The organism is Streptomyces sp. NPDC018964, assembly GCF_044390325.1.
Taxonomy (GTDB): Bacteria; Actinomycetota; Actinomycetes; order Streptomycetales; family Streptomycetaceae; genus Streptomyces.
The window spans coordinates 279,280-376,193 of the sequence record NZ_JBIRYZ010000001.1; the positions used below are offsets into that span (position 1 = coordinate 279,280).

At 73.3% G+C, this 96,914-nt stretch carries 86 protein-coding genes and 5 pseudogenes (1 of these 91 running past the window's edge); 39 read left to right on the forward strand and 52 right to left on the reverse strand.

All coding sequences use genetic code 11. The annotated features are described in order from the left end of the window. From gap to ACH5AO_RS01180, 5 genes are all read right to left on the reverse strand, one after another. Window positions 1-509 carry the 5' portion of a type I glyceraldehyde-3-phosphate dehydrogenase gene (gene gap, locus ACH5AO_RS01160; RefSeq protein WP_398920484.1) on the reverse strand. 490 nt of this gene lie to the left of the window's left edge, so only the first 509 of its 999 coding nucleotides appear in the window; its start codon is at window positions 507-509; its stop codon lies beyond the left edge, outside the window. A 113-nt stretch (window positions 510-622) separates the two neighbouring features. Next, window positions 623-1,579 carry a GlxA family transcriptional regulator gene (locus ACH5AO_RS01165; protein WP_398920486.1) on the reverse strand — a complete coding sequence of 319 codons (957 nt, stop codon included), beginning with the start codon at window positions 1,577-1,579 and terminating at the stop codon, window positions 623-625. 156 nt (window positions 1,580-1,735) lie between these two features. Beyond that, complete coding sequence (locus ACH5AO_RS01170; RefSeq protein WP_398920488.1) at window positions 1,736-2,095, reverse strand: MmcQ/YjbR family DNA-binding protein; 360 nt, start codon at window positions 2,093-2,095, stop codon at window positions 1,736-1,738. A 30-nt stretch (window positions 2,096-2,125) separates the two neighbouring features. Further along, window positions 2,126-2,668, reverse strand: a complete 543-nt coding sequence (locus tag ACH5AO_RS01175; RefSeq protein ID WP_398920490.1) for a GNAT family N-acetyltransferase — start codon at window positions 2,666-2,668, stop codon at window positions 2,126-2,128. Further along, a complete protein-coding gene (locus ACH5AO_RS01180; protein ID WP_398920492.1) occupies window positions 2,665-3,249 on the reverse strand; it encodes a helix-turn-helix domain-containing protein in 585 nt (194 codons plus the stop codon). Before ACH5AO_RS01180 ends, ACH5AO_RS01175 begins: the two co-directional genes overlap by 4 nt. Window positions 3,250-3,598: 349 nt before the next feature. On the opposite strand from ACH5AO_RS01180, the gene ACH5AO_RS01185 reads away from it, so the two are divergent. Continuing rightward, on the forward strand, window positions 3,599-5,341 hold the full coding sequence (locus tag ACH5AO_RS01185; RefSeq protein ID WP_398920494.1) for a VanW family protein: 1,743 nt from the start codon (window positions 3,599-3,601) through the stop codon (window positions 5,339-5,341). A gap of 45 nt (window positions 5,342-5,386) precedes the next feature. Here ACH5AO_RS01185 and ACH5AO_RS01190 read toward each other — a convergent pair whose 3' ends face one another. The 8 genes from ACH5AO_RS01190 to ACH5AO_RS01225 all read right to left on the reverse strand — a co-directional run bounded on the left by ACH5AO_RS01190 (window position 5,387) and on the right by ACH5AO_RS01225 (window position 15,471). Beyond that, window positions 5,387-5,980 (reverse strand): GTP-binding protein, encoded by a 594-nt coding sequence (locus ACH5AO_RS01190; protein ID WP_398920496.1) that lies wholly within the window; start codon window positions 5,978-5,980, stop codon window positions 5,387-5,389. After that, a complete protein-coding gene (locus ACH5AO_RS01195) occupies window positions 5,961-6,362 on the reverse strand; it encodes a DUF742 domain-containing protein (RefSeq protein ID WP_398920498.1) in 402 nt (133 codons plus the stop codon). Before ACH5AO_RS01195 ends, ACH5AO_RS01190 begins: the two co-directional genes overlap by 20 nt. After that, window positions 6,359-6,805, reverse strand: coding sequence for a roadblock/LC7 domain-containing protein (locus ACH5AO_RS01200; protein ID WP_398920499.1), 447 nt, complete (start codon window positions 6,803-6,805; stop codon window positions 6,359-6,361). The genes ACH5AO_RS01195 and ACH5AO_RS01200 overlap by 4 nt, the downstream gene beginning before the upstream one ends. Then, entirely contained in the window at window positions 6,802-9,219 is a 2,418-nt protein-coding gene (locus ACH5AO_RS01205) for a nitrate- and nitrite sensing domain-containing protein (protein ID WP_398920501.1), read from the reverse strand. The genes ACH5AO_RS01200 and ACH5AO_RS01205 overlap by 4 nt, the downstream gene beginning before the upstream one ends. A 322-nt stretch (window positions 9,220-9,541) precedes the next feature. Then, window positions 9,542-9,934 (reverse strand): VOC family protein, encoded by a 393-nt coding sequence (locus ACH5AO_RS01210; RefSeq protein ID WP_398920503.1) that lies wholly within the window; start codon window positions 9,932-9,934, stop codon window positions 9,542-9,544. A 170-nt stretch (window positions 9,935-10,104) separates the two neighbouring features. Continuing rightward, entirely contained in the window at window positions 10,105-12,237 is a 2,133-nt protein-coding gene (locus tag ACH5AO_RS01215; protein ID WP_398920505.1) for a cellulose binding domain-containing protein, read from the reverse strand. A gap of 319 nt (window positions 12,238-12,556) precedes the next feature. Further along, window positions 12,557-14,899, reverse strand: coding sequence for an FdhF/YdeP family oxidoreductase (locus tag ACH5AO_RS01220; protein WP_398920507.1), 2,343 nt, complete (start codon window positions 14,897-14,899; stop codon window positions 12,557-12,559). A 59-nt stretch (window positions 14,900-14,958) separates the two neighbouring features. Continuing rightward, window positions 14,959-15,471, reverse strand: coding sequence for an SRPBCC family protein (locus ACH5AO_RS01225; RefSeq protein WP_398920509.1), 513 nt, complete (start codon window positions 15,469-15,471; stop codon window positions 14,959-14,961). 362 nt (window positions 15,472-15,833) lie between these two features. Here ACH5AO_RS01225 and ACH5AO_RS01230 point away from each other — a divergent pair, with 362 nt between their 5' ends. After that, complete coding sequence (locus ACH5AO_RS01230) at window positions 15,834-16,103, forward strand: hypothetical protein (protein WP_398920511.1); 270 nt, start codon at window positions 15,834-15,836, stop codon at window positions 16,101-16,103. Window positions 16,104-16,476: 373 nt separating this feature from the next. Here ACH5AO_RS01230 and ACH5AO_RS01235 read toward each other — a convergent pair whose 3' ends face one another. After that, a complete protein-coding gene (locus ACH5AO_RS01235) occupies window positions 16,477-19,287 on the reverse strand; it encodes a SpoIIE family protein phosphatase (protein WP_398920514.1) in 2,811 nt (936 codons plus the stop codon). A gap of 349 nt (window positions 19,288-19,636) precedes the next feature. Between ACH5AO_RS01235 and ACH5AO_RS01240 the strand changes: the two genes are divergently transcribed. Continuing rightward, window positions 19,637-20,740, forward strand: a complete 1,104-nt coding sequence (locus ACH5AO_RS01240; RefSeq protein WP_398920516.1) for a trypsin-like serine peptidase — start codon at window positions 19,637-19,639, stop codon at window positions 20,738-20,740. A gap of 777 nt (window positions 20,741-21,517) precedes the next feature. Then, complete coding sequence (locus ACH5AO_RS01245) at window positions 21,518-22,675, forward strand: hypothetical protein (RefSeq protein WP_398920518.1); 1,158 nt, start codon at window positions 21,518-21,520, stop codon at window positions 22,673-22,675. A gap of 150 nt (window positions 22,676-22,825) precedes the next feature. Here the strand turns inward: ACH5AO_RS01245 and ACH5AO_RS01250 are convergent, their stop codons facing one another. Beyond that, window positions 22,826-23,542: a hypothetical protein gene (locus ACH5AO_RS01250; protein ID WP_398920519.1), complete on the reverse strand. Its 717-nt coding sequence runs from the start codon at window positions 23,540-23,542 to the stop codon at window positions 22,826-22,828. Between the two features lie 627 nt (window positions 23,543-24,169). Here ACH5AO_RS01250 and ACH5AO_RS01255 point away from each other — a divergent pair. Next, window positions 24,170-25,366 carry a M4 family metallopeptidase gene (locus tag ACH5AO_RS01255; RefSeq protein ID WP_398920521.1) on the forward strand — a complete coding sequence of 399 codons (1,197 nt, stop codon included), beginning with the start codon at window positions 24,170-24,172 and terminating at the stop codon, window positions 25,364-25,366. Between the two features lie 43 nt (window positions 25,367-25,409). Beyond that, window positions 25,410-25,727 (forward strand): protealysin inhibitor emfourin, encoded by a 318-nt coding sequence (locus tag ACH5AO_RS01260; RefSeq protein ID WP_398920523.1) that lies wholly within the window; start codon window positions 25,410-25,412, stop codon window positions 25,725-25,727. 147 nt (window positions 25,728-25,874) lie between these two features. On the opposite strand, the pseudogene ACH5AO_RS01265 reads toward ACH5AO_RS01260, so the two are convergent. Further along, window positions 25,875-26,056 (reverse strand): annotated as a pseudogene (locus ACH5AO_RS01265) (IS5/IS1182 family transposase); the annotation flags it as partial. A 98-nt stretch (window positions 26,057-26,154) separates the two neighbouring features. On the opposite strand from ACH5AO_RS01265, the gene ACH5AO_RS01270 reads away from it, so the two are divergent. The 3 genes from ACH5AO_RS01270 (at window position 26,155) to ACH5AO_RS01280 (ending at window position 29,374) form a co-directional block, all read left to right on the forward strand. Next, complete coding sequence (locus ACH5AO_RS01270) at window positions 26,155-26,568, forward strand: hypothetical protein (protein ID WP_398920525.1); 414 nt, start codon at window positions 26,155-26,157, stop codon at window positions 26,566-26,568. Between the two features lie 110 nt (window positions 26,569-26,678). Continuing rightward, window positions 26,679-27,386, forward strand: a complete 708-nt coding sequence (locus tag ACH5AO_RS01275; protein WP_398920526.1) for a hypothetical protein — start codon at window positions 26,679-26,681, stop codon at window positions 27,384-27,386. Window positions 27,387-28,075: 689 nt separating this feature from the next. Next, the gene (locus ACH5AO_RS01280) at window positions 28,076-29,374 is read left to right on the forward strand and encodes a glycosyltransferase (RefSeq protein WP_398920528.1); all 1,299 of its coding nucleotides are present in this window, start codon (window positions 28,076-28,078) and stop codon (window positions 29,372-29,374) included. 50 nt (window positions 29,375-29,424) lie between these two features. On the opposite strand, the pseudogene ACH5AO_RS01285 reads toward ACH5AO_RS01280, so the two are convergent. From ACH5AO_RS01285 to ACH5AO_RS01295, 3 genes and pseudogenes are all read right to left on the reverse strand, one after another. Further along, window positions 29,425-29,658, reverse strand: a pseudogene (locus ACH5AO_RS01285) (transposase); the annotation flags it as partial. Next, window positions 29,549-29,953: a transposase gene (locus tag ACH5AO_RS01290; RefSeq protein WP_398921067.1), complete on the reverse strand. Its 405-nt coding sequence runs from the start codon at window positions 29,951-29,953 to the stop codon at window positions 29,549-29,551. The gene ACH5AO_RS01290 and the pseudogene ACH5AO_RS01285, both read right to left, overlap by 110 nt. Before the next feature lie 3 nt (window positions 29,954-29,956). Next, on the reverse strand, window positions 29,957-30,118 hold the full coding sequence (locus ACH5AO_RS01295) for a hypothetical protein (protein WP_398920530.1): 162 nt from the start codon (window positions 30,116-30,118) through the stop codon (window positions 29,957-29,959). A gap of 278 nt (window positions 30,119-30,396) precedes the next feature. Between ACH5AO_RS01295 and ACH5AO_RS01300 the strand changes: the two are divergent. Both ACH5AO_RS01300 and ACH5AO_RS01305 read left to right on the forward strand, forming a co-directional pair. Then, window positions 30,397-30,674, forward strand: a pseudogene (locus ACH5AO_RS01300) (IS3 family transposase); the annotation flags it as partial. 461 nt (window positions 30,675-31,135) lie between these two features. Then, on the forward strand, window positions 31,136-32,515 hold the full coding sequence (locus tag ACH5AO_RS01305; RefSeq protein WP_398920531.1) for an MFS transporter: 1,380 nt from the start codon (window positions 31,136-31,138) through the stop codon (window positions 32,513-32,515). 44 nt (window positions 32,516-32,559) lie between these two features. Here ACH5AO_RS01305 and ACH5AO_RS01310 read toward each other — a convergent pair whose 3' ends face one another. The 4 genes from ACH5AO_RS01310 to lnt form a co-directional block, all read right to left on the reverse strand. Then, on the reverse strand, window positions 32,560-34,569 hold the full coding sequence (locus tag ACH5AO_RS01310) for a helix-turn-helix domain-containing protein (protein ID WP_398920533.1): 2,010 nt from the start codon (window positions 34,567-34,569) through the stop codon (window positions 32,560-32,562). Between the two features lie 87 nt (window positions 34,570-34,656). Further along, window positions 34,657-35,457, reverse strand: coding sequence for a 3-hydroxybutyrate dehydrogenase (locus tag ACH5AO_RS01315; RefSeq protein WP_398920535.1), 801 nt, complete (start codon window positions 35,455-35,457; stop codon window positions 34,657-34,659). A gap of 54 nt (window positions 35,458-35,511) precedes the next feature. Then, entirely contained in the window at window positions 35,512-35,991 is a 480-nt protein-coding gene (locus tag ACH5AO_RS01320) for an NUDIX hydrolase (protein WP_398920537.1), read from the reverse strand. A 64-nt stretch (window positions 35,992-36,055) separates the two neighbouring features. Continuing rightward, window positions 36,056-37,669: an apolipoprotein N-acyltransferase gene (lnt, locus tag ACH5AO_RS01325; RefSeq protein WP_398920539.1), complete on the reverse strand. Its 1,614-nt coding sequence runs from the start codon at window positions 37,667-37,669 to the stop codon at window positions 36,056-36,058. A 271-nt stretch (window positions 37,670-37,940) separates the two neighbouring features. Here lnt and ACH5AO_RS01330 point away from each other — a divergent pair, with 271 nt between their 5' ends. Next, window positions 37,941-38,987, forward strand: coding sequence for an O-antigen ligase family protein (locus ACH5AO_RS01330; RefSeq protein ID WP_398920541.1), 1,047 nt, complete (start codon window positions 37,941-37,943; stop codon window positions 38,985-38,987). Window positions 38,988-39,279: 292 nt separating this feature from the next. On the opposite strand, the gene ACH5AO_RS01335 is transcribed toward ACH5AO_RS01330, so the two are convergent. Next, a complete protein-coding gene (locus tag ACH5AO_RS01335; protein WP_398920543.1) occupies window positions 39,280-39,825 on the reverse strand; it encodes a hypothetical protein in 546 nt (181 codons plus the stop codon). Between the two features lie 50 nt (window positions 39,826-39,875). Further along, on the reverse strand, window positions 39,876-40,670 hold the full coding sequence (locus tag ACH5AO_RS01340; protein ID WP_398920545.1) for a glutamate racemase: 795 nt from the start codon (window positions 40,668-40,670) through the stop codon (window positions 39,876-39,878). A gap of 16 nt (window positions 40,671-40,686) precedes the next feature. Between ACH5AO_RS01340 and ACH5AO_RS01345 the strand changes: the two genes are divergently transcribed. Further along, window positions 40,687-41,904 carry a glycosyltransferase gene (locus ACH5AO_RS01345; RefSeq protein ID WP_398920547.1) on the forward strand — a complete coding sequence of 406 codons (1,218 nt, stop codon included), beginning with the start codon at window positions 40,687-40,689 and terminating at the stop codon, window positions 41,902-41,904. A gap of 7 nt (window positions 41,905-41,911) precedes the next feature. Here ACH5AO_RS01345 and ACH5AO_RS01350 read toward each other — a convergent pair whose 3' ends face one another. Continuing rightward, window positions 41,912-43,189, reverse strand: coding sequence for a TerD family protein (locus ACH5AO_RS01350; RefSeq protein ID WP_398921068.1), 1,278 nt, complete (start codon window positions 43,187-43,189; stop codon window positions 41,912-41,914). A gap of 296 nt (window positions 43,190-43,485) precedes the next feature. Between ACH5AO_RS01350 and ACH5AO_RS01355 the strand changes: the two genes are divergently transcribed. From ACH5AO_RS01355 to ACH5AO_RS01365, 3 genes are all read left to right on the forward strand, one after another. Continuing rightward, window positions 43,486-43,941: a DUF6643 family protein gene (locus ACH5AO_RS01355; protein WP_398920549.1), complete on the forward strand. Its 456-nt coding sequence runs from the start codon at window positions 43,486-43,488 to the stop codon at window positions 43,939-43,941. Between the two features lie 383 nt (window positions 43,942-44,324). Next, window positions 44,325-44,930: a hypothetical protein gene (locus ACH5AO_RS01360; protein WP_398920551.1), complete on the forward strand. Its 606-nt coding sequence runs from the start codon at window positions 44,325-44,327 to the stop codon at window positions 44,928-44,930. 123 nt (window positions 44,931-45,053) lie between these two features. Continuing rightward, window positions 45,054-47,495, forward strand: coding sequence for a right-handed parallel beta-helix repeat-containing protein (locus ACH5AO_RS01365; protein ID WP_398920553.1), 2,442 nt, complete (start codon window positions 45,054-45,056; stop codon window positions 47,493-47,495). Here ACH5AO_RS01365 and ACH5AO_RS01370 read toward each other — a convergent pair. Next, entirely contained in the window at window positions 47,465-49,834 is a 2,370-nt protein-coding gene (locus tag ACH5AO_RS01370; protein WP_398920555.1) for a hypothetical protein, read from the reverse strand. The two genes, ACH5AO_RS01365 and ACH5AO_RS01370, sit on opposite strands and share 31 nt — an antisense overlap. Before the next feature lie 287 nt (window positions 49,835-50,121). On the opposite strand from ACH5AO_RS01370, the gene ACH5AO_RS01375 reads away from it, so the two are divergent. After that, on the forward strand, window positions 50,122-50,970 hold the full coding sequence (locus tag ACH5AO_RS01375; protein WP_398920557.1) for a DeoR/GlpR family DNA-binding transcription regulator: 849 nt from the start codon (window positions 50,122-50,124) through the stop codon (window positions 50,968-50,970). Between the two features lie 53 nt (window positions 50,971-51,023). Continuing rightward, window positions 51,024-51,494: an SRPBCC family protein gene (locus tag ACH5AO_RS01380; RefSeq protein ID WP_398920559.1), complete on the forward strand. Its 471-nt coding sequence runs from the start codon at window positions 51,024-51,026 to the stop codon at window positions 51,492-51,494. Window positions 51,495-51,497: 3 nt separating this feature from the next. Here the strand turns inward: ACH5AO_RS01380 and ACH5AO_RS01385 are convergent, their stop codons facing one another. Beyond that, a complete protein-coding gene (locus tag ACH5AO_RS01385; protein WP_398920561.1) occupies window positions 51,498-52,622 on the reverse strand; it encodes a PLP-dependent cysteine synthase family protein in 1,125 nt (374 codons plus the stop codon). Between the two features lie 331 nt (window positions 52,623-52,953). On the opposite strand from ACH5AO_RS01385, the gene ACH5AO_RS01390 reads away from it, so the two are divergent. The 3 genes from ACH5AO_RS01390 (at window position 52,954) to ACH5AO_RS01400 (ending at window position 55,151) form a co-directional block, all read left to right on the forward strand. Next, window positions 52,954-53,277, forward strand: coding sequence for a hypothetical protein (locus ACH5AO_RS01390; RefSeq protein ID WP_398921070.1), 324 nt, complete (start codon window positions 52,954-52,956; stop codon window positions 53,275-53,277). Window positions 53,278-53,460: 183 nt separating this feature from the next. Next, window positions 53,461-54,006 (forward strand): ATP-binding protein, encoded by a 546-nt coding sequence (locus tag ACH5AO_RS01395; RefSeq protein WP_398920562.1) that lies wholly within the window; start codon window positions 53,461-53,463, stop codon window positions 54,004-54,006. 242 nt (window positions 54,007-54,248) lie between these two features. Then, complete coding sequence (locus tag ACH5AO_RS01400; protein ID WP_398920564.1) at window positions 54,249-55,151, forward strand: oxidoreductase; 903 nt, start codon at window positions 54,249-54,251, stop codon at window positions 55,149-55,151. A gap of 43 nt (window positions 55,152-55,194) precedes the next feature. On the opposite strand, the gene ACH5AO_RS01405 is transcribed toward ACH5AO_RS01400, so the two are convergent. The 5 genes from ACH5AO_RS01405 to ACH5AO_RS01425 form a co-directional block, all read right to left on the reverse strand. Continuing rightward, window positions 55,195-55,482 carry an SHOCT domain-containing protein gene (locus tag ACH5AO_RS01405; protein ID WP_398920566.1) on the reverse strand — a complete coding sequence of 96 codons (288 nt, stop codon included), beginning with the start codon at window positions 55,480-55,482 and terminating at the stop codon, window positions 55,195-55,197. A gap of 303 nt (window positions 55,483-55,785) precedes the next feature. Next, a complete protein-coding gene (locus ACH5AO_RS01410; protein ID WP_398920568.1) occupies window positions 55,786-56,208 on the reverse strand; it encodes a PPOX class F420-dependent oxidoreductase in 423 nt (140 codons plus the stop codon). A gap of 32 nt (window positions 56,209-56,240) precedes the next feature. Continuing rightward, a complete protein-coding gene (locus tag ACH5AO_RS01415; RefSeq protein WP_398920571.1) occupies window positions 56,241-57,131 on the reverse strand; it encodes an NAD(P)-dependent oxidoreductase in 891 nt (296 codons plus the stop codon). A gap of 28 nt (window positions 57,132-57,159) precedes the next feature. Further along, on the reverse strand, window positions 57,160-58,401 hold the full coding sequence (locus tag ACH5AO_RS01420) for an ROK family protein (RefSeq protein WP_398920573.1): 1,242 nt from the start codon (window positions 58,399-58,401) through the stop codon (window positions 57,160-57,162). Between the two features lie 37 nt (window positions 58,402-58,438). Beyond that, a complete protein-coding gene (locus ACH5AO_RS01425) occupies window positions 58,439-59,089 on the reverse strand; it encodes an alpha-ketoglutarate-dependent dioxygenase AlkB family protein (RefSeq protein ID WP_398920575.1) in 651 nt (216 codons plus the stop codon). Between the two features lie 68 nt (window positions 59,090-59,157). On the opposite strand from ACH5AO_RS01425, the gene ACH5AO_RS01430 reads away from it, so the two are divergent. Then, window positions 59,158-60,288: a methyltransferase gene (locus ACH5AO_RS01430; RefSeq protein ID WP_398920577.1), complete on the forward strand. Its 1,131-nt coding sequence runs from the start codon at window positions 59,158-59,160 to the stop codon at window positions 60,286-60,288. Here ACH5AO_RS01430 and ACH5AO_RS01435 read toward each other — a convergent pair. Beyond that, window positions 60,192-60,503: pseudogene (locus ACH5AO_RS01435) on the reverse strand (class II fructose-bisphosphate aldolase); the annotation flags it as partial. The gene ACH5AO_RS01430 and the pseudogene ACH5AO_RS01435 overlap by 97 nt on opposite strands. On the opposite strand from ACH5AO_RS01435, the pseudogene ACH5AO_RS01440 reads away from it, so the two are divergent. The 3 genes and pseudogenes from ACH5AO_RS01440 to ACH5AO_RS01450 all read left to right on the forward strand — a co-directional run. Continuing rightward, window positions 60,499-60,717 (forward strand): annotated as a pseudogene (locus tag ACH5AO_RS01440) (alkaline phosphatase); the annotation flags it as partial. The pseudogenes ACH5AO_RS01435 and ACH5AO_RS01440 overlap by 5 nt on opposite strands. A gap of 65 nt (window positions 60,718-60,782) precedes the next feature. Beyond that, window positions 60,783-62,618, forward strand: a complete 1,836-nt coding sequence (locus tag ACH5AO_RS01445) for a glycoside hydrolase family 15 protein (RefSeq protein ID WP_398920579.1) — start codon at window positions 60,783-60,785, stop codon at window positions 62,616-62,618. 152 nt (window positions 62,619-62,770) lie between these two features. Next, a complete protein-coding gene (locus ACH5AO_RS01450; protein ID WP_398920581.1) occupies window positions 62,771-63,445 on the forward strand; it encodes a phosphatase PAP2 family protein in 675 nt (224 codons plus the stop codon). A 62-nt stretch (window positions 63,446-63,507) separates the two neighbouring features. Here the strand turns inward: ACH5AO_RS01450 and ACH5AO_RS01455 are convergent, their stop codons facing one another. The 5 genes from ACH5AO_RS01455 to ACH5AO_RS01475 all read right to left on the reverse strand — a co-directional run bounded on the left by ACH5AO_RS01455 (window position 63,508) and on the right by ACH5AO_RS01475 (window position 68,050). Continuing rightward, window positions 63,508-64,254, reverse strand: coding sequence for a hypothetical protein (locus ACH5AO_RS01455; protein WP_398920583.1), 747 nt, complete (start codon window positions 64,252-64,254; stop codon window positions 63,508-63,510). A gap of 76 nt (window positions 64,255-64,330) precedes the next feature. Beyond that, a complete protein-coding gene (locus ACH5AO_RS01460) occupies window positions 64,331-65,077 on the reverse strand; it encodes a cupin domain-containing protein (protein WP_398920585.1) in 747 nt (248 codons plus the stop codon). Beyond that, the gene (locus tag ACH5AO_RS01465; protein WP_398920586.1) at window positions 65,074-65,994 is read right to left on the reverse strand and encodes a PmoA family protein; all 921 of its coding nucleotides are present in this window, start codon (window positions 65,992-65,994) and stop codon (window positions 65,074-65,076) included. The genes ACH5AO_RS01460 and ACH5AO_RS01465 overlap by 4 nt, the downstream gene beginning before the upstream one ends. Further along, window positions 65,991-67,106, reverse strand: a complete 1,116-nt coding sequence (locus tag ACH5AO_RS01470; protein WP_398920588.1) for a Gfo/Idh/MocA family protein — start codon at window positions 67,104-67,106, stop codon at window positions 65,991-65,993. Before ACH5AO_RS01470 ends, ACH5AO_RS01465 begins: the two co-directional genes overlap by 4 nt. 188 nt (window positions 67,107-67,294) lie before the next feature. Next, window positions 67,295-68,050, reverse strand: a complete 756-nt coding sequence (locus tag ACH5AO_RS01475) for a response regulator (RefSeq protein WP_398920590.1) — start codon at window positions 68,048-68,050, stop codon at window positions 67,295-67,297. Between the two features lie 305 nt (window positions 68,051-68,355). Between ACH5AO_RS01475 and ACH5AO_RS01480 the strand changes: the two genes are divergently transcribed. The 3 genes from ACH5AO_RS01480 to ACH5AO_RS01490 are packed head-to-tail and all read left to right on the forward strand — an operon-like array spanning window position 68,356 to window position 71,370. Continuing rightward, window positions 68,356-69,339 carry a Bug family tripartite tricarboxylate transporter substrate binding protein gene (locus ACH5AO_RS01480; RefSeq protein ID WP_398921072.1) on the forward strand — a complete coding sequence of 328 codons (984 nt, stop codon included), beginning with the start codon at window positions 68,356-68,358 and terminating at the stop codon, window positions 69,337-69,339. Continuing rightward, the gene (locus ACH5AO_RS01485) at window positions 69,336-69,875 is read left to right on the forward strand and encodes a tripartite tricarboxylate transporter TctB family protein (protein WP_398920591.1); all 540 of its coding nucleotides are present in this window, start codon (window positions 69,336-69,338) and stop codon (window positions 69,873-69,875) included. Before ACH5AO_RS01480 ends, ACH5AO_RS01485 begins: the two co-directional genes overlap by 4 nt. Window position 69,876: 1 nt before the next feature. Continuing rightward, window positions 69,877-71,370: a tripartite tricarboxylate transporter permease gene (locus tag ACH5AO_RS01490; protein WP_398920593.1), complete on the forward strand. Its 1,494-nt coding sequence runs from the start codon at window positions 69,877-69,879 to the stop codon at window positions 71,368-71,370. 346 nt (window positions 71,371-71,716) lie between these two features. Here ACH5AO_RS01490 and ACH5AO_RS01495 read toward each other — a convergent pair whose 3' ends face one another. After that, entirely contained in the window at window positions 71,717-73,558 is a 1,842-nt protein-coding gene (locus ACH5AO_RS01495) for a peroxidase family protein (RefSeq protein WP_398920594.1), read from the reverse strand. Window positions 73,559-73,870: 312 nt separating this feature from the next. Here ACH5AO_RS01495 and ACH5AO_RS01500 point away from each other — a divergent pair, with 312 nt between their 5' ends. The 3 genes from ACH5AO_RS01500 (at window position 73,871) to ACH5AO_RS01510 (ending at window position 77,747) form a co-directional block, all read left to right on the forward strand. Then, window positions 73,871-74,734, forward strand: coding sequence for a leishmanolysin-related zinc metalloendopeptidase (locus tag ACH5AO_RS01500; RefSeq protein ID WP_398920596.1), 864 nt, complete (start codon window positions 73,871-73,873; stop codon window positions 74,732-74,734). A 219-nt stretch (window positions 74,735-74,953) separates the two neighbouring features. Further along, window positions 74,954-76,036, forward strand: a complete 1,083-nt coding sequence (locus ACH5AO_RS01505; protein WP_398920598.1) for a GDSL-type esterase/lipase family protein — start codon at window positions 74,954-74,956, stop codon at window positions 76,034-76,036. Window positions 76,037-76,109: 73 nt separating this feature from the next. Then, complete coding sequence (locus ACH5AO_RS01510) at window positions 76,110-77,747, forward strand: cellulase family glycosylhydrolase (protein WP_398920600.1); 1,638 nt, start codon at window positions 76,110-76,112, stop codon at window positions 77,745-77,747. Window positions 77,748-77,805: 58 nt separating this feature from the next. Here ACH5AO_RS01510 and ACH5AO_RS01515 read toward each other — a convergent pair whose 3' ends face one another. Both ACH5AO_RS01515 and ACH5AO_RS01520 read right to left on the reverse strand, forming a co-directional pair. After that, window positions 77,806-78,420: a class F sortase gene (locus ACH5AO_RS01515; RefSeq protein ID WP_398920602.1), complete on the reverse strand. Its 615-nt coding sequence runs from the start codon at window positions 78,418-78,420 to the stop codon at window positions 77,806-77,808. Window positions 78,421-78,594: 174 nt separating this feature from the next. Next, window positions 78,595-79,170 carry a hypothetical protein gene (locus ACH5AO_RS01520; RefSeq protein ID WP_398920604.1) on the reverse strand — a complete coding sequence of 192 codons (576 nt, stop codon included), beginning with the start codon at window positions 79,168-79,170 and terminating at the stop codon, window positions 78,595-78,597. A 252-nt stretch (window positions 79,171-79,422) separates the two neighbouring features. Here ACH5AO_RS01520 and ACH5AO_RS01525 point away from each other — a divergent pair, with 252 nt between their 5' ends. Both ACH5AO_RS01525 and ACH5AO_RS01530 read left to right on the forward strand, forming a co-directional pair. Next, a complete protein-coding gene (locus ACH5AO_RS01525; protein ID WP_398920606.1) occupies window positions 79,423-80,589 on the forward strand; it encodes an MFS transporter in 1,167 nt (388 codons plus the stop codon). Window positions 80,590-80,725: 136 nt separating this feature from the next. Then, window positions 80,726-81,616 (forward strand): SDR family oxidoreductase, encoded by an 891-nt coding sequence (locus tag ACH5AO_RS01530; RefSeq protein WP_398920608.1) that lies wholly within the window; start codon window positions 80,726-80,728, stop codon window positions 81,614-81,616. 134 nt (window positions 81,617-81,750) lie between these two features. On the opposite strand, the gene ACH5AO_RS01535 is transcribed toward ACH5AO_RS01530, so the two are convergent. Next, complete coding sequence (locus tag ACH5AO_RS01535; protein ID WP_398920611.1) at window positions 81,751-82,143, reverse strand: MarR family winged helix-turn-helix transcriptional regulator; 393 nt, start codon at window positions 82,141-82,143, stop codon at window positions 81,751-81,753. Window positions 82,144-82,445: 302 nt separating this feature from the next. Here ACH5AO_RS01535 and ACH5AO_RS01540 point away from each other — a divergent pair, with 302 nt between their 5' ends. Further along, window positions 82,446-82,730, forward strand: coding sequence for a DUF6332 family protein (locus ACH5AO_RS01540; RefSeq protein WP_398920613.1), 285 nt, complete (start codon window positions 82,446-82,448; stop codon window positions 82,728-82,730). Here the strand turns inward: ACH5AO_RS01540 and ACH5AO_RS01545 are convergent. The 3 genes from ACH5AO_RS01545 to ACH5AO_RS01555 form a co-directional block, all read right to left on the reverse strand. Continuing rightward, window positions 82,691-83,356: a response regulator gene (locus ACH5AO_RS01545; RefSeq protein WP_398920614.1), complete on the reverse strand. Its 666-nt coding sequence runs from the start codon at window positions 83,354-83,356 to the stop codon at window positions 82,691-82,693. The genes ACH5AO_RS01540 and ACH5AO_RS01545 overlap by 40 nt on opposite strands. Continuing rightward, window positions 83,353-84,615, reverse strand: a complete 1,263-nt coding sequence (locus ACH5AO_RS01550; RefSeq protein ID WP_398920616.1) for a sensor histidine kinase — start codon at window positions 84,613-84,615, stop codon at window positions 83,353-83,355. Before ACH5AO_RS01550 ends, ACH5AO_RS01545 begins: the two co-directional genes overlap by 4 nt. 536 nt (window positions 84,616-85,151) lie before the next feature. Then, on the reverse strand, window positions 85,152-86,384 hold the full coding sequence (locus ACH5AO_RS01555; RefSeq protein ID WP_398920618.1) for a geranylgeranyl reductase family protein: 1,233 nt from the start codon (window positions 86,382-86,384) through the stop codon (window positions 85,152-85,154). A 195-nt stretch (window positions 86,385-86,579) separates the two neighbouring features. On the opposite strand from ACH5AO_RS01555, the gene ACH5AO_RS01560 reads away from it, so the two are divergent. Beyond that, complete coding sequence (locus ACH5AO_RS01560) at window positions 86,580-87,941, forward strand: dipeptidase (RefSeq protein WP_398920620.1); 1,362 nt, start codon at window positions 86,580-86,582, stop codon at window positions 87,939-87,941. A gap of 79 nt (window positions 87,942-88,020) precedes the next feature. Further along, entirely contained in the window at window positions 88,021-88,785 is a 765-nt protein-coding gene (locus ACH5AO_RS01565; RefSeq protein WP_398920622.1) for an MBL fold metallo-hydrolase, read from the forward strand. 9 nt (window positions 88,786-88,794) lie between these two features. Here the strand turns inward: ACH5AO_RS01565 and ACH5AO_RS01570 are convergent, their stop codons facing one another. The 3 genes from ACH5AO_RS01570 to ACH5AO_RS01580 form a co-directional block, all read right to left on the reverse strand. After that, complete coding sequence (locus tag ACH5AO_RS01570; protein ID WP_398920624.1) at window positions 88,795-89,835, reverse strand: NUDIX domain-containing protein; 1,041 nt, start codon at window positions 89,833-89,835, stop codon at window positions 88,795-88,797. Between the two features lie 144 nt (window positions 89,836-89,979). After that, window positions 89,980-90,171, reverse strand: coding sequence for a hypothetical protein (locus ACH5AO_RS01575; protein WP_398920626.1), 192 nt, complete (start codon window positions 90,169-90,171; stop codon window positions 89,980-89,982). Window positions 90,172-90,569: 398 nt separating this feature from the next. Beyond that, a complete protein-coding gene (locus ACH5AO_RS01580) occupies window positions 90,570-91,532 on the reverse strand; it encodes an ROK family protein (protein WP_398920628.1) in 963 nt (320 codons plus the stop codon). 196 nt (window positions 91,533-91,728) lie between these two features. Here ACH5AO_RS01580 and ACH5AO_RS01585 point away from each other — a divergent pair, with 196 nt between their 5' ends. Together ACH5AO_RS01585 and ACH5AO_RS01590 are read left to right on the forward strand one after the other, a co-directional pair. Beyond that, window positions 91,729-92,823 (forward strand): LacI family DNA-binding transcriptional regulator, encoded by a 1,095-nt coding sequence (locus ACH5AO_RS01585; RefSeq protein ID WP_398920630.1) that lies wholly within the window; start codon window positions 91,729-91,731, stop codon window positions 92,821-92,823. Between the two features lie 9 nt (window positions 92,824-92,832). After that, a complete protein-coding gene (locus ACH5AO_RS01590; protein WP_398920632.1) occupies window positions 92,833-93,648 on the forward strand; it encodes a hypothetical protein in 816 nt (271 codons plus the stop codon). A 4-nt stretch (window positions 93,649-93,652) separates the two neighbouring features. On the opposite strand, the gene ACH5AO_RS01595 is transcribed toward ACH5AO_RS01590, so the two are convergent. The 3 genes from ACH5AO_RS01595 to ACH5AO_RS01605 are packed head-to-tail and all read right to left on the reverse strand — an operon-like array spanning window position 93,653 to window position 95,735. Beyond that, a complete protein-coding gene (locus ACH5AO_RS01595; RefSeq protein WP_398920634.1) occupies window positions 93,653-93,871 on the reverse strand; it encodes a helix-turn-helix domain-containing protein in 219 nt (72 codons plus the stop codon). Further along, a complete protein-coding gene (locus tag ACH5AO_RS01600) occupies window positions 93,871-94,368 on the reverse strand; it encodes a DUF2975 domain-containing protein (RefSeq protein WP_398920636.1) in 498 nt (165 codons plus the stop codon). Before ACH5AO_RS01600 ends, ACH5AO_RS01595 begins: the two co-directional genes overlap by 1 nt. Before the next feature lie 32 nt (window positions 94,369-94,400). Further along, window positions 94,401-95,735, reverse strand: a complete 1,335-nt coding sequence (locus ACH5AO_RS01605) for a DUF6986 family protein (protein WP_398920638.1) — start codon at window positions 95,733-95,735, stop codon at window positions 94,401-94,403. A gap of 147 nt (window positions 95,736-95,882) precedes the next feature. Here ACH5AO_RS01605 and ACH5AO_RS01610 point away from each other — a divergent pair, with 147 nt between their 5' ends. Next, window positions 95,883-96,785 (forward strand): endonuclease/exonuclease/phosphatase family protein, encoded by a 903-nt coding sequence (locus tag ACH5AO_RS01610; protein WP_398920639.1) that lies wholly within the window; start codon window positions 95,883-95,885, stop codon window positions 96,783-96,785. The last annotated feature ends 129 nt before the right edge of the window (window positions 96,786-96,914 follow it).

The following is a 96,914-nucleotide window of genomic DNA, read 5'->3' on the forward strand; positions in this document are numbered from 1 at the left end:
ATGCCGGCGAGCTCGTCGAGCACCGCGGCCAGCGGCGCGAGCGCGTTGGTCGTGCACGAGGCGTTCGAGACGATCGTGTGCGCGGCCGGGTCGTAGGCGTCGGTGTTGACCCCGAACGCGAGGGTGACGTCGGCGCCGTCCGACGGCGCGCCGACCAGTACCCTCTTCGCGCCGGCGTCGAGGTGGGCGCGGGCGGCCTCGGCCGAGGTGAAGCGGCCGGTCGCCTCGAGCACGAGGTCCACGTCGAGTTCGGCCCAGGGCAGCTGCGCCGGTTCACGCTCGGCGAGCACCTTGATGCGGCGGCCGTCGACGACGAGGACGTCGCCGTCGACGTCCACCGGGCGGCCGAGCCGGCCGGCCGCCGTGTCGTAGGCGAGCAGCCGGGCGAGGGTGGCGGGCTCCGTGAGGTCGTTGACGGCGACGACCTCGAGGGCGCTGTCGCGTTCGAGCAGTGCGCGCAGCACGTTGCGTCCGATGCGGCCGAATCCGTTGATCGCGATACGAGTCATGAGTGGTGTCCCTTCGGTCCCTGCGGGGTCACCACCAGCGTCGCGTGCGGCGCCCGCCCCTGACAGGGGCGTGATCGCCACGGTTCGCAAGGATCGTGCCACGTGTCCGGCGGCTACTCGCCCCGGGAGAAGGTGCGCCGGTACTCGCTCGGCGTGGTGCCGAGGATGCGCTGGAAGTGCAGCCGCAGATTGGCACCGGTGCCGAGGCCGACGTCGGCGGCGATCTGCTCGACGCTCCGCTGCGAACGTTCGAGCAGTTCGCGGGCCACGTCGACGCGGGCGCGCATGACCCACTGCATCGGCGTGTAGCCGGTGTCCTCGACGAAGCGCCGCGAGAACGTGCGCGGTGAGACCGCCGCGTGCCGGGCGAGCGCCTCCAGGGTCAGGGGTTCACCGAGCCGGTGCAGTGCCCACTCGCGGGTGGTGGCGAACCGCTCGCCGAGGGGCTCGGGCACGCTGCGCGGCACGTACTGTGCCTGACCGCCGCTGCGGTAGGGGGCCGCGACCAGGCGGCGGGCCGCGTGGTTGGACGCGGCCACCCCGAGGTCGCCGCGCAGGATGTGCAGGCACAGGTCGATGCCCGACGCGGCGCCGGCCGACGTCAGCACGCTGCCCTCGTCGACGAACAGGACGTTCTCGTCGACCCGGACGCGCGGGTGCTTCGCCGCCAGCGCCCGCGTGTAGTGCCAGTGCGTCGTGGCCCGCCTGCCGTCGAGCAGCCCCGTGGCGGCGAGCGCGAAGGCGCCCGTGGAGATGGCGGCGAGCCGCGTGCCCCGGGCGTGGGCGGCGGTCAGCGCGTCGACGACGGCCTGAGGCGGGTCCTCGCGGTCCGGGAACCGGTAGCCGGGGATGAAGACGATGTCGGCCCACGCGAGCGTGTCCGGGCCGTGGGCGACGTGGTACGACAGGCCGTCGCCGCCGGTGACGGGACCGGGTGCGGCCCCGCACACCCGCACCTCGTACGGCATGCTCGCGCGGGTCGTGAACACCTGGGCGGGGATGCCGACGTCGAGCGGCTTCGCCCCCTCGAGGATCAGGACGGCGACGCGACGGAGGCGTGGGGCTGGCACGGGAGAGAGGTTACGCGGGGCGCGCCTGGCCACGCCCACCGCGTGGCCCGGGCGGACGGCACCGGTCGCCCGGGCCCGCTCCTCGACGTGCCCGGCCCGGTGTCCGGGCCGGGCGGCGTGGGCGCGGGTCGCCGTCCGGCGACGCCCGAGCGGTTCTCAGTCCGCGGGCGGCAGGCCCAGCCGGGGGTGCGCCTCGAGGAGCCGCGGCGGGGCCGCCTGGCGCCAGGAGTCGGCGAGTATGTCGCGCAGTTCGCCCTCGTCCTCCAGGGTCGCGAGGCGGACCCTGACCCAGGCGAACTGCGCCTCGTGGCCGGCGATCCAGAACTTCTCCGGTTCGGCGAGGGCCAGTTCGTCGCGCTCCTCCTTGGGGCAGCGCACGGCGATGGAGGTCTCGTCCTCGGGCAGGGTGGCGAACATCTTCCCCGCGACCCGGAACGTGGGCATGTTCCAGGCGACCTTCTCCGTGGTGTCCGGCAGGGACAGGGCGATCCGTCGTACGTCTTCGGCATCCGGCATGGCAGGCACCGTAGCGGCCCGCACTGACACTCACCCGGTGCCGGCCGCTGCGGGGCCTCCCGGGCGCTTGTAGTAGATCGTCGTCGGCCGCAGCACCCCGGCGGGGTCCGCCGCGTAGTCGGGGATGGTTCCGACGGGGGTCCAGCCGCAGGAGCGGTAGAGGTGCTCGGCCGGGCTGCCGGTCTCGGTGTCCAGGTGCAGCAGGGTGATGCCCCGCGCGGCGGCCGTTTCCTCCGCGACGGCCAGCAGCCGTCGCCCGAGGCCCCGGCCACGGGCCGCGCGGTGCACCATCAGCTTCACCAGTTCCGCGCGGTGGACGCTGTTGGGTCTGTCGGGAAGGGCGAGGCTCACGGTGCCCAGCACCCGTCCGGGTTCCTCGTGCGCCACCCACACCACGAGCCGGCCGGCGGCGACGGCCGTGGCCCGTTCCCTCCACCAGGCGGTCGCCTCCGCGCGGTCGAGCGGGGCGAGGAAGCCGACGGAGGCGCCGCCGTCCACCGTGTCGGCCAGCAGCCCGGCCAAGTCCGGTACCAGGACGGTCAGTCGAGCGGCGTCGAGCCGGACGACGTTCACGGCCGCACCACCGCCAGGACGTAGCGCACGTCTTCGGGACCGGGGCAGCGGAACCGGGTCGGCCCCCAGACGCGGAGCCTGAGGCAGTCACCGCCGCCGAGGCGGTGCTCGGCGTCCCGGTCCGTCACGGTGAGGGCTCCTTCCAGCACCCAGACGTGCTGTTCCAGGCCGGGTACGGGCGGCCGGTCGTAGGCGATGTCCGCACCGGCCGCGAGCCGCCCCTCGACGAGTTCGCCGCGCAGTCCGCCGTGCGGCGGGGACACGGACCGGCGGACGAATCCGGACGCCCTGTCCTCCCACACCGGCTGGTCGGCGGCCCGCACCACCGGCGCGGGGGCCGCCTCGACCTCGCTGAGCAGCTGGGACATGGTCCGGCCGTAGACGGCGCAGAGGCGGTTCAGCAGGGAGGCGGTGGGGCTCGTCTCCGCCCGCTCGGCCCTGGACAGGGTGGAGCGGCTGACACCGCTGCGCTCCGCCAGCTCTCCGAGGGACCAGCCGTGCTCGGCCCTGAGCTCGGCCAGTCGCGCGCCGAGCCGGAGATCGACGGGGTCCGGGGACGGTCCCGGTTCATCGCGTTTCACATCCGGGAGGATATCCCATATCAGGGATGCCCCGCATGTCCCTTGTGTGTCGCGGACGACGGCCGGACGGTCGTACGCCCTTCGCCCGCCGCGGGCACGGCACCGGGAGAGAAGCGTCACGGCCGGCCGCTCCGGGACCGTGGGCGGGCCGCTCGGAGCGGCCGTCCGCCCACGGGAGGGGCCGGGCGGACGGGCCCACCGGACCCCGCCCGTCGGGCCACTGATCCACAACGCCCGACGTGACCTGGGATATACCCTTTGGCACCTGGTTGTGCCTAGCTTGGCCGACGGCTCTCGCACACCGTGCCGTGACATCGAGGGCACGTCCCGTCGATCGTTCAGGAGATCCATGCGCCCCCGCATCCCCGTCCTCCCCCGCATATCCTCCCTCCCGCCCGCCGCCCTGGCGGGCGGTGCGCTGACCGTGGGCATCGGCGGTCTGTACCTCGCCGGGCTGCTGCTCACCGGCGGTGAGATCGAGGCGGGCACGACGGTGCGCGGCGTGGACATCGGGGGCCTGACCCGTGAGGAGGCCACCCGGAAGCTGGAGGAGCGCCTGGTGGCGGCCGGCCCGCGGAAGCTGGCGGTGAGGGTCGGCGACCGCGAGGGCGCGGTCGATCCGCGGCAGGCGGGGCTCACCTTCGGCATCCGGGAGACCCTTGACCGGGCGGCGTCCACGGGCACCGGACCGGTCGATGTGATCGGCGGGTTGTTCCGCTCCGGCGGTGAGATCGAGCCGGTCGTGCGGGTCGACCGGGACAAGGCCCGTGCCGCCCTCGGGAGGCTGGCGACGACGCTCGACGAGAAGGTCCGCGACGGCGCCGTCTCCTTCGCCGACGGCCGTGTCGAGCAGACCGCCCCGCGCACCGGGTACGCGCTGGACGTGGACGCCGCGATCGACGCCCTGCGCACCCCCTTCCTGCGCGGCGCGGTGGACTCGGTCACCGTACTGCCCGCCCGCGAGACCGAGCCGAAGGTCACGGCGGCGGAGGTGCGGCGGGCGGTGCGCGAGTTCGCGCGGCCGGCGATGTCGGCGCCGGTCACGCTCACCGCGGGCGGCAAGCGGTTCACGATCCCCCCGGCCGTGCTGGACGATCACCTGACCATGCGGCCGGACGAGGCCGGCAGGCTCACCCCGGAGCTGGACGGCAAGGGCCTGCGTGCCGCGCCCGCGGTGGCCGACGCCTTGAACGGCCTGCCCACCGTTCCCCGGAACGCCCGGCTGGGGCTCGAGGGCGACGAGGTCGTGGTGACCGCCGACGCCAGGCCCGCCCTGGAGGTCACCGACAAGGCCCTGGGCAAGGCCGTCCTGCCCCTGCTCACCGAGTCGGGCGCCGCCCGCACCGGCGAGGTGGACGTGCGGCGGATCCAGCCGGAGGTCACCCGCGAGAACGCGGCCCGGCTGGGGCTCACCGAGAAGATGTCCTCCTTCACCGTCGGTTTCGAGCCGGCCGCCTACCGCACCACGAACGTCGGCCGGGCCGTGGAACTCATCGACGGCTCCATCGTCATGCCGGGCGAGACCTGGAGCTTCAACCGGACCGTCGGCGAACGCACCGAGGCCAACGGCTTCGTCGACGGCGTCATGATCTACGACGACCAGTACCGGAAGGCTCCCGGCGGCGGTGTCTCCGCCGTGGCCACGACCGTCTTCAACGCGATGTTCTTCGCCGGGGTCCAGCCCGTCGAGTACGGCGCCCACTCCTTCTACATCGAGCGCTACCCCGAGGGCCGTGAGGCGACGGTCGCCTGGGGCAGCCTGGACCTGAGGTTCACCAACGACTCCGGAAAGGCCGTCTACATCCAGGCCGAGTCCACCGACACCTCGCTGACCGTCAGCTTCCTCGGCACGAGGAAGTACGAGAAGATCACCTCGGTCAAGGGGCCGCGCACCGACGTGCGGCAGCCGGCGAAGCGGGTGAGCACCGCTGAGCAGTGCGTGCCGCAGACCCCGCTCGAGGGCTTCGACGTCACCGTCGAGCGGGTCTTCCACGACGACGGCCGGGAAGTGCGGCGGGAACCGTTCCGCACGCACTACACCCCGCGTGACGAGATCACCTGCGAAGCGCCGCCGACCGGGCGTCAGCCCTGAGGAGGCGGCCCCGTCGGGGGTGACGGCGAAGGCCGCCGCGCCGTCTCACCTCCCGGCCGGCCGGAGTGCGGAGCTGCGGGCCATGAGGTGTTCGACCAGGGTGAGCAGGACGTCCCGGCCTTCGGTCCGCTCGCGTGCGTCGCACATCACCAGGGGGACCTGGGGGTCCAGGTCCAGGGCGGTGCGGACTTCCTCGGGCGTGCGGTCGCGGACGTTGTGGAAGCAGTTGACCGCGACGACGAACGGGACACCGCGGCTTTCGAAGAAGTCGATGGAGGCGAAGCTGACCTCCAGGCGGCGGGTGTCGACCAGCACCACCGCTCCCAGGGCCCCGAGCACCAGGTCGTTCCACATGAACCAGAAGCGTTCCTGGCCGGGGGTCCCGAACAGGTAGACCACCAGTTGGTCGCTGATGGTGATGCGCCCGAAGTCCAGGGCGACGGTGGTGGTGGTCTTGCCGTCGATGCCGACCAGGTCGTCCACGCCGACGCTGGCGCGGGTCAGGTACTCCTCGGTGTGCAAGGGGGCGACCTCGCTGACCGCGCCGACCAGCGTGGTCTTGCCCACGCCGAAGCCGCCGGCGACCAGGATCTTCACGGCCTGGGCCGTCTGTGCCGGATCAGAGCCCGCGAAGCCCATCTCTCACCGCCTCAAGGATCGTCATGTCGGGGAGGGTGCCGTTGTGCGCGAAGGACAGGGGCGGCCGGGCCCGTACCCGGCCGGCGTCGATCAGGTCGCCGATGAGGATCTTGGTCACCGACACCGGCAGGTCGAGCTCGGCGGCGATCTCGGCCACCGCGACGGGCCTGCGCGCGCACAGGCGCAGGACGGTGCGGTGTTCCGGCTGCAGCACGACGGGCCGGCCGGCCGCGGTGTCCGTCCCCGCCGTGGTCCGTACCGTGATCAAGGTGATCAGGGTCAGGTCGTCACGGCCGGCGGTGGTACGGCCGCCGGTGATGGTGTAGGGGCGGACCAGCGGTTCGTCGGCGTCGTCCTCCAGGTCGTCCGTCCAGTGCCTCATGCGCCGGTCCCGGGGCCGGCGGGCGGGGACGGGTCGGACCGCGGGGTGCGCGCGTCGGTGCCCAGTTTCTGGCCCACCTGCTGGACCAGGGTGTGCATGGCGACCGCCATCACTTCGGCGTCGACCTCCTGGGAGGTGACCACGGCCAGGTGGGTGCCCCGGCCGGCCACCGTGACGAACAGCCACAGGTCGGCCATCTCGACGATGACCTGGTGGACCGGACCGCCCTGGAAGAGCTGTCCGACGCCACGGGCCAGGCTCTGCTGACCGGTGGCGATCGCGGCCAGGCGCTCGGCGTCGGAGCGCTCGATGGTCTTCGAGCGGCTGATCACCAGGCCGTCGTCGGACAGCAGGACGGCGTGCCGGGTGCCGGCCACCTGGTCGACCAGTCCGTCGAGGAGCCAGTCCAGGTCTGCGTCGGTGGCGGTGGTTCGCTGAGTCATCCTCGGTCTTCCCTCGTGGGCGGTTCGGTCTGGTCGGTGCCGGGCGCGGACGCTCGCGCGCCGGCGGCGCGGTTCTTGCGGGACTGCCGCTGGAAGGCGCCGATGGTGGCGCCGGAGCGGGCCGGGGCGCCGGGCGGGGCCGGGGCTGCCGGGGAGTCCTGCGGAGCCGGTGCGCGCAGCTCGGCCACCAGGCTGGCCTGACGCGTCCGGCGGGGCAGGGGTGCGGGCCCGTCCCGCGGGTCCGGCGGCTCCGCGGGGGGCGGCGCCGGCGCGGTGACGTCGGCCATCGCCCGTCCCCGCGACCGCACCGGCAGGCCGTCCGTACGGCGGGAGCCGTCCACGGGACGGGGACCGGTGTGCCGGCGCGGCGGGAGCTGGGGGGCGTCGTCGGGCGACGGGCCGTCGGCCGCGTCCGGCACCGACCGGGGCCGCTCTGCCACGAGGTCCTGCGGGACGAGGACGATGACGCGGGTGCCGCCGAACGCCGACGGCCGCAGTTCCACCTGCAGGCCCAGGCCCGCCGAGAGCCGGGCCACCACGTACAGGCCCAGGCGCACGTCGTCGGCGCGGGTCACCACGTCCATCTGCGGGGGCGCCTGCATCAGGGCGTTGACGGCCTCGTACTGCTCGGCCTCCATGCCCAGGCCGCGGTCCTCTATCTCCACCGCGACACCCCGGCTGACCGGCGCCGCCTTGATCTCGACCGGAGCCGGCGGCTTGGAGAAGGCGGTCGCGTTCTCCATCAGCTCGGCCAGGATGTGGATCAGCGGTCCCACCGCCCGCTCGGAGATCCACGGCCGGCCCTCGACGTCGATCTCGATGCGCCGGTAGTCCTGGACCTCGCCCTGCGCGGCGCGCAGGACGTCCAGCAGCGGCACCGGCTTGCGCCAGCGGCGCCGGGGCTGGCCGCCCGCGAGGATCACCAGGTTCTCCTCGTAGCGGCGCAGCCGGGCGGTGAGGTGGTCCAGGTCGAACAGGCCCTCCAGCAGTTGCGGGTCCTCGTGCCGGCGCTCCAGCTCGTCCAGCTTCCTCAGCTGCAGGCCGATCAGCAGCTGGGTGCGGCGCGCGATGCGCTGCAGCAGCCGCTCGAAGCCCCGGTGCTGCTCGGCCTGGCGCACCGCGGTGTGCACCGCGGTGCGGCTGGCCACGTTCAGTGCCCGGCTCAGCTCGCCGAACTCGTCCGGGGTCGCGGACAGCTCCGGGACCTCGGCGTCCACGTCCACGTCCTCGCCCTGTTCGAGCCGGGTGACGACCTGCGGCAGCCGCTGTTCCAGGTCCTGCGCCTGACCGTGCACGGCCAGGATGCGCCGGCGCAGGACCCTGGTCAGCCGCCAGGTCATCAGGACGACCAGGAGGACGGCGAGCAGACCCAGGGCGGCCACGGAGTACAGGTACAGCTCCAGCTTCCGCACGGCGTCGGCGCCGACGGCGTTGGAGGTCCGGCTGTGCACGACGATGAGTTCCTCGAGACGGGCGACCGAGGCGTCCGCCGCGACCCGCCACTCCTTGGCACGGGCCGGGGACAGCGTGACGCCCTCACTGCCGGAGGACTGCAGCCGTTCCTCCAGCTCGACCCGCGTCCGCCATTCCTCGCTCTTGGTCATCGCCGTGTAGAGCCGGCTCTCCTCGGCGTCGAGGTTCGGTGCCACGCGCGACTTGAGCAGGTACTCGTGGGTGCCGACGGCGTCGGTGATCAGGTCGTGGTCCTCGTCGGACAGCCGGCCCGAGAGCCAGTTCCGGGCCAGCACCGCGTCCTCGCGGTGGATCATGTCCACGGCCCCGTTCAGGTCGAACAGGACCTGCGACAGGCCGGTCACCTCACCGTTGGCGCCGCGGGAGATCGCCGCGAAGACCTCGGTGCCGGCTTCGACGGCCTCGGTGTAGTAGGCGAACGCCCGCTCCTCGTCGACGGTCCCGGCGTCCACCGCGCGGCGCTCCCGCTCGAGCCTGTCGGTCACCCGCACGGTCCGGGAGATCGCGGCGGCCAGGCCCTGCTGGCCGTCGCTGGTGTCCGCGGAGGTCAGGGGTTCGAAGGCGCGCAGGGCGCGGTCGGTGACCGTGCGCTGCCGGGTCAGGGCGGTCCGGGACGCCTCGGGCGCGGCCAGCGCCTCCTGGGTCAGCCGCCGCTCCCGCTGCAGGGCGTTGAACAGGTCGGCGTTGCGCGGGCCCACGGCCGTCTTCAGGTCGTGCTGGGCGGCCTGCACCCGGTACTCGTTGCCCAGTTCGTACGTGGCCAGGCCCCACAGCGCGACCAGCGCCACGCTCGGTACGAGCAGCAGCACCAGCAGCACCGTGCGCAGCGGCAGACGCCGTTCACCGGCCGTCCACGGCCGCTCGTCCGCCGCGCGCTTCCGTCGGCGGCCGGCCCACGCGCTGTTCCTTCCGCGCCGCCCGTCCCTGTTCGATCCACTCACCCGCAGGACACCCTCCTCGTCACTGGTCAGCCGCACCTGTGACGAGAACGCGCCAGACAGTAGCGGTCGATGGCTTGATATTAGCCATACAGCGCGCGAAGGCCGAAAACGCATTCGACGGCACACGTGGACGCGGCCTGCCGAAACGGACCTGTCACCCGGTGACGGAACATCTGATTCCGGTGTTCCGTCACCACGGCCGGCCGCCCTCACGGGCGCCGTCGGGCCGTCCGAGCCGGTCCGACGGCGGCGGGAGGGGCAGGTGGTCCATGGCCGAGGGGAAGGGGCGGACAGTCCGTGCCGTACCGCTCGACGGCCCCGGTCAGTTCTCCTGGAGCACGGCGAGGACGTTCCCGGCCGGGTCGGTGAACCACGCGATCGCCGCGGGACCGTCACCGCCGACCCGGACGACGCCCTTCTCGTCGTGGTCGAACTCCGCGTAGCGCTCCAGGGTGACGCCGCGCCGCTCCAGTTCGGTGACGGCGGCCACGATGTCGTCGACGGGGAAGTTGAGGATCGTGAACGTCGCGGGGGTGTGCGTCTCCTTCGGGTAGACGAAGACCCGCGCACCGCTGCCGAGCGTGAGGACCAGCACCCGCATGTCCTCCTGCCCGCTCTCCTCCACCTGGAGGCCCAGGGTCTCGCCGTAGAACCGGCGGGCCTCGCCGAGGTCGTCGACCGAGAAACCGCTGAACGCCTGCGCCTGACCGAACATGCTCCGTGTCTCCTCCGTGGGTGGACCGTTCCGCACGTCCCAGGCCACACCCTGCGCGCCGGGCGCGCCACGCGGGTGGCGGCCGGATGGACGCGCGCGCCCTCCCCCGCGAGGAGGCCGGCCCGCCCGGGAGCAGGTCACCGTGACGCCGGTCCCGGGCGGGCCGGGCGTCAGCCTCCCGAGCAGACGGCGCCGTTGAGGCGGAAGACCGTCGGCTGCGGGTTGGGCCCGTCGTTGGCGCCGACGAAGCCGAACGAGGCCGTCGACCCGCCGTCCGGGGCCAGCGGCCCGGCACCCTCGGGAGCGGTCACCCGTACATGCGTGCCCGTCTGGTGGAACGTGGCGTTCCAGCCGGAGGACACCGACTGGCCGTCGGTCGGCCAGTCCCAGTCCACGGTCCAGCCGGTGATCGGGGTGTCCGAGAGGTTCCGGACGGTGACCGTGGCCACGAAGCCGTTGCCCCAGCTCGTGTCGCGGTGGTAGGTCACCGCGCAGGGGGCGTCCGGCGGGGTGCCGGTGGTGAAGGTCAGCGGAGCGGACGGGCCGGAGAGCCGGCCCGAGGCGTCGGCCGCCAGCACGTTGACCGTGTGGGTGCTGCCCGGGGGCAGGTTCCGCAGGGTCACGGACGTGCCGGTGGTCTCGCCCACCACGTGGGTGTGCGCGCCGTCGCGCTCCTGGACCAGGTAGCGGGTGGCGCCCGCCGCGGCCTCCCAGGACAGGCGTGCGGTGGTGTCGGTCACCGTCTCCGGCCGCGGCGTCCCCGGGGCCCGTGCGTCGGAGGCGCCGGGCCCCGTGCCGGTCTTCGGGGTGAGGGTGACGGCGAGCATCCCGTACGGCGGCACGGTGACCCGGGAGGCGGACGCCGTACCGTCGGTGACGTCGGTGACGTCGTCGTCGCCGCGCGCGTAACGGCTGACCTCGGGTGCGGCGGCGGACGGGGTGAAGCCCGTGTACGCGAGGTCCACGGTCCGTGCGGCCTCCGGGTCCTTGTTGACGAGCAGGACGCTCAGCCGTCCGTCGCGGCGGTGCACGGCGTGGGCGGAGACGTCCTGCGCGGAGGACGCGGCGGCGACCAGGGTGTCGCCCGCGGTGCCCAGTTCGCTGGTCATCTTCATGCCGTAGTACGGGTGGAACGGCGTGTTGGGCGCCGGCTCGCAGACGTCACCGGTGCAGGCGCCGCTGGAGAGCATCCCCATGTCGCCGTAGTCGGTCTCGCCGTCGACGGTGGTGATCCGCCCCGCGCCGTTGTGGGTGTTCCACCAGTCGACGGTGAACACGCCGTTCTCCAGGGCCGTCATGAAGGCGTCGGCGGCGAACAGCCCGTTGGGGCGGGCGGTGAGCATGGCGCCGCCGGTGTTGGTGTTGATCTCGGTGAGGGCGATGCCGATGCGCGGGGAGTCGGCGCCCGCGTACCGGTCGAGCTGGTTGCGGACCTCCCGCAGTTCGCCGGGCAGCCTGGTCAGCCTCGCCATGGCGTCCTCGGCGGTGGTGTCGGCGCCGCCCGCGTACCAGTGGACGCTCACGAAGTCGATGACGTCGGTGACTTCGGAGAGCACGGTGTGGTTCCAGTCGCCGGGATCGCCCTCGCCCACGATGCCGTCCGGCCACTCGCCCGGCGTGGTGAGCACCGCGCCGATCTTGACGGTCGGGTCGACGGCCTTCATGGCCTCGGCGTAGGCGCGGACCTGACGGGCGTACTCCCGGGGGCTCTTGTCCGCGTGCTCGTCGTGCTCCCAGCCGCTGCCGTAGTGGCCGTTGCCGTAGATCTCGTTGCCGATCTCCCAGTACTTCGCCCCGTAGTCCTTGGTGACGTTGGCGTACCGGACCCAGCCGGCCGCCTCCTCGGGCGTGCCGGAGCCGTAGTTGGCGATCAGGATCGGCTGGGCGCCGGTGGCGCGGACGGTGCCCATGAAGGCGTCGAAGCCGGTGCCGGGGGCGACGTACCCGCCGGGTGCCGTGTGCGTCTCCCAGTGGTAGATGTCCGCGTACGAGCCTCCGGGGTAGCGCATCGCCCCGACGTCGGCCGCCTTCATCAGGCCGGCGACCTCGGGATCGTTCATGTGCGAGTCCCAGACGGCCGCGTTGACCCCGCGCGCGGTGTCGGACATACGGCCCAGCGACGCCTGCGTGTTGACCCGGACGTCGACGTCCGCGGCGGAGGCCTCGGGCGCGGCGGCCGACGCGACACCGGTGGCGTCCAGCGGGGCCAGCAGGGCGAGCGCGGCGGTCAGGGCGGCGGCGGTGCGTACCAGGTGGCGGGCGCCGGTACCGGACGGCCGGCCGGGTCTCTGCGGTAAGGACATGGGGGATCCTCCCTCGGGTCCGGCGGCACGGGCGGGGCGGCGGGTGCCGGACCCTGCGGCCGGACGGGCTGAGTACCGGTGCGGCGGCAGGACGTTCCGCGCCGGCGGCACAGGAAACGGTGCGGAAATGCGGTGCGGTCGTGCACGGGCCTCGCGCGGCGGAACCCGCCGGTGGGAGCGCTCCCATGATGGGAGTGGTGTGACGTCCTGTCAACAGAGGGGCGGATTCGGCGACAACACCGCACCGCACCGCACCGGCATGGTGCGGTGCGGTGCGGGTCTTCCGGTACGCGCGCACCGCCGGGCGGTGCGGCCGGGATCAGGACGGCGCGCCCTCCCCCACCGCCGGCGCCGTCGCACGGGCCGCCCCCTCCCGGGGCTCCAGCCGCACCACGATCCCCTTCGACGTCGGCGTGTTGCTCTCCCGCGCCACGCTCTCCAGCGGCACCAGCACATTGGTCTCCGGGTAGTAGGCCGCCGCACAGCCCCGTGAGGTCGGGTAGCCGACCACCCGGAAGTTCTCCGCCCGGCGTTCGACGCCGTCCTCCCAGACACCGACCAGGTCGACCGGAGCGCCTTCCTCCAGACCCAGTTCGCGCATGTCGTACCAGTTGACGAGGACGACGCGGCGGGAGCCGTGGATGCCGCGGTAACGGTCGTCGTCCGTGTACGGAACGGTGTTCCACTGGTCGTGGGAGCGCAGGCTCTGCAGGATCAGATGGCCGGGCGGGGCGGTCAGGGCCTCGAAGTCGTTGCGGCTGAAGAGGGCCTTGCCGGCGGGGGTGGGGAAGACGCCCTCGTTGACCGGGTTGGGCAGGCAGAAACCGCCGGGGCGGCGGACGCGGGTGTTGAAGTCCTCGAAGCCGGGGACGACGCGGGAGATGTGGTCGCGGACGCAGTCGTAGTCGGCCTCGAAGCGTTCCCAGCGGACGGGGACCTTGTCGCCGAGGGTGCGGCGGGCCAGACGGCTGAGGATGGCGACCTCGCTGAGGAGGTGCTTGGAGGCCGGTTCGAGGACGCCGCGGGAGGCGTGGACCCGGCTCATGGAGTCCTCGACGGTGACGAACTGCTCGCCGGTGGCCTGCACGTCCCTCTCGGTGCGGCCGAGGGTGGGCAGGATCAGGGCGGTCTCGCCGCACACGACGTGGGAGCGGTTGAGCTTGGTGGAGATGTGCGCGGTCAGCCGGCAGGTGCGCATGGCGGCCTCGCTGACCTCGCTGTCCGAGATGGCACGGACGAAGTTCCCGGCCAGGCCGAGGAAGACCTTGGCGCGGCCGTCGCGCATGGCCCGGACGGAGGCGACGGAGTCCCAGCCGTGCTCGCGGGGCGGCTCGAAGTGGAACTCGCGGGCGAGGGCGTCGAGGAAGTGGTCCGGCATCCGCTCCCAGATGCCCATGGTCCGGTCGCCCTGCACGTTGCTGTGACCGCGCACGGGGCAGGCACCGGCTCCGAACCTGCCGACGTTGCCGCGCAGCAGCAGGAAGTTGACCACCTCACGGATGGTGGGCACGCCGTGCCTGTGCTGGGTGAGGCCCATCGCCCAGCAGACGATCACCCGCTCGCTCCCCAGGACCATGTCGCGCACCTCCTCGATCCGGGCGCGGGCCAGCCCGGTGGCCCTCTCGACCTCGGGCCAGGAGACGGTGGCGCGCAGGTGCCGGGCGAACTCCTCGAAACCCTCGGTGTGGGCGTCGATGAAGTCCCGGTCGAGGACGGTGCCGGGCGCGGCCTCCTCCGCCTCCAGGAGCAGGAGGTTGAGCGCCTGGAACAGCGCGAGGTCGCCGCCGAGCCTGATGTGGAGGAAGCGGTCGGCGATCCGTGTGCCGCGGCCGACGACGCCGCGGGCGTGCTGGGGGTTCTTGAAACGGGCCAGCCCCGCCTCGGGCAGCGGGTTGACGGCGACGATCCTGCCGCCGCGGCGCTTGCACTCCTCCAGCGCGGACAGCATCCGGGGGTGGTTGGTGCCCGGATTCTGACCGACGGTCAGGATGAGGTCGGCGTGGTGGATGTCGCGCAGCGACACGTCGCCCTTGCCCGTGCCGAGGGTCTCGCTCAGCGCGGTGCCGCTGGACTCGTGGCACATGTTGGAGCAGTCCGGCAGGTTGTTGGTGCCGAACGCGCGGGAGAAGAGCTGCAGGACGAACGCGGCCTCGTTGCTGGCGCGGCCGGAGGTGTAGAAGACCGCCTCGTCCGGGGAGTCCAGCGCCGTCAGCTCGTCGGCGAGCAGGTCGAGGGCGTCGCTCCAGCTGATGGGCTCGTAGTGGTCGGAGCCGGGTCGCTTGACCATGGGCCGGGTGAGGCGGCCCTGCTGGTTGAGCCACCGGTCGGACTTCCCGGCCAGCTCGCTGATCGGGTACCGGCGGAAGAAATCGGGGGTGACACGGCGTGAGGTGGCCTCGTCGTTGGTGTGCTTGGCGCCGTTCTCACAGTACTCGTTCATGGAGCGGTGCCCGGCTTCGGGCTCGGGCCACGCGCAGCCGGGGCAGTCGAAGCCCCGGACCTGGTTGAGGTTCAGCAGCGTGAGCCCGGTGCGCCGGGCCGACGTCTGGCCCAGGGAGTACTTCATCGCGTGGTACACCGCCGGTACGCCCGCCGCCCAGGTCTCGGGCGGAGTGACCTCGAGGCGGTCGTCGGCCGGTTCCTCGCTCGACGGCTTCTGCAACGTGTTCTCCTCGCTCCGTGTCGTGCCCCGGCGCCCGCACGCGGCCCCGGTCCGGCCGGTCAGCCGATCGGCCAGGTCGGTACGTGGGGACGGCTCCGGCCCTCGGTGGGCCGGACGTGGCCCCTGCTGATCTCGCCGCGCCAGGCGCCGGTCTCGCGGCCCTGCCCCTCGGTGAACTCCTTGAAGGACGTCAGAGCGGTGCGGACAGCCCGGCGGGCGACGCCGAGTGCGGCCGCCGCCCGCCCCACGACTCCGCCTGGCCGCAGGTCGACGCGCAGGGTCACCCGGCAGCGGCCCGCGCCGAGTCCTTCGAAGGTCGCCGTGCCGGTGTGCCGGGGTTCGTCGCGGACCTCCCACCGGACCAGCCGGTCCGGGAGCTGTTCCACGATCTCCGCGTCGTACTCGTACGTCCTCGGGCCGATCCGGACCACCCAGTGGGTCGTCGCCGCCTGGATCTGGTCGACACGTCTGACGCCGTCCATGAAGCGGGGGAACGTCCTGAACTGCGTCCACTGGTTGTACGCCACGTGGACCGGGACGTCGACGTCGATCGACTCTTCCGTGGTGCTCATGGACCCAGGACCCTGCCCGTCTCCTCGCCGTCACCGGTGGTCGCGTGGCGCGGCACCGGGCGCGTTCGTCCGCGCTCGCCCCACCGAGTATCCGGGAAGCACCGTCTCAAGCCCCTGGACCGCGTGGCGTACGGGTGACCGGGACGCGCTCCGTCGTGCCGGCGTCGCCGCAGGGGGGCCGAAGCTCTGGACTTGCTCAAAGGCCGCTTCAGGCCACCGGAGCGCGGGGCATCCTGCGGACAGTCGGTGCGCGGGCCCGGCGGAACGGGGGAACGGGGGAAGGTCATGCCGATCGTGTTCGTGTGGGTGGTCGGGTGCGTGCTGGCGTTCGTCACGGTGGTCACCTGGATGGTGCGCCGGGCGTGGCGCCGCGCCTGGGACGATCTGGGCACGCGGGCGACCGTGCTCGGCCCGGGTGCCGGGACCGGCTCGCGCGGCGGAACGTCGGCGCACGGCGCCGGCGGTTCCTCCGCCCCCGCGTCCTGGTGGGAGACGGGCACGGGCGGGGGTTCGTCGAGCGACTGCTCCGGTGGCGGTTCGTCGTCCTGCGGGAGCGGTTCCTCGTCGTGCGGCGGTTCGTCCTCCTGCGGCGGTTCCTCGTCGTGCGGCGGCGGTTCGTCGTCCTGCGGTAGTTCCTGCTGACTCGGGAGGCGGGCCGCTCGCCGCACCGCCTCCCCGCCCGGCGCTCCCCCCGCGCGTGTGACAGGCGGCGCGGCCTCCGGGGAAGCGTTGGGGACCGCTCCGGGTGTCCCGCGGCCGGTACCCGGGCGCCGCGGCTCGACGCCACCACCGGCGTCAGCGACGCGGTGACCCGGGCCCGGCGCGCACAGCCCGCACGCGCGGCCGCGCTCCGGGCCGGTGCCGGTGGTGGGCCGTGTGCGGGATCCGCCGACGCGCGGGCCCTCGTGACGGAGCCGTACGGCGGCGGCCCGCCCGTCGCCCACGAGCACCGGACTCGTGCCGGCGTTACGAGAAGCCCGGGGTCCGGCCCGGGCGCCGTCCTCGTCAGAGGGTCTCGTCGTCCCATTGGTCGAGCAGGGCGGCACCGAAGTCACCGGTTTCCGCCGCACCGCCGTGAAGGGACTGCTCGGTCCAGATGACCTTGCCCGCGGGGGTGTGGCGGGTGCCCCAGCGCTCGGCGTACTGGGCGACGAGGAACAGGCCGCGGCCGCCCTCGTCGGTGCTCCTGGCCCGGCGCAGGCGTGGTGAGGTGCTGCTGCCGTCGGACACCTCACAGATCAGGTTCCGGCCGCGCACCAGCCGCACGGTGATCGGGTCGCCGCCGTAGCGGACTGCGTTGGTGATGAGCTCGCTGAGGATCAGCTCGGTGGTGAAGCCGATGTCCTCCAGACCCCAGTCCGCCAGTCGCCGGGCGCAGGCGGCGCGGACCGGCGCCACCGCCGCGGGGTCGCGGGCCACGTCCCACTCGGCGAAGTCCGAGGGGGCGAGGCGGCGCGTGCGGGCCACGAGCAACACGATGTCGTCGCTCGGCCGGTCGGGCAGCATGGCCTCGATCACCGCCGTGCAGAGGGCCTCCGGGGTGCGGTCGGGCCCGGTCAGGGCGGCACGCAGCGCCTCCAGACCGGTGTCCGGGTCGCGGTGGCGGTTCCGGATCAGCCCGTCGGTGTAGAGCACCAGTTCCGAGCCCTCGGGCAGGGTCAGCTCCGCCGCCTCGAAGGGCAGGGCCGCGCCCAGGCCCAGCGGTGGGGAGACCGGCAGGCGGGGAAAGGTCACGGTCCCGTCCGGACGGACGACCGCGGGCCCCGGGTGTCCCGCGGTGGCGGCGGTCACCTGCCCGGAGACGGGATCGTAGACGGCGTACAGGCACGTGGCCCCGGTGATCTCCTGCCCGTCCCGCTCCTCGGCGGCGGCCTCGTGGGTGTCGATGTGGGCCACCAGTTCGTCCAGGTGGCTCAGCAGTTCGTCGGGCGGCATGTCCAGGGTGGAGAAGTTGTACACGGCGGTGCGCAGCCGGCCCATGGTGGCCGCGGCGTGCAGTCCGTAGCCGACGACGTCGCCGACGACCAGCGCCACACGGGCGCCGGACAGGGGGATGACGTCGAACCAGTCGCCCCCCACCCCCGCCCGGGCCGGCAGGTACCGGTAGGCCGCCTCCAGCGCGTTCTGCTCGGGCATGCCCCGGGGCAGGAGGCTGCGCTGCAGGGTGACGGCCATGGCGTGCTCGCGGGTGTAACGGCGGGCGTTGTCGATGGCGGTCGCCGCGCGGGCGGTCAGCTCCTCGGCGAAGGACTTGTCCTCCTCCTCGAACGGTGCGGAGGCGTCCGCCCGCCAGAAGCGGGCCACTCCCAGCAGCGCCTCCCGCGCCCGCATCGGCACCACGACGAGGGAGTGGACTCCCCGTTCCAGCACCCGCCGCCCGTCCTCGGTGTCCTGCGCCCACCAGCCGCCGGACGTCCTCAGGTCCGTCTCCAGGACCGCCCGGCAGTCGGCCGCCGCGGCGACGCCGGGGCCGGCGGAGGAGAGCCGGACCGGCTCGCCGACGGGAGCGAGGCCGTAGTCGCCCTCCCTGCCGTGGACGACGGTGCGCCGCAGCTCGGTGCCCCCGCCGAGCGGCTCCTCGCCCCGCAGGACGGAATCCCACAGCTCCACGGTGACGGCGTCGGCGAACCTCGGCACGGACACCTCCGCCAGTTCCTGGGCGGTACGCGTCACATCCAGCGTGGTGCCCATCCGTACCCCCGCCTCGTACAGCAGCTTCAGCCGCTCCCGTGCCACCTCCGCCCGCCCCGTCACCGTCGCCAGCTCCGTGGTGTCCCGCAGCGTCACCACGCTGCCCGCCCGGCCCCCGTACGGGGCCGTGGACCGTTTGTTCACCGCCAGCAGCCGGTCCCCGACCAGACGTACCGCGTCGGTGACCGGCTCGTCCGACGCCAGCAGCCGCGCCGTCTCCTCGTCCGGCCCCAGGTCCGCCACCCGGCGCCGCTCCGCGTTCGCCGGGAGGTCCAGCAGCCGTCGGGCCTCGTCGTTGACCAGCAGTACTCGCCCTTCCGCCCCGGTGATCAGTACGCCCTCCCGCACGGCGTGCAGCACCGCGTCGTGGTGTTCGTACATCCGGGTCATCTCCTCCGGGCCCATGCCGCGCGTCTGCCGCCACAGCCGGCGCGACACCAGTGCCGCCCCCGCGGTGGACAGCACGAGGGCGGCCGCGCCGGTGGCGATGATGATCGGCAGCTGCCGGTCGACCATGTCGCCCACGTTCTCCACCGTGATCCCCGCGGACACCAGGCCGACCACGGAGCCGTCGGCACCGGTCACCGGGACCACGGCCTGCACGGCCTCCCCTACACCGGCGGGCAGCGCCGGTCCGCCGGCCCGCTCGACGACGGTGCGTCCTTCCAGCGCCGGTTCGAGGGTGCCGACGAACTTCTTGCCGATCTCCTCCGGATCGGGATAGGTGAGACGGACACCCCGGGTGTCCATGACCACGATGAAGTCCACGCCCGCCCGCTGCCGGGCCGCTTCGGCACGTGGCTGGAGGACGGCCGTCGGATCCGGGGCGTCCAGCGCCTCGGCCGTGCCCGGAGCGTTCGCGAAGGATTCGGCCGCCGTCACCGACACGTGCTCGGCTTCTCTCTCGCTGTCCTCGTCGGCCTGGACCACCAAGGCCACCACCGCGGCTCCGACCAGCAGCAGCACGGTGACGATCTGGAGCAGGAACGCCTGCCCCGCCGTGGTGCGCGGGTTCAGCAGTGAGCGCGGCCCCGGCCTCGGTCCGCTACGCGAGCCGCCGGTTCCGAGTTGGTCGAAGCGGTCTCGCGACCGCCGGTTCGGGCGGAGTGACCGCTCTCCTTCCATGACCAATTTCTACCTCGCTTCGCGGGCCGGAAGCGACAGCCGGGCCATCGGCCCGCCCGGCATCGGCCCCGGAAAGCGAAAGGGCCCGCCGACTCCGTCGGCGAACCCTCATGAAAGATCGATATTGGAGTCTCGTTCACACCCGAAACGGTTCACTCGTCCGTACCCGATGAAGTGCGGGAAACCGGAGTCCGACAACACACTGGAATGCCGGGCGCGCGATCCGCTGCACAAGTGATGCCCTTGCGGATCTGTGCGAAATCGCAGCCCTCGTGATCACCCAGCGGTCACCGTCGATCAGGTCCGGCGTCAGAGTGCGAGTCCCCGATCCGGATTGAAGGAGAGAAGCATGTCGAACGACCAACCTGACTCATTGGATCACATTGTCACGCGATCCCGCCCCCAACAGGGAGAAGCACCCGCGGAACTCAACGATCCGCGCAACTACCTCGTCTTCGACCGTCTGGGGTCGGCCGCCCAGCACGGGGATCCTGCCGCCGCGGTCACCACCGGCGAGGACGGGCGCCTGGTCGTCAGCGATCCGGACACCACCCTCGGTATCGTCGTGGGTGCGGTGGAGCCGGTCACGCCTGAGGCCATCGAGTCGGAAGTCGCCGGCATCCGGGCAGCCGACGACAGCGCGGGGAGCGACAATTCGGCGTACATTCCGGACTGGACCGCCGTGTCCGCGATGCCGACCCTGGCTCCCCGTGCCGAGCCGCCTCGGCTGGTGCGCCGCAACGGGATGCGGGTGCGTCCGGAATGGGTGATCGACGGTGACAATCGGCTGCCGTACTACCCCAACACCTACCCGTTCAGTCTGGTGGGCCGCATCTTCGTCTGGCAGAACGCCGGCACCCCCAACTGGACCTGGTGGGGCACGGCCTCGCTCCTCGGTTCCCGCACGATCATGACGGCCAGTCACGTAGTGCCGTGGGGTTCGTCGAACTGGAAGGCGTTGTTCGTGCCGGCCTACTACGACGGCGCTTCGGTCCACGGCACGTGGGCCGCCTCGTGGGTGACCGACGCACGGGGATACAGCAATCACTCCCAGGGTGACGACATGGCGGTCATGCGTCTCGCCGTTCCGCTCGGCAACAACCTGGGCTGGTTCGGCTTCCGCACGTACAGCAGTTCCTGGCAGGATCAGCCCATCTGGACGCTGCCGGGTTATCCGTGGGACAAGGACTCCGGCAACCGGCCCTGGATGCACCCGAACTACCCGATCATCGACGACGACAACGACGGTGCCGGAGTCGAACTGGAATACCGGGCCGACACGGAGGGTGGCCAGAGCGGCGCGCCGGTGTACGCATGGTTCAGCGGGTCACCCTATGTCGTCGGTACCCATTCCGGGGGCGAGGACAATTTCGGTGAACCGCGGCAGAACGTCGCCGCCGGCGGTGCCGCGCTGACGAACCTGTTGCACTGGGCGCGCGGCAACTGGCCGTGACAGGGGCACATCCGTCTGATCCGCTCCCCGATCCGGGGCGGGCCCTCCGCGACGACCGTGCGCGGTCACGGCCGCACCTGGGCGACACAGCCGAGGAGTCGTTCCGCCTCGTTCTAGGACGGGGTGACTGCCGTCCAGGGCTGGAGGGAAGCCCGACCGCCCCGGCCCGGGCCGCACGGCCCGTGTCCGGGATTCCGGGTCGAGGCCCGGCCGTCCGACGGGGTGGCTGAAGGAGGTCGCGGTGCGCGACGACGCGCCGCTGGTGCGCCGGGACGGCTCCCTCCACCACCGCACCGACACCGAGCCCGGGAATTCGGGCTCCCCCGTCCACGACGACCGGTGGGAGGCCGCCGCCCTCCACCCCAGCGGCGCCGACGGCCGTGCTCCCCGGTTCTCCCGGGGCCCGCGCGGTGGACGACGAGATGGTCCGCGAGGCTGCCGGGAGGCGGTGTGCGCCGCCGGACACGCGGGACGGGGCGGAGAGGGCCGACGGGCCTCGCCGTCGTCGACGCCCGTGGGCGGGTGCACGACGCCGTCGGGCATCTCGCCCACACCGAGGCGGCCCGCTCGACCGGCGCTCCCCTCACCGTGTGAACGACATGCCCGACGGCGCCTTTCCGTGAAACGCCGACATGGCGGGTGACGAGGACGGTGAACCGTCGTCCGGCGTGAACGACGGCGAAGGCCCCGGCCACCGAGCGGGCAGGCGGACGGGCACCGCCGGTCGAAGGTGCCCTTCCGCGGGTGCCGTACGCCGACGACGGGAGGAGGCGCTCCATGGCGAGCGACGCCCGGCGCTCCGGGCCAGGAGCCACGGACCGCGGCGACGACGGCGTACGACCGGTGACGGGCGCGGGACCGAAGAGGTCGCGCCGCGGCCGGTGGACGGGCACGCCCGAGAAGGGCTTGTGGGAACTCCGGGAGAGCCTGAACTCGCGGATCGGCGAAGTCGAGGCGCAGCTTCTGGCCAAGGCCGAGCGGGGGCAGGTACCCCGGGAGGAGCAGGCTCTGGCCGACCGGGCCCACGAAGAGCTGAAGGCGGCACGGGACACGCTCTGCCACGACCATCGCCGGCGGCTGCCCGCGGCTCACCTGGCCGTCGCGCAGACCCACTTCGACGCGGCCCACAACCTTCTGCTGCGGCTGTCGTCGACGGACGAGATCACGTCGATGATGCCGGGCCTGGTGGCCTTCGTCCGGGAGCACCTCCCGGTCGACGACGCGAGGAGGGCGCGGGTCGAGGAGATCGCCCTGTCGGTCCGCGGCGGGACGCCTCTGGAGCCGGCGCAGCGCGAGGTCGTCGTCGACAGCGTGGCCGTGGCCCGTCTGGCCCATCTGAGGGAGCGGCTGCGGGTGCGCAGCTTCACCTATGTGGTCTACGGAGTGGCGATCGCTCTGACCGTGATCGCCGCCCTGGTGGGCGTCTTCGGGGTGCTGGCCCCGGACACGGTGCCGCTGTGTTTCAGCCCGGAGGGTGTGGGGGTGGTCTGCCCCACCGGGAGCGACACCTCCGAGCGGAGCCGGGAAGGCGACCTCGACGCGTTGCAGGCGCAGGTCGCCTCTTCCTGGGACTACGCGGTCGTGGAGTTCGTCGGCGTCATCGCCGCCGCGGTGGCGGCCGCCGCGTCCCTGCGACGGATCAAGGGCACGTCCACCCCGTACAACGTGCCGGTCGCGCTGGCCCTGCTCAAGCTCCCGACGGGCGCGCTGACCGCGGTGCTGGGGCTGCTCCTCATCCGCGGGGAGTTCGTCCCGGGCCTGCAGGCCCTCGACTCGTCGGCGCAGATCATCGCCTGGGCCATCATCTTCGGCTACGCCCAGCAGCTGTTCACCAAGTTCGTCGACAACCAGGCGCAAAGCGTCCTGAGCTCGGTGGGCGGGCCGAACAACACGGACGTCCAACCGGTCCGGGACCCCCAGCCGCCGGCCTCGTGAGGGACGTCAGGCGGAGGGGGCCGGCCGTGTGAGCCCGTCACCGGCCTCCACCAAGGCGGTGAGTACGCGGCACCGCGTCGCCGTCCGAGGGAGCGGGCGCGCCTGCGGGCCGGAGGTCCGCTCCGTCGGGGGCGAACCGTGACGCCGGTTTCAATGTGCGTGCCCTCCTTCCGCCAGCTCGCCTTCCTCGAGGTAGAACTCCCGTCCCGTGACGAGCCGCAGGCCGGTTCCGGCCGACCCGTCGCCGACGAGGCCCACGGCGACCTGGTCTCCCTCCCGCAGTCTGTCGCCCGGACCGTCGGGCCTCCCGGTGATCGTGAGGGCCGGCCCGTTGCGCAGCACGTCGTCGGTGAGCTCGGTACCGGGGGCACCGGGGGCCTGCCGCATCGCGACGACGTGGTCGAAGTCCGGGGGCAGGGTGACGAGGTGAGCGAGGAACCGCTCGTCCCCCTTGCCGAAGGCCAGGTAGGTCAGCTCCGTGGGGCGGACGGCGTGGTGGTCGAAACGCCGGAAGTGGACGACGTGCCGTACCTCGACCGTCACCCGGTCCAGGAGTTCGGTTCCGTCGCGTTCGAAGTGACCGCGGAACAGGGTGCCGGTGAACGAGGTGCGCACGGGCTGCCCGTCCTCGCCGACGAGTTCGGTCAGGACGAAGCGTTCGGGTTTCAGGGTGTAGACGGCCGTCCCGGTCGTCCGCCGGTCGTCGGCGTACACCTGCTGGGCATCGCCCGCGTCGTTGGTGAAGGCGGCCTCGAGCAGGACCTGGAAGTCGTGAGGGCGCATGAACATCGGCAGGTGGGAGAGGTACGCCGTCTCCTCCCCCACGACCAGCATTCCATGGGTGGCTTTCGGATCGGCGGCCGCCATGTTCCCCACCTCCGATCGGAGCCCTGCCTTCGGTGAAGGCAGCCGGGCCCGCCAGGAACTACCTCAATTTTTTCACACCTCCCGAAAGGGTGCAAAATTCCTATTCGGATTGAATCCAGTGAAGCCGCAGGGGCCGGTGACCTCTCACCCCCGCGGTATCGCCCGGTTCCGCCCAGCCGCACGCAGGGACCATGCCGACCGGACGCGCGAGGCCTGGGCGCCGTATCGCGAGCGGATCGAGCGGCCCACCGGCATCGGGCGCTCGGCGTTCCACCCGACCCTGTGGCACCGACAGCGGGGGCGGCCGAGCGGAGGCGGGAACTGACGGCCGATCTGAAAACGTACGAGGAAAGCGAATTCACCGCCGGGGCGTGTTGTGTGAAGACGCAACCGTGAGGCCGCTCCACACCGGCAAACGCGATGTGACGCCGCACCCGGAACGTGCAACTATGGACATATAAGGCATATCACACCATGACGCCGCGACGGGCGAAACGGTTGCCGGGCCCAGCGGCGCAGGGCCCGGCCGTTCCCCGACGAACGCGCCCGTCCGGCGCGGGCGGACCGCGTGCGGAGCCGTGCGCCCTCATGGCGAGGAACATACCCTCCGCATCACGGAGTACCTCGATGACCAGCGAACTTCGACACCAGTGCATAACCCCTCCGTATCTGCTCGAAAGGCTGCTGAAGAGCGACGACGGCGAGGTCCGCCAGGCCGCCCTGAACACCCTGCTCACCACGGCCCACCTGCGGGGCGAGCGAGCGGTCCGGGCAGCCTTCCCGGGTGCCGCCACTCCCGGCAACGCGCGCAGGACGATCTACGACTGCCGGAACACCACGTCCTTGCCCTTCGCGGTCATGGTCCGGTCCGAGGACGGACCGGAGTCGGCCGACGCTTCCGTCAACCGGGCGTTCGACAAGCTCGGCCAGACCCGGGACTTCTTCCAGCGGGTGTTCGCCCGGAACTCGATCGACGGTCACGGGATGCGCCTGGACGGATACGTCCACTACGACTACGAGTTCGCCAACGCCTTCTGGAACGGACGCCAGATGGTGTTCGGTGACGGCGACGGTCGCATCTTCTCCGACCTCACGGGCTCGATCTCCGTGATCGCCCATGAAATGGGGCACGGGGTGACCGAGCACACCGCGGGGCTCGAGTACCACAACCAGTCCGGAGCCCTGAACGAGTCCGTGTCGGACGTGTTCGGGGCGATGGTCGATCAGTGGACGCTGGGTCAGACCGCGGAGCAGGCCGACTGGCTGATCGGCCGTGAGGTCTTCACGCCCCGGATCGAGGCCGACGCGCTGCGGTCGATGAAGGCTCCCGGCCACGCGTGGAACACCGAACTGTTCGGCAAGGACCCGCAGCCGGACCACATGTCCAAGTACCTCAACATGCCGGACACCTACGAGGGGGACTGGGGCGGCGTGCACTACAACTCCGGCATCCCGAACAAGGCGTTCTACCTGACGGCGGCGACCATCGGCGGCTACTCGTGGGAGGCCCCCGGACTCATCTGGTACGAAGCCCTCAAGGCGTCCACCAGCGAGACGCGCTTCCAGGAGTTCGCGGACACCACGTACCGGAAGGCCGGGGAGCTGTACGAGACCGGTGGCGCCGAACAGATGGCCGTGCTGGGGGCGTGGCAGCAGGTCGGTATCTCGATCACCGGGGTGTCGGCCGGGCTCGCGCGGGCACGCAATCTCACAGCCGGCCAGAACGGGGACGCCCTCGCGACGGTCAGGGCGCTGACGAGCCAGGTGCAGGAGTTGAGCCGGGACGTGGCCGCGCTCAAGGGGCGCGTGGCGGCCGGCCGTTGACGTCGGGTACCCCTGCGGGAGCGGTGGACGGCTGAGAGGTGTCATGAGGGTAACGCTGGCAACGCGCGGCGGGCTGGCGGCGCCGGTCGTCGCCGGCCTCCCGCCGAACACGGTGGACACCGACGCGCTGCCCGAGAGCGCTGCGGCCGAGTTGTCCCGGCTGGTGGCCGCGGCCGTCCCGGCGGCTGCGACGGCCGCGGGAGACCGGGAGCCCCACAGGCGCGCGCCGGATGCCATGAGCTACTCGATCACGGTCGAGGAGGGCGGCCACTCGTCCGTTCTCGTCCAGTCGGACTCGGACATGTCCCCGCAGTTCGCGGCGTTGCTGCGGTGGCTCAAGGAGCACGGCAGGCGCGAGTGAACGCTTCTCGTCCCGAGCGTCGGGCGATCTCGATGGCGTGAACGGCGGTGACCGTGCGACCGATGCGGTCGGTGCCGCACCGGGCCCTGCGGAGGGTCCGCCCTTGCCCGAGGCGGGCGAAGGCGCGTTCGCCCGGTGCTCGCAGCCGGGCGTGAGGCCGGCGACGATCCGGTCCGCGGCGGACTTGGAGACCCCGGACAACGGGGCCGGCTGCCGCAGGTGAGGTTCGTCCGCCCGTACGCGGCCACCGGCTTCGTGAACTGTCGTGGTCCCAGCCCGGTGAACGGGGCCGTCCAGGAAGGTCCCGACGCCGTGATCACACCAGCCACGGCAAGATCGTCTCGCCTTGATCACGCTTCAGGGCCCGCAGCCTCTGGCGGAACGTATCTCGATCGTCCGGACGGCTTCCGTATGAGATCCTCCGCCCGTGGCCACGGAGACCGAGGTGGGGGAGCTGTTGCGCCGGCGCGGCTGGCGGACGGCATTCACGGTCGCGGAAAGGGTGAACGCGTGGGCCGCCCTGGTGAGCGCCGTCGAGCGCGGTTACGGCGACGACATCCACGAGTACACCAATGACCTCTCCTGCCGAGACTGGCTGCACGAGGCGTGGCTCCTGCTGGACGAACACGTCGTCCAGCTTTGGACCCCACAGATCAAAGCTCTGGACGACCGGTACAGAGCCGCGACCGTCGACGACGACGGCCATGCACTCGACCAGTTCCACCGGCTGCCCGGCCCCGACCTGTGGTGGTGGCGGCGACACCCGCGCATCCTCACCGGAGATCTCGGGCGTTCACTTCGCTCGGCCGGTGCCATCGGCACCGGCCCTGACGCAACATGACCGTCAGCCTTGTGGGGTCACGGAACAGCGCATGGAAATTCCGGCAGAACAACCTTCCAGCCTCGTTGGAGCCTGCACGGTGGGTAACGGCCGCGTGCGAGGATGCTGCTGTGCTGCATGGGATCGACGCGGTGGACTGGGCTTCCATACCGGGCCATCCCCATTGGTACGAACCGGATCGTGCCGCCCGCGGTCTGCATGACCTGGCCAAGGCAGCGAACCCGGTACAGGCGGCGGAGGCCGGCTCGCGCCTCGGCGGCGGTGGGATCGTCCATGGTCACAGTGCCGCTGTGTTCCCAGCGGCTGCGGTTGCGGCTCCACTGCTGCTGGACATCGCCCAGCAGGGCCATGCGGCGGCAAGGGACACCGCGTTGGGGCTGCTTGACGAGGCCCTGTCGTGCTGTCCGCATGCCGGGTACACGCGGGTGGTGGCTGCTGACGGCACCGCGGTCCCCGTCTGCCGTGCCATCGCCCACCATCTGCGAGCCCGCACCGAATTCCTTGTCGGGCTGGGCAGGAGGGGCAAGTCATTGCTGGCCGACGCGGCCGCGCACTGGCGCTTCGAGATCCGCGAGTGCGTGGCCCACGGCAGTGACACGGCGGCCTTCGGCATCTTGGCCGGCCGTCTCCCCGACGGCGCGCATGCGGCGGAAATGCATCTCGCCGGCACCATTACCGTGCTGAGCGAACTCACCCTCGCATACCCGCCCGAGGAGGGCTCTCGCGAAGCGTGCCTGCGGGTGATCGCCCGGGATCCGGGCGAACTGCCGCCAGGCGCCCTGTTGTTTCCGGCGGAGTGCGGAGACCGCGTGCACTGACTCGCTCCCCTGAGACGTCTTTGCATGAGCCGGCATGGTGGCCGCACGCATAGCCGGCCCTCGGACTATGGTGTCCCGCCACATGTGCGCCTGACCTGCGGATTCCTACGGTGCGGCGACACGCGAACGTCTCCGTCACACCCCAGTAAGTGGTGCCGATGTCGTCGCCCGCAACCGCTCCACCAGCACCGGACAACCTCAAGCGCATCGTCGCCGCGTCCCTCATCGGCACCACCATCTAGTGGTACGACAACTCATCCGATCAAAACTACGACCTGCTGTTTTCCCGCCGCTGCCCCACCGAGGTCAGCACCGAACCAGCACCGGAGGAGCTCGTGCCGACCGGGGAACAAGGACGTCCCCGGTACGGTCGGCTGCGGCCCTGACGGCGGGCATCGATGATCGTCACTCACCGTAACGCGAGCTGCGTTCCTGTCCGAGCGGAATGACGCATGGGCCGAAGCCCACCGCTCCATGCGTGGCCTCGGCGGGAGGCCGCGCGGAACGGGACTCGCCCGCACGGCGAGCACCTCACCGTGGGACCGGCCCGACCACCTGGCAGTTGCGCTCACACCGGCCGGCCCGCGACCACGAGCGGCGGTCCGAGGACGACGGTTCCGGTGGTCTTGCCCGGCATCCGGATTCGGTGCGAGACTTCGGAACACCCGTCATGATCAAAGGAGTTGGGCTTGTCGCCTACGGGAGGACCGGCACGGCCCCTGACCGTCCTCTTCGCACCGGAGAGCGCGTATGGGCCGACGAACAACTGCGTGGGCATCGGGGACGTCCTGCGCCGCCGGGGGCACCGTGTGGTGTTCGCCGCGGAAGCGTCCTGGAAGGGCCGTCTCACGCCGTTCGGTTTCGAGGAGGAACTGGTCGATCTGGCCCCGCCGCCCGAACAGCCCCAGGAAGCGGGCCAGTTCTGGAAAGACTTCATACGCGACACCGCACCCGAGTTCCGGAAGCCGACCATCGAGCAGTTGGGCACCTGGATCAAGCCGGTGTGGGAGGAGCTGATCTCCGGCGCCCGGTACTGCGAACCGCGGCTGAAGGAGATCATCGACCAGGTCCGGCCGGATGTGATCGTCGAGGACAACGTCGTGTGCTTCCCGGCGTTGACCACGGCGGGTGTTCCTTTCGTGCGGATCGTCTCGTGCAACCCGCTGGAGATGAAGGGCGAGCGCGTTCCGCCGCCGTTCTCCGGGCACCCGGCCGGGGACCGGAGCGAGTGGGACGCGTTCCGCGCCGCGTACGACCGCACGCACCGGGGCCTGTGGAGCGACTTCAGTGCCTGGGTGACCGAGCAGGGCGCGCGTCCGCTGCCCGACCTGGAGTTCATCCATGAGGGCGACCTGAACCTGTACGTCTATCCCGAGGCGGCCGACTACACGGACGCCCGCCCGCTGGGCCCCACCTGGCACCGGCTGGACTCGTCGGTCCGCGAGACGCGGGAGGAGTTCACGCTGCCGCCCGGTCTGGCCGACGGCGGCGGCGCGCTGATCTATTTCAGTCTCGGATCGCTCGGCTCGGCCGACGTGGACCTCATGCGCGGGGTCATCGCCTCGCTCGCCCGCACCCCGCACCGCTACATCGTTTCCAAAGGCCCGCTGCACGAGGAGATCGAGCTGCCGCCGAACATGTGGGGCGAGGAGTTCCTGCCGCAGCCCCGGATCCTCCCGCTCGTCGACCTCGTCATCACGCACGGCGGCAACAACACGACCACCGAGGCCCTCCACTTCGGCAAGCCCATGATCCTGCTGCCGCTCTTCTGGGACCAGCACGACAACGCCCAGCGCATGGCCGAACTGGGTTACGGCGTCCGGCTCGACCCGTACCGCTTCACCGACGCCCAGCTCCACGGCGCGATCGACCGCCTGCTCGGCGACACGGCCCTGCGACGCACCCTGACCGAGACCGGTGAGACGATCCGGGCGCGTGACGGACTGCACACGGCCGCGGACCTGATCGAGCGGGCCGCCACGGGTTGATCCCACTGTCCTCGGACGAATCGTGCCTCATTCCCCGACCACCTGCGCTGCGGCGGGCTGTTGCCTGGTGGCGTCTGCGCCAGTGGGACCAGTGCAGCAGTCTGCCCGCGGGCACGGCCGGTGCCGCGTGCCTCCAGGGCGGCACGCAGTCGCGGGTCCTGGCCGTAGGCTTCGTCACCGGTCACCCATGGTGCCGACACCCCGGAGTCCAGCGCGGCGGCGATCATCTCCCGGGCCAGGCGGGGCTTGGTCGCGAACCGGACCTCGTCGGGTATCCCGGCCGCCCGGCGGCGTTCGGGATCGGTGCACCAGGACTGCCCGGGCAGGTAGAGACGGCGGTCGACCAGGGACCACCCCCCGGCTGGTGGCACAGGCGAGGAAGACGTCGGCCTGGGAGTTCTCGATGCGCCCGGCGGTACCGGTGTACTGGCGCTGGACGCCCGCCGAGGCGCGGCCCTTCTCCACGAAGCCGATCTCGTCCACGATCAGCCCCGCGCCCTCGGCGCCGAGGTGTTCGACGGCGTAGGCCCGGATGTCGTCACGGACCGCATCGGCGTCCCAGCGGGCGCAGCGCAGCAGCCGCTATATCGGCCCCGGCCGCGCATGGCCTGCCTGCACAGCCAGCTGCCGGCAGTTCTTCCGCTCGGCGCGCGACAGCAGCCCGAGCAGATAGGCACGGGCCGTCCTGCGTGGTTCAACCCGGTTGAACCGTCCTGCGATCCGGTCCATGGCCTGCTCGAACATCGCCCGGCATCGGGCGCCGTCTATCTGTGACCTGCGGCCACCGCACGATCGTCATGAGTCCACACAACTCTTGATGATCACGCGGTGGCCGCACCCGTTCCCAGCCGGGTCCGCGACAAGATCGCGAAGTCACACTGGAGTACTAGAACGTGACCCAGACGTGGGTGCCGTTGCCGACGGAGCAGCGGAAGGCTGGGGCAGTTGCGGCGTTGTCAACGATCAAATCGTGACCGTCCGCACAGCGTCGAGCTGGACACGCTTTTCCTGCTGGAGAGGGCCGGAAGTTCGTGTCCGTTCTCTCAGGTCACGACCTGGCCGGCTCCATGGGCCGGTCGGTGCGGCTGGCGACATCCCGGCCATGGAGAGCTTCTTCTCGCTGCTGCAGAAGGCAGTCCTCGACCGCCGCACCTGGGCCACCCGTCAGGAGCTGCGGATCGTGATCGTGACCTGGATCGAGCGCACCTACCACCGAGGCTGACGTCAGAGACGCCTGGCCCGATCGACCCCCGTCGAGTACGGGACCATCATGACCCCAGCCGCAGCCCTGGCTGCATGAACCCCGCTGTCACCCAACCCTGCAGCAGTCCCTTTTCTGTGGGCCCGATGCTGCTCATGACGCACCGCCAGCAAACGAAGTACCTCCTGGGACCAACGTGCACCGCGCCCAAGCACAGCGCCTTTGCCAGTGCCGACGGCGGCTGAGCGGCAAGGCCGGACTCGGTCTCTCAGTCCGGTCGCCTGCCATGCAACGACTCTGAGGCGATCAATCCAGATGCCCGAGTGCAACGGAGCGTAGTCAGCACGGCATCGTCAAATCACCCTGAACTACGCGTCCCGGACGGCACTCGTTTTGACCACCATCGATCACGTGAACCGCCTTTCCGCGAGCCGGCATGGTGGCCGCACGCATAGCTGACCCTCGAACTATGTTGCCCCGCCACATGTGCGCCTGACCTGCGGATTCCTACGGTGTGGCGACACGCAAACGTCCCCGTCACACCCCAGGAAGTGGTGCCGATGTCGTCGCCCGCAACCGCTCCACCAGCCCCGAACAACCTCAAGCGCATCGTCGCCGCGTCCCTCATCGGCACCACCATCGAGTGGTACGACTTCTTCCTCTACGGCTCCGCCGCCGCGCTCGTCTTCAACGAGTTGTTCTTCCCGGACTCCGATCCGCTGGTCGGCACGCTGCTGTCGTTCCTGACGTACGCCGTCGGGTTCGCCGCGCGGCCGCTCGGCGCGCTGGTCTTCGGGCACTACGGGGACCGGCTCGGGCGCAAGAAGCTGCTGGTGCTGAGCCTGCTGATGATGGGCGGGGCGACGTTCGCGATCGGGTTGCTGCCCACGCACGCGACCGTCGGCAGTGCCGCGCCCGTGCTGCTCACCGTGCTGCGGCTGGTCCAGGGGTTCGCGCTCGGTGGTGAGTGGGGCGGTGCCGTGCTGCTGGTGTCCGAGCACGGGGACGCGCGGCGGCGCGGGTTCTGGGCCTCGTGGCCGCAGACCGGTGCGCCGGCGGGGCAGTTGCTGGCGACCGGTGTGCTGGCGCTGCTGACCGCCGTGCTGTCGGACTCCGCGTTCGGGGCCTGGGGCTGGCGGGTCCCGTTCCTGCTGTCCGGGGTGCTGGTGATCGTCGGTCTGTGGATCCGTCTCTCCGTCGACGAGTCGCCGGTGTTCAAGCGGGCGCTGGAGCGGGCCGAGGCCCGTGAGGCGGACGCCGGCACGGAGCGGATGCCGGTCGTGGCGGTCCTGCGGCACCACTGGCGTGACGTGCTGGTGGCGATGGGGGCGCAGATGGCGGAGAACATCAGTTACTACGTGATCACCGCGTTCATCCTCGTGTACGCGACCACGTCCGCCGGGGTGTCGAAGCAGACCGCGCTCAACGCGGTGCTCGTCGCCTCGGCGGTCCACTTCGCCGTCATCCCGGCCTGGGGCGCGCTGTCGGACCGGCTCGGGCGGCGTCCGGTGTACCTGATCGGCGCGGCCGGGGTGGGGTTGTGGATGTTCCCGTTCTTCGCGCTGATCGACACCGGCGGTTTCGGCAGCCTGCTGCTGGCGGTGACCGTGGGGCTGGTGCTGCACGGGGCGATGTACGCGCCGCAGGCCGCCTTCTTCTCCGAGATGTTCGCGACCCGGATGCGCTACTCCGGTGCCTCCATCGGCGCCCAGTTCGCCTCCGTGGCCGCGGGCGCGCCGGCGCCGCTCATCGCCACGGCGCTGCTCTCGGACCACGGCAGCTCCACGCCGATCTCGCTCTACGTCATCGCGGCGAGCCTGCTGACGATCGTCGCCGTGGCGGCCGCCGAGGAGACCCGGCACCGGGACCTGGCGGACGCGGACCCGTCGGGTGGCGCGGGCGAACCGGTCGAGGCGGTGCGGGACGCGCGCACCGTCTGATCCCCGTACGGCACTGACCCCCGTACACGGTGCGTGTACGGGGGTCAGTGCCGTACGGGAGTCGGTGTGCCTCCGGACAGGCGGTGCAGGCGCAGGGCGAGCTGGATCTCCAGGGCCCGCGCCGGGCTCTGCCAGTCGTCGCCGAGGAGGCGGCCGACGCGTTCCAGCCGCTGGGCGACCGTGTTGACGTGGACGTGCAGTTCGTCCTTGGTGCGGGCGGGGCTCATGCCGCAGGCGAAGTAGGCGTCGAGGGTGCGCAGCAGCTCGGTACCGCGTCGTCCGTCGTACGCCACGACCTGGCCGATGGTGCGGGTCACGAAGCCGGTGATGTCCCGCTCACCGGCCAGCAGCAGCCCCAGGAAGCCGAAGTCCTCGGCGGCGGAGCCGTCACCTGCGCGGCCGAGGAGGCGCAGGGCGTCGAGGCAGCGGCGGGCCTCCGCGTAGGCCGCCGCCACGGCGTCGGGGCGGACGGTGAGGTGTTCGACCGGGGCGGACGCGCCGACGGTGACCGGTTCGCGGACGGCCGTGCCCAGGTGGCGGGCGGTGCGGCGGGCCAGCTCCGTGGCGGTGTCGCCGGGGGCGAGGGGCAGCAGCAGGACGGTGCCGCCGTCGCGTGCGACGGCGAGGCCCTGCCGGGTGGCCGCGAGGTGGGAGGCCGCGGCCCACAGCCGTCTGCGGGCGTCCGCCTCCTCGTCGGCGTCGGCGGGGCCCTCCAGGCGGGCGGCGAGCACGGTGTGGGTGGCGTCGAGGTCGGCGTGCAGCCGGGCCGCGCGCTCGCGCAGCAGGCGCGGGTCCCGGTCGCGGGCGTCGAGCAGGTCGTCGAGCAGCTCGCCGCGGACGCGCTGTTCGGCCTCGGCGGCGGAGCGGCGGGCGAGCAGCAGCAGTGAGGTGACCATGGCCGCGCGTTCCAGCGTGCGCTGGTCGACGGGATCGAGGCCGGGGTGGCCGCGCAGGACCAGCGCGCCGAGGAGTTCGTCGCCGGCGGCCACCGCGGCGATCCAGTCGTCCCGGTGCCGTACCGCATGACCCTCCGCCCGTGAGGACTCCAGGGCCCGGCCGGGTGCCGCGGCGGCCTCGGTGAACTCGACCGTGCCGTCCAGGACCTGGGAGACGGCGGCGGCCACGTCGTGCACCCCGCCGCCGCGCAGGACCAGTTCGGCCAGCCGGTCGTGGACGTCCGAGGCGCGCTCGATGACCGCGCTGCGGTCCTTGATGATCTCGTTGGCGCGTTCCAGTCCGGCGAGGGCCGTGCGGGTCTCGGCGAGCAGGTTGGCGGTGTCGATGGCGGCCGCGGCGAGGGCGGCGAAGGAACCGAGCAGGGCGATCTGCTCCCGTTCGAAGACCCGGGCCCGCCGGTCCGCGGCGAACAGGACGCCGATGACGTGGTGCCCCAGCATCAGGGGCACGCCGAGGATGGCGACGAGTCCCTCGTCCCGCACGCCGGTGTCGATGCTGTGGGTGTGCTGGAAGCGGTCGTCGCGGAAGTAGTCGTCGGTGACGTAGGGGCGGGCGGTCTGGGCGACGAGGCCGCCGAGCCCCTCCCCCATGCCGAGGCGCAGCTGCTGGAAGCGGGCGGCGACCGAGCCCTCGGTGACCCGCATGTAGGTGTCGCCCCTGACCGGGTCGTTCAGGCTGAGGTAGGCGACGTCGGTGCCGAGCAGGGAGCGGGCGCGCTGCACGATCGCCCGGAGCACGGCGTCCAGGTCGCGCAGTCCGGCGAGGTCGTGGGCGGTCTCGAAGAGGGCGGACAGCTCGGCCTCCCGGCGGCGGCGCCCCTCCAGCTCCGCGCGCACCCGCAGGGCGAGCGCCTTGGCCTGCTGGAGGGCGGCGATCCGTCCGGCGGGCAGTCCCTCGGCGCGGGCGAGCAGCACCGGCTGCTCGTACGCCTCGGCGGAGGCGCCTCGGGCCAGCAGCTCCAGGAAGGGCGTCTCGGCGCTGCCGGAGGCGGGGCCGGGTGCGCCGCCGGGCACGGGGCCGGCGGCGGGGTGCGCCCGGTCCGGCGCTCCGGCAGCGGGGGCGGGACGCTCGGCGGACTGCGCGTGATCGCGGGACATGCTCACAGGATTCCTCATCCCTCGGCCGTCCCGTCAGGCCTGTGGAAAACCCTCCCGGCCGACAGCCGGCCGCCGACGGCCGATGCCTCAGTGCGCGGTCCAGCCGCCGTCCAGGACCAGTGAGGTGCCGGTCACGAAGGACGCGTGCGGGCCGCACAGGTAGGCCACCGCCTCGGCGACCTCCTCCGGTTCGATGAGCCGCCGGACGGCGCTGTCCCGCAGCATCACCTCGGACAGGACACGCTCCTCGGGAAGGCCGTGGGCCCGGGCCTGGTCGGTGATCTGCTTCTCGACCAGTGGGGTGCGCACATAGGCGGGATTCACACAGTTGGAGGTGACGCCATGGGACGCGCCTTCGAGGGCGGTGGTCTTGGACAGTCCCTCCAGACCGTGTTTGGCGGCCACATAGGCGGATTTATAGGCCGAGGCGCGCAGACCGTGGACCGAGGACACATTGACGATGCGGCCCCATCCCTGGCCGTACATGTGGGGCAGGGCGCCCCGGATGAGCCGGAAGGGTGCCTCCAGCATCACGGTGAGCACCGTGTGGAAGACGTCGGGCGGGAACTCCTCGATGGGGCGGACCAGCTGCAGCCCTGCGTTGTTGACCAGCACGTCGGTGCCGGCGGCGGCGAGCTCGGCGGCGTCCAGGTCGGTGAGGTCGAGGACGTGCGGCTCGACCGCGCCCTCGAGGTCCGAGGCCGCGTCGACGAGTGTCTCCAGGCCGGCGGCGTCCCGGTCGACGGCTCTGACCTCGGCCCCGGCGGCCGCGAGCCGCAGCGCGCAGGCGCGGCCGATGCCGCCGGCGGCGCCGGTGACGAGGGCGGTACGGCCGGCGAGGTCGAGCGGGGTGGCGTGGAGGGCCGGGAGGGCACGGGACGCGGTCATGTCTCGACCCTAGGCAGCACCCGTACGCCACCCCATGTGGTCAGGCCCTACAGTTCAGCCAAGTCCAGTGGGGTCGAACCATGTGGGTGCGTCGGACATGGCTTGCTTGATCCGAAAGTGCGCGAACTCGTTGAGCTCCGGCAGCGCGTCCACGGCGAACCAGCCGACGTCCAGCGATTCGTCGTCGTTGACCCGCGCCTCACCGCCGAGGGCACGGCAGCGGAAGGTGATGTCCATGTACTGGCAGACGTCGCCGTTCTCGTACGTCACCGGTTCCAGCGCCTGGACCAGGACGACCCGTTCGACGGCGCAGCGCACCGCGGTCTCCTCCTCGACCTCCCGCACGGCGCAGGCCGCGGGCTGCTCCCCGGGATCGGGGATGCCGCCGATCACCGACCACTTGCGGGTGTCGGTCCGGCGGTTCAGCAGGATTCTGCCCTCGTCGTCGAAGACGAGCGCGGTGACCCCGGGGAGCCAGAGCAGCTGATGACCGGCGGAGGCGCGCAGGGTGCGGATGAAGTCAGGAGTAGCCATGCCCCGACCCTAACCGGCCGGTCAGGGCCCTTTCCGGCGCTTCAGGGGGCGTGCGGCGGGCGTACTACCGCACGTCACCGGCGCGTCGCCCGCGCACCCCGGCGGCGACCGCCCAGCCCAGTCCGCCCGCGGCGACCAGGACGAGGGCGATCTCCGGGAGGATGCCGAGGCGGGTTGCGGGAGTCCGGGAGGTGCGCAGCGGCACCTCCTGGACCAGCGAGTCGGCGACGAACATGCCGGTCTTCCGCGTGATCTCCCCGTCGGGCATGATGATCGCGCTGACCCCGCTGGTCACCGGCACGGTGACGGCGCGGCTGTGCTCCACGGCGCGGACCCGGGACATGGCGAGCTGCTGGTAGGTCATCTCGCTGCGGCCGAAGGTGGCGTTGTTGCTGGGCACCGAGATCAGCTGGGCGCCGGCGGTGACCGTGTCGCGCACCGCCCAGTCGAAGGCGGCCTCGTAGCAGGTGACCAGGCCGACACCGGCACCGTTCATGGTGAAGACGCCCGGTTCGCCGCCCCGGCTGAAGTCCCGGCTGACCATCGACGTCCAGTTCTCGTTGATCGCCCCCACCAGCGAGCGCAGCGGGAGGTACTCGCCGAACGGCTGGATCTGCCGTTTGTCGTAGGTGTCGACGGGGCCCTTCTCCGGGTCCCAGAGGATCTGCTCGTTGAGCAGCTCGCCGTCCCGGTCGACCACGCCGCCGACCGAGACGGGCGCGCCGATGGCCTTGGCCGCCTTGTCGATGACGGTGCGCGCGTCGGGGTTGGTGAAGGGGTCGATGTCGGAGGAGTTCTCCGGCCACAGCACGATGTCGGGACGCTCGGTCTTGCCGGCCGCGACGTCGGCGGCCAGGCGCTCCGTCTCCCGCGCGTGGTAATCGAGGACCGCGCGCCGCTGGGAGTTGAAGTCGAGACCGAGGCGGGGCACGTTCCCCTGGATGACGGCGACGGTCACGGTGCCGGTCTCGGCCTTGTCGCTGACCAGCGACCGGGCGGCGAAGGCGGCCACCAGCGGGACAACGGCGCTCAGCACGCCGACGGCCGCCGCGGCCCGCCGTACGGTTCCGGTGCGCCGGGCCCGCAGGGCCAGCCGGACGGTCTCGTACAGGCCGAAGCCGCACAGCACGACGGCGAAGCCCAGCACCGGGGTGCCGCCGAGCGCGGCGAGCGGCAGGAAGACCCCGTCCGCCTGGCCGAACGCGACCTTGCCCCAGGGGAAGCCGCTGAACGGTACGCGCGCGCGTACCGCCTCGCCGGCGATCCACAGCGCCGCCGCCCACACCGGCCACCCGGGGAGTTTCGACACCGCGGCGACGCCCGCGCCGACCAGCGCGACGAAGACCGCCTCGATCACCACGAGGGCGATCCACGGGCCGGGGCCGACCTCCACACCGGTCCACACCAGCAGCGGCAGCAGGAAGCCGAGGCCGAAGAGGTAACCGAGGCCGAGTGCCGCCTTCCAGCTCCGGCCGCGCAGCACCCAGCCGAAGACGGCGAAGGCGGGCAGGGCCAGCCACCACAGGGTGCGCGGCGGGAAGCTGACGTAGAGGAGCAGGCCCGAGAGCGCGGCTGCGGCGGCCGGGAGGAGGCGCACGAGCCGCCTGCCCCGCGCCGGTGGCGCGGTCTGCGGCGGCATCGGGTCCGACTCGCCGACGGAGGTTGCGGTGACGGTCACTCCGGGAGTCTACGGCGCGTGACCTGGCGGCCGACAGCGCGGTCGGCGGGCACGGGGCACCGGGCGGGCCCGTGCTCCCTCCGGGTGCGCGGGCCGCGTGCCGCATCGTTTCCGCACGACTTGTCACCACAACATCCCCAAACCGGGCACCAGCCGTTACGGTGTGCCGGTGCCCTGGTCGTGCGGCCCGTCGCGGTGCCGGCGGCGGCCGGGGCCCGTCACAGGTCGGGGGCGACGACGTGGTGCGGGGGGCGGGGTGGGTTCCACGGAGATGGCTTCCGCCGGTCCGGATGCGGACGGCGAGAGACGGATCGGTCCGGACGCGGCGGGGGTCGCGGTACTGGGGGTCTGCGCGGCCTGGCCGCTGATCACGGCGGCGGCCCGGGGCGGCCGCCCGGAGGGCATGCTGCTCGCGGTCCTCGCCGTGGCCGCGGGCTACGCGGCGGGCCGGATCGGCGGGGCGCTGCTGCCGGTGGCGGCGCCGTGCGCGGGTGCCCTGGCCGGCGTCGGCCTGACGGTGGCGGTGCCGCGACTGGCGCCGGGCCCTCAGATCACCGCTCCGCTGGGGCACGCCGGTGCGACGACCGCGATGCTGGCCCTGTCGGCCGGTGCCGCCTGCTGCGCGGCCTGGGCGGCCTCGGCGCCGGCGGTGCGGTCGGCGCTGCTCCTGCTGGCCGCGGGGATCGTGGTGGCCGCGGCCGTGGTGGGCTCCGTCCCCGGGTGCGTCGCCGGCGCGGCGGTGCTGCTGTGCTCCCTCGCCGTGGGCCGGGTGCGGCGCCGGGGTCCCGTCCTCGCCGGGCTGGCCGTGGCGGCCGCAGGGGTGACGGGGGTGATCTGGGCGGTGGCCGGTGGTGCCGTACCGGAAGGATTCGCCGCGTCGCTGGAGGGGCGGCTGACCACGCACCGCGTGGGGCTGTGGCGGGATGCGCTCGGCATGGTCCGGGAGCATGCGTGGCTGGGTGTGGGGCCGGGGCGTTTCGGGGAGCTGAGCACGGTGTCCGGCCGGTCACCGCTGTCCGACGGCAAGCCGCACTCCGCTCCGCTGCAGCTGGCGGCGGAGCAGGGGATCGTGGGGGTGGTGCTGTCGGGGCTGGCCTTCGGGTGGCTGGTGTACGCGCTGTGGCGCAGTCCGCGGGCCGCGCCGGTGGTGCTCAGTGCGGGGGCGGCTCTGACCGCTCTCGCCGTGATCGCCGCGGTGGGCAACGCGTTGAGCTTCACGGCGGTGTCCGTGGGCGCGGGGCTGCTGGCGGGGCTGGCCACGTCCCGGCCGTTCGCGGAGGACGCGGGACCGTCCGCGCGGGGGCGCGTGGTGCGGTGACCAGCGCTCGCGGGGGGGTGTTCGCGCGGCCCGGCGCTTGCGGGGTGCCTCCCCCACTCTCGGCTTCTCCCCCACTCTCGACTCCGCTCGAGCGGGGGGACCCCCATGAGCGGGAGGTACCCCCATCGCCCACCCTCCCCCACCCTCGGCTGCGCTCGGGCGGGGGGACCCCCATCGCCCTGGGGGTACCTCCCAGGCCCTTAAGGCACTGGGGGAGGCGCGACTGCCCGCGGGGACGGAGGCACGCGGCTGCCCGCGGGAACGGGGGCGGGGCTGCCCGCGGAGCGGTGGTTCAGTGGGTCGTGCCTGGTTCGTGGGGGCGGAGGCGGCCGCGGATGACCGTCACCGCCGCTTCCGCGTCGTCCACCGTCACCGTGAAGGTGTGGCCGTCCCACAGGCGCAGGACGATGCCCTCACCCCGGCGTACGACGACCGCCGTGCCCTTCTCCGGCCGCCAGCGGTACCCCCAGCCGCCCCAGTGCCGCGGCGTGACGTGCGGGGCGAACTCCGCGCCCGCGACGTGCGAGAGCGGGATGCGGCGGCGGGGGACGCCGATGTGGCCGCAGCGCACCTCCAGATGCTCCTCGTCGACCCGCAGCGCGACGTGCACGAAGGCGAGGGTGCCGAACAGGACCAGCAGCCCGGCGGCGATGCAGCCGACGACGGCCATGGCCAGCGGCGCGATGCCGGACGTCCACTGGGAGTCGACGGCCAGCGCGATGCCGAGCGCCAGGCAGGCGACGCCGATCAGCGCCAGGAACCACTGGCAGCGGTTGGTCGCGCGACCGGTCCAGACCCCGGAGTACGGGGCGTGCTCGCCGTGGCGGTGGTCCCTCATGGATCCGAGGTTACTCAGAATCCGCTCCGCGGGTACCGCGTGGCGCAGCGTTACTGGGCCGTCCGGGCGGCAGCGGCGTGCCGCAGCAGCCTGCCCTCCGCGTAGGTGAGCGCGGCCGCGGGGAGCGCGCCCTCGCGTCCGCTCAGCAGCACCGTCAGGGTGCCGCTCGCCGGCGCTCCGGGGTCGGGCTGCTCGCCGAGGCGGCGCAGGGCCTGGGCGGCCACCGCTCCGGCGGAGCCGTGCAGGGCGAGCGGCGGGCGGCCGGGGCGCTGCACGGCGGCCCGGATGCGCTCGGCGACCAGTTCGTAGTGGGTGCAGCCCAGGACGACGGTCGTCACGTCGTCCGGGGTGAGTTCGGCGGCCGCGGCGACGGCGGCGTCGATCGCCGTCCCGTCCGCGCGCTCCACCGCCTCGGCCAGCCCCCAGCACGGCACCTCGGTGACGGTGACGCCGTCGGCGAAGTTCTCGATCAGGTCCCGCTGGTAAGGGCTGCCGGTCGTGGCCGGTGTGGCCCAGATCGCCAGCGGTCCGCCGCCGGCCGCGGCCGGTTTGATCGCCGGGACGGTGCCGATGACCGGCAGGCCGGGCTCGAGGCGGGCGCGCAGGGCGGTGAGGGCGTGCACCGTGGCGGTGTTGCAGCCGACGATCAGCGCGTCGGGCCGGTGCGCGGCGGCCGCCTCGGCGACGGCGAGGGCACGCTCGGTGAGGTCCTCCGGGGTCCTCGGTCCCCAGGGCATGCCGTCGGGGTCGAGGGAGAGGACGAGACCCGCGTCGGGGCGCAGGCGCCGTACCGCGGCGGTGGCCGCCAGCAGACCGATTCCGGAGTCCATGAGCGCGATCTTCACCCGGCCACGATAGACGATGAGCCGCTTCGGGCCCCCGCCGTGGGGCAGACTTCGGCAGGTGAGCGCCGTTGTGTGGAGTGCCGCCGGATCCCTCGCCGCCTGGTCGTGGCTGCTGTTCTGCCAGGGCTTCTTCTGGCGTACGGATGTGCGGCTCCCGCCGTCCCGCGACCCGGGGACCTGGCCGTCGGTGTGCGTCGTGGTCCCCGCGCGGGACGAGGCGGCGGTGCTGCCCGCGAGCCTGCCCTCGCTGCTCGCCCAGGACTATCCGGGCCGGGCCGAGGTCTTCCTCGTCGACGACGGCAGTACGGACGGCACCGGGGAGCTCGCGCGGGAGCTCGCGGACCGGCACGGCGGGCTGCCGCTCACGGTGGACTCCCCTGGCGAGCCGCCCGCCGGCTGGACCGGCAAGCTGTGGGCGGTGCGGCACGGCATGGGGCTGGCACGCGCGCGTGACCCCGAGTACCTGCTGCTGACGGACGCCGACATCGCGCACGCCCCGGACAGTCTGCGCCGGCTGGTGGCGGCGGCCTGTACCGGTGGGTTCGACATCGTGTCGCAGATGGCCCGGCTGCGGGTGGAGAGCCTCTGGGAACGCCTGGTCGTACCGGCGTTCGTCTACTTCTTCGCGCAGCTGTACCCGTTCCGCCGGATCGGGCGGGCGGGGACCCGGACGGCCGCCGCGGCGGGCGGCTGCGTGCTGCTGCGCGCCGAGGCGGCCGGGCGGGCGCGGGTCCCGGACGTGATCCGGCAGGCCGTCATCGACGACGTGGCGCTCGCCCGCGCGGTGAAGCGGAGCGGCGGACGGGTCTGGCTGGGGCTCGCGGACCGGGTGGACAGCGTGCGTCCGTATCCGCGGCTGCGGGATCTGTGGCGCATGGTGGCGCGGAGCGCGTACGCGCAGCTGCGGCACAGTCCGGTGCTGCTGGCCGGTACGGTCGCCGGGCTGGCGCTGGTGTACCTGGTGCCGCCCTTCGCGGTGCTCGTGGGCGCGGTGACGGGGAGCGGGACGGCGACGGTCCTCGGTGCGGCGGCCTGGCTGGTGATGACGGGGACGTACGTGCCGATGCTCCGGTACTACCGGCAGCCGCCGTGGCTCGCTCCCCTGTTGCCGTTCACCGCGTTCCTGTACCTGCTGATGACGGTGGACTCGGCGGTGCGGCACCACCGGGGGCGCGGTGCGGCCTGGAAGGGCCGCACCTACGCGCGTCCGGACGCCGTGCCGGACGAGGGGTGAACGGCCCTCACTTGCGGCCGGGGGTCCAGTTCATGCCCCACCCGTAGGCGTGGTCGACGGTGCGCTGCGGGCTCACCCCGCGCTCGGGGACCAGGTAGCGGGCCTCGCGCCGGACGACGAGCTCGCCGCCGCCGGTGTTGGTGATCAGGGCGAGCGCGCACACCGTCGAGGGGACGGTGCACTCGTCGAGGGAGAAGTCGATCGGCGCGCCGTGCTGCGGCCGGAGGGTGACCGTGGCGTGCAGGTCGGCGAAGGAACGGGCGCCCTCGTAGATGGTGACGAAGACGAGGACGCGCCGGAGGAGGTGCTTGTGGTCGAGGTTGACGGTGAGGTTCTCGCCGCTCGCCACGGCACCGGTGCGGTCGTCGCCGTCCAGGTGGATGAAGGGGGGCTGGTGCAGTGCCCCGAAGGCGTTGCCGAGGGCCTGGACGACGCCCTTGCGGCCGTCGGTGAGCTCGTACAGGGCGCACAGGTCGAGGTCGAGGTCGGAGTGCAGGGCGACCGGGCGGCCCAGTTTCCCGGCCCACCCCGAGAACTGCTTGCGGACCTCCCAGTTGAGGTTCACGTGCAGGGCGCCCGACGTGCCGCCCTGCTTGGTCAGGGAGACGGAGGGTGCCGCCTTGGTGAGCGTCACCTTCGTCAGCCGGACCGGCGCGGGGGGAGCGGACGGCGGCGGGGGCGGTGCGACCGGAGGGGACATGGTGACCGGGGGCGCGACGGGCGGCACCGGGGCCGCGGAGCCGACGGGCGCCGCGGGGGTGTGCTGCGGCTCGTCCACCGTGATGCCGTAGTCGGTGGCGAGGCCCTCGAGTCCGCTGCTGTAGCCCTGGCCGACGGCACGGAACTTCCAGGCGCCCTGGCGCCGGTAGAACTCGCCGAGGACGAACGCCGTCTCGGTGGTCGCGCCCGTGCTGTCGAAGCGCGCCGCCACGGTGCCGTTCGCGGCGTCCTTGACCTCGATGGACAGGTCCGGGACCTGTCCGAACGTGCCGCCGTCGCAGGAGGCGGCCAGGATCACCGTCTCGATGCCGGGCTCCACGCGCGTGAGGTCGACGAGCAGGGTGTCGGTGGCCCGCCCTCCCACGTCCCGCTTGCCCTCGTGGCGCACGGCGCCGGAGGCGTGGGCGGGCTGGTTGTAGAAGACGAAGTCGTCGTCGGAGCGGACCCTCCCGCCGGCCAGCAGGAGGGCCGAGGCGTCCGCGTCGGGCACGCCGGGGCCCGAGCGCCGGCCCACGTCCACCCGCAGTACCGTCGTCGGCACCGGCGTGTTCGATCCCTTCGGCATTGACATGTCCGCCCCCATTCACGGGTCGCCGTGCCAGGCCGGGTCCCGGCATCCGTCGGCCTTCGTCCGCACAACTTATTCCTCCGCGCGGGGAACTCCCACGGGGCGTGCGCGGGAACGGGCGACCAACCGCCGGTAACCGGCCCGGAACTCGGCCTTTACACGAGCGAGGTTCGTCGATACACCCGTTTTCTGTAAATTCGCTCGTATTGGTGATCTCCAGTCACGGCGGGCACGGAAAACAACCCTCTTATCGGTCTCCCCAACCAGCACATCGTGGGCTTAACTTATGTGCCATGACCTCCCCCCGCTCCACTTATGGCGGCGGCTACTACTCCGCTGCCTTCCCGGACACCCCGATCTACGACTCGCTCGTGGCCGAGCGTGGTACCCCGCAGATCGCCCCGATCCGGGTCCCCGCCGCGTACGAGGCGCCGGCCGGCCATCTGCCCGCCCTCCCCTCGGCGTTGCCCGCCCTCCCGGCGGCCCCGTCCCAGCCCTCCTACGGCTACCCGCAGGCGCCGCAGCCCGCCCCGCTCCAGCAGGCGCCCGCGGCGTACGTCCCGCAGCAGGTGCCCGCCGCGTACATCCCGCAGCAGGCGACCGCGCCGCGCGGCTACCCCGGCCCCCAGCCGCAGCCGCCGCGTCCGGCTCCGCCCGCCGGCTACGAGGCGATGCGCCCCGCGGCTCCGCGGCCGGGTCCCGCTCCCTACCAGGACCCGTACAACGGTCAGCAGTACCGCGGGTACTGAGCCTGCCCGGGGCTGTCGGTGCCGTACGGCACGACGGCCCCGCGGGCATGCCCGTCCGCACCCGATTCGCCGGAGGCCCCGAGGCCGCTTCCGGCTGCCCCCGGGGAGAGGGAATCGGAACTTCCGCCCGGCGGGCGGAGAACGCGGCCTCGCCTCGGACGGCGCCGACCGCCGCGCTTCGTGCGGGGCGCCGCCGGACTTCCGGCCGCCGCTGTCCGGCGGCCCGCGCCGGGGACGGAGGCGCCGGCGTGAGCGCGGAGGTCCGTACGCCGCGGTTCCCCTCGCGAACACGGGAACCAGGACCCGGGTTCGCGCGTTGGCCTTTCATGAGAGCTCCATGAGAGATCCGTGAAGGGACCGGCGGGGGGAAGGGGGCGCGGACCGTGCGAGCGATCAGCGGACTCTGGCGCTGGCGGCACAACCCGTTGTGCCGCGGGACCGACCTGGCCGAGGCCTGGATGGCGTTCGCGGCACTGCTGCTCGTCCTCGTCGCCGCCCCGGTGGTCGGCGTGCTCGTCGGAAGTGCCGCCCAGGACGTCCTGCAGCGTTCCGTCCGCGCCCAGCACCAGTCCCGCCACCTGGTGACGGCCACGGTGGTGCGCGAGCTCGATCCGTCCCCGTCGGCCGCCGACCCGGAGGGCTCCGTCGGAGGGGATCCGCGCCACCGCGTCCTCGCCCACTGGACCGCGCCGGACGGCACCGAGCGGAGCGGTCCGGTGCCGACGCGCCTGGAGGACCCTCGACCGGGCGCCCCCTTCCGAATATGGACCGACGGCCACGGGACCACGGTGGCCCGCCCCCTGGACACCGCGACGGCCACGACGCACGCCGTGCTCGCCGGCGTCGGCGCGGCCCTGATGGCCGCGGCCCTCGTCGAGGGATTCAGACGGCTGGCCGTCCGGCACATGCTCCGCCGCCGGTACGCGCGTTGGGACCAGGCGTGGGACAAGGCGGGCCCGGACTGGGGCAGGACCGGGGCCGGCAGCTGACCGACGTCACGGCTCTGGTCAACCCGGTGCCCGCGCGCACGCTACGGTGGTCCGGCCGAACCGATCGGCGGCGACACGCACGCGAACGAGCCACGTACGACAAGGTGGGGGCACAGCTACGCCATGGCACAGGGCACGGTCCAGGTGACGCACACCGGCACATCGCGGTGGCGGCGCCGCACGGGTGAGTACGCATCGCTCGCCGCCGCCCTGGAGGCCGCGGCCGAGGGGGACGTCCTCACCATCGCTCCCGGCACCTACCGGGAGAACCTCGTCGTGCAGCGGGCGGTGACCCTGCGCGGCCCCGAGGGCTCACCCGGCTCGGTGCGCATCGCGCCCCCGGACGGCGTTCCGCTGACCGTGCGCGCCTCGGCGGTGGTCCAGGACCTGCACGTGGAGGGGCAGGACGCCACCGCCCCGGCCGTGCTGGTCGAGGGGGGAACCCCGGAGCTGCGCGACATACGCGTGGTCACCCGGTCCGCGGCCGGCATCGAGGTGCGCGGCGGTGCCCGGCCCACGGTGCGCCGCTGCACGGTCGACAATCCGGCGGGCACCGGCATCGCCGTCCTGGACGGCGGGGGCGGGGTGTTCGAGGAGTGCGAGGTGCTCGCCGCGGGGCAGGCGGGGGTCGCGGTGCACGGCGGTGCCCGCCCCCGCCTCGAGCGCTGCCGGGTGCACCACGCCTCGGGTTCGGGACTGACCTCGACCGGGGAGAACTCGGCGCTGGAGGCGGTGGGGTGCGAGGTCTACGAGGTGCGGGGCAGCGGTGTCCAGGTCAGCGGCCGCGCCACCGCGCACCTCACCGACTGCGACGTGCACCGCACGACCGGGGACGGCATCACGCTCGACACGGACGCGGTGCTGACGCTGGCCGACTGCCGGATCCACGACATCCCGGAGAACGCGGTCGACCTGCGGTCCCGCTCGGTGCTCACCCTGACCCGCACCAGCGTGCGGCGGTTCGGCCGCAACGGTCTGTCGGTGTGGGACCCGGGCACCCGCGTGGACGCCAACCAGTGCGAGATCTTCGACAGCACCGGTGACTACCCGGCGGTGTGGGTGAGCGACGGCGCCACCGCCGTACTGGAGTCCTGCCGGGTGCACGACGTGCCGGACGCCCTGTTCGTGCTCGACCGCGGTTCCCGCGCGGACGTCGTCGACAGCGATCTGACGCAGGTGCGCAACACGGCCGTGTCGGTGAGCGACGGCGCCACCGCGCAGCTCGACGACTGCCGGATCCGGGAGGCGGCGACGGGCGCCTGGTTCCGCGACCACGGCAGCGGCGGTACCCTCGCCGGCTGCTCCCTGGACGGCGTGCAGACCGGCGTGATCGTCACCAAGGGCGCCGACCCCACCGTCGAGCGCTGCACCGTCGACTCCCCCGCCGAGGCCGGCGTCTACGTCTCCGCCGGCGGCCGCGGCACCTTCGTGGGCTGCCGGGTCACGGGCAGCGGCGGCTACGGCTTCCATGTGATCGACGGCAGCCGCACGACGCTGCGCAGGTGCCGTACGGAGCGCTGCGCGCGCGGTGGGTACGAGTTCGCCGAGGGCGACGCGGCGTCGTCCGGTTCGGACGGTCCCGTCGTGGAGGACTGCACCAGCGACGAGAGCGGGAGCCTGAAACCGGCGGCGTCGCCGGAGCCGGCCGCCGTGCGGACGGTGAGCCACACCACCGGCCTGCTGAGCACGGTCCCCGCCGCCCGGACGGCCGAGCCGGCACCGCCCGCCCCCGCACCCGGGCCGGAGCGGGAGGCCCGCACCTCCAAGGCCGTGCTCGGGGAACTCGACGCGCTGGTGGGCCTGGAGAGCGTCAAGCGCGAGGTGCGCGCCCTCACCGACATGATCGAGGTGGGCCGGCGCCGGCAGCGGGCGGGCCTGAAGGCGGCGTCGGTCAAGCGGCACCTGGTGTTCACGGGCTCCCCCGGCACCGGCAAGACCACCGTCGCCCGTCTGTACGGCGAGATCCTCGCCTCGCTCGGGGTGCTGGAGCAGGGGCACCTGGTCGAGGTGTCCCGGGTCGACCTGGTCGGCGAGCACATCGGCTCCACGGCGATCCGCACCCAGGAGGCGTTCGAGAGGGCGCGCGGCGGTGTGCTGTTCATCGACGAGGCATACGCGCTCTCCCCGGAGGACGCCGGACGCGACTTCGGCAAGGAGGCCATCGACACGCTGGTGAAGCTGATGGAGGACCAGCGGGACGCGGTGGTGGTGATCGTGGCCGGCTACACGGCCGAGATGGAGCGGTTCCTGTCGGTCAACCCGGGCGTGGCGTCCCGTTTCTCACGGACGATCACCTTCGGCGACTACGGCCCCGAGGAGCTGCTGCGGATCGTCCGGCAGCAGGCCGAGGAGCACGAGTACCAGCTGGCGCCGGGCGCCGACGAGGCTCTGCTCGCGTACTTCACCGACATCCCCAAGGGGCCCGCGTTCGGCAACGGGCGCACCGCGCGGCAGACCTTCGAGGCGATGGTCGAACGGCACGCGAGCCGGGTGGCCCAGCTCGACGAGCCGACCACCGCCGACCTGACCCTCCTCTACGCCGAGGACCTGCCCGCGCTGCCCTGAGCGCCGTCGGGCTCCTCCGTGTGCCGGGGCGCCGGTACCCCGGGACGCAGGCGGGCGAGCAGCCGGCGCCGTTCCTCGGCGAACGCCGGGTCGGCCTGGTAGCCGGAGTGGCCGAGGATCGGCGCGGGCAGCGGGTGGGACTCGGTGCGGCCGTAGGCGAGGGGGTCCTGGAGCGCGGGGCGGTCCACGGCGGGACCGCGGTCGCCGGTCAGCCGCATCGGCCCGCCGATGGGGTCGGTGCGCCGGTGGAGGTTGCGCCAGCAGTCGACCTCCCGGTGCAGGGAGCCGAGCGCGTCCGGGCCGAAGTGGGCCGGGAACCAACGGCCGTACAGCCGCTCCAGCGGGGAGCCGTAGGTCAGCAGCGCGACGCGTCTGCGGGTGGACGGCGGCAGCTGCCAGGCCGTGGCGGCGGCGAGGACGCTGCCCTGGGAGTGGCCGGAGATCACCAGCCGGCCGCCGGTGGCCCGGGTCCAGGTGGCGATCCGCCAGGTCAGATCGGGCACCGCGCGCTCGGCGTAGCAGGGCGGCGCGAAGGGGTGCGCGGCGCGCGGCCAGAAGGTGCCGACGTCCCACAGGATGCCGATGGTGCGCCGCGCGGAGGCGTCCTTGTAGGCGCGGCGGCCCGAGGCGACGAGGAGGACGAAGCCGAGTCCGATCAGCCAGGAGCCCAGCGCCTGCGCGGTCTCGGCGGCGCCGTGGACGACGGCGTGCGAGTCCCGGGTGGCCTCGCCGGGTGTCCTGTCGGTGGCCAGGGCGCCGACGAGGGCGCCGGCGCCGAGCAGCAGGGTCGCGGCGGAGGTGACGGCGAGGACGCGCGGTGCGCGGTCGGTGAGCGTGGCCATGGCGCGCACGGAGGCGATACGGCGGGTGCGGCCGGGGTCGCCCGTCTCGCCGGGGTACTCGCGTTCCACGGCGGCGCGCTCCGCGCGTGCGAGCCGCCAGGCGCGCCCGGCGAGCCAGCCGCACAGCAGCAGCACCAGGACGAGCAGCGGCGGGATGACGGACGCCTGCCAGGTGAGCAGCACGGGCGGGCCGGGGATCGAGGTCCCGGTGCCGTCCAGCCAGTCGGAGACCCGCTGGGAGACACCGCCGGACATGACGCCGCCCAGCGCGCAGGCGAGCATGGCGACCGCCGGTCCGGCCAGGCCCCGCATCGCGGCGCGCCGGTCGGGTGCGGTGCGGTGCAGGCCGCGGGCGACCCCGGCGAGCACGATCACCAGCAGGCCCTGGGCGAGGACGAGGGAGCCGAAGGCGGCGTCGCCCGGCAGCCGGCCCGCCGACTCCCACCCGGGGCGCTCCCACCCGGCGTAGAGCAGGGTGAGGGCGAGCAGGACGAGCGCGGCGAGCGGCAGGTACCGCACCAGGTGCCGGTCGAGTCCGTCGTCCAGCCGGCGTTCGGAGCGGCCCCGGCGGCACACCACCCCCACCACGGCGCCCGCCCCGACGGCCAGCGCCGCCTCCAGGAGGACACCGAGGACGGCCAGGACGGCCGGGCCGCCCGGCTCACGGTCGTGGCGGGCGGCGGCGGAGCCGACCGCGGCGGCGACGGTGAGCAGTCCGGCGGCGGTGTGCGCGGCGCGCAGCCGGGCGACCAGGCGCCGGCCGTACCAGAAGCCGGGCCGGCCCAGCGCGGTGCGTCCGCCGTCCTCCTCGGGCTCGGGGTCGTGGGTCATCGGCTGCTGGGACTCGTACGCGCTCCAGGTGCGCAGGGACAGGAACCACAGCAGACCGGTGAGGGCGGCCGGCACCAGGGCGGCGAGCGCCAGCCTGCGGCCCGGCGCGCTCCACCAGCCGCCGTCGGACGTGCCGGGCGAGAGGAAGCCGAGCCAGGAGTGCCGTTCGGCGCACGCGCGCGTGCCCGCGCACTGCCAGGCGGTCAGGTCGAGGGCGACCTCGCAGGCGGCCGCGACGAGCAGCACCGTCAGGCTGAGTCCGGCCAGCCGCACCAGCAGCCCGTACAGCCGGACCGCGCGCCGGCGGCCGTGGGCGGTGGGGCGCATCCAGTGGGCGAGGTTGACCACCATGAAGGGGAGCAGCAGGAGCCACAGGGCGCGGGTGCCGTTCCCGGAGGTGAGGTTGCACCAGACGTAGGCCTCGGGGACGGGGTCCTCGCGTCGTCCGGCGGGCCGGTGCTCGGCGTCGGCGTCGTCGGCGCGGCGGAACACGGCGGCGATGTCGTCACCGGTGATCCGGACCGTGCGCGGGTCGTCGAGCATCTCCTGGGGGGTGGTGCCGCCCACCCCGTGGACCAGGAGTTCCAGGGCGGTCCCGGACTCGCCGGGCCGCGTCTCGGGACGGCCGGTCCCCTCGGCCGGTCCGTGTCGCTGCGCGCTCTCCACCGATTCGCACTTCCCCCGTGACGTCCCGTCGGTTCCGTCCGTGCGGGCACAGGATCTCCCGTGGCGGAACGGCTCACACCTCTCGTCACGCAATCTCCCCGATACGCGTGACGGGCAAGCAACATACGGGAGACCGGTGGCCTGTGCGCGACGATCCACCGGTGGCGCCGGCCGGGGCACGGCGTGCGAGGATGGGACGTCCGCGCACCGATGACGGGCGGAGGCCCACTCGTCACGGAGGGTGCCGGACGTGTCGGGCGGTTTGCGGCGAAAGGACCGGAGCGTACGTGAGCGAGAATCAGAACCTGCTCGCGGAGCAGCGGCGCACCCTGATCCTCGACGAGGTCCGGCGCCGGGGCGGGGTCCGGGTCAACGAGCTGACCCGCAAGCTCGGCGTGTCGGACATGACGGTCCGCCGCGACCTGGACGCGCTGGCCCGGCAGGGCGTGCTGGAGAAGGTGCACGGCGGCGCGGTGCCGGTGGTGGAGGCGAGTACGCACGAGCCGGGGTTCGAGGCCAAGTCGGGCCTGGAGCCGACCGCCAAGGAGGACATCGCGCGGGCGGCGGCCGAGCTGGTCGCTCCCGGCGCGGCGATCGCGCTGTCGGGCGGTACGACGACCTTCGCGCTGGCGCACCACCTGCTCGACGTCCCCGACCTCACGGTGGTCACCAACTCGGTGCGGGTGGCCGACGTGTTCCACGCGGCGCAGCGCGCGCCGGGGGTCCGGCAGGGCTCGGCCACGGTCGTCCTGACCGGCGGGGTGCGCACGCCGTCCGACTCGCTGGTGGGGCCGGTGGCCGACCAGGCGATCGCGGCGCTCCACTTCGACCTGCTGTTCCTCGGGGTGCACGGCATATCGGTGGAGGCGGGGCTGTCGACGCCGAACCTCGCGGAGGCGGAGACGAACCGGCGCCTCGTGCAGTCGGCCCGGCGGGTGGTCGTGGTCGCCGACCACACCAAGTGGGGCACGGTGGGGCTGAGTTCGTTCGCGTCCCTGGAGCAGGTCGACACCCTGGTGACGGATTCCGGGCTGCCCGCGGGGGCACGCGCGGAGGTGTCCGAGCATCTGCGACGGCTGGTCGTGGCGGGCGAACCCGTGGAAGACGCGGAAAACGCGGAGGCCGCGGACATCTGACGGACCGACGGCCGACCGCCGGGGCCGGGGAACCAGTCGAGGGGGATGTGCCCATGGCTCACCGTCTGCGCCCCGTGGGGCACGAGTTCGTCCGGGTGGCGCCCGTACGCCTGGTCTTCGGGCGGGAGATCGTGGCCGCGCCGGAGCGGGTGTACCGCGCGCTCGCCGAGGACGTGGCCGGCTGGGCGGAATGGTTCGGTTCGGTCACGCTCTCCCGCTCCCTCGACGGCGGCGCGGGGCGGGAGATCCGGCTCCGGGGCGGCACCCGGTTCCGCGAGACGGTCCTCGTGGCCGAGGAGCCCGAGGTGTACGCCTACCGCGTCGACGTGACGAACGCGCCGGGCGCCCGTGCCCTGGCCGAGGAGTGGCGGCTCTCCCCCGCCGGGACGGGCACGTGGGTGCGGTGGACGTTCGCGGCCGACGGCACCGTGCCCTTCCGGCTCGTGCTGAGGGCCGCCCGGCCGGGGCTGGGACAGGCGTTCCGCTCCGCGGTGACCTCGCTGGACCGCAGGCTCGCGGGGTAGCCCTCAGTCGGGCCAGACGCCGGTCCGCAGCAGGGACTCGATCGCCGCCGTGTAGGGCGCGGTGTCCAGGCCCTGTCCGGCCAGCCAGGCGTCCGAGTAGTACTTGTCCAGGTACCGGTCCCCCGGGTCGCACAGCAGCGTCACCACGCTTCCCCGCCGCCCGTCCGCCACCATCTCCGCGACGATCTTGAGCGCGCTCCACAGCCCGGTGCCGGTGGAGCCGCCCGCCTTGCGGCCGATGACCCGCTCCAGGGCCCGCACGGCGGCGACACTGGCCGCGTCGGGCACCTTCATCATCCGGTCGATCGCGCCGGGCACGAAGCTCGGCTCCATGCGGGGCCGGCCGATGCCCTCGATGCGGGAGCCCCGGTCGCAGGCGACGTCCGGATCGCCGGTGGTCCAGCCCTGGAAGAAACACGAATTCTCCGGGTCGGCGACACAGATGCGGGTGTCGTACTGCATGTAGTGGACGTAGCGCGCGAGGGTCGCCGAGGTGCCGCCGGTGCCGGCCGTGGCGACGATCCACGCGGGTTCCGGGAACCGCTCCAGCTCCAGCTGGCGGAAGATCGATTCGGCGATGTTGTTGTTGCCCCGCCAGTCGGTGGCCCGCTCGGCGTAGGTGAACTGGTCCATGTAGTGGCCGCCGGTCTCCGCCGCGAGGGCGGCGGACGCCTCGTACATCGTGCGGGGGTCGTCCACGAAGTGGCACCGACCGCCGTGGAACTCGATCAGGCGGCACTTCTCGGCGCTCGTCGTGCGCGGCATGACGGCGATGAAGGGCACGCCGATCAGCTTCGCGAAGTACGCCTCCGACACGGCCGTGGAACCGCTGGACGCCTCGATCACCGGGCGGTCCGGGCGGATCCAGCCGTTGCACAGGCCGTAGAGGAAGAGCGAACGGGCCAGCCGGTGCTTGAGGCTGCCGGTCGGGTGGGTCGACTCGTCCTTCAGGTAGAGGTCGACGCCCCACCGCTCGGGCAGCGGGAAGCGCAGCAGGTGGGTGTCGGCCGAGCGGTTGGCGTCGGCCTGCACCCTGCGCACGGCCTCTTTCAGCCAGGCCCGGTAGGCGGCGTCGCTGTGGTCGACGTCGAGAGTGGCACCGGTCGGGGTCTGTCGGGGAGTGCTCACGGCGGGGCTCCTTACGCTGAGCACCGACGGCGTCTCGCGCGGCCGGTATCCCGATCATAAGCACCCTCCGCACCGCCTCCCACCTGCATAAACACACCTTTGAGCCACTCAAAGGCACTCCTGGGGAGCGTAAGGGGCGGCAAGGGGGCGCATTGGCGCGAGTGCACCCCGGGCCCCGGGGAACGGTGGCGCGCGCACTGGTGCTCGGCGGCGGGTGCGGGCAGACTGCACCGGCGTGAGCAGAGCCCCGTACGGGGCACACTGGAGCTGGGCAGGAGCCGGCCCGTGGAGCACGGTCCGGCACACCGACGCGCACAAGGGGGCGGGCGGCATGGCGGAGCCGGAGTTCACGGCCACGGGCGTGCGGATCGGCAAGTGGCTGCGTTCGCTCACCCGGGCCGGCCAGGTGCGGATCAGCGAGGGCCGCCTGGAGCTGCTCACCAGCTACGGCAGCGAGATCGACAGCGCGCCGGTGCAGGCGGTACGGGCCTCCAAGCCCTGGTTCGCCCCCGAGGACCGGGCGCTCGCGGACCTCAACGGCAAGCGGTACCTGCTGACCCTGGGCGACCACGACCCCGCGCCGGGCGAACCCGGTCCGCCCGCCGCCCGCCGGTTCATCGAGGCCGTGCGCCGGGCGTCGGGGCGCGGCGCCTGAGATGCGCGTGACTTGCGTCACTTCGCCTCGTACGTCACGCTGGTCTCACGTCACTCTGGGTTTACCGGCGATAACGCTGCGAACCAGCCCGCCGGCCACGACAGCAGGCGGCAGTGTCACGCAGGCGCCCTGCTGGATCCGTCTTCCGTGTTCTTCCGGACCTCACGTCGGGGAGTCGCAGCCGTGATCACTCACCCAAGCAGGCACTGCGCGGTGGAGCTCCAAGCCCTGCCGTCGCGGATCGGCCAGGTCCGCAGAATCGTATCTGCGCAGTTGCGCTACTGGCACATGGACTCGTTGATAGACCGGGCATCGCTCGGTGTGACGGAGCTGTTGTCCAACGTCCACCGGCACGCCCGGCCCGACAAGACGTGCACCGTCGAGATCGAGCTGCTGCTCGACCGGCTCAAGGTGTCGGTGCGCGACCACGACCCCCGGTTGCCGGTCCTCGCGGACGCGGGCCCGCTCGCCACGTGCGGGCGCGGGCTGGCGATGGTCGCCGCGCTGAGCGAGAGCTGGGGCGCGGCGCCGGACGGCGAGTCCGGCAAGACCGTGTGGTTCACCCTGTCGACACCGTCCGCGACCGCCGCGCCCGCCGGGGACCGGCAACCGCGGATCACGGCCGACGAGCCCGCCGACCACCGCTTCGCGGAGATCGCCCTCGTGGAACACACCACCGAGGACCGTCACTCCGAACGCGCCCCGGCCCGCTCCGCCGTCCCCGGCTGACACGGGCGACCGGCGGGTCGGCGGGAAACCGGTGGCGGAACCCCCGGCTTCCTCCCGGCCCGCGGGTCCCCGGCAGCGAACGCGCCGCCACCGGCCGAGTGTCTTCGACAGTTCCAACGACCTTTCCCCGACGGTTCGTTCCCGATGCGGATGTGACATTTCGTCCAGCCCGCCGGCCTGTCGCGGCACCCCGCGCCCCTCTACCCTCCGGAGTCCGGCGGACCGACGGACGAGGGAGCACGGTGAGCGCAGCGGCGGCAGCGGGGACCTGGAGACTCGGGGACCTGGAGGTGAACCGTGTCGGCTACGGCGCGATGCGGCTGACCGGCAACGGCATGATGGGCAACTCCGACGGCAGGCCGGTCGACCGCGGCGTCGCCGTCCGAATCCTGCACAGCGCGTTCGAGCAGGGCGTCGACCACATCGACACCGCCGCCTTCTACTTCTCGCCGCTGCGCTCCGCGAACGAGCTCGTCAACCGGGCCCTCGCGTCCTGGCGCGGCGACGTGGTCGTGGTGACCAAGGTCGGCCCGGGACGCGACCCTTCCGGCGAGTGGCTCCCCATGGCCCGTCCCGACCGGCTCCGCGGTCAGGTCGAGGAGAACCTGCGCCAGCTCGGCCGGGACCACCTCGATGTGGTCAACCTGCGCGTCGACGGCCCCGGAGCCTCGGTCGCCGAGCACTTCGGCGCCCTCGCCGAGCTGCGCGCGGCGGGCCTGGTCCGGCACCTCGGGCTCTCCAACGTCCGGCCGGAACACCTGGCCGAGGCCCGGGAGATCGCCCCGGTGGTCTGCGTCCAGAACGCGTACGGGCTCGACCGGCGCCGTTCCGACGAGAACGGGCTGGTGGACCTCTGCCGGGAGCTGGGCATCGCCTTCGTCCCCTACTTCGCCCTCTCCGGCCTCCGCCGTGAGGCGGCCGCGGCGCCGGAGCGGGACGCGCGCGTCCACACGGTCGCCCGTGCCCACGGCGCCACGCCCACGCAGATCCGTCTCGCCTGGACCCTGCACCGGGGCCCGCACGTACTGGCCATCCCCGGCACCGCGAACCCGGCGCACCTCGCCGAGAACATCGCCGCCGGCGCCCTGCGGCTGACCGAGGAGGAACTGGCCCTGCTCGACGAGCCGGGCGCGGCCGGGACGTGAGCGGGGGCGGGACACCTCAGGCGGGGCGGGACACCTCAGAACGTCATCGCGTACCTCCCCTGCCGGACCGGCCGAACTGCTCGTCCAGGACGGACAGCCGCCGCCAGTACTCGTCCTCGTCGATCTCGCCGGAGGCGAAGCGGTGGCCGAGCACCGCGATGGGCGAGGTGTCCTCCACCGTGGACCGCCCGGAGCCGGGCCCATGGCGTCCGCGCCACACCGTGCGGCGCAGCAGGGCGATGCCGCCGCCGATGACCAGGGCCCAGATCAAGGGGAGGAACAGGATCCACGGGCCGGGCCCGCCGTCGCCGAAGTGCGCCAGGGTCTGCATGATCGTCCATCTCCTCGGATGCGCCGTCACGTCGCTCCTTGTGCGACGTCTCCGAGCATCACCCCGCGAGGGGGCCGGGGCGTCGTACGGCCGGCGGCACTGTGCGTACCTCGCGGGGAGTACACGGACGGGCGCGTCCTGCCGAGGAGCACCCGGCTCCTGTGACCACCGGTGCGGGCACGCGCCCGAAGAAGGTCCTGGAGCGGTCGGGCGCGGGCCGGGGCAGCGTGCGTCACCCCTCCCGGGGAAGCCGGACCTCGCGGCCGTCCGGCCGGGCGGCGGCGTCCGGCCGGACGGTGGTGGTCAGCCGCCCGCCTGGTCGCTGTCCTTCATCGCGCCCCAGCCGTGCCAGCGGTCCACCTCGAGCCACCCGCTGACCCTCGTCCGCTCCCGGTCGGGGTACGGCTTGCCGGTGTAGTGGCGGGAGAGGCGGTCGATGTCGGCCAGGTCCTCGTCCTCGTGGATCTCGGTCACCCGGCCGATCAGGGTGACGTGGGTGTACCAGTCGTCGCCGTCCAGAACGGTGAGGGTGACGCGGGGGTCGCGGCGGACGTGCTTCAGACGGACCCGGCCCTCGTCGAAGTTGACCAGCGCGCGGCCGTCCTCCCACAGGTACCAGGTGGGGGTGGACACGGGTGCGCCGTCGGAGCGCAGCGTGGCCATGACGCAGGGGTTGGGCTTGCGCAGCAGTTCCTGCGCCTCGGGGGGAAGCGGGGGCTTGGACACCACGGACTCCTTCGGGTTCGCTGCTCGGCCGGTCAGGTGGCGGGGTCGTCGTCGAAGCTGGCGTAGTAGGCGGCGGCCATGTCCTCGTCGCCGCGGCCTTGGGCGTCGGCCCGCTCGAACCGTTCGGCGCTCGCGGCGGCCACGTCCAGGCGGACGCCGTGCTGCTCACCGGCCCGCACGATCAGTCTGGCGTCCTTCGCCGCGGTCGTCACGGCGAACTGGGCCGGGGTCAGCCGTCCGTCGAGGATCATCCGGGCCTTGGCGCGCAGATAGCCCATGTCGAGGGGGCCGCCGGCGATGAGGTCGAAGAAGCCGTCCGGTGCGACGTCGAGGGCCTCGGCCAGGGCGAGGGCCTCACCGGCGGCGGTGGTCGCGGCGAGCACCCAGCTGTTGGCTACCAGCTTCAGGCGGGTCGCGCCGGCCGTGGCGCCGTCCTCCCCGGTCCACACGGTGCGGGCGCCCACCGCGTCGAACACCGGTGTCACCCTGTCCCGGCCCTCGGCCGGTCCGGCGGCGAGCACGGTGAGCTGTCCGGCCTCGGCGGGCTGGCGGGTGCCGAGGACCGGGGCGTCGTAGAAGAGCAGGCCGTGCTCGCGGGCGAAGCCGGCCAGTTCGGCGACGCCCTCGACGCCCGCGGTGGCGGACTGCGCCCAGACGGTCCCGCCGCGCAGGGCGGGGGCGGCCTGACGCATTGTCTCCAGGGTGGCCGGGCCGTCGTACAGCATGGTCAGCACGACATCGGCGGACTCGACCGCCTCGGCGGGGGTGCCGGCGATGTGCGCGCCGTCTGCGGCGAGCGGTTCGGCCTTGGCGCGGGTGCGGTTCCAGGCCCGTACGGTGTGCCCCGCGCGCAGGAGGTTGCGGGCCATCGCCGCGCCCATGATGCCGGTACCCAGGACGCTGACGGTGAGCTTCTCGGTCATGACTCCGCTTTCTGTCTGTCGGGCTGCCTCATCGCGCCAGTGCTCCGAGGGGATCGTCCAGCACCGGCTGCCAGGCCAGTTCCGCCGCGCCGACCAGGCTGTTGTGGTCCAGGGTGCAGGGGAGGATGGGGACGCCGCCACTGCGGCCCCACAGGCTGCGGTCGGCGACGACGGCGCGCAGCCGGTCCGGGTCGGCCTCCAGCAGGGTGCGGTGCAGTCCGCCGAGGATGATCCGGTCCGGGTTGAGGATGTTCACCAGTCCGGCCAGGCCCAGGCCGAGGCGGTCGATGAGGGACTCGGTGGCGGTGCGCACGTCCGGGTCGTCGTACTGGCCGCGGATCAGGTCCTCGGCCTGCTTCAGCAGGGAGAACTCGGGGCCCGGCGCGCGGCCCGCCGCGGTGAGCAGGGCCAGCGGGTCCGCCTCGACGTCGAGGCAGCCGCGGCTGCCGCAGTGGCAGGGGCGGCCCTCGGGGTTGACGGCGAGGTGGCCGACCTCCAGGGCGAGTCCCGAACTGCCCGAGTGCAGACGGCCGTCGAGCACCAGCGCGCCCCCCACGCCGCGGTGGCCGGTGGCCACGCACAGCAGGTCGCGGGAGCCGCGCCCGGCGCCGTGCCGGTGTTCGGCGAGGGCGGCGAGGTTGACGTCGTTGGCCGCGAAGGCGGGCCCGTCCAGGCCGGCCGCGCGCACCTGCTCGGCGAAGATCTCCCGCACCGGGGCACCCGCGGGCCAGGCCAGGTGCAGGGGGTTGAGGGCGAGCCCTTCCGGTTCGGCCACCGCCGACGGCACGGCGAGCCCGGCGCCCACGCACCGCCGCCCCGTCTCCTCCAGCAGTCCGGCGCCGGCCGCGACGACGGAGCCGAGCACCTTCGCGGGGTCGGCGTCGACGACCTCGCAGCCGGGCGCCGTGGCGACGATACGGCCGCCCAGCCCGACCAGGGCCGCCCGGAAACCGTCGGCGTGCACCTGCGCGGCGAGCGCCACGGGCCCGTCCTCGGCGACCGAGAGCCGGTGCGAGGGGCGCCCCTGCGAACCGGCCGCCGCGCCGGGCCGGGCGTCCACCCGGATCAGCCCGAGCGCCTCCAGTTCGGCGGCGACCGCGCCGGCCGTCGCGCGGGTCACGCCGAGTTCGGCGGTGAGCACCGAGCGGGTCGGCGCGCGTCCGGTGTGCACGAGCTCCAGCGCGGGTCCGAGCGCGCCGCGCCCCCGGTCCAGCCGCGTCCTCGAGGTGGTCCCTTCCCCCGCCGGCCGGGGGTCCGCCTTCCCGCTCATGAAGGCGAGTCTCCCATGATCCGCAAGCGGAGACGGACTACAGACCACTGACCCGCAGCGTGATGTTCAGCCTTCCGGCCAGTCCCAACTCGGGCGGTGCCGTGCCCGCGTGCACCCGGGGAACGCCGTGGTACGCGAGCCGGGAGGGCCCGCCGAAGACGAACAGGTCGCCGCTGCGCAGCTCCACGTCCGTCCAGGGGCGGTTCCGGGTCTCCGTGTTGCCGAGGCGGAAGACGCAGCTGTCGCCGAGGCTCAGCGACACCACGGGCGCGTCCGTCTTCTCGTCGCTGTCGCGGTGCATGCCCATGCGGGCGTCGCCGTCGTAGAAGTTGACGAGCGCGATGTCGTACGCGGCACCGCGCGCGGCGTCCGCGCCCAGCGCGTCGGTCACCGCGCGGCGGCCCAGTTCGCCGAGCCGGCCGGGGAAGGGTTTCACCGGGGCGCCGTCGCCGTCGACGACGGTGCGGGCGTAGCCGTACGGGTACCAGTGCCACCCGAGGCACACCTGCCGGGCGGTCATGGTGCCGCCGCCGGGCGTGCGGACCGTACGGAGTCCGGCGGGCGGGCGGGACCACTCCCGGCACGCCTCCAGCAGTTCGCGCTGCTCCCGCGCGTCCAGCCAGTCCGGCACGTGCACCGCGCCGGGCGCGATCTCGCTCCGTGCCCGGGGGAACAGCTCGGCGTCCATGCCTCCCATCCTGCCCGACGCGCCCTGAGCTGCGGCTGGGCTAGCCTGGTCGGACGATGAACGACCGTATGACGACCGCATGGGGCGAGCCGGTGCTGGCCAGGTTCCCCGAGGACCCGAGGGACAGGCTGCGCGCCTGGGACGCGTCCGACGAGTACCTCCTCAGGCATCTCGCCGACCGGCGGATCCCGCTGTCCGGCGCGGTCGTGGTCGTCGGCGACCGCTGGGGCGCGCTGGTGACGGCGCTCGCCGCGCACCGGCCGACGCAGATCACCGACTCCTGGCTCGGACAGGAGGCGACCCGCGCGAACCTGGCCCGCAACGGCGTCGAGCCGGGCGCGGTGCGGCTGCTCACCACGCAGGATCCCCCGCCGGCCCGGATCGACGTCCTGCTCGTCCGCGTGCCGAAGAGCCTGGCGCTGCTGGAGGACCAGCTGCTGCGGCTGGCGCCGGCGGTGCACGAGGGCACGGTCGTCGTCGGCACCGGCATGGTGAAGGAGATCCACACCTCGACGCTGGATCTCTTCGAGCGGATCCTCGGCCCGACCAGGACCTCGCTCGCCGAGAAGAAGGCCCGGCTGATCCTCTGCACGCCCGACCCCGCGCGGGAGCGCCCCGCGAACCCCTGGCCGTACCGCTACACGCTGCCCGACGGCATCGGCCCGGTGTCGGGCGCGACGGTCGTCAACCACGCCGGCGTCTTCTGCGCCGACCGCCTCGACATCGGCACCCGGTTCTTCCTGAGGCACCTGCCCGCTGGCAAGGACGGCGGACGGGTGGTGGACCTGGGCTGCGGCAACGGCGTCGTCGGTACGGCGATGGCGCTGGCCGATCCGCGTGCCGAGGTGCTGTTCGTGGACGAGTCGTTCCAGGCGGTGGCGTCCGCGCAGGCCACGTACCGGGAGAACGACGTGCCCGGACACGCCGAGTTCCGGGTCGGCGACGGCCTGTCGGGCGTACCGGCCGGCAGCGTCGACCTGGTCCTGAACAACCCGCCCTTCCACTCCCACCAGGCGACCACCGACGCCACGGCCTGGCGCATGTTCACCGGCGCCCGGCGCACCCTGCGCCGGGGCGGCGAACTGTGGGTGATCGGCAACCGTCACCTGGGGTACCACGTGAAGCTGCGACGGCTGTTCGGCAACAGTGAAGTGGTGGCGTCGGACCCGAAGTTCGTGGTCCTGAGGGCCGTGAGGTAGCCGCGGGAGTCGACCGCCTCGGGGCGGGCGGTGAGGAACTCCCTGAGCGCGCCGGTCATGGCGATGTTCAGGGCCGTTCCCACGTCGACCTTGGTGATGCCGCCCGTGACCGCCGCGGCGAGTTCGTCGTCGGGGAGGCCTGAGGAGCCGTGCAGGACGAGGGGGACGTCCAGGGTGGCGGCCGGCCGTCCGAGGAGGGCGTGGTCGAGGGCGGCGGCCCACGACGAGGCGGAGGCGGCGGTGAACCGGCTGCTGTGCGAGCGGGCCGAGCGGGTGATCGTGGCCGCCGACTCCAGCAAACCGGGTCGGCGGGCGTTCGCCCGGATCTGCGCCGCCGAGCGGGTGGACACCCTGGTCACGGACACGGGCGCGGACCCGGAGGCGGTGGGCCGCTTCGAGGAGGCGGGACTGCGGGTCGTGCTGGCCTGAGCCGGTCCGGCCGAAGCTGCCTAAGCTGGCAGATGAGCACGGCGTGCCGGCCCAGGGAGGCTGCGATGGACGCGATGGCCAGGGAACAGGACAGGTCCGGGGCGCGCCGGTACGTGCCGATCGCCGACCACGGGCTGATCGGCGATCTGCGCAGTGTGGCGCTGGTGGGCACCGACGGCACCATCGACTGGTACTGCTGTCCGTCCTTCGACGCGCCGAGCGTGTTCGGGGCGATCCTGGACGCCGGGCGGGGCGGCTGCTTCGAGCTGGCGGCGGCCGTGCCGGCCCGCACCAAGCAGTTCTACTTCCCCGACACCAACGTGCTGATCACCCGGTTCTTCACCGAGGACGGGGTCGGTGAGGTGCAGGACTTCATGCCGGTCGGCGGCACGCCGGCCGACGAGGCCCGGCACCGGCTGATCCGGCGGGTGCTGTGCGTACGCGGCTCCGTGCCGTTCCGGGCGCTGGTGGCGCCGCGGTTCGGTTACGGCTCCCGCCCGCACACCGTGCGGCTGACCGGCGGCATCGCGGTCTTCGACTCCGGGGAGCTGTCCCTGGCGCTCACCGCGACCGTCCCGACGGAGACCGACGGGCCGGACGTGCGGGCCGAGTTCAAGCTGACCGAGGGGGAGACGGCGGTGTTCGCCCTGGACCAGGTCGGTCCGGAGGCGACCGTGGACCACTGCGAGTGCGGGGAGGCGGAGCGGCAGTTCGGCGCGACGGTGGCGTACTGGAGGCGGTGGCTGTCCTCCTCGCGGTACCGGGGCCGTTGGCGGGAGATGGTGCACCGCTCCGCCCTCACCCTGAAGCTGCTCACCTACGCGCCGACCGGGGCGATCGTGGCGGCGCCGACGACCAGCCTGCCCGAGGAGTTCGGCGGGGAACGCAACTGGGACTACCGGTACGTGTGGGTGCGCGACGCGGCGTTCTGCGTGTACGCGCTGCTGCGGCTGGGCTTCACCGAGGAGGCCGAGGCGTTCATGGGGTTCGTCTCCCGGCACATCAGCCCGGGCGACCACAAGGCCTCCGGCCCGCTGCAGATCATGTACGGCATCGACGGCCGCACCGACCTCCCCGAGCGTGAACTCGGCCATCTGGAGGGCCACTGCGGCTCGGCACCGGTCCGCGTCGGCAACGCGGCGGCCGACCAGCTCCAACTGGACGTCTACGGGGCGCTGATCGACTCCATCTACCTCTACGACAAGTGGGCCGAGCCCGTCTCCAGCGAGCAGTGGGACCATGTGACGGCGCTGGTGGACTGGGTGTGCGCGCACTGGGACCAGCCCGACGAGGGCATCTGGGAGACGCGCGGCGGGCGGAAGAACTTCCTGTACTCGCGCCTGATGTGCTGGGTGGCGATCGAGCGCGCCGTCCGCATGGCCAACCGGCGGGGCCTGCCCGCCGATCTCCCCCGCTGGCAGTCGAGCCGGGACGCCGTCTACCGGCGGATCATGGACCGCGGCTGGTCGGCGTCGCGCCGGGCCTTCGTGCAGCACGAGGACGGGGAGGTGCTGGACGCGGCGGTGCTGATGATGCCGCTGTCGAAGTTCATCGCGCCGACCGACCCGAAGTGGCTGTCGACGCTCGACTCGCTCACCGAGGACCTGGTGTCCGACTCGCTGGTCTACCGCTACGACCCGCTGACGAGCCCCGACGGACTCCACGGCGACGAGGGCACGTTCTCCATCTGCTCGTTCTGGTACGTCGAGGCGCTGACCCGTGCCGGGCGGCTCGACGAGGCGTCCCTCGCCTTCGAGAAGATGCTGACGTACGGCAACCATCTCGGCCTGTACGCGGAGGAGATCGGCCACACCGGGGAGCAACAGGGCAACTTCCCGCAGGCGTTCACCCACCTCGCCCTGATCAGTGCCGCGTTCAACCTGGACCGTGCCCTGGGCTGAGGCGCCGCGGACATGCGGGCGGGCGGGGTCCCGGTCGGGGCCGGCGCGGTGACCACGGACCGGTCGGCCGGGGTGGGCGAGCCGGTGCGGATGGATCATGCGTACCGTGGGCACCTGGTGATTCGTCCACGATGCCATCGCGGGAGAGACAGATGAGCGAGCCGCCCACCACCGACCACCCGGACGTCACCCGTCCGCTCACCGGGCCCGTGCCGCCCGCCGACGGACTGCGCAGGGTCGCCGCCGCGGTCCTCGGCGACCTCAGGGCCGTGGACGGCGCCCTGTACGCGGCGGTCGCCGCCACCCCGACGCCCACGCTCGACCGGGCGCTGCGCAGACTGTCCCACACGGCCGACCACTCGAAGATCTCCTTCGCCATCGCCGGGGTCCTCGCTCTGGGCGGGGCGCGGCCGCGGCGGGCGGCGCTGGCCGGGGTCGGCGCCATAGCCGTGGCGTCGGCGTCGGCCAATCTGCTGGGCAAGCGGCTGGTCCGCAGGGACCGGCCGGACCGGGAGGCGGCGCGGGTGACCGTGGACCGGCACGTGCCGATGCCGACGTCGGCGTCGTTCCCCTCGGGGCACACGGCGTCGGCGGTCGCGTTCGCGACGGCGGTGGGCACGGTGCTGCCCGCGGCGTCGGTCCCGTTGGGGGCGCTGGCGTGCGCGGTGGGGTACTCGCGGGTGCACACGGGGGTGCACTATCCGGGTGATGTGGCCGCCGGGGCGATCCTGGGCATCGCCAGTGCGGCCACCGCGCTGGCCGTGGGCGCGGCCCGGCTTCCGGCGTCGTACGCCCCGCACCGTACGCGGTCCCCGCGCCGGCCGTGACCCGCGGACGCCGGTGACGAGGGCGGGGCCCGGTCCGCCGGCCGCGGTCCCGCGCCGCGGGCTCAGCCCGAGCGGGCGACGACCTGTCCGACGACGGAGCAGCGCCTCTCGCACTGCGGGCAGGTCGCCTCGCCGAAGGCATGGGTCAGGGCGTGCGCCACGTCCTCGTGTCCGTCCGCCAGGGCCAGCCCGTGGAGGCGGCGGCCGAGGCCGTCGAGGGCACCGGGGGCGGCCGGGTGGAGGGGGAGGGTGGCGACGCCGTCGGAGAGGGCGTAATCCTCCGACGTGCTGAAGAAGCCCCGCTCGCCGATGACCACCCACAGCGCCGCGGAGCAGTCCTCCTCAGGGCATTCGAGCTCGTACTCCCCGCTGACGACGCCCCAGAGCAGCTCCTCGCCCCAGTGGATGTCGCCCTCCAGGTTCAGGACCGCTTCGAGCAGGTGGCAGTACTCGGCGCGGTCCCTGGTGACCCTGCGCCACCGGTGGGCGGCGGCCAGCAGGCGCGCGACCTGGGGTGCGTACCGGTCCCGCAGGTCCCGGGGCCCGTACCGCTGATCGGCCTGGACGAGGACCGCGCCGGCCAGGTGGAGGGCCGAGGCGGCGGTGTGGGCGTCGTCCCCCTCGGCCATGTCCGTCAGCGCGGGCAGCACCAGCGGGTGGGACGCGTCGATCGTGCCGTTGTGGTACAGCTCCGTCCAGAGGTCGTTCCAGGCCCGGCCGTCCCGGTCGGCGGCGGCACGTTCCAGCAGGGCGGCTTCCCGGCCGGAACCGGCTTCGTCCGCACGGGGATCCGGGGAGTCGTTCGTCACCCGCGACATCCAAGCAGACCCCCACCGGGCCGGCGGCACCGGGAGCGTCCCGGCGCCGTCCGTGCGGGCGGCGGGCTCACCCGCCCCCGTACGGCACGGTGACCCCCGGCAGCGCGTACTCGTCCCGCCGCCCGCACATCCCGTACCCGCCGCGCCGGCTGGGCTCCGCCTCGTACGCCGTCGCCCCGGTCAGATGGGTGAAGTCACCGCCCTCCAGCGCGTCCAGCTGCGCACCCGTGCGTTCCGCGGCCGCCAGTGCGCCCGCCCGCCACAACTCCCGCCACACCGGCACCCGTTCCCGCACCAGCCCCGCGGCCGTCCGCAGGAACTCCCGGTACGGTCCGTCGTCACCGGCGCGAAGCGCCTCCCGCAGCACGAGGTACCCCTCGACCGCGAGGTCCCGTCGCCGCCGCGCCGCCGCCTCCGCCCTCGGGCCCGTACCGGCCGGAAGCGTCGCGGCGTCCGCGTACCGTCCGGGGTCGGCCAGCACCTCCGCCGGGAAGGTGAACACGGCGTCCCCGGCCTCCGGCAGCCCGCTGTTCTGCATCAGCACCGTGACCCGCAGATCACCGCCCCGCACCATCCGGTGCACGGTCCCCGGCGTGAACCACGCGAGCGTCCCCGCCTCCAGCGGGATGTCCCGGTACCCGTCGGAACCCAGCGTCTGCACGGCGCCCCGGCCGCCGGTGACGACGTACGCCTCCGTGCACACCGTGTGCAGATGCGGGCTCCCCCCGCACACCCCGTCCGCGGCCTCCCACGCGTACGCGCTCAGGTGCGACAGCCCCACGGCCCCCGGCAGCGGCGCACCGCCCCCGCTCACCAGGGCAGCCCGTCCAGATACGACGCCACCCGCGCCCGGTCCCACGCGCCGTCCGCGACCACGATCCGGTAGCGGTACGAGAAGGACTCCCCCGGCGGCAACGCGAACTCCTCGAAGAACGCCCAGGAGAACGCCACCGAGGGGATGGGCTCCGACCGCACGAACCAGTGCGAGGGATGGACGGCGGTCTTCTCGTCGAGGTTTTCGGGCGCGTGCGCGAAGACCAGTGTGGAGTGGGCGTCCACGTCATCGTGCTCGGTGGTGAAGGCGAGCCACGGCCCCTGTGTCCCCATGAGCGTCCCGGTCCCGGCCTCGGCCCCGAACACCGCGCCGCCGGTGAAGTCCCGGGCCCCCCGCCACTGCAATCCGGTGTACCCGGCCATCTCCCGCCCCGCGGTGGTGGGGGACCCGAACACCAGGTCGACATCCCGCGCGTTGCTCAACCGGATCGACCAGTCGAGCACCCACGCCCCGGCCCACTCGTCGACCGAGTGGACGCTCAACCCGCGCTCCTCCCGCGCCCACTCGTCCCCGCCGTTCTCCACCCAGGTGAGCTCCTCGACGAGATCGAGCCGTTCGTCCCCGACGGCGAACCCGGAGAACCCGTCGTGCCGCATCGACCCGACGCGCTCGGGCAGGGGCAGATAACCCCGGCCGTGCACATAGGAGTTGCCGCCCCAGAAGTTCTGTCCGGACAGGTGGCTGGCCGTCATCTGCAGCCCCTTGTGCCAGCGGTGGTCGTTCGGCCGGTACCCGGTCACCGTGCGCCCGGCGAGCGTGCGCACCGGATGAGCGTACGGCTTGCGGGACTCGAACGGCTCGGGGTCGGGCCGGTAGACGTACCGCAGGATCTCCGTACCGCCCGCGGCCGTCACCACCACGGCCTCGCCGATCTCATGCGTGACGCGGATGCTCATCCCTGCTCCTCAGGCGCCCAGTCGGAGTGGCCACCGTGCATGGCCGCGTAGAATGGATCACCGGGGCCGATCTCCCCGGCCCGCACCGGCCGCCCGGTGAACGCGGCCTTGTACAGCGCGGCGGCGAACTCGAGGGTGCTCCGCGCCTCCGCCCCGCTGCCCGGCGGTCGTGTACCGGTGTCCCAGGCGTCGAGGAAGGTGCCCAGCTGCGCCGTGTGCGAACTGGGCACGTCCCGCGGGGGCGTGCGCCACGCGGCGGCGCGCTCGGCGGGGACGTGCCGGGCCGGGGTGTAGGTCCAGTCGTCGTTGCCGTGCCCGTACAGGTGGGTGAGTTCGACCGTGGCGTCGGCACAGTCGACGCGGATCCGGCTCACCTCGTCCGGGGAGAGCACGCTGTTGACGACGGTCGCGAGCGCGCCGCCACGGAAGCGGACCAGGGCGGTGGAGACGTCCTCGCTCTCGGTGTCGTGGACGAGACGCGCCGCCATGGCCCGTATCTCCTCCCACTCACCGAGCAGGTGCAGCAGCAGGTCGTACTGGTGGATGCCGTGCCCCATGGTGGGTCCGCCGCCCTCGGTGGCCCAGCGTCCGCGCCAGGGCACGGAGTAGTACGCGGCGTCCCGGTGCCAGGTGGTCTGGCAGTGCGCGACCAGCGGGGCGCCCAGTTCACCGCCGCGGATCAGTTCGCGGGCGTGGGCGGCGCCGGAGCCGTAGCGGTGCTGGAAGACCACGGAGGCGTATGCCCCGGACGCCTCCTCGGCGGCCGCGATGTCGTCGTACTCGGCGAGCGACAGGCACAGCGGCTTCTCGCACAGGACCCAGGCGCCGGCCTTGAGCGCGGCCACCGTCTGCTCCCGGTGGAGCGAGGGCGGGGTCCCGATCAGCACCAGGTCCGGCCGTACGGCGTCCAGCATCGCGCCCATCGAGGTGAACCCGGCGACCTGCTCCCCTGCGGTCGCGCGGAAGGCGTCGAGCCGGCCCTGGTCCACGTCGACGGCGGCGACCAGTTCGGTGCGGTCGGCGTGGGCGCGCAACGCGGGCAGATGGCCGCCGCTGACGATGGCGCCGGTGCCGACGACGGCGACACGGCGGCGGACGGGGGACAAGGACATGCGGCGCTCCTCGGAACGACGACGACGGCAGGCCGGGCAGCGTCCAGAAAGCGCTTTCCCTCGTGGTCGACCCTAGGCCCGCGCGCAGACGGCGACAACCCCGTGTCCCGATTCCGGAACCGGCGGGAACCCGCGGCGCCCCCTGCGCCCACACCCCGCACCCCCGCGCCCCACCCTCGGGCGCGGCCCTACGCCCGCGCCCCGCCCTCCGACCGCAGCCCCCCGCCCCGCCCCAGCAACCGGTACCGCCGCTCGGGCCGTCCCGTCGCCCCGTACCGCAACGACACCTCCACGGCGCCCACGGTGTGGAAGTACTCCAGATACCGGCGGGCGCTGACCCTCGAGACCCCGGTCAGAGCCGCGCACTCGGTGGCCGACAGGGTGCCGTCGGTCTCGCGCAGGGTGCGCTCGACCAGCCCCGCGGTCTCCGCGCTCATGCCCTTGGGCAGCACCGGGGCCGCCGGCCCCGCCACCCCGGCCAGCACCCGGTCGACGTCCGCCTGACCGCGGACCACCGTGTCGAGCAGCCGGCCGCGCCGGCCCGCGTAACGCTCCAGGCGCCCGCGCAGGTCCTCGAAGTCGAACGGCTTGAGCAGATAGTCGACGACCCCGTGCCGGACCGCGCCGCGCACCGCGTCCGCCTCCCGGGCGGCGCTGATGACCATCACGTCGCAGTCGTGCCCGGCGGTGCGCAGCCGGGGAATGACGTCGAGACCGAAGAGATCGGGCAGGTACAGGTCGAGCAGCACCAGATCGGGACGGAGTTCGTCCACGGCGGCGATGGCCTGCTCACCGGTCCCGGCGACACCGACGACCCGGAACACGTCGAGGCGTTCGACGTAGGCACGGTGCACCCGGGCCACCCGGAAGTCGTCGTCGACCACGAGTACGTCGATCGTGTCGACGGCCGCGGGCGCGGACCGCCCGTCCGGCGTACTGCTCATCGGTTCCGCTCCTTCCGCCACCGCGTCGGTGAGGTGGCCGCGGCCACCGGGGCGGCGGCCGTCGCATCCGGCGTCCACGACGCAGCGCCACGCGTGCGCCGGAACCGTCCATCATGGCCCTCACCTGCGGCCGGGGAAAGAGACGTGCACCACTGACGGCCCTCCGTTGACGCAACGACCACAACCTCCATTGGTTCCGCAAGCGCGACAGCCCGGCGGCGCGCGGGCACCATGTGGCCCGCGTCACCCTCCCCCACAGGGCATGGCGTGATCTCCAGACGACCGACCGACAGGTGGTGGCACTCGTGCGCCTGCGCACACCCCTCGCCCTGCTCGGGGCCGCCGTGCTCGTACTCGTGGGCCCGCCGCTGCTCACGACCGGCAGCGGCACCGAGACCGGCACGCAGATCCCGGGTCTGCGCTTCATGGTTCCCAACTCGCCCGGCGGCGGCTACGACATCACGGCCCGTACGGCCGCGAAGAACGCCGAGGACGCCGGGCTCACCCACAGCATCGAGGTGTTCAACCTGCCCGGCGCCGGCGGCACCGTCGGCCTGAGCCGGCTGGTGAGCGAGCACGGCAACGGCAAGCTCGCCATGTCGATGGGCCTGGGCGTGGTCGGCGCCGTCCGCTCCAACGACGCGCCGAAGACCCTCGCGGACACCACCCCGATCGCCCGGCTCACCGAGGAGCAGGACGTCGTCGTGGTCGCCAAGGACTCCCCGTACAAGACGATCGACGATCTCATCGGCGCCTGGAAGGAGAACCCCGGCAAGCATCCGGTGGGCGGCGGGTCCTCCCCCGGCGGGCCCGACCACCTCGCGCCGATGCTGATGGCGCGGGCCGCCGGGATCCCCCCGAAGCAGGTCAACTACATCCCCTTCGACGGCGGCGGCGAACTGCTCGCCTCGATCCTCGGCAACAAGGTCGCCTTCGGCGTCTCCGGCGTCGGCGAGTACCTCGACCAGATCAAGGCCGGTGAGCTGCGCCTGCTCGCGGTCACCGGCCCGGAGCGGGTCGACGGCCTCGACGCGCCCACGCTCCAGGAGGCGGGCTACGACGTGAGTTTCACCAACTGGCGCGGCATCGTCGCCCCGCCCGGCCTCACCGACGCCGAACGCGACAAGCTCGTCCGCCTGGTGCGGGAACTGCACGACTCGAAGGAATGGCGGGAGTCTATGAAGCGCAACGGCTGGGACGACGCCTTCCTGACCGGCGAGGAGTTCGGCGCGTTCCTGGACTCCGAGGACAAGCGCGTGGTCTCGGTACTGAAGGAGCTCGGACTGTGACGACCCCGACCACCGACACGTCCCCGGCGCCCGCCGCCGGACGACGCTCCTGGCTCCGCGACCACTCCGAACTCGGCGTCTGCGCACTGCTGCTGGCCCTGGGCGTGCTGGTCCTGACCGATGCCCTCACCATGGACGTCGACATCGCCCAGCGCGGGCCCGTCGGCCCGAGGACCGTGCCGGTCGTGGTCGGGACCGGGTTGCTCGTCGTGGCCGCCCTGCTCGCCGTCGACGTGCTGCGCGGCGGCCGGGGGCAGGCCGAGTCCGGCGAGGACGTCGACCTGTCCGAACCCGCCGACTGGCGCACGGTGCTGCTGCTGACGGGGGTGTTCCTCGGCTCCGCCGTCCTCATCGAGCCGCTCGGCTTCCCCGTCGCGGGCGCCCTGCTCTTCTGGGGCGCGGCCTTCGCGCTCGGCAGCCGCAGACTCGACCGCGATCCGCTGATCGCGGCGGTGATCTCCTTCGTCACCTACGCCGTGTTCGACAACCTGCTCGGAGTGCCGCTGCCCGGCGGTCCGCTGATGGGAGTGCTCTGACGTGAACGCCCTCAACTCCCTCATGGACGGCTTCGGTACGGCCCTCACCCCGCTCAACCTGCTGTGGGCCGCCGTGGGCGTACTGCTCGGCACGGCGATCGGCGTGCTGCCCGGCATCGGCCCGGCGATGGCGGTGGCGCTGCTGCTGCCGGTGACGTACGGGCTCGAGCCGACCGGCGCGTTCATCATGTTCGCCGGGATCTACTACGGCGCGATGTTCGGCGGTTCGACGACCTCCATCCTGCTGAACACGCCCGGGGAGAGCGCGGCCGTGGTCGCGGCCATGGAGGGCAACCCCATGGCCAAGTCGGGGCGCGGCGCCCAGGCCCTCGCGGCCGCCGCGATCGGGCACTTCGCGGGCGGCATGGTCGGCACGGTCCTGCTGGTGGCGCTGGCTCCGACGGTCGCGGACCTGGCGGTGGACATCGGCGCGCCGGACTACTTCGCCATCATGGTGCTGGCGTTCATCGCCGTGACGTCGGTGCTGGGTTCGTCCCGGATCCGGGGCATGGCCTCGCTGCTGATCGGTCTGACGATCGGCCTGGTGGGCCTGGACCAGATGACCGGCCAGCAGCGGCTGACCTTCGGCTCGCTGCAACTCGCCGACGGCATCGACGTGGTGATCGTCGCGGTGGGCCTGTTCGCCATCGGCGAGGCCCTGTGGGTCGCGGCGCACCTGCGGCGCCGGCCGCCGGAGCCGATCCCGGTGGGCCGGCCGTGGCTGGGCCGCGGTGATCTCAAGCGCACCTGGAAGTCCTGGGCGCGCGGCCCGTTCATCGGCTTCCCGTTCGGGGCGATCCCGGCGGGCGGTGCGGAGATCCCGACCTTCCTGTCGTACGTCACCGAGAAGCGGCTGTCGAAGCACAAGGACGAGTGGGGCAAGGGCGCCATCGAGGGTGTCGCGGGCCCGGAGTCGGCGGCGTCGGCCTCGGCGGCGGGCACGCTGGTGTCGATGCTGACCCTGGGGCTGCCGACCACGGCGGTCGCGGCGGTGATGCTGGCCGCGTTCCAGCAGTACGGCATCCAGCCCGGCCCGCTGCTGTTCGAACGCGAACCCGACCTGGTGTGGGGCCTGATCGCCTCGCTGTTCGTGGGCATGGTGCTGCTGCTCGCCCTCAACCTGCCGCTGGCACCGGTGTGGGCGAAGCTGCTGCGCATCCCGCGGCCGTACCTCTACGCCGGGATCATGTTCTTCGCGGCGGTGGGCGCGTACGCGGTCGGCGGTGAGGTGATCGACCTGGTACTGCTGCTGATCATCGGCCTGATCGGTTTCGGCATGCGGAGGTACGGACTGCCGGTGCTGCCCGCCGTCATCGGCGTCATTCTCGGCCCGGCCGCCGAACAGCAGTTGCGCCGCGCCCTGCAGATCAGCGACGGCAGCGTCACGGGTCTGGTCGACACGCCGTTCTCGGTGGTCGTCTACGCGGTGGTCGTGCTGCTGCTGGCCTGGCCGCTGGTGCGCAAGGTGCTGCCCCGGAAGGGCGCCGACGCCTGATCGCTCCCGGCGGAGCGTGCGTCTCCCGGCGGAGCGGGGAAGGACCGCTCCGCCGGGTGCGCCCGCCGGACCCACCCGCAGCGGGGGACGCGCGACCACGACCCTCGAGGACGCGTCCACCCCGCGAGCGGCAACGTCACCCGGCGGCCCCGGGCACCGGGGCGTGCGGCGCGTCGCCGGTCGCGCGATGTGGTGGCTCGTCCGCGCCGTTGCCGCACGCGCTCCGGGCGGCGACGGCGTCTCGGCCGCGGTGGGCACCGGGCGCACCGCGGCCCGGCCGTCCCGGCCACGCCCGCCGCGGTGAGCCGGGGTTCCCTCTGCTCGCGGGGCCTGTCCGTCCGCCGTGTCAGGTGTCCGCCCCCGTGGCGGCGTGCCACGGCACGAAGGCGTTCGTCAGACCCGCCAGGGCCGGGCGCAGCTCCGGGTGGTGGCGCAGCAGCACCGTGATCATGCTGTTGTCGTCGATCCAGGCCAGGCCGGCCTTGGAATACACCTCGGGGGTGTAGTGGTCGGTGAAGAAGCGGTCGCTGTTCAGCCGGCGCGAGGCCATCAGGACGAAGACGCGGAACGCCGTGTCGCTGAACGCGAACCCGGCCGGCCGCCTCTCCGCGTACAGCCCGACCATGAGGTCGACCTTCTCGATGTCGCCGTCGTAGAGCCGCTCGATCTGCTCCGCCCACACCGGGTCGTCCGTCAGCTCGGCGAAGTCCGCCGCGGGCCGCAGCCGCAGCAGCCGCCGGAACTCGTTGTACCGGGGGACGCCCAGTTCGCGGGAGCGCAGGATGTCCGTGGCGGCGAGGTCCTGCAGATGCCCGTCCGGGCGCTCGAACTCCTGGAGGAACTTGGGAAAGTTGTGCAGGGTGACCAGTCCCGGGTGGAGCGTGCCGAAGCTGTAGAGCAGGTCGGCCGCCCCGGTGGTCCGCAGGACCTCCAGCGCGCCGGGCCCCGAGATGTCGCGGAGGGTGCAGTCCCGCAGGGTCCGGTCGTCGGTCACGGAACGCAGATGCCACGCGTCACGGATGAGCGGGTGCATCCGGTAGACGGCGACGAACTCCTCGGTGAGGGAGTACGGGACGCCGTAGTGGTCACGGGCGCCGCCGGGGATGCCGCTGACGACCTCGCCGCGGCTGATCCGGCCGAACAGGTCGTGCACGCGTTCGCCCGCGAGGCCCCACCAGTTGGCCCGCAGCGCCTTGACGGTCGTGGGGTGGCTGATCACCGCCGGCGTCCACTCCACGGTGTGGATCTTGGCGAGGAGGGCCGCGTTGACCAACCGGGCGCGCTGGAACAGCTCCTCGTCGGCCCACGACGGGTACGCGTCGTGCAGGTGGTCGCAGATCGCGTTGTGCTCCCGGGCGAACAGGTCCTGCATCAACGCGAGTCCCAGCCAGAACCCGGGCACGCGGGAGGAGTCCGTGGGCGACGGTGACCGCTCGTCGTCCCACAGACGGATCCTGCCCCTCTCACCGGTGCGCGTCAGCCGCTGTGCGGTCTCGTCCGCCCCGTAGATCTGTGAGGCGTCCCACCAGTGGGAGGAGACGTTGACACGGGTGTCGGGCGTCCCGGCGGGTGCCCGCGGGTCCCGGGTCGGGTCGTCCGGCGTCCGCATGATCCGCATGGGCCGTTCCGGCCAGGGATCGTCGTCCATGAGCGGTACTTCCCAGGGCCGCTCCGTGGGACTCGTGCCGTGGCTGAACCAGTCCCGGACCATGAACTGGAGCCAGGCGGCGACCAGCGAGTTGACCGACTCGGCCGGGATCAGCGCGTCGCGGGTGAGCAGGGCGCGGCTGACCTCGCGGGGATTCGGCCGGGACAGCACGTCCTCGGGGGTGGCCGGGCCGATCCTGTCCAGGGGGATGTTCCGGCCGAAACGGGTGCCCGCCATGCCCATGCGCGGCTCGTCGAGGTCGTTGTGGCTGCCGTCGGCGGTCCGGTCGACCCGGTGGCTCCCGGACGGCGGCCCGACGTCGGGCGGATTCACCGAGGGCAGGGAACCGGTGTCGTGGAGGTTCTCCTGCCGGAGCCTGACCCGCAGTCCCATAAGGGTCAGCAGACCCGGCAGGACGGGCAGCCGGTCCCAGCCGACGCGCCGGTCGACGTACTCGGCGCCGCCGGTGACGATCCGCCAGAAGAAGGACGTACGGTACCCGGCCGTGGAAGGCCGTCCGGCGCGTCGCTGCTCGGTCATCGTGGCGCTCCTTGCTCCGCCGCCGCTTCCGTCACCGCTCGTGGGGCGGTGGGCGCGGGAGGTCCCGGCGGTGGGCAGCGGGCCGGCGGCCGGGACGGCGGTGGTCGGCTCACGGCCGGGACCGGGGTGCCGGGTGAGCGGGACCGGGAAAGGGGAGGGCTCCGGCACGCCCCGCGATCCATGCTAGGAGGGGCCTCGCCCACCCGCACGCCGAGGACGGCGGCGTGACCGGCCGGCGCGCGCCACCCACCCGATCGGCCTAGTGTGGACGGAGGGGACGACTCGCCGTGGGGCCGACACGAGGAGAGCGCGATGGGCAGCGTCGCCACGAACACCTTCCCTACGTACCGGGCGGTCGCCAGTTTCGAGCGGGCCAGGGAAGTCGCCCGTACGACCTCGCCGTTCACCATCGAGGTCCGCTTCCTCGGCGGACTGACGAGCACTCAGCAGGACGCCTTCGCCACGGCGGCCGACCGCTGGTCCAGGGTCGTCGTCGGGGACCTGGACACCGCGCTCGTCGGCGGTGACGTCATCGACGACCTGCTGATCGAAGCCGAAGGGGTGGGCATCGACGGTCCCGGGAAGATCCTGGGGATGGCCGGGCCCACCGACTTCCGCGACGAGTCCGCCCAGTTCGGCCGGCTCCTGCCGGCGAAGGGCGTGATGAGGTTCGACTCCGCCGACCTCGCCGTGATGGAAGCGAACGGCACGCTGGTCGACGTCATCACGCACGAGATGGGACACGTCCTCGGCGTCGGCACCCTGTGGAGCGCCTTCGGCCTCCTCAAGGGCGCCGGCAGCCGGAACCCCACCTTCGTGGGTACGGGCGCGATGGCGGAGTTCGCCGCGCTCCTCGGCGAGGAGGACCCGGCCCCGGTGCCGGTCGCCAACTTCGGCGGACCCGGAACCCAGGACAGCCACTGGCGCGAGGCCGTCTTCGTCGACGAACTGATGTCGCCGTTCATCTCCGGTGCGCACAACCCGCTGAGCCGGATGACCGCGGCGAGCCTCGGCGACATGGGCTACCGGGTCGACCTCGAGGGCGCCGAGCCCTACGAGCTCCCGGACCTGCTCCACATCGCCAGGGAGGGCGCCCTCGTACCGCACACGGCTCCCCTGGGTGACGGCATGATGCTGCCGGTGGTACCCACCCGGCTCCCCGCCGCGACACCGTAGAGCCCTCCTCGCCCCGGCCACGACGGTCACCGTCGTACGGCTGTCGCGGCCCGACCCGCCCGGTCCTCTCATCGCACCCGGTGACGGAGAGATCCACGGCGCGGAGTCCTGCCTCCCGTGGCACCCACCTCGCCCCGACCTCTTGACGCGTCAATGACAACGATGGCTTGATGTTCCGCATGGGAGCGCTCCCACATCCTTCAGGGAAGGGGAACAACCATGCGCGACATCCGCCTCCTGTGCGTACGCACGCTTCCGTTACTCGGCCTGCTGGCCGCCCTGCTCCTCTCCGTGGGCGTGACCGCCGCCCCGGCCGCGGCAGCCGCGCCGGCGGCGGCCGACCCGGTGCGCGTCATGCCGCTGGGCGACTCCATCACCGGGTCGCCCGGCTGCTGGCGGGCCCTGCTGTGGAACCGGCTGCTGGACGCCGGGTACACGGACGTCGACTTCGTCGGCACCCTGCCCACGCAGGGCTGCGGCGTGGCGCACGACGGGGACAACGAGGGCCACGGCGGCGAACTGGTCACCAACGTGGCGGACCGGAACCTGCTTCCCGCACGACTGGCCGCGACACGGCCGGACATCGTTGTCATGCACTTCGGCACGAACGACGTCTGGAGCAACGTCTCCCCCGACCGCATCCTCGCCGCCTACACCAGGCTCGTGGCGCAGATGCGGGAGTCCGACCCGGACATGCGGGTCCTCGTCGCCCAGATCATCCCCATGAACCCCGGCACCTGCGCCGCCTGCGCCCAACGCGTGGTCGACCTCAACGCCCGGATCCCCGCGTGGGCCGCGGCCACGAGCACCGACCGCTCCCCGGTGACCGTGGTCGACCAGTGGACGGGGTTCGACACGGCCACCGACACCTATGACGGCGTCCACCCGAACGACGCCGGCAACGAGAAGATCGCCGCGCGCTGGTTCCCCGCCCTGGCCGCGCTGCTGGAGGCGGGCGTCCCCGGCGGCCCGGGCGAGCCCGGCGACGCCACCTGCACCGCGTCCTTCCGCGCGGTCTCCACCTGGCAGGGCGGCTACCAGGCCGAGGTGACGGTACGCAACACCTCGGCCGCGCCCGTCACGGGCTGGACGGTGACGGTCGTACCGGCCGACGGCGCCCGTGTCGGCCAGGTCTGGAACGGCACCCTCGGCACGGCCGCCGACGGCACGGCCACCGTCACCAACGCGAGCTGGAACGGGGCCCTCGCCCCCGGTGCGAGCGCCGCCTTCGGCTTCATCGCCACCGCCCCGGCAACCTCCTCGGCCCCGGCGGCGACCGTCGACTGCACGGCCACCTCCTGACGCACGGCACGGACCGACGTACGACGCGCGACGCACAGCAAGGACAGCCGACCGCACCTCCACTGGAGCCGCCATGAGACCCCGTACGCCCGCCTCCCCACGAGCCGTCGGCCTTCTCGCCGCCCTCCTGGGGCTCCTCCTCCCGCTCCTCGCCTCCACCACTCCGGCACACGCGGCGCCCACCGGCTTCCGCGTCGAGAACGGCCGGCTCCTCGAGGCGTCCGGGAACGACTTCGTGATGCGCGGTGTCAACCACGCGCACACCTGGTACGCCGACCGGATCGGCGCACTGGCGCACATCAAGGCCAAGGGCGCCAACACCGTGCGCGTCGTCCTCTCCAGCGGCGACCGCTGGACCCGCAACGACGCCTCCGACGTGGCGAACGTCGTCGCGCAGTGCAAGCAGAACCGGCTGATCTGCGTCCTGGAGGTGCACGACACCACCGGCTACGGCGAGCAGAGCGGAGCGGCCACCCTCTCCCGGGCCGCCGACTACTGGATCAGCGTCCGAAGCGCCCTGGCCGGCCAGGAGGACCACGTCATCGTCAACATCGGCAACGAGCCGTACGGCAACACCGGTTACGCGGCCTGGACGGCCGACACCAAGGCGGCGATCCAGAAGCTGCGCGACGCCGGGTTCGACCACACGCTGATGGTCGACGCCCCCAACTGGGGCCAGGACTGGGCGTTCACGATGCGCGACAACGCCGCCTCGGTCTTCGCCGCCGACCCGGACGCCAACACCGTGTTCTCCATCCACATGTACGGCGTCTTCGACACCGCCGCCGAGATCAGTGACTACCTGGGGCGCTTCGTCTCGGCGAAACTCCCCATCGCGGTGGGAGAGTTCGGCCACAACCACTCCGACGGCAACCCCGACGAGGACACCATCCTGGCCGTCACCCGGCAGCTCGGAATCGGCTACCTCGGGTGGTCCTGGAGCGGCAACGGCGGCGGCGTCGAGTACCTCGACATGGTCACGAACTTCGACCCGGACCAGCTGACCAGCTGGGGTGAGCGGCTCTTCGACGGTGCCGACGGCATCGCGGCCACCTCCGAGGAGGCCGCGGTCTACGGTTCCGGCCCGGGCGACGACACCACGGCCCCGACCGCTCCCGGCGCCCCGGCCGCCTCGGCGGTGACGGCCTCGTCCGCGACCCTCACCTGGGGCGCCGCCACCGACGCGGTCGGTGTCACGGGTTACGACGTCGTGCGGATCAGCGGCGGTGCGGAGAGCGTCGTCACCACGACGGCCGGCACCTCCGCCACCGTCACCGGACTCACCCCGGACACGGCCTACACCTTCGCCGTCTACGCCCGGGACGCCGCCGGCAACCGCTCGCAGCGCTCCGCCACGGTGACCGTCACCACGTCCTCCGGCGGCACGCCGGGGACCTGCGAGATCGGCTACCGGGTGACGGGTGAGTGGCCCGGCGGGTTCCAGGGCGAGGTCACCGTCCGCAACACGGGCGGCTCGGCGGTGAACGGCTGGACGCTGCGCTGGACCTTCCCCGCCGACCAGCGCATCACCCACATGTGGGGCGGTACGCCGACGCAGAGCGGTTCCGAGGTCAGCGTCGCCTCCGCCTCGTACACCGCGTCGATCCCCGCCGCGGGCTCGGTCAGCCTCGGCTTCACGGGCTCGCGGACCGGCGCGAACCCCAGCCCCACGGCGTTCAGCCTGAACGGCGCGGACTGCTCCGTGGCCTGACGGACCGCCGCCCGGAAGGTACCCTCCCCCTTCCGGGCGGCCCGCCGTTCCGGCCGGTTCAGACGAGGTGGGCGAAGACCACCAGGTTCTCGGTGTAGTCCTTGGCGGCGTGGTCGTAGGCCCCTGCGCAGGTGATGAGCCGCACCTGGGCGTCGGGGGTGTCGGCGTACACGCGCTCGTCGGGGAAGTCGTCCTTGTCGAAGGACTCCGTCTCGTCCACCACGAACGTCGCCTTGCTGCCGTCGGCGCGCAGCACCCGGAAACGGTCGCCCTCGTCGAGTTCGGACAGCCGGGCGAACACGGCCGGGGACGTCGCCGTGTCCACGTGTCCGGCGATGATCGCCGTACCGCGTTCGCCCGGGGAGACCCCCTCGGCGTACCAGCCGACCAGGTTGGTGTCGTCGGGCGGCGGCGGATCGAGCCGGCCCTTGCTGCCGATGGCGAGGTCGGTGAAGGGGGCGTCGACGTCGATGGCGGGGATGAGCAGCCGGGTCGGCTCGGACCGCGGCAGGTGCCTGACCGCCGGTTCACGGGTGGCGGGCTCGCCGGTGGCGGGGGCGGAGACCGCGGCTGCCGCGCGCGGCCCGTGGGCGTCGTCGGGAGGGTCTTGCCCGCCGCCCATCAGCGTCGTGGCCAGCACCAGGCCGGCTCCGGTCCAGAAGACCGCCGTCATGACGGCGCGCAGCCTCCGCCGCGCCGGCGGCGTCTGATCGGTTTCGAGGGGAGGAAGGGGACTGGCCGGCATCGAGGGGACCACCTCATTCGGACACGGCACACGGACGAGCGAGCGGGGCCGTCATGACGCGCGAGGCACGTACGACGGCCCCGTTATGGCGCCGGGCACGGCTCAGGCCACGCTCCCGGCGGCCTTCTTGCGGCGCAGCGCGTAGGCTCCGGCGCCGAGGGTCGCCAGTGCGGCCAGTCCGCCCGCGGTGACACCGGGCTCGGCGAGCCCGCCGCCACCGGTGTGCATCCCGCCGTGCGGCTTCTCCTTGTTCCACTCCTTGTCCTGCTTGCCGCCGTAGGACTCCTCGCTGTGCGAGTCGTCCCTCTCCTTGTACGTCTCGGGGTCGTACTTCGGGTCCTTGGCGGTGCCCCAGTCCTCCTCGTTCACGGCGGTCAGGGCCCCGCCGCCCGTGTGCACGCCGCCGTGCGGCTTGCCGTGCTCGTCGTACTTGCCGCCCTTGTCGTACTCCTTGCTCTCCTTCTCGTACTCCTTGCCGCCCTTGTCGTACTCCTTGTTCTCCTTCTCGTGCTCCTTGCCGCCCTTGTCGTACTCCTTGCTCTCCTTCTCGTACTCCTTGCTGGAGGAAGACTTGTCGTGCCCCCCGTCGCCCGACTGGTCGGCGTAGGCCGCGGGCGCGGCGATGGCGAGGGCCGCCGTGGCCGTCGCGGTGGCAAGCAGCATGCGGGCAGAGCGCATCTGAGAGTCCTTCCACAGGAGGCCGGGCGGCTGACGCCTCGTCAGCACGGATGTCCCGGGCTCCGGCATGATCCACACTCGGCCATGGCACCCGACCCCACCATCCGGGACGTTCACACGGGTTAACACCCCCACCCCTCCGGCGGCACACCGCCCGCGTCCGCCCCCCGTCCGGCCTCCCTTGCCCCGGACCGCACCGCCGCCTAGCCTGATTTTGTGCCGCCAATAAACAAAACCCGTTCGCACAGTGTGGTGCCGGGTACCGACCTCGTCCGGCTCCGCCTCGCCCTGACCGCCTTCTTCGCCCTCGACGGCTTCGTCTTCGCCGGCTGGGTGGTGCGCATCCCCGCCGTCAAGGAACGGACCGGCGCCTCCGCGAGCGCCCTCGGCCTCGCCCTGCTCGGCGTCTCCGCCGGGGCCGTGATCACCATGACGCTCACCGGCCGCCTGTGCCGCCGGTACGGCAGCCACCTCGTCACCGTCGTCTGCGCGGTCCTGCTCTGCCTGAGCGTCGGGCTGCCCCCGCTGACCCGGTCCGCCCTCGCGCTCGGCGCCGTACTGCTGCTGTTCGGCGCGGCGTACGGCGGGATCAACGTCGCCTTCAACAGCGCCGCCGTCGACCTGGTGGCCGCGCTGGGGCGGCCCCTCATGCCGAGCTTCCACGCCGCGTTCAGTCTGGGCGGCATGATCGGCGCGGGGCTGGGCGCCCTGGTCGCCGGTTCGCTGTCGCCCACCAGGCACCTGTGGGGGCTCGCCGCCGTGGGGCTGCTCGTGACGGCCGTCGCGGGGCGGGCGCTGATGCGGTGCGAGCCGCTGACCCCGGCGGGCGCGGGACGGACCGCGTCGGCGTCCGCCCCGCACCGGCCGGACCGGCGCACCCGCGCGCTGGTGGTCGTCTTCGGGCTCGTCGCGCTGTGCACCGCGTACGGCGAAGGGGCGCTGGCCGACTGGGGCGCGCTCCACCTGGAGGAGGACCTCGGCGCCTCACCGGGTGCCGCGGCCGTCGGGTACTCCTGTTTCGCGCTCGCCATGACGGTCGGGCGGCTCTCCGGGACGACGCTGCTGGAGCGGCTGGGCCGGACCCGTACCGTCCTCGCGGGCGGCTCCACCGCGGCGGCCGGCATGCTGCTCGGCGCGCTCGCGCCGTCCCTGTGGGCGGCCCTGCTCGGTTACGCGGTCACCGGCCTCGGGCTCGCGAACCTGTTCCCCGTGGCCGTCGAGCGGGCGGGCGCGCTCGCGGGCCCCGGCGGGGTCGCCACCGCCTCCACCCTGGGCTACGGCGGCATGCTCCTCGGCCCGCCCGCGATCGGCTTCATGGCCGACTGGTTCAGTCTGCCGGCCGCGCTGACCAGCGTGGCCGTACTGGCGGCGGTGGCCACCGTCATCGGCTTCGCGACCCGCCGCGTGGACGCGGGCTGATCCCGTACGGCCCCGGCCGTTCGGGCGGTGGTGGGGGCGGGGCGGATGGGGCGCGCGGTACCGGGGTACCCGGGTGTCGGCGTCCGCCGGTCCTCCGCCGACGGGCGCCGACCACTCGACCGCCCCTCCACGGACCATGGGAGAGACCGTGACCGAGCAGCAGAATCCCGTCGAGCAGCACCCGACCCCCGACTTCCCGTCCCAGGACCAGCCGCATCCCGGCTGGACCGGTCCCATGGACCCGCCGCCGGACCACGGGGAGGACTCCTACCGGGGCAGCGGCCGGCTGACGGACCGCACGGCCGTGATCACGGGCGGGGACTCGGGGATCGGCCGGGCGGTCGCCCTGGCCTTCGCCCGCGAGGGCGCCGACGTGGTCTTCACGTACCTGGACAGCGAGAAGGACGACGCCGCCGAGACCGCGCGGTGGGTGGAGGAGGCCGGCCGGCGGGCCGTTCCCGTCGCGTGCGACGTGCGGGAGGAGGAGAACTGCCGGGCGCTGATCGACCGCGCGGTGTCGGAGTTCGGCCGGACCGACATCCTGGTGAACAACGCGGCGTACCAGATGTCGCAGCCCGACGGCATCGAGGCGATCTCCACCGAGCAGTTCGACCGGGTGATGCGGACCAACCTGTACGGCATGTTCTGGCTGTGCAAGCTGGCCGTGCCGCACATGCGGGAGGGCGGCAGCATCATCAACTCGGCCTCCGTGCAGGCCTACAAGCCGAGCCCGCACCTGCTGGACTACGCGACCACGAAGGGCGCCATCGTCACGTTCACCCAGGGGCTGGCGCAGATGCTGATCGAGCGGGGCATCCGGGTCAACGCCGTGGCACCGGGGCCGGTGTGGACGCCGCTGATCCCGGCGACCCTGCCGGACACCGCGGAGTTCGGCAAGCAGGCGCCCATCGGGCGTCCGGCCCAGCCGGCCGAGATGGCTCCGGCGTACGTGTTCCTCGCCTCGCAGGAGGCGTCGTACATCACCGCGGAGATCGTCAACGCGACGGGCGGAACCCCGCTTCCGTAGGTCCGGGCAGGCGTCCGTACGGCAGACTCCCGCCCATGGACACTGCCGGGTTCCTCGAAGTACTGGAGAAGGAAGGTCGGTGGCCGGCCGCTCTTCGGCGGGAGACGTCCGCCGTGGGCTGAAAGCCCCGCCGGTCAGCCGTCGGAGAGCATCCGGGCCAGCACCGCGCGCTGCACGGGCAGTACCTCGCCGTGCAGCGCGCGCCCCTTCGCCGTGAGCGACACCCGCACCCCCCGCCGGTCCTCCGGGCACCTCCCGCGCTCGGCGAGGCCCTCCTTCTCCAGCCGGGCGACCAGCCGGGAGAGGGCGCTCTGGCTCAGATGGACGTGTTCGGAGATCTCCTGGACGCGGTAGGAGCAACCGCCCGGTCCGGAACCCTGCGCGAGGATGTCGAGGACCTCGAAGTCGCTGGCGCACAACCCGTGTCCGTGCAGGGCGCGGTCGATCTCGCACTGGGTGCGCGCATGCAGCGCGAGCACGTCCCGCCACCGTTCCACGAGCGCCTGTTCGGCCTGCTTCGCCGCCATGGGCGCACCGTAGCAGGCATGCGCGCGCGAGTCTCCCGAGCACACCTTCTCTCCACTCACCGCCCCGTCCCCGACGGACGCCGGCCCCGGTCGCGGGGCACCCCGCCGGGGTTCCGCGCCGCGGGGAGAGGCCGGCCCGTGGCGTGGCCGCGTCCACGGACCGGCCGGGAGACGGGGGCGGCACGTGTCGGCGCCCACGGCCGGGGGGGGGCGTCTCCGGTGCGTGCGTCCCGGCCGGGCTCCTTGCCCACCGGGGCGCATGCCTGTTTGACTCCTCGGGTGGCCGGATGCGGGGGGCGGGCGTGACGGAGTACAGGGGACGGCGGAACCAGGCCGAGCGGGACGCGATCACCGTGGAGACCGGGTACGCGCTGTGCAGCGCGGCGTTCGCGGCGGTGGTCGTCCTCGGGGCGGTGGCGGGGCCGGCCCTGCTCTTCTCGCTTCCGGGCCTCCTCGAGACGGTGCTGCGCCACACCGGAACCGTGCTCGCGGCGGTGCTGTTCGCCGTCCGCACGGTATCCGTGCTGGTCCGGTTCCGGCGGACGGCTCAGCCCAGCCAGCCGGGCCGCACCAGTCCCGACTCGTAGGCCAGTACGACCAGTTGGGCCCGGTCGCGGGCGCCCAGTTTCACCATGGCGCGGCTGACGTGGGTCTTGGCGGTGAGCGGGCTGACGACCAGGCGGCGGGCGATCTCCTCGTTGGACAGGCCGATGCCGACCAGCGCCATGACCTCCCGCTCCCGCTCGGTGAGCCCGGCGAGGGCGTCGGCTGCGGCCGGTTCCTTGGAACGGGCCGCGAACTCCGCGATCAGCTGGCGCGTCACCCCGGGCGACAGCAGCGCGTCACCGTCGACCACCGCCCGCACCGCGCGCAGCAATTCCTCCGGCTCGGTGTCCTTGACCAGGAAGCCCGAGGCTCCCGAGCGGATCGCCTCGAAGACGTACTCGTCCAGCTCGAAGGTGGTGAGCATGACCACCTTCACGTCCCCCAGGTCCTTGTCTCCGGTCACGCGGCGGGTCGCGGCGAGACCGTCGAGCGCGGGCATGCGGATGTCCATGAGCACGACGTCGGGCCGCAGCTCGCGGATCAGCCGCACCGCCTCCGCTCCGTCGGACGCCTCCCCGGCCACCTCGATGTCCGGCTGCGCGTCCAGCAGCGCGCGGAATCCCGCCCGGACCAGTGACTGGTCGTCGGCGAGCAGTACGCGGATCACCGGTCCTCCTCGGCCTCGATCGGCAGTACGGCGAGTACCCGGAACCCGCCGTCGGGGCGCGGGCCCGCCTCGATGGTGCCACCCAGCGCGGCGGCCCGCTCCCGCATCCCGGCGAGCCCGCTCCCGCTGCCGCCCGCGTCGGCGCCGGTGGCGGGCCCGTCGTCGTCGACGCGCAGCCGCAGCCGCCCCCCGCCCCGTTCGATCCGCACCCGGGCCTCGCGCGAGCCCGAGTGCCGTACGACGTTGGTGAGGGCCTCCTGGAGGATGCGGAAGGCGGCCAGGTCCGCGCCGGGCGGCAGGTGCGGCGGCTCCCCCTCGACCGTCACCGTGAGGCCCGCGCTCGCGGCCTGTTCCACCAGCTCGGGCAGCCGGTCCAGACCGGGCGCCGGGGCGCGCGGCGCGGCGCCCGGCGCGCGCAGCGTGTCGAGCACCTGGCGCACCTCGCCGAGCGCCTCCTTGCTCTGGGCCTTGATGGTGGTGAGCGCGCTGCGCGCCTGCTCCGGGTCGCTGTCCAGCAGGGCGAGACCGACGCCCGCCTGCACATTGATGACGGAGATGCTGTGCGCGAGGACGTCGTGCAGTTCGCGGGCGATCCGCAGCCGCTCCTCGTCCGCGCGCCGCCGCGCCGCCCGGGCCCGCTCGGCCCGCTCCCGCGCCCACTGCTCACGACGGGTCCGGGCCAGTTCCGACACCGCCACGAGCGCCACCACCCAGGTGGCGATCACGATCTCCCCGTTCCAGGAGGCGGCCGCGTCACCGGACGGCGGCAGCCACCGGTACAGCAGCTGAGCGATCAGCGCGTGCCCCGCCCAGAAGGTCCCCATCGCCGCCCAGGAGGCGTACCGGTGCCCGGAGACGGCGGCGCTGAAGCAGGCCACGGCGACGGTGAGGAACACCGGCCCGTACGGGTATCCGGCGCCGGTGTAGAGCAGGACGGCGGCGACCGATCCGAACGCCACGGGCACGGGGTGCCGCCGTCGCCACAGCAGCATCGCCCCGGACACGAGCAGCAGCACCCGTGCGGCGGGGTCGAGGGCGACCCGCCCGCCCTCCTGGGCGTGGTCGGCGAAGCCGGAGCCGACCAGCACGAACGCGGTGAGCAGCACGGTGGAGCGCCAGGGCCACCGGAGGCGCCCGCGCTCGCCGTCCTCGTCGGCGCCACCGGCCCGGCCGTGCGGGCCGTACCGCCATGGCCGGGGCGGCCGCACGGGGCGCCGCCACCCCGGCGGCCCGCCGCCGGGGCCACGCTGCTCGTCCATGTCCGCCACGCTGGACGCCCGACGCCCCGGCCGGCGTCAGCCCTGCGTGGTGATCACACGTACTCCCGGTGAAGTACCTCCACCGGCGCGTCGGCCTCCCGGGCCCGGGGGGCCGGGCTGCGGTCGCTGCACGCCCGGGTGCTCCGTCAGGATCCGGCGCTGCTGCCCTCGCCCCCGGTTCCGGCGGTCCGAGGTGCCGGGCTCCGTCCGTCCCCGTCCTGCCGCGGCGGTGCGGGCGGGGCGACCCGCCCACACCGGAGGAACGCCCCGCGGCCGTCCGCACGGTTCCGGGCCACCGGCCGGACGGCGACGAGGGCCGGGCCGGTCCGCCGCCCGGCGGGCCTCGCGGAGAACGCGGCGAGGACGCGGTCGGCACGGGAAACGGCCGGAAACACACTCCGGATCACCGTCAGGAGCCGTCCTCGTCACCCCCGGACCGCCGGTCCAACACCATCAACGCCCGGCCGACCCCACACAGGACACGGCGACGACACGACCGGCACGGGAAACGGCCGGGAGCGCGCTCCGGATCACCGTCAGGAGCCGGCCTCGTCACCCGCGGGCCGCCGGTCCAGCGCCATCAGCGCGCGGTGCGCCAGCGGGTGGGTGCGGACCAGCTCGCCGAGCGTCGTCGAGCCCTGGGTGATGTCCTTGAACGCCTTCCAGGCCGGGCGGAAGCCGGTGAGGACCGCGTGGAACACCCCCGGCCGCCGTTCGAACGCGGCCAGCATCCGCTTGCCGACGCTCATCTCCACGCCGAGCCCCGCCTTCACGGCGAAGGCGTAGTTCAGCGCCTGCCGGCGCGTGTCCACCGCGTCGTGCGCCTCGGCGATCCGCACCGCCCACTCCCCCGCCAGCCGGCCCGAGCGCAGCGCGAAGGAGATGCCCTCGCGGGTCCACGGCTCCAGCAGCCCGGCCGCGTCCCCGCACACCAGCACCCGCCCGCGCGACAGCGGCGAGTCGTCGGCGCGGCAGCGGGTCAAGTGGCCGGAGGAGATGCTCGGTTCGAAGCCGGCGAGGCCGAGCCGCCCGATGAAGTCCTCCAAGTAGCGCTTGGTCGCGGCGCCTTCACCGCGCCGCGAGATCACGCCGACGGTGAGCGTGTCGCCCTTGGGGAAGACCCAGCCGTAACTGCCGGGCATCGGGCCCCAGTCGATGAGCACCCGCCCCTTCCAGTCCTCGGCGACCGTCTCCGGCACCGGGATCTCCGCCTCCAGGCCCAGGTCGACCTGGTCCAGCTTTACGCCGACGTGGGCCCCTATGCGGCCCGCGCTGCCGTCCGCGCCGACCACGGCCCGCGCGAGCACCGTCTCGCCGCCCTGCAGGACGACGGCGACCGTGCGCCGGTCCGGTACGGCCGAGCCGTGCTGCTCCACCCGCTGCACGGCGGCGCCGGTGCGCAGCTCGGCGCCCGCCTTCTGCGCGTGCTCCACGAGCTGCTGGTCGAACTCGGGCCGGTTGATCAGTCCGAACAGCATCTGCCGGGAGCGGCGGGTGCGGCTGAAGCGGCCGTTGTTCGAGAACGTCACCGCGTGCACCCGGTCCTTGAACGGCAGCTCGAAGCCGGGCGGGAGCGAGTCACGGGAGGGGCCGATGATGCCGCCGCCGCACGTTTTGTAGCGCGGCAGCTCCGCCTTCTCCAGCAACAGCACGCGCCGTCCCGCGACCGCCGCCGCGTAGGCGGCCGAGGCCCCCGCGGGTCCCGCGCCCACCACGACGACGTCCCACACCTGCTGTACGTCGTCCGCCGAAGAGTTCTCGCTGCTCACGATGGTCTACTGCTCCCGATCCAGCCGCCTGCCGCTGATGTCCTCCCGCATCCTACGGCGGCGGTCACCGAGGCTCGCTGTGGGAGGATCGGCGGCGTGGGTGCCCCGTACACGGGTCCTCACGCACACCGCGCGATCATCTCGTACGAAGATGTCCGCGGAAGTTCCAACGTCGCACCCACAAGGAGCGTGCCCATGTCGTCGAATCCGGTCGCCGAGACCGTCGCCTCGCTGATGCCCAGGGCGAAGGAGGAGCTCGCCGAGCTGGTGGCCTTCAAGTCGGTGGCGGACTTCGGCCAGTTCCCGCGCGAGGAGAGCGAGGGTGCCGCGCGCTGGATCGCGGACGCGCTCACCGCCGAGGGTTTCCAGGACGTGGCCCTGCTCGACACCCCGGACGGCACGCAGTCCGTGTACGGCTGCCTGCCGGGCCCTGAGGGTGCGAAGACCGTGCTGCTGTACGCGCACTACGACGTGCAGCCGCCGCTGGACGAGGCCGGCTGGGCCACCCCGCCGTTCGAGCTGACCGAGCGCGACGGCCGCTGGTACGGGCGCGGGGCCGCCGACTGCAAGGGCGGCGTGATCATGCACCTGCTGGCGCTGCGCGCGCTGAAGGCGAACGGCGGCGTCCCCGTGCACGTCAAGGTGATCGTCGAGGGTTCGGAGGAGCAGGGCACCGGCGGCCTGGAGCGGTACGCCGAGGAGCACCCCGACCTGCTGACGGCCGACACCATCGTGATCGGCGACGCGGGCAACTTCCGCGCCGGTCTGCCGACGGTCACCTCCACCCTGCGCGGCATGACGCTCGTCCGGGTGCGGATCGACACCCTGGAGGGCAACCTGCACTCCGGCCAGTTCGGCGGGGCCGCGCCGGACGCGCTGGCCGCGCTGGTGCGCGTACTGGACTCGCTGCGCGCCGAGGACGGCAGCACCACCGTCGACGGGCTGGCCGGCGACGAGACGTGGGACGGACTGCGGTACGGCGACGAGCAGTTCCGCAAGGACGCCAAGGTGCTGGACGGTGTGGAGCTGATCGGTTCCGGTACGGTCGCCGACCGCATCTGGGCGCGCCCCGCGGTGACCGTGCTCGGCATCGACTGCCCGCCGGTGGTCGGCGCCACGCCGTCGGTGCAGGCGAGCGCCCGCGCGCTGATCAGCCTGCGGGTGCCGCCGGGCGTCGACGCGGCCGAGGCGACGAAGCTCCTGTGTGCGCACGTGGAGGCGCACACGCCGTGGGGTGCGCGGGTGAGCATCGAGCAGATCGGCCAGGGGCAGGCGTTCCGCGCGGACACCACCAGCCCGGCCTACCAGGCCATGGCCGACGCGATGGCGGTCGCGTACCCGGGCCAGGAGATGCAGTACGCGGGCCAGGGCGGCTCGATCCCCCTGTGCAACACCCTCGCCGCCCTCTACCCGGAGGCGGAGATCCTGCTCATCGGCCTGAGCGAGCCGGAGGCCCAGATCCACGCGGTGAACGAGAGCGTCTCCCCCGACGAACTCGAGCGGCTGTCGGTCGCGGAGGCGCTGTTCCTGCGTACCTACGCGTCCGGCGCGCGCTGACGGCCGCGGGGAGCGGTCCGCCGCTCTGCCGACGGCAGAGGCCCCGTCCGCGGGCGGGGCCTCGTCCTACGGTCGTCCCATGGACGTCGTAGAGCTCCACCCCCGCCTCCATCTCCTGCGCTTCCCCGTCGGTCAGGCGTACCTCTGGCGCGACGGCGGGGAAGGGCACGAGGAGGAGCTGACACTGATCGACGCAGGGCCCGCGGGTTCCGGGGCGGCGATCGCCGGGGCCGTGACCGCGCTCGGCCGGCACCCGCGGGACGTACGCCGCGTGGTGCTCACCCACTTCCACGAGGACCACGCCGGCGGGGCGGCCGAGGTGGCGGCGCTCACCGGTGCCGAGGTACTGGCCCACCGGCTGGACGCACCGCACGTACGCGGTGAGGTTCCGGGTCCGCCCCCTGTGTTCGAGGAGTGGGAGCGGCCCCTGCACGAGCGGGCGGCGCGGCTCCTCCCGCCGGGGGACTTCGAACGCCCGGCCAGGATCGTGGAGTTGGCGGACGGTGACGTTCTCGACGTGGGCGGCGGGGCGCACGTCGTGCACGTGCCGGGACACACGCTCGGCAGCGTCGCGCTGCACCTGCCCCGGTACGGCGTGCTGTTCACCGGCGACACGGTGGCCGCCTCGCCGGTGGACGGCACCGTGATGCCGGGCGTGTTCAACCTCGACGGCCGGCGGGTCCTCGCCGCCTGTCGCCGGCTGGCCGCTCTCGACGCGGAGGTGGCCTGCTTCGGCCACGGCGAACCGGTGGCCGAAGGCGCGGCCCGGGCACTGCGTGCGGCGGTGGACCGGGCGGACAGGGGCGCGGCGGAAACCGACGGGGCGGGCCGAATCCTGGACTGACCGACGGCCTCAGCCGACCGGCACCCCGGCCTCCAGGTACACCGCCTTGCCGCGTTCCCGTGCCCGCAGGGCCCGGCGCAGCCGTTCGTAGCGGACCGGGGGCAGCAGATCGGCGGCCTCGGCCTCGGAGGCGAAGCGCCAGCCGCGCAGTTCCGGGCCGGGCAGCAGGAGGCGTCCGGCGGCCGCGGAGTCGAGGCGGCCGCCGTCGAAGAGCAGCCGCAGGCCGCCGAATCCGGGCGGCGCGGGCGGCTCCCAGTCGACGACGAGGAGCGCCGGTACGTCGTCGAGGCGGATCCCGGTCTCCTCGGCGACCTCGCGCATGCCCGCACGCGCGGGGGCCTCACCGCGTTCCACGACCCCGCCCGGGAACTCCCAGCCCGGCTTGTAGGTCGGGTCGACGAGCAGCACCCGGTCCTGCTCGTCGAAGAGCAGCACCCCGGCGGCGACCGTCTCGGCGGTGGGCTCGGGCGTCTGCACGATGTCGCAGGCCGGCACCTCCCCGCTGCCGACCGCCTCGGCTATCCGCCGGGCGGTCTCGTAGGGGCTGAGGGTTCCGCTGTCGACCGGGTAGGCGTCGGCGGTGAGCCAGGCGGCGAGGGCCGCCTTGTACGGTTCGATGTGGTCGTACGACCATTGCCGGACGCGTATCTCGCCGTCGGGGAGGTCCGCCGGGAGCTCGCGAGCGGCTATGCGCTCACGCAGGATCGTTTCCGCCGGGGCGAGGAGGACATGCCTCACCGGTATGCGCCGGGCGGCCAGCCCGCCGAAGATCTCGTCGCGGTACTCCTGGCGCAGCAGGGTCATGGGGACCACGAGGGTCCCGCCGAGCTCGGCGAGCATCGCGGCCGCCGTGTCGATCACGAGCCGTCGCCAGATCGGGAGGTCCTGGAAGTCGCCGACCTCGGCGAGGCACTTGGGCGGAAGCAGTTGTTCCAGTGCTCCGCCGATGACCTCGGGGTCGAAGAGCGTGCTGTTCGGGATCAGCTCGATCAGTTCGCGCGCGGTGGTGGTCTTTCCCGCCCCGAACGCCCCGTTGACCCAGACGATCACGTTTCCCCCTCTTCCGTTGGCCCCCTGTGGCTTGCCCGCTCCACCCTGCCACGGAAACCAGATCCGGTTGAGAACGCGCGAGAACGGCGCCGGTGCCCCTGTCGTCCAGGGGCACCGGCGCCGTACGGCCTGCCGTGGGGCTCGTCAGTCCTTGTCGCCCCGGTCGATGTCCAGCTCCACGGTGTTGTCCTCGGCGACGGTCCGGTCGAGGGCGCTGAGGGTGTCGTCGACGCCGAGCGGGGCACCCCCGTCGGCGGCCGCGTGCGACGGGGTGACGGCCGCGACGACGAAACCGGTGGCGAGGGAGGCGATGGCCAGCATGCTGCGCTTCTTCATGCCCGGCACAACTGCCGGAACGGCCCCGGGGTCACGCACGTGTTCCCGGACCACCCGGTGGCCGTCACGGCGCCGCGCACGACAGGCCGCCGCGAGGCCCCGGACACCGACGACCGGCCGGGAAGCACCCGACGGCAGACTCCGGACACCGGCACCCGAACGCCACGACGCCCGTGCCCGGCCCGGAAGGCCCCCGCACCCCGCGCCACCCACGACCCCGGCATCCGAACCGCCGGTTCCGGCCACGCACACCCGGCCCGCACCGAACACACCCACGCCCGGCCCACCGGTCCGGACACAGAACCCGGACCACACACCGAAGACACGCACACCCGGCCCGCCGACCCCGGACACCCACACCCCGACCACACCGAACACACCCACGTCCGATCCGGCCCTCAGACCCCCGCCACCGCCGTATCCACCGTGTCCGTCCTGCCCGCCAGCGCCGCCGCCGCCGCGCCCACCAGCCCCGCGTCCGTGCCCATCCGGGCCGGGGCCACGGCGAGGCGCCGGACGAAGGACAGGGTGGCGTACTCGGTGAGGGCCTTGCGGAGGGGAGTGAAGAGGACCTCGCCCGCCTTGCCCACGCCCCCGCCGATCACGGCGATGTCGATCTCGACGAGCGTCGCGGTGGCCGCGATCCCGGCGGCCAGCGCCCTGGCCGCCCGCTCGAACGACGCCGCGGCCACCGGATCGCCGGCCCGGGCGGCGGCGGCCACCGCGGCGGCGGAGGTGTCGCCGTCCGGGCCGGGACGCCAGCCGTCGTCCAGGGCGCGGCGGGCGATGTTGGGGCCGCTGGCGATGCGCTCCACACAGCCGCGCGAACCGCACGGGCACAGGTCGCCGTCGAGGTCCACGCTGATGTGACCGATGTGGCCGGCGTTGCCGGTGGGCCCGGGGTGCAGCCGGCCACCGAGCACCAGGCCGCCGCCGACCCCGGTCGAGACGACCATGCACAGCGCGTTGTCGTGGCCGCGGGCGGCGCCCTGCCAGTGTTCGGCGGCCGTGATCGCCACCCCGTCGCCGATCAGCTCCACAGGCAGGCCTCCGGCCGCCTCCCGGACCCGGGCGACGAGCGGGTAGTCGCGCCAGCCGGGCACGTTGACCGGGCTCACCGTGCCGGCGGAGGCGTCCACGGGGCCGGCGCTGCCGATGCCCACCGCGCCGGCGCGGTGCCACAGCGGGGACGCGGTGAGCTCACCGAGTACCGCCTCGACCGCCCGCATCACGGTCTCACCGTTCTCCTGCGCGGGCGTCGGCCGCTGGGCGCGGACCAGGATCCGGCCCTGGTCGTCCACCAGCGCGCCGGCGATCTTGGTGCCGCCGATGTCGAGCGCTGCCACGAGGTCGGTGTGCATCAGTGTCGGATCTCCCCGTTGAAACATCAGAAAACCGCCGAGAACGACCATGTGTGACCAGGAGGCAACACATGAAGCACGGGCAACGGCCGATCGCGTGGCGAGGTGCGGGCCGGAGTGTGCACGGGACAGTGTCCCCCGAGTCTGACAACGTTGTCCAGGCTCTATGCTCGACGCCACATCCTCATACAAGCCCATGGACCTACGCACCCCCGTGGCCGACAGGACAGGACACCGCACCGTGCCGGAGACGACCCGCCGCACCGACCGCATCCAAGGGACCCGTTACGGCAACCGCCCGACGATGAAGGACGTGGCCGCCCGCGCCGGGGTCGGACTCAAGACGGTCTCCCGCGTGGTCAACGGCGAGCCCGGCGTCACGCCGGAGACGGAGCGCCGCGTCCAGGAGGCGATCGAGGCGCTCGGCTTCCGCCGCAACGACAGCGCCCGCGTGCTGCGCAAGGGCCGCACCGCCAGCATCGGCCTGGTCCTGGAGGATCTCGCGGACCCGTTCTACGGTCCGCTGAGCCGGGCGGTCGAGGAGGTGGCCCGCTCGCACGGCGCCCTGCTGATCAACGGCTCCAGCGCGGAGGACGCCGACCGCGAGCAGGAGCTGGTGCTGGCGCTGTGCGCACGGCGGGTGGACGGTCTCGTGGTGATCCCGGCCGGGGACGACCACCGCTATCTGGCGCCGGAGATCAAGGCGGGCGTCGCCACCGTCTTCGTGGACCGTCCGGCCGGGCACATCGACGTGGACGTCGTCGTGTCGGACAACTTCGGCGGCGCCCACGACGGCGTGAGCCACCTGATCGCACACGGACACCGCCGGATCGGCTTCATCGGCGACATGCCCCGCATCCACACCGCGGCCGAGCGGCTGCGCGGCTACCGGACCGCCATGGAGGACGCGGGGATAACGGTGGCGGACTCCTGGATGTCGCTGGGCGTCACCGACCCGGAGCGGGTGCGCCGGGCGGCCGAGGAGATGCTCTCGGGACCGGACCCGGTCACCGCGATCTTCACGGGCAACAACCGGGTGACGGTCACCGTGATCCGGGTGCTGGCCGGACACGCCCGCCAGGTCGCCCTGGTCGGTTTCGACGACATCGAGCTCGCCGATCTGCTCCAGCCCGGCGTCACGGTCGTCGCCCAGGACGCGGCGGCCCTCGGCCGGACCGCGGCCGAGCGGCTCTTCCGCCAGCTGGACGGCACCCTGCTCGCCCCGGAGCGGATCGAGCTCCCCACCCGGCTGATCACCCGCGGCTCCGGCGAGCTGCCCCCGGCGGACTAGCGGCGGGCGGTGCCGGTGGAGGAGGACCGCACCCTGCGGGCGCTGGGTCTCGAGAAGGCGCCGCGCGAGCACCCGCTGCTGTATCCGGGCGCGTGGCCGCGCGACTCCGGGCTGCTGGACGGGGACCGACTGCTGCCGCTGGACCTCCTGGTGCACGAGGACCGCGTGCCCGTGCTCGCGGTCGGCTCCAACGCCTGCCCCGGCCAGCTGCGGCACAAGATGGCCGAGTCCGGGGTCGTCACGCCGGTGCCGATGGTGCGGACGCGGGTGACCGGCGTCGGCATCGGCGTCTCGGCGCACGTCAGCCGCATGGGTTATGTGTCCCACTCGCCGGTCCGCGCCCCGGGGACGGTGCGGGAGCTGTTCGTCCTCTGGCTCGACGCCCGGCAGCTCGCGGTGATCGACGCGAGCGAGGGCGTACCGCGGCCGGACGGCAACTTCCACCGCGTCTGGCTGCCCGCACCCGACGTCCGCGTGGAATTCGCCGACGGCTCCGTGCTCCCCGGCGCGTACGCGTACGTGAACCGCCACGGTGTGCTGCACGACGGCACCGGCGCCCCGCGCGCCCACCCGGGCCAGCGGGCGCTGCTCACCGATCTGCTCGTGAACGTGCCCGGACTGCGGGAGCTGTTCGGCGTCTCCCCCGAGGAGTTCTGCGCGCGGGCCCGCGCCGACCTCCGGCGGTGCGCGCGGGGCACCCGACTGTTCGCGGAGGAGGGGCTGGTGACGGCCTGCGGCCTGGAGCGGTACGCGGGGGTCCGGCGGTACGGAGGCCCTGGTGCCGGCGCGTCGCCGGCACCGCCCGGGTGGCGGGGGCACGGGTGACGGGTCAGGGCAGGGTGTCCTCGGGCTCCCAGCGCAGCAGGTCGCCCGGCTGGCACTCGAGCACTTCGCAGAGCGCGGCGAGGGTGGTGAAGCGCACCGCCTTGGCGCGGCCGTTCTTGAGCACCGCCAGATTGGCCGGCGTGATCCCGACGCGTTCGGCGAGTTCGCCCACGGACATCTTCCGTCTGGCCAGCATCACGTCGATGTCGACGGCGATCGGCATCAGATGACCCCGGCCAGCTCGGCCCGCATCCGCGACGCCTCGACGTCGCGCGCGACGGCCTGCGCCAGCAGCATCCGCAGGACGAGCACGACCAGGGCGATGCCCAGGATCGCCAGACCGGCCCCGCCCAGCAGCACCACGACGCCCGGGGCCACGGCCTCGCCGGGCGCGAGGAGCGCCCCGAGCGCGAACACCAGCAGCGCCGCGGCGACGAACGCGCCGATGACGACGTGCACGTAGCGGAAGGCGGCGTGGGAGAAGACGGTCCCGCGCCGCGCCATCGTCACCAGCCGCCAGACACAGACCAGGACGACCTGGGCCGTCACCACGCCGAGGACCACGACGAGGAGGAACGGGACCCGCAGGGACGAGTACTCCGCGTCCAGTCCTTCGAGGTCGCTCGCCATCAGCGGCACCAGCACCGTCTGGACCCCCAGGGATCCCGCCAGCAGCGCCACCATCACGGCGCGCAGCGCGAGCACGGTCAGCCGTCCCATCGCCCCTCCTTGAATCGAACCACGATGGAAATCTATCGAGATTCGATAGATGGGGCAAGCGGGCGGCCGGGCTGCCGCACGGAGGCCGTGCGACCTCCCCGTCGGGGTGACGTGAAGCCCTCCAGGCCGGCGCGGGACAGTCCGGACAGGCGCGCCACCTCGGCGTCGTCCAGGGCGCCGCAGTCCAGGCCGCGCAGCAGGTACCCGGCGAGGGCCCGGGCGGTGGCGGGCTCGTCCATGACGTCGCCGCCGGTCCGGGCGGCGTACCGGGCGAGACGGGCGGCGGCCCGGGCGAAGCCCTCGCGGCAGAAGGCGAAGACGGCCGCGTAGCGGGTGGGGAGGTGGCCGGGGTGCATGTCCCAGCCCTGGTAGTAGGCGCGGGCGAGGGCGCGGCGGGTGAGGCCGTAGTGCAGCCGCCAGGCGTCGTGGACCCGCGCCGTGGGCCCGACGGGCAGGACGTTGGTGGAGCCGTCCGAGACGCGTACGCCGGTGCCCGCGGCGGCGACCTGCATGACGGCCTTGGCGTGGTCGGCGGCCGGGTGGTCGCTCGCCTGGTGCTCGGCGGAGACACCGAGGCAGGCGCTGTAGTCGAAGGTGCCGTAGTGCAGCCCGGTGGCGCGGCCCCCGGCGGCCTGGATCATGCGGGCGACGGCGGCGGTGCCGTCGGCGGCGAGGACGGCCTGGCTGGTCTCGATCTGGATCTCGAAGCCGAGCCGGCCGGGTTCGAGGCCGCGTGCCTCCTCGAAGGCGCCGAGGAGGCGGGCCATGGCGGTGACCTGCTCGGGGTACGTGACCTTGGGCAGGGTCAGGACCAGCCCGTCGGGCAACCCCCCGGCCTCCACCAGGCCGGTGAGGAAGACGTCGAGGGTGCGGATGCCCCGGTCGCGGACGGCGGCCTCCAGGCACTTCATGCGGATGCCCGTGTACGGGGCCGCGGTGCCGTCGCGGTACGTCTCGGCGACGATCCGGGCCGCGCGGGCCGCGGCCTCGTCCTCCTCGGCGTCGGGGCGGTTGCCGTAGCCGTCCTCGAAGTCGACGCGCAGGTCTTCGACCGGCTCGCGTTCCAGTTTGGTGCGGACGCGGGCGTACACCTCCTCGGCCAGGCCGTCGTCGAGCCCGAGGACGGCGGCGAAGGAGGCGGCGTCCGGGGCGTGCTCGTCGAGCGCGGCGAGGGCCCGGTCCCCCCAGGCGCGCGGGGTGTCGGCGGCGAAGGCGTCGCCGGGGACGTAGACGGTGTGGACGGGCTGGCGGGTGCCGGGGTCTCCGGGGTAGCGGCGCTCCAGTTCGGCGTCGACCGGTGCGAGGGAGGCGCCGATCTCCTCACGCACGGCGCCCGCGAGACTGGTCGCCACCCGCTCCTGACCCATCCCACACCCTCCCATGCTTCCGCCATACGGAATCAACAATCCGTTGAATGAAGCTACTGAGCCTCCTTCCCGCCGGTCAACACCGCCTCGCGACCCGGCCCGCTCCCCCATCTCGCCATGTTCACGTCCATCTGGCATCGTTTGTCCGTGCCGACTCACAGCCGTGTCACGCGCCGTCTGGGACTGAAGGGCGCGCTCGCCGCCTCCGTCGTCCTCCCGCTCTCCAGTACAGCACCGCGGCCCGGGCCCGCCCCGGCGGACGAGTGCCCGGAACGCGCGCTGCGGGTCATGTCGTTCAACCTGCGGTTCGCGAGCACGGCCGAGCCGAACAGCTGGGCCGCCCGCAGGCCCGTGATGCGGCGGCTGCTGCGCCGCGAGCGCCCGCACGTCCTCGGCACCCAGGAGGGCCTGTACCGGCAACTGCGCGACATCGGGGCCGACCTGGGGCCGTCGTACGACTGGATCGGCACCGGACGGGCCGGCGGCAGCCACGACGAGTTCACGGCGGTCCTCTACTACACCCGGCGCCTCGTCCCGCTGGAGTACGACCACTTCTGGCTGTCCGGCACCCCGGACGTGATCGCCTCGAACACCTGGGGCAACGCCCACGTCCGCATGGCCGGCTGGGTCCGCTTCCGCGATCTGCGTGCCGACGGCCGGGAGTTCTGCGTCCTCGACACCCATCTGGACAACGCGAGCCAGTACGCGCGGGAGCGGGCCGCCGCCCTCGTCGCCGAACGCGTCCGCGGACTGGCCCGCTCGCTGCCGGTGGTCGTGACGGGCGACTTCAACGCCGCCGCCCACGACAACCCCGTGTACGACACGATGCTGGGCGCCGGGCTCGTCGACACCTGGGACGCGGCGGCCGAGCGCGGGGAGGCGTACGGGACGTTCCACGGGTACGGGCCGCCGGTGCCGGGCGGTGCCCGCATCGACTGGATCCTGGCCACGCCCGGTGTCACGGTGCACCGGGCCTCGGTGAACACGTTCACGGCCGGCGGCCGGTTCCCCAGCGACCATCTGCCGGTCCAGGCCTGCCTGACCCTGTGACGCGCCGGGGCGCGGGGGCCCCGGGGGGGGGGGGGGGCCCCCGCGCCCCGGGGGGGGCCCCCGGGGGGGGGGGGGGGGCGCGGGGGGGGGGGGGGGCGCCCGCGACGAAAGGGGCGCCCCCCCCCGCGG

What these genes read in the sequence shown, in the direction of transcription:
- ACH5AO_RS01535 (WP_398920611.1), bottom strand. Translation starts at nt 82,143, where the DNA reads ATGGCGGCGAAGCAGGCCGAACAGGCGCTCGTGGAACGGTGGCGGGAC.
- ACH5AO_RS01560 (WP_398920620.1), top strand. Translation starts at nt 86,580, where the DNA reads ATGTCGTCGAATCCGGTCGCCGAGACCGTCGCCTCGCTGATGCCCAGG.
- ACH5AO_RS01420 (WP_398920573.1), bottom strand. Translation starts at nt 58,401, where the DNA reads ATGAGCGGGAAGGCGGACCCCCGGCCGGCGGGGGAAGGGACCACCTCG.
- ACH5AO_RS01350 (WP_398921068.1), bottom strand. Translation starts at nt 43,189, where the DNA reads ATGCCGAAGGGATCGAACACGCCGGTGCCGACGACGGTACTGCGGGTG.
- ACH5AO_RS01390 (WP_398921070.1), top strand. Translation starts at nt 52,954, where the DNA reads ATGGCGGAGCCGGAGTTCACGGCCACGGGCGTGCGGATCGGCAAGTGG.
- ACH5AO_RS01190 (WP_398920496.1), bottom strand. Translation starts at nt 5,980, where the DNA reads ATGGGCTTCGCGGGCTCTGATCCGGCACAGACGGCCCAGGCCGTGAAG.
- ACH5AO_RS01580 (WP_398920628.1), bottom strand. Translation starts at nt 91,532, where the DNA reads ATGCACACCGACCTCGTGGCAGCGCTCGACATCGGCGGCACCAAGATC.
- ACH5AO_RS01515 (WP_398920602.1), bottom strand. Translation starts at nt 78,420, where the DNA reads ATGACGGCGGTCTTCTGGACCGGAGCCGGCCTGGTGCTGGCCACGACG.
- ACH5AO_RS01330 (WP_398920541.1), top strand. Translation starts at nt 37,941, where the DNA reads ATGGCTTCCGCCGGTCCGGATGCGGACGGCGAGAGACGGATCGGTCCG.
- ACH5AO_RS01255 (WP_398920521.1), top strand. Translation starts at nt 24,170, where the DNA reads ATGACCAGCGAACTTCGACACCAGTGCATAACCCCTCCGTATCTGCTC.
- ACH5AO_RS01320 (WP_398920537.1), bottom strand. Translation starts at nt 35,991, where the DNA reads ATGGCTACTCCTGACTTCATCCGCACCCTGCGCGCCTCCGCCGGTCAT.
- ACH5AO_RS01510 (WP_398920600.1), top strand. Translation starts at nt 76,110, where the DNA reads ATGAGACCCCGTACGCCCGCCTCCCCACGAGCCGTCGGCCTTCTCGCC.
- ACH5AO_RS01355 (WP_398920549.1), top strand. Translation starts at nt 43,486, where the DNA reads ATGACCTCCCCCCGCTCCACTTATGGCGGCGGCTACTACTCCGCTGCC.
- ACH5AO_RS01430 (WP_398920577.1), top strand. Translation starts at nt 59,158, where the DNA reads ATGACGACCGCATGGGGCGAGCCGGTGCTGGCCAGGTTCCCCGAGGAC.
- ACH5AO_RS01240 (WP_398920516.1), top strand. Translation starts at nt 19,637, where the DNA reads ATGTCGAACGACCAACCTGACTCATTGGATCACATTGTCACGCGATCC.
- ACH5AO_RS01495 (WP_398920594.1), bottom strand. Translation starts at nt 73,558, where the DNA reads ATGACCGAGCAGCGACGCGCCGGACGGCCTTCCACGGCCGGGTACCGT.
- ACH5AO_RS01500 (WP_398920596.1), top strand. Translation starts at nt 73,871, where the DNA reads ATGGGCAGCGTCGCCACGAACACCTTCCCTACGTACCGGGCGGTCGCC.
- ACH5AO_RS01520 (WP_398920604.1), bottom strand. Translation starts at nt 79,170, where the DNA reads ATGCGCTCTGCCCGCATGCTGCTTGCCACCGCGACGGCCACGGCGGCC.
- ACH5AO_RS01565 (WP_398920622.1), top strand. Translation starts at nt 88,021, where the DNA reads ATGGACGTCGTAGAGCTCCACCCCCGCCTCCATCTCCTGCGCTTCCCC.
- ACH5AO_RS01295 (WP_398920530.1), bottom strand. Translation starts at nt 30,118, where the DNA reads ATGTTCGAGCAGGCCATGGACCGGATCGCAGGACGGTTCAACCGGGTT.
- ACH5AO_RS01530 (WP_398920608.1), top strand. Translation starts at nt 80,726, where the DNA reads ATGGGAGAGACCGTGACCGAGCAGCAGAATCCCGTCGAGCAGCACCCG.
- ACH5AO_RS01465 (WP_398920586.1), bottom strand. Translation starts at nt 65,994, where the DNA reads ATGAGCATCCGCGTCACGCATGAGATCGGCGAGGCCGTGGTGGTGACG.
- ACH5AO_RS01450 (WP_398920581.1), top strand. Translation starts at nt 62,771, where the DNA reads ATGAGCGAGCCGCCCACCACCGACCACCCGGACGTCACCCGTCCGCTC.
- ACH5AO_RS01250 (WP_398920519.1), bottom strand. Translation starts at nt 23,542, where the DNA reads ATGGCGGCCGCCGATCCGAAAGCCACCCATGGAATGCTGGTCGTGGGG.
- ACH5AO_RS01425 (WP_398920575.1), bottom strand. Translation starts at nt 59,089, where the DNA reads ATGGACGCCGAGCTGTTCCCCCGGGCACGGAGCGAGATCGCGCCCGGC.
- ACH5AO_RS01345 (WP_398920547.1), top strand. Translation starts at nt 40,687, where the DNA reads ATGAGCCGCTTCGGGCCCCCGCCGTGGGGCAGACTTCGGCAGGTGAGC.
- ACH5AO_RS01405 (WP_398920566.1), bottom strand. Translation starts at nt 55,482, where the DNA reads ATGCAGACCCTGGCGCACTTCGGCGACGGCGGGCCCGGCCCGTGGATC.
- ACH5AO_RS01200 (WP_398920499.1), bottom strand. Translation starts at nt 6,805, where the DNA reads ATGACTCAGCGAACCACCGCCACCGACGCAGACCTGGACTGGCTCCTC.
- ACH5AO_RS01215 (WP_398920505.1), bottom strand. Translation starts at nt 12,237, where the DNA reads ATGTCCTTACCGCAGAGACCCGGCCGGCCGTCCGGTACCGGCGCCCGC.
- ACH5AO_RS01550 (WP_398920616.1), bottom strand. Translation starts at nt 84,615, where the DNA reads ATGGACGAGCAGCGTGGCCCCGGCGGCGGGCCGCCGGGGTGGCGGCGC.
- ACH5AO_RS01475 (WP_398920590.1), bottom strand. Translation starts at nt 68,050, where the DNA reads ATGAGCAGTACGCCGGACGGGCGGTCCGCGCCCGCGGCCGTCGACACG.
- ACH5AO_RS01235 (WP_398920514.1), bottom strand. Translation starts at nt 19,287, where the DNA reads ATGGAAGGAGAGCGGTCACTCCGCCCGAACCGGCGGTCGCGAGACCGC.
- ACH5AO_RS01305 (WP_398920531.1), top strand. Translation starts at nt 31,136, where the DNA reads ATGTCGTCGCCCGCAACCGCTCCACCAGCCCCGAACAACCTCAAGCGC.
- ACH5AO_RS01600 (WP_398920636.1), bottom strand. Translation starts at nt 94,368, where the DNA reads ATGGGACGGCTGACCGTGCTCGCGCTGCGCGCCGTGATGGTGGCGCTG.
- ACH5AO_RS01195 (WP_398920498.1), bottom strand. Translation starts at nt 6,362, where the DNA reads ATGAGGCACTGGACGGACGACCTGGAGGACGACGCCGACGAACCGCTG.
- ACH5AO_RS01605 (WP_398920638.1), bottom strand. Translation starts at nt 95,735, where the DNA reads ATGGGTCAGGAGCGGGTGGCGACCAGTCTCGCGGGCGCCGTGCGTGAG.
- ACH5AO_RS01260 (WP_398920523.1), top strand. Translation starts at nt 25,410, where the DNA reads ATGAGGGTAACGCTGGCAACGCGCGGCGGGCTGGCGGCGCCGGTCGTC.
- ACH5AO_RS01225 (WP_398920509.1), bottom strand. Translation starts at nt 15,471, where the DNA reads ATGAGCACCACGGAAGAGTCGATCGACGTCGACGTCCCGGTCCACGTG.
- ACH5AO_RS01585 (WP_398920630.1), top strand. Translation starts at nt 91,729, where the DNA reads ATGGACCTACGCACCCCCGTGGCCGACAGGACAGGACACCGCACCGTG.
- ACH5AO_RS01365 (WP_398920553.1), top strand. Translation starts at nt 45,054, where the DNA reads ATGGCACAGGGCACGGTCCAGGTGACGCACACCGGCACATCGCGGTGG.
- ACH5AO_RS01575 (WP_398920626.1), bottom strand. Translation starts at nt 90,171, where the DNA reads ATGAAGAAGCGCAGCATGCTGGCCATCGCCTCCCTCGCCACCGGTTTC.
- ACH5AO_RS01595 (WP_398920634.1), bottom strand. Translation starts at nt 93,871, where the DNA reads ATGCCGATCGCCGTCGACATCGACGTGATGCTGGCCAGACGGAAGATG.
- ACH5AO_RS01335 (WP_398920543.1), bottom strand. Translation starts at nt 39,825, where the DNA reads ATGAGGGACCACCGCCACGGCGAGCACGCCCCGTACTCCGGGGTCTGG.
- ACH5AO_RS01470 (WP_398920588.1), bottom strand. Translation starts at nt 67,106, where the DNA reads ATGTCCTTGTCCCCCGTCCGCCGCCGTGTCGCCGTCGTCGGCACCGGC.
- ACH5AO_RS01505 (WP_398920598.1), top strand. Translation starts at nt 74,954, where the DNA reads ATGCGCGACATCCGCCTCCTGTGCGTACGCACGCTTCCGTTACTCGGC.
- ACH5AO_RS01315 (WP_398920535.1), bottom strand. Translation starts at nt 35,457, where the DNA reads ATGACCGCGTCCCGTGCCCTCCCGGCCCTCCACGCCACCCCGCTCGAC.
- ACH5AO_RS01415 (WP_398920571.1), bottom strand. Translation starts at nt 57,131, where the DNA reads ATGACCGAGAAGCTCACCGTCAGCGTCCTGGGTACCGGCATCATGGGC.
- ACH5AO_RS01170 (WP_398920488.1), bottom strand. Translation starts at nt 2,095, where the DNA reads ATGCCGGATGCCGAAGACGTACGACGGATCGCCCTGTCCCTGCCGGAC.
- ACH5AO_RS01210 (WP_398920503.1), bottom strand. Translation starts at nt 9,934, where the DNA reads ATGTTCGGTCAGGCGCAGGCGTTCAGCGGTTTCTCGGTCGACGACCTC.
- ACH5AO_RS01245 (WP_398920518.1), top strand. Translation starts at nt 21,518, where the DNA reads ATGGCGAGCGACGCCCGGCGCTCCGGGCCAGGAGCCACGGACCGCGGC.
- ACH5AO_RS01380 (WP_398920559.1), top strand. Translation starts at nt 51,024, where the DNA reads ATGGCTCACCGTCTGCGCCCCGTGGGGCACGAGTTCGTCCGGGTGGCG.
- ACH5AO_RS01310 (WP_398920533.1), bottom strand. Translation starts at nt 34,569, where the DNA reads ATGTCCCGCGATCACGCGCAGTCCGCCGAGCGTCCCGCCCCCGCTGCC.
- ACH5AO_RS01445 (WP_398920579.1), top strand. Translation starts at nt 60,783, where the DNA reads ATGGACGCGATGGCCAGGGAACAGGACAGGTCCGGGGCGCGCCGGTAC.
- ACH5AO_RS01185 (WP_398920494.1), top strand. Translation starts at nt 3,599, where the DNA reads ATGCGCCCCCGCATCCCCGTCCTCCCCCGCATATCCTCCCTCCCGCCC.